At 35.1% G+C, this 115,343-nt stretch carries 119 protein-coding genes (1 of these 119 cut by a window edge); 30 read left to right on the top strand and 89 right to left on the bottom strand.

Annotation, left to right across the window (positions count from 1 at the left end; all coding sequences use genetic code 11):
• From DF185_RS05090 to proB, 7 genes are all read right to left on the bottom strand, one after another.
• On the bottom strand, window positions 1-425 hold the 5' portion of the coding sequence (locus DF185_RS05090; RefSeq protein ID WP_110359658.1) for a DUF4097 family beta strand repeat-containing protein. 274 nt of this gene lie to the left of the window's left edge; 425 of the gene's 699 nt are visible here — the first part of the coding sequence; it begins with the start codon at window positions 423-425; its stop codon lies off the left edge, out of view.
• Window positions 426-557: 132 nt separating this feature from the next.
• A complete protein-coding gene (locus DF185_RS05085) occupies window positions 558-1,349 on the bottom strand; it encodes a DUF4097 family beta strand repeat-containing protein (protein ID WP_110359657.1) in 792 nt (263 codons plus the stop codon).
• A 63-nt stretch (window positions 1,350-1,412) separates the two neighbouring features.
• Window positions 1,413-2,213: a HEAT repeat domain-containing protein gene (locus DF185_RS05080; protein ID WP_110360126.1), complete on the bottom strand. Its 801-nt coding sequence runs from the start codon at window positions 2,211-2,213 to the stop codon at window positions 1,413-1,415.
• A gap of 11 nt (window positions 2,214-2,224) precedes the next feature.
• Entirely contained in the window at window positions 2,225-2,767 is a 543-nt protein-coding gene (locus tag DF185_RS05075) for an RNA polymerase sigma factor (protein ID WP_133249955.1), read from the bottom strand.
• A 181-nt stretch (window positions 2,768-2,948) separates the two neighbouring features.
• Window positions 2,949-4,253, bottom strand: coding sequence for a cryptochrome/photolyase family protein (locus tag DF185_RS05070; RefSeq protein WP_110359655.1), 1,305 nt, complete (start codon window positions 4,251-4,253; stop codon window positions 2,949-2,951).
• 106 nt (window positions 4,254-4,359) lie between these two features.
• On the bottom strand, window positions 4,360-5,607 hold the full coding sequence (locus DF185_RS05065; RefSeq protein ID WP_110359654.1) for a glutamate-5-semialdehyde dehydrogenase: 1,248 nt from the start codon (window positions 5,605-5,607) through the stop codon (window positions 4,360-4,362).
• 54 nt (window positions 5,608-5,661) lie between these two features.
• Window positions 5,662-6,732 (bottom strand): glutamate 5-kinase, encoded by a 1,071-nt coding sequence (gene proB / locus DF185_RS05060; protein ID WP_110359653.1) that lies wholly within the window; start codon window positions 6,730-6,732, stop codon window positions 5,662-5,664.
• A gap of 616 nt (window positions 6,733-7,348) precedes the next feature.
• On the opposite strand from proB, the gene DF185_RS05050 reads away from it, so the two are divergent.
• From DF185_RS05050 to DF185_RS05030, 5 genes are all read left to right on the top strand, one after another.
• Window positions 7,349-9,379, top strand: coding sequence for a M3 family metallopeptidase (locus DF185_RS05050; RefSeq protein ID WP_110359651.1), 2,031 nt, complete (start codon window positions 7,349-7,351; stop codon window positions 9,377-9,379).
• A gap of 114 nt (window positions 9,380-9,493) precedes the next feature.
• Window positions 9,494-9,787 carry an ArsR/SmtB family transcription factor gene (locus tag DF185_RS05045; RefSeq protein WP_243421754.1) on the top strand — a complete coding sequence of 98 codons (294 nt, stop codon included), beginning with the start codon at window positions 9,494-9,496 and terminating at the stop codon, window positions 9,785-9,787.
• A 250-nt stretch (window positions 9,788-10,037) separates the two neighbouring features.
• Entirely contained in the window at window positions 10,038-11,099 is a 1,062-nt protein-coding gene (locus tag DF185_RS05040; RefSeq protein WP_110359650.1) for a hypothetical protein, read from the top strand.
• 24 nt (window positions 11,100-11,123) lie between these two features.
• Window positions 11,124-11,492 carry a putative zinc-binding protein gene (locus DF185_RS05035; RefSeq protein ID WP_110359649.1) on the top strand — a complete coding sequence of 123 codons (369 nt, stop codon included), beginning with the start codon at window positions 11,124-11,126 and terminating at the stop codon, window positions 11,490-11,492.
• Between the two features lie 3 nt (window positions 11,493-11,495).
• Complete coding sequence (locus DF185_RS05030; protein WP_110359648.1) at window positions 11,496-11,954, top strand: thioredoxin family protein; 459 nt, start codon at window positions 11,496-11,498, stop codon at window positions 11,952-11,954.
• Between the two features lie 437 nt (window positions 11,955-12,391).
• Here the strand turns inward: DF185_RS05030 and DF185_RS05025 are convergent, their stop codons facing one another.
• Complete coding sequence (locus DF185_RS05025; RefSeq protein WP_110359647.1) at window positions 12,392-13,138, bottom strand: hypothetical protein; 747 nt, start codon at window positions 13,136-13,138, stop codon at window positions 12,392-12,394.
• Between the two features lie 151 nt (window positions 13,139-13,289).
• Between DF185_RS05025 and DF185_RS05020 the strand changes: the two genes are divergently transcribed.
• The gene (locus DF185_RS05020; RefSeq protein WP_110359646.1) at window positions 13,290-13,664 is read left to right on the top strand and encodes a winged helix-turn-helix transcriptional regulator; all 375 of its coding nucleotides are present in this window, start codon (window positions 13,290-13,292) and stop codon (window positions 13,662-13,664) included.
• 411 nt (window positions 13,665-14,075) lie between these two features.
• Here DF185_RS05020 and DF185_RS05015 read toward each other — a convergent pair whose 3' ends face one another.
• From DF185_RS05015 to DF185_RS04775, 48 genes are all read right to left on the bottom strand, one after another.
• A complete protein-coding gene (locus tag DF185_RS05015; RefSeq protein ID WP_110360124.1) occupies window positions 14,076-14,585 on the bottom strand; it encodes a lactoylglutathione lyase family protein in 510 nt (169 codons plus the stop codon).
• 529 nt (window positions 14,586-15,114) lie between these two features.
• Window positions 15,115-15,810 (bottom strand): SDR family oxidoreductase, encoded by a 696-nt coding sequence (locus DF185_RS05010; RefSeq protein WP_110359645.1) that lies wholly within the window; start codon window positions 15,808-15,810, stop codon window positions 15,115-15,117.
• Between the two features lie 87 nt (window positions 15,811-15,897).
• Window positions 15,898-16,806: an alpha/beta hydrolase gene (locus DF185_RS05005; RefSeq protein WP_110359644.1), complete on the bottom strand. Its 909-nt coding sequence runs from the start codon at window positions 16,804-16,806 to the stop codon at window positions 15,898-15,900.
• 367 nt (window positions 16,807-17,173) lie between these two features.
• Entirely contained in the window at window positions 17,174-18,127 is a 954-nt protein-coding gene (locus tag DF185_RS05000; protein WP_110359643.1) for an alpha/beta hydrolase, read from the bottom strand.
• A 2-nt stretch (window positions 18,128-18,129) separates the two neighbouring features.
• A complete protein-coding gene (locus DF185_RS04995) occupies window positions 18,130-18,663 on the bottom strand; it encodes a nuclear transport factor 2 family protein (RefSeq protein WP_207784584.1) in 534 nt (177 codons plus the stop codon).
• 13 nt (window positions 18,664-18,676) lie between these two features.
• The gene (locus DF185_RS04990; protein WP_110359642.1) at window positions 18,677-19,036 is read right to left on the bottom strand and encodes a nuclear transport factor 2 family protein; all 360 of its coding nucleotides are present in this window, start codon (window positions 19,034-19,036) and stop codon (window positions 18,677-18,679) included.
• 3 nt (window positions 19,037-19,039) lie between these two features.
• The gene (locus DF185_RS04985; RefSeq protein ID WP_110359641.1) at window positions 19,040-19,549 is read right to left on the bottom strand and encodes a nuclear transport factor 2 family protein; all 510 of its coding nucleotides are present in this window, start codon (window positions 19,547-19,549) and stop codon (window positions 19,040-19,042) included.
• A 114-nt stretch (window positions 19,550-19,663) separates the two neighbouring features.
• A complete protein-coding gene (locus DF185_RS04980; protein WP_110359640.1) occupies window positions 19,664-20,110 on the bottom strand; it encodes a nuclear transport factor 2 family protein in 447 nt (148 codons plus the stop codon).
• A 12-nt stretch (window positions 20,111-20,122) separates the two neighbouring features.
• Window positions 20,123-20,959 carry an oxidoreductase gene (locus DF185_RS04975; protein ID WP_110359639.1) on the bottom strand — a complete coding sequence of 279 codons (837 nt, stop codon included), beginning with the start codon at window positions 20,957-20,959 and terminating at the stop codon, window positions 20,123-20,125.
• 153 nt (window positions 20,960-21,112) lie between these two features.
• Window positions 21,113-22,027 carry an AraC family transcriptional regulator gene (locus tag DF185_RS04970; RefSeq protein ID WP_110359638.1) on the bottom strand — a complete coding sequence of 305 codons (915 nt, stop codon included), beginning with the start codon at window positions 22,025-22,027 and terminating at the stop codon, window positions 21,113-21,115.
• 225 nt (window positions 22,028-22,252) lie between these two features.
• Window positions 22,253-23,197 (bottom strand): SMP-30/gluconolactonase/LRE family protein, encoded by a 945-nt coding sequence (locus DF185_RS04965; protein ID WP_110359637.1) that lies wholly within the window; start codon window positions 23,195-23,197, stop codon window positions 22,253-22,255.
• 26 nt (window positions 23,198-23,223) lie between these two features.
• Complete coding sequence (locus DF185_RS04960) at window positions 23,224-23,895, bottom strand: hypothetical protein (protein ID WP_133249954.1); 672 nt, start codon at window positions 23,893-23,895, stop codon at window positions 23,224-23,226.
• Between the two features lie 35 nt (window positions 23,896-23,930).
• The gene (locus DF185_RS04955) at window positions 23,931-24,494 is read right to left on the bottom strand and encodes a flavodoxin family protein (protein ID WP_165835945.1); all 564 of its coding nucleotides are present in this window, start codon (window positions 24,492-24,494) and stop codon (window positions 23,931-23,933) included.
• Between the two features lie 308 nt (window positions 24,495-24,802).
• Window positions 24,803-25,717: a helix-turn-helix domain-containing protein gene (locus DF185_RS04950; protein ID WP_110359634.1), complete on the bottom strand. Its 915-nt coding sequence runs from the start codon at window positions 25,715-25,717 to the stop codon at window positions 24,803-24,805.
• A 94-nt stretch (window positions 25,718-25,811) separates the two neighbouring features.
• Window positions 25,812-26,285 carry a GbsR/MarR family transcriptional regulator gene (locus tag DF185_RS04945; protein WP_110359633.1) on the bottom strand — a complete coding sequence of 158 codons (474 nt, stop codon included), beginning with the start codon at window positions 26,283-26,285 and terminating at the stop codon, window positions 25,812-25,814.
• A 2-nt stretch (window positions 26,286-26,287) separates the two neighbouring features.
• A complete protein-coding gene (locus DF185_RS04940; RefSeq protein ID WP_165835944.1) occupies window positions 26,288-26,719 on the bottom strand; it encodes a MarR family winged helix-turn-helix transcriptional regulator in 432 nt (143 codons plus the stop codon).
• A 13-nt stretch (window positions 26,720-26,732) separates the two neighbouring features.
• Window positions 26,733-27,569 (bottom strand): SIR2 family NAD-dependent protein deacylase, encoded by an 837-nt coding sequence (locus DF185_RS04935; protein WP_110359631.1) that lies wholly within the window; start codon window positions 27,567-27,569, stop codon window positions 26,733-26,735.
• A 1-nt stretch (window position 27,570) separates the two neighbouring features.
• On the bottom strand, window positions 27,571-28,452 hold the full coding sequence (locus DF185_RS04930; protein WP_110359630.1) for a protein-ADP-ribose hydrolase: 882 nt from the start codon (window positions 28,450-28,452) through the stop codon (window positions 27,571-27,573).
• Between the two features lie 170 nt (window positions 28,453-28,622).
• The gene (locus DF185_RS04925) at window positions 28,623-29,216 is read right to left on the bottom strand and encodes a short chain dehydrogenase (RefSeq protein ID WP_110359629.1); all 594 of its coding nucleotides are present in this window, start codon (window positions 29,214-29,216) and stop codon (window positions 28,623-28,625) included.
• A 105-nt stretch (window positions 29,217-29,321) separates the two neighbouring features.
• Window positions 29,322-29,522, bottom strand: coding sequence for a 4-oxalocrotonate tautomerase DmpI (gene dmpI / locus DF185_RS04920; protein WP_110359628.1), 201 nt, complete (start codon window positions 29,520-29,522; stop codon window positions 29,322-29,324).
• A gap of 281 nt (window positions 29,523-29,803) precedes the next feature.
• A complete protein-coding gene (locus tag DF185_RS04915; protein ID WP_110359627.1) occupies window positions 29,804-30,637 on the bottom strand; it encodes an SDR family NAD(P)-dependent oxidoreductase in 834 nt (277 codons plus the stop codon).
• A 221-nt stretch (window positions 30,638-30,858) separates the two neighbouring features.
• Entirely contained in the window at window positions 30,859-31,779 is a 921-nt protein-coding gene (locus DF185_RS04910) for a helix-turn-helix domain-containing protein (RefSeq protein ID WP_110359626.1), read from the bottom strand.
• A 518-nt stretch (window positions 31,780-32,297) separates the two neighbouring features.
• The gene (locus DF185_RS04905) at window positions 32,298-33,086 is read right to left on the bottom strand and encodes an SDR family NAD(P)-dependent oxidoreductase (protein WP_110359625.1); all 789 of its coding nucleotides are present in this window, start codon (window positions 33,084-33,086) and stop codon (window positions 32,298-32,300) included.
• Window positions 33,087-33,097: 11 nt separating this feature from the next.
• Window positions 33,098-33,472, bottom strand: a complete 375-nt coding sequence (locus DF185_RS04900) for a hypothetical protein (protein ID WP_110359624.1) — start codon at window positions 33,470-33,472, stop codon at window positions 33,098-33,100.
• A gap of 10 nt (window positions 33,473-33,482) precedes the next feature.
• Window positions 33,483-33,905, bottom strand: a complete 423-nt coding sequence (locus DF185_RS04895) for a nuclear transport factor 2 family protein (protein ID WP_110359623.1) — start codon at window positions 33,903-33,905, stop codon at window positions 33,483-33,485.
• Window positions 33,906-33,909: 4 nt separating this feature from the next.
• Window positions 33,910-34,899 carry a quinone oxidoreductase family protein gene (locus tag DF185_RS04890; protein ID WP_110359622.1) on the bottom strand — a complete coding sequence of 330 codons (990 nt, stop codon included), beginning with the start codon at window positions 34,897-34,899 and terminating at the stop codon, window positions 33,910-33,912.
• A 170-nt stretch (window positions 34,900-35,069) separates the two neighbouring features.
• Window positions 35,070-35,900 (bottom strand): SDR family NAD(P)-dependent oxidoreductase, encoded by an 831-nt coding sequence (locus DF185_RS04885; protein ID WP_110359621.1) that lies wholly within the window; start codon window positions 35,898-35,900, stop codon window positions 35,070-35,072.
• A gap of 346 nt (window positions 35,901-36,246) precedes the next feature.
• Complete coding sequence (locus DF185_RS04880; RefSeq protein WP_110359620.1) at window positions 36,247-37,074, bottom strand: nitroreductase family protein; 828 nt, start codon at window positions 37,072-37,074, stop codon at window positions 36,247-36,249.
• Between the two features lie 110 nt (window positions 37,075-37,184).
• Complete coding sequence (locus tag DF185_RS04875) at window positions 37,185-38,048, bottom strand: helix-turn-helix domain-containing protein (RefSeq protein WP_110359619.1); 864 nt, start codon at window positions 38,046-38,048, stop codon at window positions 37,185-37,187.
• 83 nt (window positions 38,049-38,131) lie between these two features.
• Window positions 38,132-39,082: an aldo/keto reductase gene (locus DF185_RS04870; protein ID WP_110359618.1), complete on the bottom strand. Its 951-nt coding sequence runs from the start codon at window positions 39,080-39,082 to the stop codon at window positions 38,132-38,134.
• Window positions 39,083-39,085: 3 nt separating this feature from the next.
• On the bottom strand, window positions 39,086-40,117 hold the full coding sequence (locus tag DF185_RS04865; RefSeq protein ID WP_110359617.1) for an L-dopachrome tautomerase-related protein: 1,032 nt from the start codon (window positions 40,115-40,117) through the stop codon (window positions 39,086-39,088).
• Between the two features lie 31 nt (window positions 40,118-40,148).
• Entirely contained in the window at window positions 40,149-40,781 is a 633-nt protein-coding gene (locus DF185_RS04860; RefSeq protein ID WP_207784583.1) for a nitroreductase family protein, read from the bottom strand.
• Between the two features lie 15 nt (window positions 40,782-40,796).
• The gene (locus DF185_RS04855) at window positions 40,797-41,432 is read right to left on the bottom strand and encodes a flavodoxin family protein (protein WP_110360121.1); all 636 of its coding nucleotides are present in this window, start codon (window positions 41,430-41,432) and stop codon (window positions 40,797-40,799) included.
• A gap of 16 nt (window positions 41,433-41,448) precedes the next feature.
• The gene (locus DF185_RS04850; protein WP_110359616.1) at window positions 41,449-42,138 is read right to left on the bottom strand and encodes a flavin reductase family protein; all 690 of its coding nucleotides are present in this window, start codon (window positions 42,136-42,138) and stop codon (window positions 41,449-41,451) included.
• A 3-nt stretch (window positions 42,139-42,141) separates the two neighbouring features.
• Window positions 42,142-43,302, bottom strand: coding sequence for an FMN-binding protein (locus DF185_RS04845; RefSeq protein ID WP_110359615.1), 1,161 nt, complete (start codon window positions 43,300-43,302; stop codon window positions 42,142-42,144).
• A gap of 30 nt (window positions 43,303-43,332) precedes the next feature.
• Entirely contained in the window at window positions 43,333-44,097 is a 765-nt protein-coding gene (locus DF185_RS04840) for a type 1 glutamine amidotransferase domain-containing protein (RefSeq protein WP_110359614.1), read from the bottom strand.
• Window positions 44,098-44,495: 398 nt separating this feature from the next.
• Window positions 44,496-45,791 (bottom strand): ankyrin repeat domain-containing protein, encoded by a 1,296-nt coding sequence (locus tag DF185_RS04835; protein WP_110359613.1) that lies wholly within the window; start codon window positions 45,789-45,791, stop codon window positions 44,496-44,498.
• A gap of 11 nt (window positions 45,792-45,802) precedes the next feature.
• The gene (locus DF185_RS04830) at window positions 45,803-46,534 is read right to left on the bottom strand and encodes an SDR family NAD(P)-dependent oxidoreductase (protein WP_110359612.1); all 732 of its coding nucleotides are present in this window, start codon (window positions 46,532-46,534) and stop codon (window positions 45,803-45,805) included.
• A 78-nt stretch (window positions 46,535-46,612) separates the two neighbouring features.
• A complete protein-coding gene (locus DF185_RS23755; RefSeq protein WP_207784582.1) occupies window positions 46,613-47,128 on the bottom strand; it encodes a hypothetical protein in 516 nt (171 codons plus the stop codon).
• A gap of 110 nt (window positions 47,129-47,238) precedes the next feature.
• On the bottom strand, window positions 47,239-47,829 hold the full coding sequence (locus DF185_RS04820; RefSeq protein ID WP_110359611.1) for a flavodoxin family protein: 591 nt from the start codon (window positions 47,827-47,829) through the stop codon (window positions 47,239-47,241).
• Between the two features lie 73 nt (window positions 47,830-47,902).
• Window positions 47,903-48,739 (bottom strand): nitroreductase family protein, encoded by an 837-nt coding sequence (locus tag DF185_RS04815; protein WP_110359610.1) that lies wholly within the window; start codon window positions 48,737-48,739, stop codon window positions 47,903-47,905.
• A gap of 16 nt (window positions 48,740-48,755) precedes the next feature.
• Complete coding sequence (locus DF185_RS04810; protein ID WP_110359609.1) at window positions 48,756-49,040, bottom strand: putative quinol monooxygenase; 285 nt, start codon at window positions 49,038-49,040, stop codon at window positions 48,756-48,758.
• 124 nt (window positions 49,041-49,164) lie between these two features.
• A complete protein-coding gene (locus DF185_RS04805; protein WP_110359608.1) occupies window positions 49,165-50,058 on the bottom strand; it encodes an NmrA family NAD(P)-binding protein in 894 nt (297 codons plus the stop codon).
• Window positions 50,059-50,066: 8 nt separating this feature from the next.
• Entirely contained in the window at window positions 50,067-51,167 is a 1,101-nt protein-coding gene (locus DF185_RS04800) for an NADH:flavin oxidoreductase (protein ID WP_110359607.1), read from the bottom strand.
• An 11-nt stretch (window positions 51,168-51,178) separates the two neighbouring features.
• Window positions 51,179-51,586: a nuclear transport factor 2 family protein gene (locus tag DF185_RS04795; protein ID WP_165835943.1), complete on the bottom strand. Its 408-nt coding sequence runs from the start codon at window positions 51,584-51,586 to the stop codon at window positions 51,179-51,181.
• 467 nt (window positions 51,587-52,053) lie between these two features.
• Window positions 52,054-52,995: an NAD(P)H-dependent oxidoreductase gene (locus tag DF185_RS04785; RefSeq protein ID WP_110359604.1), complete on the bottom strand. Its 942-nt coding sequence runs from the start codon at window positions 52,993-52,995 to the stop codon at window positions 52,054-52,056.
• A gap of 98 nt (window positions 52,996-53,093) precedes the next feature.
• Entirely contained in the window at window positions 53,094-53,525 is a 432-nt protein-coding gene (locus DF185_RS04780; protein ID WP_110359603.1) for a MarR family winged helix-turn-helix transcriptional regulator, read from the bottom strand.
• A gap of 107 nt (window positions 53,526-53,632) precedes the next feature.
• The gene (locus DF185_RS04775; RefSeq protein WP_110359602.1) at window positions 53,633-54,343 is read right to left on the bottom strand and encodes an XRE family transcriptional regulator; all 711 of its coding nucleotides are present in this window, start codon (window positions 54,341-54,343) and stop codon (window positions 53,633-53,635) included.
• A 72-nt stretch (window positions 54,344-54,415) separates the two neighbouring features.
• Here DF185_RS04775 and dinB point away from each other — a divergent pair, with 72 nt between their 5' ends.
• The 9 genes from dinB to DF185_RS04730 all read left to right on the top strand — a co-directional run bounded on the left by dinB (window position 54,416) and on the right by DF185_RS04730 (window position 64,211).
• Window positions 54,416-55,630: a DNA polymerase IV gene (gene dinB / locus DF185_RS04770; RefSeq protein WP_110359601.1), complete on the top strand. Its 1,215-nt coding sequence runs from the start codon at window positions 54,416-54,418 to the stop codon at window positions 55,628-55,630.
• 146 nt (window positions 55,631-55,776) lie between these two features.
• Window positions 55,777-58,725, top strand: a complete 2,949-nt coding sequence (locus DF185_RS04765) for a DNA polymerase III subunit alpha (protein ID WP_110359600.1) — start codon at window positions 55,777-55,779, stop codon at window positions 58,723-58,725.
• A gap of 362 nt (window positions 58,726-59,087) precedes the next feature.
• Window positions 59,088-59,996 carry a YitT family protein gene (locus tag DF185_RS04760; protein ID WP_110359599.1) on the top strand — a complete coding sequence of 303 codons (909 nt, stop codon included), beginning with the start codon at window positions 59,088-59,090 and terminating at the stop codon, window positions 59,994-59,996.
• 280 nt (window positions 59,997-60,276) lie between these two features.
• Window positions 60,277-60,519 carry a 50S ribosomal protein L28 gene (rpmB, locus tag DF185_RS04755; RefSeq protein WP_054721835.1) on the top strand — a complete coding sequence of 81 codons (243 nt, stop codon included), beginning with the start codon at window positions 60,277-60,279 and terminating at the stop codon, window positions 60,517-60,519.
• Window positions 60,520-60,533: 14 nt separating this feature from the next.
• Window positions 60,534-60,716, top strand: a complete 183-nt coding sequence (gene rpmG, locus DF185_RS04750; protein ID WP_054721833.1) for a 50S ribosomal protein L33 — start codon at window positions 60,534-60,536, stop codon at window positions 60,714-60,716.
• 9 nt (window positions 60,717-60,725) lie between these two features.
• Window positions 60,726-60,881: a DUF4295 domain-containing protein gene (locus tag DF185_RS04745; RefSeq protein WP_110359598.1), complete on the top strand. Its 156-nt coding sequence runs from the start codon at window positions 60,726-60,728 to the stop codon at window positions 60,879-60,881.
• Window positions 60,882-61,040: 159 nt separating this feature from the next.
• Window positions 61,041-61,991: a signal recognition particle-docking protein FtsY gene (gene ftsY / locus DF185_RS04740; protein ID WP_110359597.1), complete on the top strand. Its 951-nt coding sequence runs from the start codon at window positions 61,041-61,043 to the stop codon at window positions 61,989-61,991.
• Window positions 61,992-62,285: 294 nt separating this feature from the next.
• Window positions 62,286-63,584 carry a 30S ribosomal protein S12 methylthiotransferase RimO gene (rimO, locus tag DF185_RS04735; protein WP_110359596.1) on the top strand — a complete coding sequence of 433 codons (1,299 nt, stop codon included), beginning with the start codon at window positions 62,286-62,288 and terminating at the stop codon, window positions 63,582-63,584.
• Window positions 63,585-63,821: 237 nt separating this feature from the next.
• Complete coding sequence (locus DF185_RS04730; RefSeq protein ID WP_110359595.1) at window positions 63,822-64,211, top strand: HU family DNA-binding protein; 390 nt, start codon at window positions 63,822-63,824, stop codon at window positions 64,209-64,211.
• 75 nt (window positions 64,212-64,286) lie between these two features.
• Here the strand turns inward: DF185_RS04730 and DF185_RS04725 are convergent, their stop codons facing one another.
• From DF185_RS04725 to DF185_RS04715, 3 genes are all read right to left on the bottom strand, one after another.
• Entirely contained in the window at window positions 64,287-64,877 is a 591-nt protein-coding gene (locus DF185_RS04725) for a 3'-5' exonuclease (RefSeq protein ID WP_110359594.1), read from the bottom strand.
• 58 nt (window positions 64,878-64,935) lie between these two features.
• Window positions 64,936-65,451 (bottom strand): thiol peroxidase, encoded by a 516-nt coding sequence (gene tpx, locus DF185_RS04720; protein WP_110359593.1) that lies wholly within the window; start codon window positions 65,449-65,451, stop codon window positions 64,936-64,938.
• Between the two features lie 121 nt (window positions 65,452-65,572).
• Entirely contained in the window at window positions 65,573-68,071 is a 2,499-nt protein-coding gene (locus DF185_RS04715) for an ATP-dependent Clp protease ATP-binding subunit (protein ID WP_110359592.1), read from the bottom strand.
• A gap of 306 nt (window positions 68,072-68,377) precedes the next feature.
• Here DF185_RS04715 and gyrA point away from each other — a divergent pair, with 306 nt between their 5' ends.
• From gyrA to DF185_RS04700, 3 genes are all read left to right on the top strand, one after another.
• The gene (gene gyrA / locus DF185_RS04710; RefSeq protein WP_110359591.1) at window positions 68,378-70,876 is read left to right on the top strand and encodes a DNA gyrase subunit A; all 2,499 of its coding nucleotides are present in this window, start codon (window positions 68,378-68,380) and stop codon (window positions 70,874-70,876) included.
• Window positions 70,877-70,977: 101 nt separating this feature from the next.
• The gene (locus DF185_RS04705) at window positions 70,978-72,147 is read left to right on the top strand and encodes a tetratricopeptide repeat protein (protein WP_110359590.1); all 1,170 of its coding nucleotides are present in this window, start codon (window positions 70,978-70,980) and stop codon (window positions 72,145-72,147) included.
• A 92-nt stretch (window positions 72,148-72,239) separates the two neighbouring features.
• The gene (locus tag DF185_RS04700; protein WP_110359589.1) at window positions 72,240-73,409 is read left to right on the top strand and encodes a tetratricopeptide repeat protein; all 1,170 of its coding nucleotides are present in this window, start codon (window positions 72,240-72,242) and stop codon (window positions 73,407-73,409) included.
• 119 nt (window positions 73,410-73,528) lie between these two features.
• Here the strand turns inward: DF185_RS04700 and DF185_RS04695 are convergent, their stop codons facing one another.
• From DF185_RS04695 to DF185_RS04680, 4 genes are all read right to left on the bottom strand, one after another.
• A complete protein-coding gene (locus DF185_RS04695) occupies window positions 73,529-75,238 on the bottom strand; it encodes a hybrid sensor histidine kinase/response regulator (protein ID WP_110359588.1) in 1,710 nt (569 codons plus the stop codon).
• 9 nt (window positions 75,239-75,247) lie between these two features.
• Window positions 75,248-76,345, bottom strand: a complete 1,098-nt coding sequence (locus tag DF185_RS04690) for an FIST signal transduction protein (protein WP_110359587.1) — start codon at window positions 76,343-76,345, stop codon at window positions 75,248-75,250.
• A gap of 154 nt (window positions 76,346-76,499) precedes the next feature.
• Window positions 76,500-77,669 (bottom strand): adenylate kinase, encoded by a 1,170-nt coding sequence (locus DF185_RS04685; protein WP_110359586.1) that lies wholly within the window; start codon window positions 77,667-77,669, stop codon window positions 76,500-76,502.
• Between the two features lie 93 nt (window positions 77,670-77,762).
• The gene (locus tag DF185_RS04680; protein WP_110359585.1) at window positions 77,763-78,137 is read right to left on the bottom strand and encodes a DUF7670 domain-containing protein; all 375 of its coding nucleotides are present in this window, start codon (window positions 78,135-78,137) and stop codon (window positions 77,763-77,765) included.
• A gap of 213 nt (window positions 78,138-78,350) precedes the next feature.
• On the opposite strand from DF185_RS04680, the gene DF185_RS04675 reads away from it, so the two are divergent.
• From DF185_RS04675 to DF185_RS04665, 3 genes are read left to right on the top strand one after another with little or no spacing between them, the layout of a single operon-like run.
• The gene (locus DF185_RS04675; RefSeq protein ID WP_110359584.1) at window positions 78,351-78,752 is read left to right on the top strand and encodes a hypothetical protein; all 402 of its coding nucleotides are present in this window, start codon (window positions 78,351-78,353) and stop codon (window positions 78,750-78,752) included.
• Between the two features lie 4 nt (window positions 78,753-78,756).
• Window positions 78,757-79,788 (top strand): glycoside hydrolase family 130 protein, encoded by a 1,032-nt coding sequence (locus DF185_RS04670; protein ID WP_110359583.1) that lies wholly within the window; start codon window positions 78,757-78,759, stop codon window positions 79,786-79,788.
• A 7-nt stretch (window positions 79,789-79,795) separates the two neighbouring features.
• A complete protein-coding gene (locus DF185_RS04665; protein WP_110359582.1) occupies window positions 79,796-80,956 on the top strand; it encodes a glycosyltransferase in 1,161 nt (386 codons plus the stop codon).
• On the opposite strand, the gene DF185_RS04660 is transcribed toward DF185_RS04665, so the two are convergent.
• The 6 genes from DF185_RS04660 to DF185_RS04635 all read right to left on the bottom strand — a co-directional run bounded on the left by DF185_RS04660 (window position 80,953) and on the right by DF185_RS04635 (window position 87,982).
• The gene (locus DF185_RS04660; protein ID WP_110359581.1) at window positions 80,953-82,437 is read right to left on the bottom strand and encodes a glycoside hydrolase family 130 protein; all 1,485 of its coding nucleotides are present in this window, start codon (window positions 82,435-82,437) and stop codon (window positions 80,953-80,955) included. The genes DF185_RS04665 and DF185_RS04660 overlap by 4 nt on opposite strands.
• A 73-nt stretch (window positions 82,438-82,510) precedes the next feature.
• Window positions 82,511-83,116 (bottom strand): trimeric intracellular cation channel family protein, encoded by a 606-nt coding sequence (locus DF185_RS04655; RefSeq protein ID WP_110359580.1) that lies wholly within the window; start codon window positions 83,114-83,116, stop codon window positions 82,511-82,513.
• A 139-nt stretch (window positions 83,117-83,255) separates the two neighbouring features.
• A complete protein-coding gene (locus tag DF185_RS24495) occupies window positions 83,256-85,517 on the bottom strand; it encodes an NADP-dependent malic enzyme (protein WP_110359579.1) in 2,262 nt (753 codons plus the stop codon).
• Between the two features lie 193 nt (window positions 85,518-85,710).
• Entirely contained in the window at window positions 85,711-86,175 is a 465-nt protein-coding gene (locus DF185_RS04645) for a hypothetical protein (RefSeq protein ID WP_110359578.1), read from the bottom strand.
• A 98-nt stretch (window positions 86,176-86,273) separates the two neighbouring features.
• Complete coding sequence (locus tag DF185_RS04640; RefSeq protein ID WP_110359577.1) at window positions 86,274-87,008, bottom strand: tetratricopeptide repeat protein; 735 nt, start codon at window positions 87,006-87,008, stop codon at window positions 86,274-86,276.
• A 104-nt stretch (window positions 87,009-87,112) separates the two neighbouring features.
• Window positions 87,113-87,982, bottom strand: coding sequence for a glucosaminidase domain-containing protein (locus DF185_RS04635; RefSeq protein WP_110359576.1), 870 nt, complete (start codon window positions 87,980-87,982; stop codon window positions 87,113-87,115).
• A gap of 209 nt (window positions 87,983-88,191) precedes the next feature.
• Here DF185_RS04635 and DF185_RS04630 point away from each other — a divergent pair, with 209 nt between their 5' ends.
• A complete protein-coding gene (locus DF185_RS04630) occupies window positions 88,192-88,458 on the top strand; it encodes a hypothetical protein (RefSeq protein ID WP_110359575.1) in 267 nt (88 codons plus the stop codon).
• A gap of 21 nt (window positions 88,459-88,479) precedes the next feature.
• Here the strand turns inward: DF185_RS04630 and cobC are convergent, their stop codons facing one another.
• The 20 genes from cobC to DF185_RS04530 form a co-directional block, all read right to left on the bottom strand.
• Complete coding sequence (gene cobC / locus DF185_RS04625) at window positions 88,480-89,010, bottom strand: alpha-ribazole phosphatase (RefSeq protein ID WP_110359574.1); 531 nt, start codon at window positions 89,008-89,010, stop codon at window positions 88,480-88,482.
• A 105-nt stretch (window positions 89,011-89,115) separates the two neighbouring features.
• Window positions 89,116-89,871: an adenosylcobinamide-GDP ribazoletransferase gene (locus DF185_RS04620; protein ID WP_110359573.1), complete on the bottom strand. Its 756-nt coding sequence runs from the start codon at window positions 89,869-89,871 to the stop codon at window positions 89,116-89,118.
• A 24-nt stretch (window positions 89,872-89,895) separates the two neighbouring features.
• The gene (gene cobT, locus DF185_RS04615; RefSeq protein WP_110359572.1) at window positions 89,896-90,945 is read right to left on the bottom strand and encodes a nicotinate-nucleotide--dimethylbenzimidazole phosphoribosyltransferase; all 1,050 of its coding nucleotides are present in this window, start codon (window positions 90,943-90,945) and stop codon (window positions 89,896-89,898) included.
• A 23-nt stretch (window positions 90,946-90,968) separates the two neighbouring features.
• Window positions 90,969-92,015 (bottom strand): nicotinate-nucleotide--dimethylbenzimidazole phosphoribosyltransferase, encoded by a 1,047-nt coding sequence (gene cobT, locus DF185_RS04610; RefSeq protein WP_110359571.1) that lies wholly within the window; start codon window positions 92,013-92,015, stop codon window positions 90,969-90,971.
• Window positions 92,016-92,018: 3 nt separating this feature from the next.
• Entirely contained in the window at window positions 92,019-93,167 is a 1,149-nt protein-coding gene (locus tag DF185_RS04605) for a BPL-N domain-containing protein (RefSeq protein WP_110359570.1), read from the bottom strand.
• 10 nt (window positions 93,168-93,177) lie between these two features.
• Complete coding sequence (locus tag DF185_RS04600; protein ID WP_110359569.1) at window positions 93,178-93,702, bottom strand: bifunctional adenosylcobinamide kinase/adenosylcobinamide-phosphate guanylyltransferase; 525 nt, start codon at window positions 93,700-93,702, stop codon at window positions 93,178-93,180.
• A gap of 86 nt (window positions 93,703-93,788) precedes the next feature.
• Window positions 93,789-94,736, bottom strand: coding sequence for an adenosylcobinamide-phosphate synthase CbiB (cbiB, locus tag DF185_RS04595; RefSeq protein WP_110359568.1), 948 nt, complete (start codon window positions 94,734-94,736; stop codon window positions 93,789-93,791).
• Window positions 94,712-95,743, bottom strand: a complete 1,032-nt coding sequence (locus DF185_RS04590) for a pyridoxal phosphate-dependent aminotransferase (RefSeq protein WP_110359567.1) — start codon at window positions 95,741-95,743, stop codon at window positions 94,712-94,714. The genes cbiB and DF185_RS04590 overlap by 25 nt, the downstream gene beginning before the upstream one ends.
• 148 nt (window positions 95,744-95,891) lie before the next feature.
• Complete coding sequence (locus tag DF185_RS04585; protein WP_110359566.1) at window positions 95,892-96,806, bottom strand: dihydroorotate dehydrogenase; 915 nt, start codon at window positions 96,804-96,806, stop codon at window positions 95,892-95,894.
• Complete coding sequence (locus DF185_RS04580; RefSeq protein WP_110359565.1) at window positions 96,800-97,564, bottom strand: dihydroorotate dehydrogenase electron transfer subunit; 765 nt, start codon at window positions 97,562-97,564, stop codon at window positions 96,800-96,802. Before DF185_RS04580 ends, DF185_RS04585 begins: the two co-directional genes overlap by 7 nt.
• A gap of 61 nt (window positions 97,565-97,625) precedes the next feature.
• Window positions 97,626-98,063 carry a helix-turn-helix transcriptional regulator gene (locus DF185_RS04575; protein WP_110359564.1) on the bottom strand — a complete coding sequence of 146 codons (438 nt, stop codon included), beginning with the start codon at window positions 98,061-98,063 and terminating at the stop codon, window positions 97,626-97,628.
• A gap of 1,004 nt (window positions 98,064-99,067) precedes the next feature.
• On the bottom strand, window positions 99,068-99,421 hold the full coding sequence (locus DF185_RS04570) for a hypothetical protein (RefSeq protein WP_110359563.1): 354 nt from the start codon (window positions 99,419-99,421) through the stop codon (window positions 99,068-99,070).
• Window positions 99,422-100,144, bottom strand: a complete 723-nt coding sequence (locus DF185_RS04565) for a M48 family metallopeptidase (RefSeq protein ID WP_110359562.1) — start codon at window positions 100,142-100,144, stop codon at window positions 99,422-99,424.
• A 50-nt stretch (window positions 100,145-100,194) separates the two neighbouring features.
• Complete coding sequence (locus tag DF185_RS04560; RefSeq protein WP_110359561.1) at window positions 100,195-100,482, bottom strand: hypothetical protein; 288 nt, start codon at window positions 100,480-100,482, stop codon at window positions 100,195-100,197.
• A gap of 107 nt (window positions 100,483-100,589) precedes the next feature.
• Window positions 100,590-101,084 carry an RNA polymerase sigma factor gene (locus DF185_RS04555; RefSeq protein ID WP_110359560.1) on the bottom strand — a complete coding sequence of 165 codons (495 nt, stop codon included), beginning with the start codon at window positions 101,082-101,084 and terminating at the stop codon, window positions 100,590-100,592.
• Between the two features lie 184 nt (window positions 101,085-101,268).
• Complete coding sequence (locus tag DF185_RS04550; RefSeq protein WP_110359559.1) at window positions 101,269-102,150, bottom strand: MerR family transcriptional regulator; 882 nt, start codon at window positions 102,148-102,150, stop codon at window positions 101,269-101,271.
• A 111-nt stretch (window positions 102,151-102,261) separates the two neighbouring features.
• Window positions 102,262-104,049 (bottom strand): fasciclin domain-containing protein, encoded by a 1,788-nt coding sequence (locus tag DF185_RS04545; RefSeq protein ID WP_110359558.1) that lies wholly within the window; start codon window positions 104,047-104,049, stop codon window positions 102,262-102,264.
• 119 nt (window positions 104,050-104,168) lie between these two features.
• Complete coding sequence (locus DF185_RS04540) at window positions 104,169-105,473, bottom strand: dicarboxylate/amino acid:cation symporter (RefSeq protein WP_110359557.1); 1,305 nt, start codon at window positions 105,471-105,473, stop codon at window positions 104,169-104,171.
• 102 nt (window positions 105,474-105,575) lie between these two features.
• Window positions 105,576-106,118, bottom strand: coding sequence for an FKBP-type peptidyl-prolyl cis-trans isomerase (locus tag DF185_RS04535; RefSeq protein ID WP_110359556.1), 543 nt, complete (start codon window positions 106,116-106,118; stop codon window positions 105,576-105,578).
• 123 nt (window positions 106,119-106,241) lie between these two features.
• Window positions 106,242-106,727, bottom strand: a complete 486-nt coding sequence (locus DF185_RS04530) for a thioredoxin family protein (protein WP_110359555.1) — start codon at window positions 106,725-106,727, stop codon at window positions 106,242-106,244.
• Between the two features lie 241 nt (window positions 106,728-106,968).
• Here DF185_RS04530 and bioA point away from each other — a divergent pair, with 241 nt between their 5' ends.
• The 8 genes from bioA (at window position 106,969) to mtaB (ending at window position 115,245) form a co-directional block, all read left to right on the top strand.
• A complete protein-coding gene (bioA, locus tag DF185_RS04525) occupies window positions 106,969-108,270 on the top strand; it encodes an adenosylmethionine--8-amino-7-oxononanoate transaminase (RefSeq protein WP_110359554.1) in 1,302 nt (433 codons plus the stop codon).
• The gene (locus DF185_RS04520; protein WP_110359553.1) at window positions 108,263-109,384 is read left to right on the top strand and encodes an aminotransferase class I/II-fold pyridoxal phosphate-dependent enzyme; all 1,122 of its coding nucleotides are present in this window, start codon (window positions 108,263-108,265) and stop codon (window positions 109,382-109,384) included. Before bioA ends, DF185_RS04520 begins: the two co-directional genes overlap by 8 nt.
• Window positions 109,374-110,063 (top strand): pimeloyl-ACP methyl esterase BioG family protein, encoded by a 690-nt coding sequence (locus DF185_RS04515; protein WP_110359552.1) that lies wholly within the window; start codon window positions 109,374-109,376, stop codon window positions 110,061-110,063. The genes DF185_RS04520 and DF185_RS04515 overlap by 11 nt, the downstream gene beginning before the upstream one ends.
• Entirely contained in the window at window positions 110,044-110,805 is a 762-nt protein-coding gene (gene bioC, locus DF185_RS04510; RefSeq protein ID WP_110359551.1) for a malonyl-ACP O-methyltransferase BioC, read from the top strand. The genes DF185_RS04515 and bioC overlap by 20 nt, the downstream gene beginning before the upstream one ends.
• Before the next feature lie 5 nt (window positions 110,806-110,810).
• Window positions 110,811-111,488 (top strand): dethiobiotin synthase, encoded by a 678-nt coding sequence (gene bioD / locus DF185_RS04505; RefSeq protein ID WP_110359550.1) that lies wholly within the window; start codon window positions 110,811-110,813, stop codon window positions 111,486-111,488.
• Window positions 111,489-111,883: 395 nt separating this feature from the next.
• Window positions 111,884-112,528 (top strand): ferredoxin--NADP reductase, encoded by a 645-nt coding sequence (locus DF185_RS04500; protein ID WP_110359549.1) that lies wholly within the window; start codon window positions 111,884-111,886, stop codon window positions 112,526-112,528.
• A 96-nt stretch (window positions 112,529-112,624) separates the two neighbouring features.
• Entirely contained in the window at window positions 112,625-113,968 is a 1,344-nt protein-coding gene (gene miaB / locus DF185_RS04495) for a tRNA (N6-isopentenyl adenosine(37)-C2)-methylthiotransferase MiaB (RefSeq protein ID WP_110359548.1), read from the top strand.
• The gene (mtaB, locus tag DF185_RS04490) at window positions 113,965-115,245 is read left to right on the top strand and encodes a tRNA (N(6)-L-threonylcarbamoyladenosine(37)-C(2))-methylthiotransferase MtaB (protein ID WP_110359547.1); all 1,281 of its coding nucleotides are present in this window, start codon (window positions 113,965-113,967) and stop codon (window positions 115,243-115,245) included. The genes miaB and mtaB overlap by 4 nt, the downstream gene beginning before the upstream one ends.
• The last annotated feature ends 98 nt before the right edge of the window (window positions 115,246-115,343 follow it).

Below are 115,343 nucleotides of genomic sequence, written 5' to 3'. Positions count from 1 at the left end.
CTAATGGTATTGATTGATAATCTGGCATCTCGAGGTAGTTTTATTTCAAAGAAAAGTTCCATGTCAATGGAATTGGTTGTAATGGTTTCCGTTTTTCCATCTTTGCTCTGTTCTCTTTGAATGATTGTGGTTCTGTGCAAATCTTCCATATTTTCAATTTCCGATTCGATTTCGATGCCTTTAGAAAATGAATTTACATTAAATCGAAAAGCATCATTGTCTTCATTTTCATTGATATTAACAGAAGCTTTAACATACACTTCGTTTTTATCCCAGGTCGAAATTTTAATGTCATCAGCAAATTTAAACTCCAAAGAGATTTTCTCATCTGATGAGATCTTTACAGATTTTTCAACAATTTTCTGTCCATATGTAAACACTGTTGTCATCATGAACAATAATGTGATATAAATTGATTTTTTCATATTTCTGATGTTTTGAAACGGTTAACAAAAGGGCACAAAAAAGGCTGCTAGGGAAAAAATCATTTTCTTAAGCATAACTCTTTACTTGGTAAGAGTTAGAATGAAACAAGGATCCGAAGCAGCCTGTTGGCTCTATTTTTTTCTAAGGTAAATGTTGTTGTTGATGGTTTTTACTTTAAAATTCACGCCACCACCATTAATTTGGGCTTTAATTTTATTGCCACCACCAACATACGAAAGACCTTTTTTTTCTTTTGCATCAACTTTAATGTCAAAATCGGTATAGAATTCGCCATTAATGCTACTCAATGCTATATTGGCCGGCGTATTGGAAGGCATTTTAATATCTACTGTACCATTAATTGCCGAGATAGAAATAGGACTTTCCTGGTTAATTCTATTAAAGTTGATGTCTACATTACCATTAATCAAATCAAGAATTACAGGACCTGTAACTTTATCAAGCTTGACACTTGGCATTAAGGTGTTAATTTCTATTTCTGAGCTGAAATTATTAATCTCAATGGTTTTTGATGAAGCAAATGGACTTTTGCAGTTAATTTTAAGGTTTACGCCTTTAGGGATTTTAAAGAAGTAATATTTGTGCTGGGTAACTTTACCTAATCCCGTTAAGGTAAGAATTGATCCTTCTTTTGACGAGTTGATTCCAATATTGGTGTTGTCATCTAGTCCACTACCATAAATTGGTTTTAAACCTTTGGCTCGTGCTGGTATTTTTTGCACATAATTCGTCTCGATGATCAATTTTGAACCAGTGTGTTCTTCAACTTTAATCTCGCCAAGAAGATTTTCAATGCAAATTTGATCGCCTTGTCTAACTTCCAATTCATAATTTTGGGCTTTAAGGTTTAATGCCCCTGTAATCAGGAAGCAGATAATTAGGAGTCTATTCAGTGTATTCATTATTCGATGTTTTAAAAATTGATATTAATTGTGCTGCCGGCATATTGTATTTCAAAATCTATTCTAAACAAAAACTTTAATTCCTTCTTTGGCCATTTCTTTAACAACCGGAAGGCTCTTGTCTTCTTTCATGATCTCCTCCAGTAAGATTTTAGCCCTATTCTCTTGAATATCGATGAGTATATTGATCAAAGTGATTTGAATAGAAGGTTCTTTTTGATTTTTTAAGGCTTCGAGATATGCATTTCTTACCAAGGGATGCTGTGCGAATTTGGTTAGTGCATTTGCTGCTGCCATTCTAACGTTTACATTGGCATCACTTTGTAAGGTTTGAACCAATACAGACAAAACTTTATCATCTGCGACATCTTGCTTCTCCAAAATGTTAACAGCCTTTAATCTCTGGCTACTGGTTGGTTGCTTCAAAGTAGCCATTGTTAAATTTTGCTTCATATTATTTAAATCCGATTGCAAACTTGCAATCACCATGCTTTGATCATTGGTAGAGGGTAAGTTTTTACCTAATAAAAACCCAACTCCGAAAATGATAAGAATAGCTGCTGCATACTTCAGGAATTCACCAAATTTATAATTGTTTTGTTTTTGATCCGTAAATTGATTCGATTCCTGTCGCTGATTTTCTTTCTCCTCTTCTAATAATTGGTTGAACTTCATACTTAAATTAGCACTTGGCTGTTCATCCTCAATATCATTTATCATATGCAAAAATTGTTTGGCATGTTCGTATTCATTCCTGCAATTTTCACAAGAGGTAAGATGGCTTTCAACTTCATTGGCCTGTTCCTGATTCAAATTGTTGTCTAAATATTCTATCAGAAGATCTTCTATGTATTTGCAATTCATTCTTGTTTAATTTAAGCCAGTTTAAAATAAAGTTCTCTTAGCTTGTTGATTGCCCTGTGGGCTTTTACTTTCACAGCTGTTTCGCTTAGGCCTGTTATTTCGGCTATTTCACGGTATTTTAAACCTTGAAATCTACTGAGCTCTATGATCTCTTTTTGATCTGTTTGTAGTCCGTCCATCGCCTCATATAAGATTCTCTTTCTGGATTCCTTTTCCATTTCTTCTATGGCCGAATCGGTTTCATATTCTATTTTTTCAGGTTCACTAAAGTCTGAAATCAATAATTTATTATTCCGATAATAATTTGCATGAACATTTCTTGCAATCTGATACATCCATGATCGGAATTTGTGTTGTTCATTATAAGTCTTTCGATAGGTCAATATTCTTCTAAATACCGACTGTACAAGATCTTCACTAATGGATTGGTTTTTTGTCAATCTCAGAAAGAAATTATATAGTCTTAGATGGTATTTCTCGAACAAAGGTGATAATGCATTCAATTCACCAGATCTTACCAAAATCATTAATTGTTCGTCATCTTTTTTCTTCACAATAAAATTAATTGCTAGCGTGTTTTGTTCTTAGTTCTGTATTGGTTACCCGCTAATGTTGGAATGGTTACAAGGCAAGTTAAAATTTTCTTGAAAAAAATCCGAGATACAGTTATTCTAGATTCGTAAATTGTTGATATTTTACGAGATAACTGTTTGAAGATTATGTGGAAATAAAATATTATAATGCATCGAGAGCCTTTTTAAACGTTTCTAAAACTCTGATTCTTGCAAATTTGTGATCGATCATTGGCTTTGGATAGGCATCAGTCCCGAATTCAGGCACCCATTTTTTAATGTAGGTAAAATCAGGATCGAATTTCTTCTGCTGCTCAATTGGATTGAATACCCTGAAATATGGAGCAGCATCACAGCCGCAACCTGCTACCCATTGCCAATTGCCATTATTGGCTGCCTGATCGTAATCGAGCAAATGATTGGCAAAATAAGCTTCACCCCAACGCCAATCTATTAAGAGGTCTTTAACTAAAAAACTGGCAACAATCATTCTAACGCGATTGTGCATGTTGCCTGTGGCCTTTAATTCTCTCATGCCGGCATCCACAATCGGAAAGCCTGTTTCACCATTTGACCATAGTTCAAACTCTTCTTCATTATTCAACCATTGAATATTGTTGTAAGCTGGTTTAAAGCATTCGCTTTCAACTTTTGGGAAGTTGACTAAGATCTGCATGAAAAATTCTCGCCAGATAAGCTCATTTAAAAATTGGTCATCACCTTTTAATGCTTCTTGTACTGCCTGACGAACACTAATGGTTCCAAAACGAAGATGAATACCCAGGTTTGAAGTGGCTTTTAAGGCAGGAAAATTTCTACGAGCATCATAATTGTTGAGCATATTTTCAGACAAGTTAATTGTAGGGATCTCAATTGAAGATTCAGCAAAACCAATCTCAGATAAAGATGGGATTTCCTGGTACTCAACTTGTGTAATGTTCGAGGAGTTTAGTTCATAGGAATAGGGTAGATGATCTTTTGAATTAAACTCAGAACGCCATTTCTTCATGTAAGGGGTATAAACCGTATAGGGTTTTCCATCTTTTTTTAGGATTTCGTTCTCTTCAAAAATGACTTGGTCCTTGAAAAGTTGAAATTCTATTTGTTGAGATTCACAAATGTCTTTGCAGTTTATGTCTCTGGACGTAGCGAACGGCTCGTAATCCTTATTTGTATAGATCTTCGCTATTGGATATTCATTAATTACCTGTAGTAGGCATTCCTGTGCCAGCCCATGCTTCACGATTAAGGAAGATCCCAGTTGTGAAAGTTGTTGGTTGATTTTTTGAAGTTCGGTGTGAATGAAATTTACTCGAGCATCATTTCTGTTTTCAAGTTGATCTAATATTTCTGTATCGAAATTGAAGTAGAATAAAAGTTTGTACTTCGATTGTAAAGCGTGATAAATTGCTGCATTATCGTGCAATCTTAAATCTCTTCTAAGCCAAATTAGAGCGTATTTATCCATTATTGTGGTTTATTGTTTTTTCTTAATACAATATTAACCAGAAAATGTTCAATATTGGTGATAAAAAAATGCCCGAACAATCTGCATTTTGTTCGGGCATGAGAACTTAAATTCTTGTTTGTCCGTCGCCGGTAATAATCCATTTGTAAGAGCACAATTCCTCCAAAGCCATAGGTCCTCTGGCATGAAGTTTCTGCGTACTGATACCAATTTCAGCTCCTAAACCAAATTGTGCACCATCGGTAAATGCAGTTGATGTGTTAGAGTAAATAGCAGCTGCATCAACCATTGAGTAAAAGGTATTTACAGTTTCTTTGTTCTCGCTAATAATGGCTTCACTGTGCTTTGAACTGTACTTGTATATGTGATCTAAAGCTGATTCAAAATTATTTACTGTTTTGATTGACATTTTGTGACTTAAGTACTCTGTTCCATATGAATTTTCATCTGCTTGGTGTAATAGCTGATCGGTATATGAGCCTTTCAGAATGTCAAACAATTCTTGATCTGCATAGATTTCTACATTTTTATCTTTTAACTGATTTACAAGCTCCGGAAGATCATTGATTCTATCGGAATGGACAATGAGACAGTCAAGGGCATTACAAACGCTTACACGTCTTGTTTTGGCATTGTAAACGATATTTTTCCCTTTTTCAAGATCTCCATCTTTGTCGAAATAGGTGTGCACAATGCCAGCACCAGTTTCAATTACTGGAATTTTAGAATTTTCACGAACCGAGTAGATTAAATTCTGTGATCCTCGTGGAATCAGAACATCCACAAATCCTTGTGCATTCATTAGCTCCACTGCAGCTTCTCGCTCAGGCGATAACAACTGAATAATTTCCGGATTGATTTCCTCTTCTTCCAATGTGTTTTTAATGATCTTCACAATGGCCTGATTGGAGTACATGGCATCACTTCCGCCTTTTAAAACACAAGCATTTCCCGATTTTAAGCAAAGTGCAAAAACATCAATGCTTACATTTGGTCTGGCTTCATAAATAACGCCAACAATGCCCAAAGCAACGCTTATCTTTTCTATAAGCAAACCATTCTTCAGCCTCTTTTCAGATAATTTACGTCCCAGTGGAGAATCTAATCCGGCAACATTTTCTACATCGCTAGCAATGCCATTTATTCTCTCTTGATTTAGTAATAATCGATCATACTTTGGATCGTAAGTCGACATGCGATCCAAATCCTTTTGGTTTGCTTCCAAAATAGCAGAGCTGGAATCAACAATTGCTTTGGATAGTTTCAAAAGAACTGCATCAATCTTTTGGGTAGATAAAAGAGGCATTTTTCTCGATGCTTCTTTGATTTTATGGAATTGTTCAATGGTATTCATGGTATTTGAATTTATATATAAGGTAAAGGTGTGTAATTGTCAGTAAATTAATTGTTAATATAAAAATAAAAAGTCGTAATGAACCAATGGTCTTGCTCCACTTTTACCAATATGTTGCTCAGCTTTGATTTTGTTGTAAGAGGTTTTACCTAAACCCAAGACTTTACCTGCTTGATTCATGATTTTTACAATGTCTCCCTTTTCAAAAGTTCCTTTAATTTCAGTTATACCAATAGGTAACAAACTTGTGGCATTGTTTGAATTTAAAGCTTCTTCAGCACCAGGGTTGATCATTACATGGGCTTTCTCGAATCCATCGGATCCTGCTAACCATTGCTTTACTGTTGATGCTTTTTTATATGCTATAAATTCGGTATGATCCACGTTTTCATGATCTGCTATTAAATCCAAAACAATATTATCCATTGAACCATTGGCAATGTGCACAGGTATTCCTGATTTTGCAATTCTTCCTGCAATACTACATTTGGTAAGCATTCCTCCACGCCCAAAATTTGATTTTTTTGTAGTGATATACTGTTTAAGTCGGTTGATATCTCCATTAATGGTTTTCAGCAGTTTTGCATTAGGATCTTCTGGATTTCCCGTATAGATCCCATTAATATTGCTCAACAGATAAAGTGCCTTACAGTCCATCATCGATGCGATAAGACCAGAAAGCTCATCGTTATCGGTAAACATCAAAGCGGTAACTGAAACGGCATCATTTTCGTTGATTACTGGTAAGACCTCATTGGATAGTAGGGAGCTGATACAGTTTTTCATATTCAAATAGTGCTCTCTAGTTCTAAAATCCTGCTTTGTAACCAAAACTTGTGCACATTGCAAGTTGTGTTCATTTAAATATTTTGAATAGATGTTTAGCAGCTCAACCTGTCCAACCGATGACCATACCTGCCGTGCCGAAATGGTATCTGTTTTTTGATCCAACTTTATTTTATTTCTACCAACAGCTACGGCTCCTGATGATACAAGGATGCATTGGTATCCTAACTTTTTTAATTCTGATATCTGAAATACAATATTTTTTATTCTCTGCTTGTCGATTTGCCCATTACTTTTGGTAAGTACATTTGAGCCTATTTTGATACAAATTCGCTTCATGATGTTTGATTTACTATGGTGTACGAAATTTCATCCTGCGACCTTAATTTTGGGGCTGCAAGATGCAAATAACTGTATTGCATATTTTTCAAAAAAATACAATAAGTACTTGTATGCCTATCTCGTAGTAACTTACTACTTAAAGCAATACTTCAACTGCTAATAAATTATCGTACCCACACGGGAAAGCGAAAAGAATTGGAGGATTTAGGGAAATGAGGGGCAATGAAAGAGTTGGATGTACCACAGAGTGATACAATCAAATCAGCTTTTTTGTGTAATAATCTTAAGTCTTTCATAACGGAATACATTTGCTTATTAAGTTTCCCCCTTAATAAAACCAAGTCAAATATAAATATTCTTTTTGGATTTAAATCATTGCAAACTAGCTTATTGTATGAGGGTATGCTTTCGAAAAGCTTTGCGAAAATCATATTTGAATTGGAAAGGTTTTAAATCAAACTTCTGTAATGTGTAGAAAATCAATAGCGTAGGACTGTGTTGGGATGGAAACTATAATGTTTGTTAAAATTTTTCAAATAAGATTTTTTCAGCCCTGATTTTGTATGTTCAATTCTTATCTTTGTTTGAGAAATTATAAAAATCAAGATATACTATGAATAAAAATCCTTTATTAGAAGAATTTTCAACACCATACGAATCTGTTCCGTTCGATAAAATTGAATTGGAGCATTATATGCCGGCATTTAAACAAAGTATTGAAAATGCCAGAATTGAAATTGATGAGATAGCCAATTCTACTGAAGAACCTACTTTTAAAAATACTATTGAGGGCCTTGAATATTCAGGTCAGCAACTGGATAGAATAGGTTCGGTTTTCTTTAATTTAAATCATGCGCACACCAATGATGAAATGCAGGCTATGGCGCGTGAAATATCGCCTATGCTTACAGAATTCTCTAATGATATCATCATGAATGAGAAACTCTTTAAAAGAGTGAAGCAGGTGTATGCGAAAAAAGATGAGTTTGATTTGAATGTAGAACAGACCAAACTTTTAACGGATCGATACAAATCGTTTGTTCGATCGGGGGCTGATTTGGATGAAGAGAAGAAAGGGAAAATCAGAGAAATCTCGAAAGAACTATCAAAATTAACCTTGCAGTTTGGCGAGAATGTATTGGCGGCAACCAACAATTTCGAACTTCATTTAAGCAAGAAAGAAGATGTTGCAGGCCTGCCTGAAGGAATACTTGAAGCGGCATCGGCTTTAGCCAAGGAAAAAGAGAAGGAAGGATGGATCTTCAACCTTCAATTTCCTAGCTATGTTCCTTTTATGCAATACGCTGACAAGCGCGAATTGCGAGAGAAAATGTTTAAGGCCTATTCTTCGCGATGCTTTAACGACAAATTCGACAATCAAAAGACCATACATCGCATTGTAGAATTGCGTTTGGCTAAAGTTCATTTGTTGGGTTACGAAACCTATGCTGACTATGTATTGGAGGAAAGAATGGCCAAATCGGCAGACAATGTAATTAATTTTTTGAATGAGCTTTTGGATGCTTCTATGCCGAAAGCGCAAGAGGAATTTAAGGAGTTGCAAGAGTATGCAAAATCGCTTGGCGCAGATTTCGATTTGCAAAGATGGGATTGGGCTTACTATGCTGAAAAGCTAAAGACCGAAAAATTCGACATCAACGATGAAATTACACGTCCTTACTTTGAGTTGGAAAGGGTGAAGAAGGGAATTTTTGACTTGGCTACCAAATTGTATGGCATTCAGTTTAAATTGAACGCTGATATCGCCAAATATCACGAAGAAGTGGATGTTTACGAGGTGTTGGATAAGGAAGGAAACTTTTTATCGCTGTTCTACGCCGATTTCCACCCAAGAAGCACAAAACAAGGTGGAGCCTGGATGACTTCATTTGTAGATCAGTACAAGAAAGAGAATAAGGACTATAGACCACACATTTCCATTGTATGTAATTTTACACGCCCGACCGAAACCAAGCCATCATTGCTGACTTTTAACGAGGTAACCACTTTCTTGCACGAGTTTGGTCATGCATTGCACGGTATGCTTTCAAAATGTACCTACAGTGCTTTGTCGGGTACTAATGTATATCGCGATTTTGTGGAGTTGCCATCGCAGTTTATGGAGAACTTTGCTTTCCGTAAGGAGTGGTTAGACGAAGTTGCAGCACACTATGAAACAGGAGAGAAGATCCCTCAGGAACTGATTCAGAAAATTATTGATAGCAGCAATTTCTTAAGCGGATATGGTTTTGTTCGCCAGATAAGTTTTGGTTTAAATGATATGGCTTGGCATAGTGTAAAAGAGCCAATTACGAATCCTGTGGGAGAGTTCGAAGATAAGGCTATGGCATCGACAGAATTGTTCTCTAAAGTGAACGGAAGTTGTATGAGTACCGCTTTCTCGCATATTTTTGCAGGCGGTTATGCTGCTGGATACTATGGCTACAAATGGGCCGAGGTGTTGGATGCCGATGCTTTTGAAGCCTTTAAAGAGAATGGCATTTACGATCAAGCAACTGCCGATGCTTTCCGTGAGAATGTATTGGAAAAAGGCGGAAGTGATCATCCGATGAATTTGTACCTGCAATTCAGGGGTAAAGCACCATCGATTGATCCGCTTTTGAAGCGTAGTGGTTTGAAGTAGATATTTGAATTGAAATAACTATAAAGTTTCGTACAGGTATAAAATATAATGTGCGAAACTTTTTTCTTTTATCGAAAGCCCATATATTTGTTCGTGATTATACGAACAGGAAGCATGAAAGAAGTAATTGACGAGAAACAAAAGAGAGCTGCCAGATATGCGAAGGCAATGGGGCATCCTGTGCGTATGTACATTTTGGATTTACTTTCACGACAAACTTGTTGTTACAGTGGGGATTTAAGTAATGAGCTTCCTATAGCAAAATCGACACTTTCTCAGCATCTCAAGGAATTAAAGACTGCTGGATTAATTCAGGGAGAAATTGAAGCACCTAGAATAAAGTATTGCATTAATGAGAAAAATTGGGCAGAGGCAAAGCAGTTGTTCAAATCTTTCTTTAAACTTTAAAAAATTTAACTCTATTGTTCGTGTTTTTGCGAATAACGAAATAATAGAAGATCAATGATATCAATGAAATGTAGACTGAAAAATTTGTGTAGGATAGAATACAATTGGAAGCTAGAGTGGAATACCAGTTGATTTTTTTTGCATGTGTTGTTCGTTTAATTACGAACAAATTGACTGTATATCGGATCAAACACATCAATAATTAATACATGAATGGCAAAATTTTACAAATTATAAATATCACTATAAAATGAAACGTTACTATGTGGTGGCTTTGCTCTTGCTTTGCTCATCAATTGTATCTGCTCAAGCAGAAAAGAATATTTACTCTTTCGATTTTTCGAAATTAAAACCAATTGTACAGGTTTTCGGTACGGCTAAGTATGATGTAAGCAATGATAAATCGGATTATACCATTGGACGGGCTCATCTAGGCTTCCAATATCAGTTTAATGAGCAATGGAGTGCCAAACTGGTGGTAGACAGAGGCAGACCTACACATCTTGAGAATATGATGATCATTGATGAGAATGGTGATGAATTGCAAATTGTTCCATCTTACAAAGAAGGTAGTTATTACACTATGTTCTTGAAGTTTGCCAGCTTAAAATGGCAGGTGAACGACAATTTTAGCTTGGAAGGAGGTGCCATCCTTCAAAACCATTACATTACACAGGAGAAATTTTGGGGATTTAGGTATGTAGCTCAAACCTTTCAGGATATGTATTGGCATATCTCAAGTACCGATTTGGGTTTTATGGCCCGTTACAAACTGAATGATGTCATTTCTTTTGATGCAGCCATAACCAATGGTGAAGGATCGAGAGTGAATCAGGACGAATATGGAAAAGTGAAATATGCAGCAGGTTTGGATGTAAATGTTTCTAAATCCGTAAAAGGAAGGTTGTATTATTACAACAAACAATCGGGTTTCGAAGGTGCCGAAACAGAGCAAATGTATTCTTTCTTTTTAGGATTAAAACCATCAACGAAATATCAAATAGGTACAGAAGTGAACTATATGGAAAACCTTAAAAATGTGGATAATGCTCGTAGTTATGGCGTATCTTTATATGGAAAATACAGTATGAGCAAACAGTCGAAACTATTTGTTCGTTACGACAAGCTGATGAATGAGGGTACATCATCTGGATTACAAATACCATTGGATGGGAATGCAATTATTGCTGGTATCGAATACAGTCCATTAAAGAACATACACCTTTCGCTGAATTACCAAGGCTGGATAGCAGATGAAGTAAGTAGTGAAAATAAGGATCAAATACTCCTAAGCATGGAGTTTAAATTATAATTGTTCAATCAAAAAAACATAAAAATGGAAAACAAAAGTTGTACTTGCGGATCGGATGCTAACAAAATTGTAATGGCTTGTTCGGGAGCTGCCGATGTAGGATTAATTTCTGATAAAGTTGCTCGTGCCTTAAAATTGTCAGGCGAAAGAAATATGAGTTGTTTGGCATTGGTTGGTGCTGGCATTGAAAAATCGATTGAGGGATTCAGAACCAAAGATCTTTTGGTGATAGATGGTTGCCCAATGGCCTGTGGAAAGAAAATGATGGAGGAGAGAAAGATTGAAAACTACAAGCATTTGGTAATTACAGAGCAGGGGTTTAAGAAAGGGGAATCTCCTGCAACAGATGAAAATGTGAAGAAGATTTTTGATATTGCAGTCGCAAATTATTAATGAATGATGAAAAGTATATTATCGGGAATAGCCATAGCAGTCATGTTGGTTTTATTGATTGTTGCACTGGCCTTAAAAGATAAAATGAATGACTTTGTGTCGTCAAGCTTGAAAAATCAGGTATCTGAAGAAGCAAAATCAGAAGGACAAAATCTGATTGATTCACTTTATAACTATACTTTAAATGAGGGAGGTTATCAGCTTACTTTTCTGGAGTTTGGAGCTGAAGGATGCATCTCTTGTAGAAAGATGAAAAAGGTAATGGAAGAGGTGAAATCACAATATCCTAAGAAAGTGAATGTGGTATTTATGAATGCCTTGAAAGAGGAAAGCCAGGATCTGATGAAAATGTATGGCATAGCAGCTATTCCAACCCAAATTTTACTCAATCAAAGCGGGAAGGAGTATTACCGACATTCAGGCTATATCTCTTTTGATGATCTTTCGAAAGAGTTTAAGTGATATAAGAAATCGCTGTCTCACCTGGGGCAGCGATTGTTTTTTGTACTTCATACGCACTTTTAAGCTCTCCTTACACAATGAAAGGGCTTTCTTCGGGAAATAACACAGCATGTTGACTGTTTTCTTATTGGGATACGAAATATAATAACATCTTTTTAAATTATTTTATGCCATTTAAATAATAATGGTGCCTTTTCAGAAAAAATAAAAGCTTTTTAAAAAGTTAAAGGCCTTTTCAAACAATTTGGGACCTATTCGGAAAAGGCAACAAAAATTATAAAAAGAGATTGTAAATAGATAAAATATAGTCTGTTTACCGAAAAAATAATCAACAATTAAAAAAGACAATAGAATTTTAAAATGGACATTGAATCTATATCAATGTTCTATGCAAAATGGCTAATGTTCAAACATAAAATAAGAAGGAAAGGCATTTTTTAACTAAGGGCAGGCTTATTTGTGCGATGCTCGGCATTTTTCTTCAAATAATAGGCAATCATGTATCCGCGCAAGCGTTTTTTATTGTCACGAAATACAAATTTTCCTGCATTGCGAATTTCATCGATACACAGTTTAAGGTAGGTGTAGGTTTTATCGCGAAAGCGCTTGTTTTCTTTTATATCCAAATGGTTTATGTGGTATGTAGCTGCCAAAAGTCCTAAGCTATCAGATAATTCTGAGGCTTTCTCAAGCAATTGCATATCAAAAGACACTTTCTCCAATAAATCTTTATGCGAATCTCCTAATTTAGACAAGTTAGCCAGCGTTTGAAAAAGATTAACATGCTTATTTATCTTTTTCATTCTTTTTAAATTCTTGGATAATTCCTCATCATTTCGGAATGCATAAGTAAAATAATGAACCAGATCTCGGTAAATATCTTTTCCGGCTTGTAATTCTTTCTTCCAGCTTTTATCAAGTTCAGATTGGGTTTCCTTGTAATGAATCCAACAGGTTTGTACTCTTCTGCAGATATCAATTCTGACTACCAATTCATCGATATGTTTTTGATTGATTCCAACTTTAGCCAGTTCATTCAAGTCGTCTTTTGCCCATAATACCAGATTTTCGGCATCCTGCAGATATGTATCAATGGGTATTGTTGGCTCAATAGTATTTTTACTGGAAATCGATTCTATTGCTTTTAAAGAGTTTTCAGGAATATTTAGTTCTGCTATATTCATACTGAGGTAGCTTAAGTAATTGAAAAATTAAATTTAGCAGAATCTTATTATAATATTACATTTTGCATGATTTTATTTTGAGGTTCTAAAATGATGAAAAGTAAGATTTTCATTGAATTCATGTTATCTTTGTTTCAAAATTAAATTAACTATGACCAAAGATTGTTGCAAATCAAAAATCATTAATTACGAGGGGAAGGAATTTGTTTGTTCTCTTGCCTTTACTTTTCAACTGATAGGCGATAAGTACAAATCACTTATCCTATTTCATTTAAAAGATGGTGATATGCGTTCGGGTGAACTACAAAATAGCATTCATGGTATTTCGAACCGAATGTTTACCTTTTCGATAAGAGCTTTGGAGCGTGATGGTTTGGTAAGTAGGGAGGTTTATCCTGAAGTGCCGCCAAAAGTTGTGTATGGTTTAACGGAGGCGGGAAAAAGCATTATCCCCATCATCCTTGAATTGGATAAATGGGGACAAAATTTTGCCAAAGAGAATCACTTGTACTCTCCTGGTGAATAGATTTTGAATACCACTTCCAAAAGATCTTCTGTATGACATATGTTTTGCTTCTTTCCGTGGAATATCGAAGATGTATTTTATTTCTTACTGATTCAATTTATATGCTCAAGCCGCAAGGCTCTGACTTTTTGATTCATCGAATAATTTATACGGGCATTCATGATCTCACTTCGTTCGGTACATTGATAAAAAAGTCAGCAAAAAATCTAGGGCGTGTAAGCTCAAACTACTTCTACTTGAAAAACTTTAAGTGCGGCGGAGTGATCTTCGAACAAAGTTCTCAGCTTCTCCGTCTTTCTAAAAGTTTTTCTACGTAGAATCAGCCCGACCTTCCAATGCCCGCAAAGCCCGTTCCAACTTCTTGGTAGAGTGAAGTTATACCTTACGCATTCTAAACTTCATTGCAATGCCTTACTTGTATGCTCCTGGTGAATAATGAAGTTCGTAGGAGTGGGAATAGATTTCGAATACCACTCCAAATGGATCTTCTACATAGCACATGCGGTATGGTTTATCTCCTGGATAGTACTCGCGAATAGGCATACGTTGTTTTCCTCCATGTTCAACAATTTTTTGAACCAATCCTTCTACATCAGGATCCTGAACCGAGAAATGGAACAATCCGGTTTGAAATGGATTGAATTCCGGAGCTTTGGGTTGACTTTCTTTAAATTCGAATAGTTCAATACCAATACGATCTCCGGTTGAAAGATGTGCAATGCGGAAGCTATCCCAACCTTTGCCAAATACATCAATACACATTTGTCCGATTGCTGTCTCATTTTCTTCCAAGACTTCCGTAGGAGGCATAATCACATAAAAACCCATTACTTCGGTGTAAAACTTTACTGCCTTGTCCAAATCAGGCACTGTAATCCCGATGTGGGAAAAGCTCTTTGGATATACTTTTTGATCTTTCATCTTTGTTGTTTTAGTTTGTGCATCAAGCTGAAAACAAAGGCTGATGCTCATTAATAAAATTAAAATTGCTCTCATAATTCTTGTTTGAAATATGCTGCAATGTTAGATCGAAAGTGGAAGGAAATCAATATCGCACAGGACTGAAATATGGTTACATGCGTGTGCGGTATGTTGAAAATCACTGGATTTGGAGATTGTTAATGATTTGTTAAGTTTTGAGATGGGTATTCCCTATACTGGCGCGAGTTTGCAACTCGTGTCTATTTTTGAAGAAAATAATAATATCATCGAAAGCGAACAAAAGGATAGACTAATTCTTTAGCATGAGTTTGTTTTAGAAAATTATCATTATCGTGCTTAACTTGCACAAGAAAAATCATAATTCAATGTGATAACTTGTCAAAATTTTGCGACCTTAAAATGTTCCTACATATTAAGCGTAACTAAGCTTGAGCATAATTCCGATAGATTGCTTTCGCAAAGCACGAGTTACAAACTCGCGCTAGCGAGGTAGGCAGAATCTAATTTATCACCATTCAATTTCCTTCATATCTCTAAAGAATTTACCCGTAAGAGATTTATCTTCCAGTTCAGCTGCCCAAATAATGGTTTCTGCTCCTTTTTTAGGACTACGTGTTGCGGTCATTCCACCCATATCGGTGCGAACCCAGCCGGGACAAACAGCATTAACCAGAATGTGATTTCCTTTCAAATCGTGAGCCAATTTTATCGTTAGTGCATTCATGGCTGCTTTGGAAATGCTGTAGCCTGGTGTTCCTGCGCCCATTCCATTAAAAGCTCCTGCACCACTAGAAACATTTACTATATGCCCGGACTTTTGTTTTTTCATAAGTGGTATAACTGCTTGTGCCATACGCCATGCTCCAAATAAATTGGTATTCATGGTTTGCATCACTTCCTCCATACTGGCACTTGAAGCTGTATGCCAAGTGTCGTAATTAATACCTGCGTTGTTAATGAGTACATCCAGTCTATCGAATGTGTTTTTAATGTATTCAGCAATTTTACTTACACTTTCTTCATTTGATACATCCAATTGATGATGATAGAGATCGCCATATGATTTCAGTTTTTCAAAAGCTTTTTTACCATCTTCTTTTGAACGCGAGGTAAGAATTACTGTGTAATGTTTCTTTAGAAGCTCTTTAACTGTTGCATAGCCTATGCCTCTGTTTGAACCTGTTACCAATGCTATTTTATTCATAATCTATTCTTTTATTGATTTACAAACAAAAAGACGAACCTTTTGTTTTCAAAAAGCCCGCCTCTCATTTTCTAACCCAATTGTCTATTATAATTTTGTGTTATACCACTGTGTAGCTTTTTCAACCGACAAGCTTACTTCCTTTTCCTGGTCGTAAAAATTGAATTGCTGCATGGGTGAATCTAAGTCTGTTTCAAGCCAATCCAACTTTTTATCTTCTGTTGCAATTTTAGCGAAGAAGTTTTTGGTATACTGAGGGAGAACACAGCCATCAGAGTGAATCATTAATGTAGGAGCCATTAATTTTGAAGCATAAGGCATCGGGTTAACCGTCAAACAATCTTCCCAGCTCATTACAGCAAATTTATCATGACTCCATTCTTTTACTGCACCTCTTTCTGGATTCAAATAGTAATCGTATGTTCCGTACATTGCAGCGGCTGGATTGGTTGTAGAAATGGTTTCGATGTATTCAACCAAGCCATCTATGGCAAATGCTTCTTTGGCTTTTTGTGCAGCTACAATTTTGGAGTTTACACCATCTTCACCACCATAGAATAATTTTACCGCTTCTTGATCTTGCAACCAGGAAGCAGCTGTAACAACGGCTTTAATGCGAATATCTTCAGCAGCAGCCATTAGTGTGTACATAGAACCGGCACAAACTGCAAATGTTCCAATTTTATCTATGTTTACCTCAGGCAGTGTTTGTAAATAACTTACTGCATTTTTTATATCCTCAACCTTCATTGCCGGATCCTCCAAGAAACGAGGTTCTCCTTCGCTCTGGCCATAGTTTCTGAAATCGAATGCCAATGCAATAAAACCTTCTTTTGCAAATCGTGAGGCATACAAACCAGACATTTGCTCTTTAACAGTTGTCCAGCTACCTGCAACAATAATAGCAGGATAGGATTCACCTTTTTTGTAATTGGCTGGATAGTATAAGTTACCGACTAGATTTAGTCCTTCACTTTTAAAATTTACTGTTTTCACGTTTGCTTATTTTTTGCTTTAGTATCGATTACTTTAAACTGATTTTGATAATCCCACATGGGTTCTACTCTTTATACACATTTCTATTCGTGAATATAATTCAACAAAGAATTAGGTATGCAATCTTTTAATTTCCAGATTCTCCCCTTCTAGGGGAGATGCCTACAGGCAGAGGGGTGTTTTTAGAATAAAAAATATACTATTTCACCCTTTAGTCTATCGACAGTTTGTTCACACGTCAACTGTTCACGAGCTTCACTTCGTTTCGGTTCCCTGGAAGGGAAACACTCAACCTGAAAATGCAATACTTTAATTTGTATATAGAGAGTAGACATGGAGTGGGAATATCAAATGTTGGTATATCAGATTACTTTAATTCCTTAGTCATAAAGGCTGCTACGCTGTTTACCGATTTTTCAACAGGCTCAGGCTTGTCATAGAAATCAAATTGTGTAACACCAGGTAAGTTCACTGATTCTACTTTATCGCCAGCAATTGCTTTAAAAGCTTTGCTTCCTTGTGGTAAGGCAATTGATTCTGATTCAACAAACAATACTTTTCCTGGAAGTTGATCTGCATACTGAATGGCATCAAAAGTTAGCCATGGTCTCCAAGAAGCAATATTGAATTTATTATCAAACTCAGGAATTAAACCTCTGTCTTTTTCAGTATAGTACGGTGCTTGGTACATTAATGAATTCTTATCAGTAGTACTAGCAGCCGTAATGACTTGCAATTCTCCCTTAGCTTCAAATTCTTTTTGAGCTTTATCGCCTAAGGCAATTAAATTTTTTACTGATTCTTCGCCACCGTAAACAGGAGTTGCAATTGCTTCGTTGTGTAACCAAGGAGCTACAATGGCTACAGAATTGAATGCATTTTCAGTATATGCCTTAATCATATATCCCGAGCTTGCGCAAACACCTAAACCACCTACTTCTTTCGAAGCTACATCTGATCGGGTTTTTAAATATTCTGCAGCGGCAACAATATCTTCAGTTTTACGAATAGGATCTTCTAAGTAACGATTATTTCCTTCAGATTCTCCCCAACCTCTAAAATCAAAAACCATTGTGATGAATCCTTTTTCAGCAAGTTTTTTTGCGTAAAGCATAGGCATTTGCTCTTTTACTGTTGTCCAGGCTCCTGTAACGATAATCGCTGGATATTTTTTGCCTTGATCGTAATTTGCAGGATAAAATACATCACCTACTAATTTTACTCCTTTGCTTTCAAAATTTACTTTTTCCATTTCTGTGTTTTTTTGAGCTACTACTGATACACTGATCAATAGAGTAAATGCGACTAATAATTTCTTCATGATTATTTAATTTTATCTGTTAAACCGAACCCACGTGCTGCTACAATTGGATTAAAAATTTCTACATATTCAGTAATTTTCCCTTCTTGGTTGAATTTGAATGTTAGGTAGTAATCATTGTCGTACCATCCGCTATTATTTGGCATTTCAATTTTCCCTTTACAACGTATCAGAGTTCTATTTGGGTCTTCCATTGCGAATGTTTCATGAATTATGAACTTCATTGAAGGGAAAGTTGAAAATGGAACTTCCCAATACTTTCTTATTTCATCATGTCCCTTTACGCCATCAGAAAATAATCCAGATGCATAGGGATTAATTTGTACACCGTCTTCGGCAAATAATGCAACTACAGCATTTACATCCATTGCTTCCAAGGCTTTCAAAAATGCTATAGAATTGGCCTTATTTCTTTCTGCTATTTCGTTTTTCATTTTTACTTCTTTTTTAAGAGTTTCCAATTCGTTAACTTTTTCCTGATTGCAAGCAGCTAAGAAAGTTGCTGCAACTATTAATGCGATTAATATTTTTTTCATTGTATTAGATTTTCTAGAATAATTCTGACCAATCGATATAAATGTAATATTCGCTAATCAAGCCATCTTTCATTTTAAAAACATCACAGAAAGGCACGGTAAGTTGCGAATTATCCAAACGGGTATAGGTGACAGTACCACGGTGCACCAGAGATTCACCTGATTCAAAAATATCTGTGACATCATGCGCTGTGGATTTTACAGCAGGGAAGAAGCCCTCGAATACTTTGCCAATATTTTCCTTACCATTCACAGCTTCACCGTTTCCTGCAATTAATACACAGTCGTCACTTAAATATTCCAATACCTTTTCAAGGTTTTTGCTGTCTAATGCATTTGATAATGTATCTACGTGTTTATATTTTCTTTCCATTTCTTATTTGTTTGATTCTTTTACTTTTTCAATTGCCACTTGTGGAAGTTGTGTGTTACCATCCATGTATTTAAAGTTGAACTTCATTTTGCTAATTCTCCAGTTTTCTCCATCCAGTTTTAGTTCAAAATTGTACGATCCAACAACCGTCCACACATTTCCTGCTTCGTGTTCTAAATAATGAGTTGCTGTTCCGTAGCAAAATGCTTCAGCACTATTCCCATTAGCTTTGCTGATCATATTTCCTATCTGATGGTGAGTATGTGTAAAACCAGGAAGAACAGTTTTCCAGCTATCGGTAATTTGTTTCGGACTTAAAGTCATAGCAGGGTTTCCATTCATGCTTGAATAATCCAGTTCAACCTCATTTGCAAAAATTGCTTCTACTTTATTCCAATCTCTATTATCACTGGCTACAAAAAACTGTGCTATTGTTTCATTAATATCTTTCATATTTTGTGCGTTTACTGTTATCGAAATCATGCTTAATAATGCAATTACAATTGTTCTCATATCTTTTTGTTATTGATTGTAATACAAAGATCTTCACTTTATAAGTTACTTGAATTATCATTTCAAATCAAGAAGTATAAATTTCAAAGATCTGTTGTTTTATGGCTTGATTTTCTATCGGTATTTACCAGTCCATTGAATCACTTTATCATTTTCGGAGGTAAAACGATATTCGATAGGAGGTTCTGGATTGTTCCAACCCTCAGGCTGAAATAAGCAGTGAACTACTTGCTCACCTTCATCATTAAACACTTTTTCAATGGTGTAGATTCCTCCAATTACATCACGCTGAATAAATCCTCGAACCTCTTCAGTTCCATTAAATCGCATTCCTGCAATATTCACACTAATGTTATCTGCAAAACCACTTACCGAGGCTTCTAAATCTTGTGCAGCCACAGCATCAAAATATGCCTTTACTCCAGCATCCATTGGTACAGAATCATTTGTTTCCGTTATTTCCTCTTCTGTTAATGCTTCTTCAGTTTCAATAGAGCTATCGCTTTTATCACAAGCGTATAACTGACCTGATATGAATAGCAGTATTAGTATTCTTTTCATCCTTACTATTTTTTAGTTATTAAAATTTACATCTCTTGAAACATCTTCCCATTGTTTCATATCCTCCAGAAGTTGATTAGAATGAGCACGAACGGTATCTATTGCATCTTCACCCAATTGAAGGCGTAATGGCATATTTTTGCTTTGTAATGCCTGATCAATTGCCTTAGGAAGTTTATTAGGATCGCTTCCCAAACCCTGTGCTGCTGCATTGTTCACGAATTCTCTAACTCCGCCAACAGTTGCACTATATTCATCCATTGCTGTTGTATGTTTGAATGCACTTCCTGCAAAACCTGTATGGAATGCTCCTGGCTCAACAATTAAAACTCGCACACCAAAAGCAGCCATTTCACCAGCTAATGCCTCAGAGATTCCTTCCAATGCAAACTTAGATGCCGAATAGGGTCCAAATCCTGGCATTGAGAACTGACCTACACTGCTGCTTATATTTACAATGCTTCCACTTTGTTGTTTGCGGAATTGAGGCAGGAAGGATTGAATGACCTGAACTGCACCAAAGAAATTGGTCTCGAACTGTGCACGTAAATCTTCTTCTGAAGTTTCTTCTACAGCACCAACCATTCCATAGCCAGCATTATTGAATAAAACATCAACGCGGTCAAATTTTTGAATGGCTTGTCTGACTGCTTTCTCAACCTGATCCTTCCTGGTAACATCCATTTGAATGACCTCAACCTGATCAGGAGCTATTTCTTTTATTGAATTTAAGATTTCCACTCTTCGAGCGGTAACGATTACTTGATGTCCTTGTTGAATTCCATATTCTGCGATTGCTTTTCCAAAACCGGATGATGCTCCGGTTATAAACCAAACTTGTTTCTCCATTTTATTATTCTTTGATTAAGTATATCTATACATTCAATTGTATATACAAATATTAATGCCTGATCAATTACATATTGAATGATGTAGCAAAACTAATCAGTGAAAAACGGAGGGAGAATTGAATTTTAAAGCAAGAAGTATGAATTTCAAAGATTAGCCATTTTTCCTGTAGGATAGGGGTGTTTGGCCAACGTTTTTCTTGAAAAAAGCACTGAAATTATTCGGTGATTCAAAATACAGGGAGTAAGCAATTTCTTTTACACTTGCGGTGGTCTGTACCAATTCGGCTTTAGCCAATTTAAGAATATGGTTGTGAATGTGATTTAATGCAGTTTTGCCAGTTATCGATTTAACCACAGCATTCAAATGGTTGGGGTGCACACTTAAAACTTGTGCATAATAAGTTGGAGAATGCAGGTTGGCAAAAGTTTCGATTTTTGCATCCGGATAGAAGCTAAGTTTTACCAATTTCTGAAAACGCGATAATAATTTCAAATCAGCAGAGCGCATTTGCTCATTGGCTGTTTTTGCATCAACTTGTTTGTTGAATAGCCTTTTGATCTGATTCAATAAAAGAATGATATAAGACTGAATGAATGCAAACTTGTCTTCATGATCACTTAGATACTCTTCTTGTATTCTTCCAAAAATGCGAAGTATTTCAGGTAAATCATTCTTACTGATTTCGAAAGGAATGGATTCATCAATTTTCAAAAAAGGAAAATCCTCTAACAATCTGTCAAAGTGATGGGAAGATGCAAGGAAGTCCTGAGAAATCATGATATAATAACCAGACCAATCGGGAACAATATCCCAAGAAAGAATTTGAAAGGGAGAGTTGAAAAAGATGGTTACTCCTTCAGGAAAATCAGTATGATGACCAGTAATGGCTTTTCCGCTGCCATCAGCTTTAATGGCTATGGAATAAAATTCATGACGAAAAGGTGGCATTTGTGATACCACCTTGCCCATATTTTCTTCAAAACTTCGGATATCGAAATGTGGATGTTTTGGTGCTGATATACCAATTGCTTTGCAGTATTCGGTGATGGTTTTGAAGTGTTGCATGTAGATAGATTTTCCTCAAATATACAAAATGCCCCAATATTGGAGCATAGGAGATTCTATTTCTACATTCTCTAAAGTAGTCCATTTCTATTGTCAGTTAATAGTAGAGATATAATTCTGGCTGCAAGGGTAAAGCTTTTTGTTTTTTAAAGAAGGAAGGCCTACTCAAATGTGAGCAAGCCTTTTTCATAAACAAAACCTTTATTCGTGTATCAATAAATATCTTTATTTGCCTAAATCGATACGTAAAATACGTGCGCCTATGTCATTTCCAAAAATTAAGCCTCCATCAGTAACTACGTAAAGAGAATTAGGGTCGCCAATATGAATTCCCAATTGGGCTGCAGTACTTCCAATTGCATTTTGTTCTAAGCCAGCAAGAACTGTAATAGTTCCATTGGCGTCAATTTTAAGAATATTGTCCCCGTGTGTTGTGGCGTAGAGGTTCTTTTTATCATCAAGTACAAAATCATCAATTACGATATTTTCATGAATTACTTTTAAATTGTTCGGAGTTAACGACTGATTGATATCCGCTTTTAGAATTAATCCACGATCACCATTAACGGCATAGAATTCTTTTCCATGAACCTGAATTCCATTTACACCTGGTATGTGACCATCGCTTGATTTTTGAGTGAGAAGTTCGCTTTTTAGCCAAATTGATACTTTATTTGTTTTCACATTCACTTTCCAGATGATTCCCTTTATTGCATCGCCAACCAGATAAGTTTCTTTGTTCAAGCTGGTAATTCCATTGAGAAATGCAGCCTCGGGCATTTCCCGTAACAAAGAAATATCACCTTTTGTATTAATTCGGTAAAGGGCCATAGATTTCGTAAAGTCAGGACCAGCAAATATTGGGGTGTGGTGCACAGTTAAGAGTCCATTACCTTCCATGTCGAACCTTAAAGACACTGGATGCCCGGAAATTGTTTTGAATAAGACCAAACCACTTTCTTTGGTATAACGATAAATGGCTTTCCCAGTATAATCAGTAATATAAAAATCCTGATCAGGTCCCGTAGCAATATTTTCAAAGAAGTGACCTTTAGGCATTTTAAATATTGTTTCTGTTGGTTGGAACTTGTTCTTAAATTGTGCATTTACAGGGAAAAATGAGAATGTCACAATTATAATAGTCAATAAGTAATTTAACTTGTTCTTCATATTTTTTTACTTTAAAATTTATGCTTTTAAATGTGAAAACGCAATTCCATATCAAGAATGTGTTCCCATCTATCAGGAATAATTGATGATTTTCCTTTTCTCCAGCGGTTCATATAGTTTATTTCCCATAAAACTTTAGGAGAGATTTGAACTCCATATCCCAGCTTGGTTCTGTTTTCGCCCCACCAGATGTACGATTTTCTTATATATGGACGTACACTTAGATTAATGTAATCGCCTTTTTTATTTATAATTGGTCGATATCTGAAGCGGATACGCAACCAATCTTCATCTGGTAGTTTTACCTGTCTACTTTTGGTTTGTGCAAACCAGAAATAGTCATATGATACTTTTACAGATAGTTCTGAACGGTAAGGTGCTCTGTAGCTTATAGCTGCTTCTGCGGCCTGAAGTATCCCTGCATTTTTGATTGAACCAATAAAATAGGCAGTTGAAAGACTAATGCCATTGTTAGGCAGTGGATAAATCAATTCGTTCACCAATAATCCTTCATTCAGAGAACTTGAATGATTTGTATATACCGTACGCAACATCTGATTCATAAAAAGTGGTGTGTTTTTAATTTTATAATCTATGCTTACAGTTGTCCAGGTTGAAAAATCACGCACTTTTACTTGTCCACTTGTTGATAGCTGCATGAATGTAAAAATGACGACGAATGAAAGAATCTTGTTCATCTCCTATTTGATATTGTCAGGATAAGAATCGATAATTAAATACAATCTGCCATCATTATGGCCTCTGCACTTTGTTTGGCCCTTTGAATGATGTTCGGATATTTCTGAATATCATTTTCATGGTGAAATCCACCAGCCACAAAAGGAGGAAGTACTCGGAAGCCCAAAAAAGAAAACATGTTTTTTGTGTATTCGAAGTAGGTAGAGAATTGCGAACAGTTAGTGTTTCCTTGCGTGTAAAGCATTAACAACTTTTGTCCCACTAATCGAGAGCTGTAGTCTGACTTTAGGAGTGGCATCAATCTATCGGTAAATAGTTTGGTTTGTGCTGACATCTGCCACATATAAACAGGTGAGGATAAAATTACAACATCCGCCTCTTTCACTTCTTTTAATAGAACATTCATATCATCTTTAAGGACACAATTCCCTTTTTCACGACAGCTTGAACATCCTTGACATCCTTTGAAATTCATCTTATTAAGATGGTAAGTCTTAGTGCTTGCTCCATATTGTTCGGTTTGTTTTAGCATGATTTCTAAAAGTTGCGCCGAGTTGCCATTTATTCTTGGACTTCCGTTGATCCCAATTATTTTCATATTTCTGTAATTATTATTTGTTATTGAGTAAATACTTACAACGTTGTACATACAACTGAATAGGTCTGTAAAATGACCTCTATTGTTTTGTAAACAAGTTGGAAAATCGTTTCATGAATTTTATTTGCCATTACGACTTGTCAATCATTACAATGCAAATATAGATGACTCTCCAGCGAATAAAGTTTTAATTTTTAAGTAAGAAGTTTGAATTTCTAAGATTACACCGATTTGTTTGTAAAAGAGTATTACGTTTATTGTCACACTGTGTATTCATAGAAATCTAAAGGCATGACTCATGTGGTATATTAGTGGTTTTTTCTGTAGGATAGAGGTGTCATTCCTATGTTTTTTTTAAAGAATGAACTGAAATTTCCCGGAGAATCAAAGTGAAGATTGTAGGCAATTTCCTTAACACTTGTATTGGTTTGTGCCAGTGCGGTTTTTGCGCGTTGTACAATAAAATTGTGTATGTAGTTTAATGCAGTTTTTCCAGTTATGGATTTGATAACCGCGCTTAGGTGGTTGGGATGAATGTTTAAAAGATTAGCGTAATAGGAAGGAGAGTGTAGATTGTCAAAAGCGCCGAGTTTTGTTTCGGGACAAAAACCTTTTTGTAGTAAATTTTCGAATTGGGAAAGTAGTTTCAGATCTGAGCTTTGTATCTGCTCTTCAACTTTTTTTATATCAACATTTTTATAAAATAATCGTTTGATATGATTTAGTAATTCCAATACATACACCTGAATTAAATTAAACTTGTCATCATTATTACTTTCGTATTCGCCTTTAATTTTATCGTATATCGCTAAAATTATTGGAGAGTCATCCGGATTAATTTCAAATGGGATGGACTCATCCATTTTCAGAAAAGGAAAGTCTTCAAGTAGTGTGTCGAAATGATAAGAAGAAGCAAGAAAGTCTTGCGAGATGGTTAAATGATAGCCAGACCAATTTGGGACAATATCCCATGAGATGATCTGAAACGGGGAATTAAAGAAAATGGTAATGCCTTTAGGAAAGTTTTTGTGGTGTTCACTGTAACTCATTCCCTCACCATCAGTTTTTATTGCAATAAAATAAAACTCGTGGCGAAAAGGAGGCATTTTTGAAGTGATGTTTCCCATATTTTCTTCAAACCTACGAATATCGAAATGTGGATGTTTGGGTGCTGATATTCCAATTGCTTTACAGTATTCGGTAATGGTTTTGAAGTGTTGCATGTAGATAGATTTTTCTCAAATATAAAAAATGTTTAAATATTGGAGGAGGAGCAACACCTTTTCTATGGCGATAACAGTCTTGTTGGTATCAATTTTAAGTTGATTTTATGCAATTGATGATTTTGGACAGGAAATTTGTATATGGTGCTTCATTGCCATTTCTGTATCTTTTTGTTGTATTATGAGTTATTTGATTAGCCTCATCTTTAAAAGCCATGATTTTCTTTATCAAGCTTAACTCTTGCTGGTATGACTTTAAAATTTCTTCTATTCGGAGTTTATAGCCTGATTCAGACAAGCAGAAGTATCTTTTCCTATCGCAGGATTTGGTAAAATATTCAACAAAACCGGCATTTCCCAAACTTTTTAAATTGGTGGACACTGTACTTTTACTTGCCTTTAAGTAATTTAAAAGCTCATCGAAAGTCAATGCGACTCTGTTGTCAATAAGTAACAGAGATATAATTCTGGCGGCAATGGGGGAAAGCTTTTCTTGTTTTTCAAGTAAGACTGCATACTCTTCCACAATCAGTTCTTTTTTGTTTTCTATCTCTTTTTGATGATTCATTATTAAGCATTCATAAAATTTGTAGCCTTATTAATATCTGCGGTAAGTTGTGCTGCGAAATCCTCACCAAGAATCAGACTATACTTTTTGTGCAAATTATTTAAGGCAGATTCAATTAAGATTCTTGTCTTATGACCTTTATCAGTGGCATAAATGTTGATTTCACGACCATTCTGAACCCTGTTTACCATTCCTCTTTGTACCAACTTATCAAAGAATCTAGTTAGTGTTGAAGGCTTTAGATTTATCTTTGTACTCAATTCATTTTGACTTAATCCAGGCTCATCAACCACCAGTAGCATCAGATATGCATAGGAGGGAGCCATACCTGTAAATCTGAATTCTTCATCTGCCATTTCGCTTATGAGTCTGCTGAAGGAGTTGGCTGTAAAGTAAAGGCAGCATTCCTGGGATATTTTGGATAGTTTGTTCACTTGAATAGTTTTTTTATTGCAATTTTGCATCGTTGTTTATAAAATAATCCAATGCTTTGTCGATATCCATCTTTAAACCAATTCCTCCTTCTGGAACATCAGAATAATCAGCATTGATTCTAACAAAATCAGCATGCTTCAATTGACTGTACATGTTCTCAAAAGGGTAGCGAATGACCCCTGGTGTATTGTAGCCTACACCAATCTCGAGAAATAGTAGCTTTTTTTGACTGTTTTCTTTCAGCCAATTATTTAGATTTTTTGCCCCTTGTTGATATGGATCATCAATGAAAAAGCCTCCACTTCTAACATTCATATATACTTCACCTCCACAATTGGGGCATCGTGGAATCAAATCTTCATTGGTTAAATATTGAGTTTCAGGATCAACATTTTGTGCCATTTCCTGAATTTGTTCGCGTGCATCCCACACCTCATCGGTGCAAGGTAATTTGCACTGAAAATAAAATGTATCTCCTTGAGGCGTATAAATTTTATCTTCGGAAAAATCATTCTTATGAAAGAGTCTGTCAATATTTGTAGTCAATACAAAATAATCTTTGTCTTTAACCAATTGTAGTAACTTTTGATAAGTCTGATCCTTACCAAGTTGAAGCATGTTGTTTAAGCTTGCCGATAAATATCCCCATCTCAATCTGTCATCATGATAAGGATAACCCATCAGTTGATAACCAAAAGTAAAACCATATTGAAGCATTGCAGGATAGTTCTTGGCAAAGCTTTCCTGATCCATTAAATCAATACCTGCGGGTACCGACATTCCTGCTCCGGCACCAATTAAAATGGCATCTGCCGAAGAGATGGCTTGTATTGCTTTTTCGATGTTCATTCTATTCCCTCCATTCTTTTAAAATCCTCATGTATGTATCTGTTGCTTCTTTTCCATAGGTGTTAAAAACAACATGTTCGATTGTATTGGGATTGCTTTCTAGCCATTTTGCAACTGTTGACAATGCTACATTAGCAGCTTCTTCAATTGGATAGCCGAAAACTCCTGTGGAAATGCTGCAGAAAGCAATGGATTTAATATGTCCGTATTCCTTGGCTACATTCAGACAGGATTCATAAGATTTTGCCAATTCCATAGCATCCATATTTGTTGGTTGGCTTGTTCGTACAATTGGTCCAACGGTATGCATTACATATTGAGCAGGTAAATTGTATCCCCTGGTTATTTTTGCATTTCCTGTTTGTTCCAGTTCTCCTTGTAAATTCATTATTTCTGCGCAATCTTCCCTTAGCATTATTCCTGCTGCATTATGAATTACATTGTCAATGCAGTTATGGAAAGGGACAAAACAACCTTCCATCTGGCTATTGGCAGCATTCACAATTGCATCTATTTTTAATGTTGAAATATCTCCATTCCAAACACTAACAGAATTACTAGCCGGATACTCGCTTTCAATACGAGGAATTTGCTGATGATTCGTGACACTTTTGTCTTTTAGTTCATTTTGAAGCATTGAATCTACCAAGCCCACTAAGGAATCAGATAAATTTCCTGATGGTCGTACTGTTAATAATGCTCTAATCAAATCTCTTTGAGTGTAGTTCTCATTTTTTAAATCGAGTCTACCTAATAGAGCCATTCCACTGGGCTCTTCAATTAATGCTGTTAAAAGTTCATCAAGTGAATGTTTGTCGAGATTAGGAGTAAAACTTTGATCTAAATCAATATGCTCCTTGTAGGCATTTAAATTGATATTCATGCAAAATACTTTTGTAAATGATTATTGTAGAAATGGATAGAGGTAGGTGAGTGGGAGATTTCAAGTCGGAATTACATCAGTGTGTTTTTTCTGATGAAGAAAGTGGGGCGTATTAAAATTTCCCCACTTTCATAGTCAAACAGTCTGGTCAATTAAAAAATCTATAACATTTACGAAGCATGATATATTTCACCCGATTTCCCGGATTCAATAGCTTCTTTATATAGTTTTGCAAATTCAATGGCAGGAACTCCAGTTGATGAATCCATTCCCATCAATTCCATGGTTTCTTTTGCAAATGATGGACTTACGGCATTGATAGTCATGTTTTTCATTTCTAGAGCTGCGCCACGAACAAAAGCTTCTAATCCTGCGTTAATCATTCCTAAAGATAGGCCTCCCTCAACTGGATATTGAGCCAAAATACCCGTTGAAACAACAAAGCTGGCACCTTCATTGGCATATTTTCTACCAATCATTACCATGTTAACTTGTCCCATCAATTTGCTGTTAAGGCCATCATGAAAATCTTGAATGCTGTGCTCATCAATGCTTCCCCATTTGCCATAACCACTGGTTGTAATCAAGGCATCAAAGGCACCAATTTCTTTAAACATGTTCTCAACAGCATTAACATCTGCCATGTCCACTTGATAATCTCCACTTGTTCGATTTACAGTGATTACTTCATATTCTGCGCTTAGCAGTTCTTTCACTTTTGATCCGATAACTCCTGTAGAGCCTACTAATATTGCTTTTTTCATATGTTCATAATTTTCTTGTTAAGGTCATATGGAAGTCGCATGATCAAAATAATCATTGTCGTTTGTGTTTTAATAATTATTTTAATCATGCTCGTTTCATTGTGTTTATTTTTTGAATTCTGCTTTGATTTCACTTACTGTTTTTCCACCAACACCCATGCTGTCATCGTTGTATTCTTCTATAATTACAGTTATAAATGGATCAGGAGAGTGCGTTACTTCCTTTGTGATTTCTGTAAATTTTTGAATCAACTCTTTCTTTTGTTCTGTGCTTAATTGAGCACCTTTAAAATTAACTACTGGCATTTTATTCCTTTTTTATTTTAAAATTTCCTCGTATTCAGATCTGATCAATACTTCTTTTATAAGTTGTACATACAAATCAGTGGCTTGTAAAAAAAGCAGGATTCAGAACTTAAACTCAATAATGCATATGGCAATTAAAATGAGAGCATAAAAAAATGAACTGCTTTGTTGTATTTATATAGCAAAATTAGGTAGTAAAATGGTAAGCAAATTTCTCATTTCAAATCAATGATTTCCCATTTCAAAGAATAGAAAGCTTGTTACCTTGGATAAGGTTTCAACTAATTCCAAGGTATTTCTTTGGCATATTGTATCAACTTACCAGAAAAATTATCTTTTGTATTGGCTACCAGCTTAATGATGTGCTCCGCTGCATCATAAGCTGATAAGGCATCTTGTCCCATACTATCTATATATGGTTTTGAAGATTCAGTATAAACCCATCCAGGACATACAGAAAATATGCTGGTGTTTTTTTCAGGATGATTTGAAGCTTCTTCTCTGGCAGCGATTCTCATTAGAGCAACTTGTCCTATTTTTGAAGGTGTGTTAATCCATTCAGGCCATCCTTTTTCTAAATCGTTCTCAGTTTTTACATCATCTACATAATCTTGCATGGTTTTATTAATATCTTCTAAACTCATGCTATCTGTATTAAATAGAGGATGTAAACTTTCATTTAGATTTAATAGTGAGCCAAAAGCACTGGCAACAATTATAAATTTGGCATCATTTTTTAGGATTGGTTGAAAATGTTTCAATAAGGAGTAAGTGCCATAAATATTAGTGTGAATATAGCTCTCAACTTGATCCTTATTTGATTTCTCTTGAGAAAGTCTTTGTGCTGCATTACCAATCAATAAATCTATTCCTCCGTGTTTTTCCAGAATGAAATTTTTAGCTTCTACAACACTTTCTTCTTTGCTGATATCAATATATATAACCTCTAATTGGGCATTTGTATTTCCTATAGCTTCAATTGCTTCTTGGCCAGCTTCTGGTCTGCGAACACCCAAGTAGATGGTATCATTCTTTTTATATAACTCATTTAATCTTTGAGCTAAACCAAAACCTAAACCTTGATTGGCTCCTGTAATTAATGCTACCTTGTTCATCTGTAATTTTTTCTATATTGTTATTCTTGTTTATTTATATGTTGTACACACAAATCAATAAGCTTTTAAAAAACAGTTGCATATCCTTTATAACCTGAATAAAATGTCACAACATGACCATATACTCAAAAAGATATGAACTGTTTAATCTTCTCAACAATGCAAAAATAATAGGTGAAAAAGGGATTGGATTTCCCAATTCAAATCAAAGATTTCCCAATTCAAAGATTGGCGTTTTTCCGGTAGGAAAGAGGGGATAAATCGGTATGTTTTTTAAAGAAGGCACTAAATTTAGCAGGAGAACTAAAGTGTAGTTTGTATGCAATTTCTTTGGAACTTGTATTGGTTTGTGCCAAATCCGCTTTTGCCAACTGCAAAATGTGATTGTGGATATGGTTTAAGGCTGTTTGACCTGTAATTGATTTTACAACAGCGTTTAAATGGTTAGGGTGAACATTTAATTCATTCGCATAATCAGAAGGAGAATGCGGGTTTGAAATAAGCTCAACTTTTGTGGCGCAACAAAAACTTGCTTTTACCAGATTTTCAAAGCGAGACAATAACTTTAAATCAGCTTTAAGTATTTGTTCTTGAACAGTTTTTGCGCTGTGATGTTTTTTGAATAATCGTTTAATCTGATTTAGAAGCTCCAATACATATATCTCTATAAAATTGAATTTATCTTCATCATCACTTATATATTCCTGCTTGATTTTATCGTAGGTGCTTACAAGTTCAGGTAGGTCTTTCTGATCAATTTTAAAAGGCAAGGATGCATCAATTTTCAGAAAAGGGAAATCATCCAAAACGCGATCGAAATAATGCGAAGAGCTGAGAAAGTCTTGAGAAAAGATTAAATAATAGCCAGACCATTCTTGATCAATCTCCCAGGACTGAATTTGAAATGGAGTATTAAAATAAATGGTTACTCCTTCTGGAAATTGGGTATGATGGCCTGATTTTACTTTTCCTTCACCATAAGTTCTGATCGCAATAAAGTAGAATTCATGGCGGAAAGGCAACATTTTTGTTCGAATGTATTCTTTATTTTCTTCAAAACGACGAATGTCGAAATGTGGATGCTTGGGTGGTTTGATTCCAATGGCATTGCAGTATTCGGATATGGTTTTAAAGAGTTGCATCAGTTAAATAAGTTCTCTTGTTTCAATAAAATTTCGGCTTGATATATTATTCTCCAAAATTAAATAATAATTCAGTTTTTAACGAATGATTTATTTCTTCATAGATTGGATAGAAGTAAATGTGAGATCGTTCAGACTTAAGCTATGAGACCTTTAACACTTAGGCTATGTAATGTTTCATATTTTTGAGATGTTGAAGACCTTAAAAAGAAAGGGCAAAAATCAGTTTAAAAAGTCCTTTGTAATAAATTGAAAATGAGGCATAATTATCAGTTGAAAAAAACGTGCTTACGTTTTTTATTTTCCTAAGCACGTTTTTTTTTATTGCTTCATTACCATCAAGTTTTTTTATCTGTGGAAACTGCATTGTTATGAACTTAGAACTAATATTTTACATGTGATACTTGAATTGAAAATCTATCCTTAGGCTAATGCAGTGTGCATCCTTAAGGGGATACAGAGAGCATTATTAGGAAAATAGAGTGCGCATTAGCCTAAGGATGCACACTCTATTCATTTTAAACCCCAGTCATTTCATAGGATAGTTCCATCAGTTGCTTCCTAACCTGTTCATCATAGGCAGTAGCATCTGCTTTTTCTTGTGTTCTTTTGAAAAAATACTTCCCATTGGTATTGATAAGTTTGTCGCTTATAGCAAGTGTTACCACCGATTTTACTCCATCAGGAATGGTATCCATTGGAGATTGAACGATTTTAGTAGGCATTAAACTTGCCGGGTGTAAGGCATTCATGCTGATTCCATCTTTGGCATATTCATCTGCCAATTCAACGGCTAGCATGATTTGTGCAAGTTTCGATTGACAATAGCCTTGGTATCCAGTCCAATGTTTTTCCTGGTTGATGTCTTCAAAATTAGGAGCTGCTTGTCCTGCCGAGGCAACTTGCACGATTCGCGAAGGAGCTGATTTTTTCAAGAGAGGTTTAAGAAGCTTTGTAAGTAGATAGGTTCCCAAATAATTTACCTGCCAAAGCATCTCATTTCCATCTTTGCTAGTACGTCTCGAAGGTTCAATTCCCAATCCTGCATTGTTGATTAAGACATCTAGCTGTTGCTCATTCTCTAACACTTCCTGAGCAAGTTGTTTGATTTGTGATAATTCAGCAAAATCTGCATTGTAATATTTCAGATTGGTATTTCCAGTTTCTTTTTCGATTTGTTTAAGCAAAGCTTCACCTCTTTGTGGATTACGACCATGCAACACCAGAGTATGACCTTCTTTTGCCAGTTCCAGGGCTACGGCTTTTCCCAAACCATCGGTAGCTCCTGTTATTAATATTGTTTTCATTTTCTAAGCTTTTAGATAATTGCGTAAGCCATGATAATTAGCCTATCGTTTTCTAGTTTTACCAGCCATTTTTCCACAGATTCTGACCTGCTCACTATCTTATTGGCAATATGGTGTTCAAGTGCAATGTCAAAATTGATTTGATAAAGCTGATCTGCCACTTGTTTTGAAACTATATTGCTGGCTATGTGGTGTGCTGTAATGTCTGATTTCTTTTGCATTCCACTGTAAATGCTTAAAAATCCTTTGTGCCCAAATAGCTTTGTTCCGTAAATATTGAACTCAAAATTTTCGTCCAGTCTTTCAAGGAATACCTCCGATGCTTTCAGTTGATCTAGATCAGAAAACCAGTTATGGACAAAACTTTCCAATTGTTCATGATTCATCTACTTTATCTTATTTTAATTGATCTAATAAATTGAATGATTTTATTGCCACAATAGGATTAAAAACCTCGGTATAATGTTGGATTTCTCCTGCTTCATTGAATTTGAAAATTAAGAAGTAATCATTGTTGTAATCCGAGCCATCCTTAAGTATGACTTTCCCTTTGGCTTTCACATATACCATTGATGGATCTTCCATGGCATACATTTCTTCAATGGTCATTTCTACTCCTTTAAAGCTTTCAAAAACGGGAGTCCAATACGCATGAATACCTTCTTTACCATGAGCACCTTCAGGTAATATATCAGAAGCATATGGATTTACATGCACACAATCTTCGCTGAATAAGCCTACTAAAGCTTCTACATTTATTTCTTCAACGGCTTGATAAAAAGCCAATACAGTTTGTTTATTCTTATCTGCTGTTTTCATTGAATTATTCCACTGTTAAAATTAGTTTACCACGAACCAAACCTTTTTCCAATTTTTCATGAGCAGCTTTGGCTTCACTCAATGGCATGCTTTCATAAACAGGCTTAATTTTGCCCTCGTCTAACCATTGGTAAAGTTCTTTCAATCCGCCATCTACCATTGGGTAATTGTTGAAGTATGTGGCATATAATTCAGAAAAAGAAATGCTAGGAGCTTTGCTAAAATTATTCATTAACTCTTGCATCAAATTAAATTCTCCCATGCCACCCAGAAAACCAAAAACAACGATATGTCCAAGTGGAGCTATCAATTCCAGATCGTTTTTAATGCTATCGCCGGCAACAGGATTGAATACATAATCGATGCTGTTTTCTCCAACTGCTTCTTTAACTTGTGTCATCCAATTTTCATTGGAAGTATTAAAGGCATAATCGGCTCCCATTTGTAGTGCATTTTCTACTTTTTCATCTCTGCGTTCCAATGCAACGAGTTTAAGATCCAATAATTTAGCAATCTGAATCAATGCAGTACCAACACCACCTGATGCGGCATAGATTAAGGCAGTTTTACCGGCTTCAACTCTGGCAACATTTTTAAGCATGTGGTAAGCCGTGAAGTAATTGACAGGCAATACGGCTGCCTCTTGCAAATTTGCATCATTGTTTAGTACAACCAGCTTATTGGCATCTACCAAAGCATATTCTGCATAAACCGACGAACCAATTACCCCAAGGAAAGCAACTTTATCACCTTTGTTTAGGTGTGTTCCGTTGGCATCTTCAATTACACCTGTTCCTTCAACTCCTGGAATAAATGGAAGTTCAGGCATCATACCTGGAGGCATATTTCCTTCTCGTAAAATGGTATCGATAAAATTGACAGGAGCTGCATGCACTTTTATCAACACTTGTCCTTTTGCAGGAACAGGAGTTTGCACATCTTTGTATTCTAATACTTCGGCACCACCGTTCCGGGTAATCTGAATTGCTTTCATGTCTCTAATTTTTGAGATTATTATACCTGCTTGTACTTAAAAATTACGTATTTATTTTGATAGCTCACGTAAGGCTCTTACTACCTCCGGTGAAGAGAAAGTAAGCTATCCTAATTTTTGGGTGGGCGTGTCTGCTCAAATTGCTTATGCTCTCACACGCCCTAATTCAATTAATTCCATGGTAATTCTTTACCAAACTGTATCAATTTACCTGAATATTCATCTGTGTTATTATCAATTAGATCAATAATATGACCAGCTGCATCGTAAGGTGATTGTGCTTCGTGCATATTATCGAAAAATGGTCTGGAAGCATCAGTATCAACCAATCCCGGGCAAACAGAATAGATCTTTGTGTTTTTTTCAGGATGATTTACAGCTTCGTCTCTTGCTGCTACACGAGTTAAACCTACTTGAGCAATTTTAGAAGGAACATTGATCCATTCCGGCCATCCTTTTTCTGAATCCTTTTCTGCTTTTACATCAGCTACGTAATCTTCAATTACCTTGTTGATGTCTTCCAGGCTCATATTATCAGTATTGAATAGAGAATGCAGGTTGCCATTTAAATGAAGAAGTGAACCAAAAGCACTTGCTACTACCATAAATGTACCATTGGCTTTAAGGTTTGCTTGGAAATGTTTCAACATGTAGTAGGCTCCCATGTTATTGGTTTGAATAAAACCTTCTACCTGCTCCTTATTAGCAAGCTCTTTAGACATGCGGGCTGCAGCATTGGAGATCACTAAATCGATACCACCATGTTTCTGAACAATGGCATTTTTTACTTCTTCAATGCTTTCCTCTTTGCTAACATCCAGACGAATGACTTCCAGTTGTGCATTTACTTTTTCGATTGATTTGATTGCTTCTTCACCTGCTTCCGGTCTGCGAACGCCCAGGTAAATGGTGTCATTCTCACCGTATAACTCATTTAATTTTTGTACTAAACCAAAACCTAATCCTTGATTGGCTCCGGTAATTAATGCTACTTTGTTCATCTTATCTTTCTTTAAATTTGTTAATACAAAAGTAGCTCAGGAAGCAGGGCAGGTGATAATACTAAAAAAGGGAGAAATGGTAATAATTAGCGATTTGATTGAAAAGTCTTGGAAATACTATGTGATAATGTCTTAAAGGTCTTTTAAATAGGTAAGCTACGAGAATTCTAAAGGAAATTTGATTCTTCTTATATCTAGTTTGAATGGTTTTGAAATAAAAAAGAGGCTTCTCTTGCTTTACAGCACAGAAGCCTCTTTTTAAGAATTCTTATCAATCTAATTAATTTATCTTTTTGTCCTTAGACTTTTTCGATAAATATTTCATTACTATTTCTTCGCTTGTCAATTAATCAATTTTAGCGGTATGAATGTGCACGCCTTCCGATTGAATGGCTCTAGGATATTTTACAGCTGGTTTTCCGAATAGCATGGCATATCCAATCTTGTGATCGCTTGGTATTTCCAGTATTTCCAACAGCTCATTGGCTACATCATTAATGGTCCATTTAACCAATCCGTTCCAAAGAGTTCCAATACCATTAGCATTGGCAAGTAATTCAAAATAGCTTAATGCGATTAATGTGTCTTCTTCGGGAGAAAGAGCTGTTTTTGGCACGGAAGCAATTAAAAGGTGAGGAGCTCCTCTAAAAATTACATCAGTTCCATTTTGGTACCATCCCTTTTGAAAATCGTTTATAAAGCTTAGTTTTTCATCTATTTTTCCAGCTTCGCCTTGGTTTTTTATTAAAGAATAAGCCAAGTCTCTAAATTTATGCATGGCTTCCAAATTGTCAATTACAGTAAATTGTACACTGTTGCTATTACCTCCTGTTGGAGCGAAAGATGCTGTTGTTAAAAGTTCATTAATCAATTCTTTACTAATATTTTCTTGTTTGTATTTACGAATTGATCTGCGAGTTTTAACCATCTCACCCATAGCCTTCGGATCAGGTAAGTTACCTTTGTTCTTTAGGCTTTCTTCCAGGTTTTTACCTAAAATAGAAAGTGCTTCTGTAGGACAAACAGCCATACAATGTTGACACTTGATACATAACTCTTCTTTTTCCTGTTCTATTGAAGGAATATCCTTCATATCGATAATTCCAACCGGACATTCATTGGCGCAAAGACCACAGCTTATACACTTTTCGTTATTTACTTTGAAATCTAACATGCTTACTATTTTTTTAACGACTTATTATTTCACCATAACACATTTGTATTACAAAGGTAGGGAAGTAGTCCTTAAAAAGGTGAGACAAAAAACGGTAAAAATGGCAATAATTAGCGATTTGAACGAAATGCTTTTGGAGTACTTTTTGTGTGTTTCTTAAAGAATTTCCCAAAATAGGTAGGTTCAGAGAAGTTCAGTCGGAAACTGATTTCTGCAATGTCAAAATCAGTATACAGCAACATGTTTTTTGCTTCAAGCAGGATTCTTTCTGAAATGTGTTCTTTTGCAGTTTTACCTGTATGTGCTTTAATTCTATTGTTCAGGTAATTCGCAGTGAGATTTAATTGGACTGCATAAAATTCAACAGATTTCTCTTCAATAAAATGATTGTTGACCAACCTTTTAAAGTTATTCACCAATTGATATTCACCAGGTATAGCTTTTTCAATGGTTTGGTGTTTTTCCTGAAGTATTGTAGCTTTTTCAAGTAAGGCAAGTAATAGGGCTTTCACAACCTCTTGATTCTGACTCTCAGACTTGATCATTTTGAACAAGCTTACAAATTCCTTTTTGTCAGAGTTGTTTAAATGAAACAAGTTATTTTCACTACTTCTGAAGAAGGAAAAGTTTGAAACAACATCGCTCTTTAGTGGCAAAAGAAACTCAGGCTTGAAGAATATCAGAAAGCCAGTCATCGATTCTCCTCTCACAAAACTAAATACATGTTGAGGCCCTTGAAAGAATAGAATGTCTTCCTGATTGGCATGCTTATCCTGGTTGATCTGCATTTCACCTTCCTGTTGATTTTCAAGAAAGATGATTGAAAAAAAATCTCTGCGGTGAGCAGGAACCATTTTGCGGGTACTAGGATAGGTCTCCTGGTGTGTGATGATATCAAAATGATCAGAAAGAGGCGTGTGATCAAAACCGGTTAGCTGATATAGCTCTTGGATGTTTGAAATTTTTTGAATCATAAAGCACAGGGTAATAATCTTAGGTACTTACAAATATACCCATGTCAATGAGAAATATGACATGGGCATAGTATTAAATGTTACTAATCCCACACATTAGCAACGGTATATGGGCCACCTGGAACCTCCCAGAATTTTCCATCTACATATCGTCGGTCTATATTTAAGGCTTCCATTTGCTGCATTTCAGCTTCACTTAATGTAATGTCAGCGGAAGCCAGATTTTGTTTTAAACGTGCAGGATTAACCGATTTAGGAATCACAGAAATACCACGTTGTACAATCCAAGCCAGTATGACCTGGGCAATAGAAACGTTTTTGGCTTTTGCAATCGCTTCAATATTTTTGTCTTCCAAAAGAATAGGCTCATCCTCTTGTTTCAGTCCTTCTGGTCTGTCAGAAGATCCTAGTGGTGAATATGCTGTCACGTGAATGTTATTGCTGTGACAATATTCTACCATTTGGTTTTGCTGAAAATAAGGATGTAGTTCCACTTGGTTCATCTCTGGCTTAATGCTTGCGACTTCCATTAAAGCTTTCAATTTGGTAACAGAGAAGTTGCTTACTCCAATATTTCGTGTTAATCCTAACTTGACAGCTTCTTCCATGCCCAACCAGGTATCGGCAATTGGTTGTTCTTCCAGAGAAAGATAATCTTCCGCTTTTTCAGCACCCATAACACCTGGCTTAAAAGCCACTGGCCAATGGATTAAGTATAGATCAAGATACTCCAATTGTAAATCGGCAAGTGTTTGTTTCAGAGCTGGAACAACATTGTCTTTTCCATGGCCATTATTCCAAAGTTTTGAAGTAATCCACAATTCTTCGCGTTTTACAACTTCTTCTTGAATTAACTCACTTAAAGCCTGACCAATTTCCTTTTCATTACCATATATTGCCGCACAGTCAATATGGCGGTAACCCATTTTTACAGCTTCTTTTACAGCTGTGTAGACTTCTCCTGGTGCAGATTTCCAGGTTCCAAGGCCTAAAATTGGCATTTGATCTGCATTCTGATATTTAAGTGTATGCATTTCTTATTTTGATAATTTAATTACTTGATATTGCTTTCTTTGATTTTCTGGCAAATGAATTTGTGATGTCGTGAAATAAACATTTCCTTTCAGATCCATAGCAAACGAATCGGCCCAACGAATGATTTCATCTTGAATCAGCTTTTTGATGTTGCCATCTCTTTCCAGAACATTAATGGAGTTGTCTTCCAAACCGCCCAACCATAGATTTCCTTCTTTATCGAACATCATTCCATCGGTAGCAGGTACTTTTTTTACCATTTCTACCTGTTCTGCGATTTGCTCATCCGTAGAGTTTTGAGAACGTAATGTTTCAGTAGGAACTCGATACAAACTATGTCCCGTTAAGGCTATGTAATACAAAAATTGCTTGTCAGGAGATAGGGCAATGCCATCGGAATGGACAGAGTTTTCCCATTTGATTCCATCACAAATCAGGTGATCCACTTCGCTTTCGGTGGAGTAGTGGTGGTCCAATACTCGCTTTGATTCTCCCGATTGCAAATTCAAAACAATTAATGCTCCGTTTCCTGAATCAGTCATATAAGCGAATTGATTCTTGGTATCAACTCGAACATCATTAAAATAAGAGTTTGGCTGGTAAACACCTTCTGGAAATTGATATACTTTCTCTTTTTGATTGCTATTCAAGTTGAAAACGTACAATTTAGGACCTCCTTCCAAAACTCCTTGGAAAAGAGGATTTCTGGTATCCAATACCCATAGTTTGTTTTGGTCATCAACAACTACCGATTGAACAGCCTGGAAAGATTCCTCATTGTCAGCATTATTCCATTCCTGATTAGGAAAGGCCACTGCTTTACCATCTACAATTTCCGCAACACTAATGGGTACATCATTCGACCATTTTGGATAGTTTACGAACAGACGGGTTTCCTTACTTACTGCAACTCCCGTCCATTGCTTATCGGACGAAGCAGTTACTTCTAAATTATTTGACTGTGTTTTCTTAGTTGGTTTACAAGCTAAGACGCTTAATAAAAGCGATGCTGCAATCAGGTATTTCCAATTCATATTAATTGTTTTAAGTGAATTTTTAAATCATTTACCATTTCTGCCAATGCAGATTCTCTGGTTTCCATTTGTCTTTTGGTTTTTCAACACCAGTTGGATATCCGATAGGAATCACATTTAATGGAATAATATGTTCTGGTAAATTTAGTATATCAATTACTGATTCCATTCTGTCTTTTGCAGGATATGCTGCGGTCCAAACAGCACCCAGTCCCATGGATTCTGCAGCAAGAAGAATGTTTTGTGTTGCAGCAGAACAGTCTTGAATCCAAAACTCCTGTTCCCAGCCTTGTAAAGCCTTGCTAAGATCACCACAAACAATAATTACAGCACTAGCCTTTTTAGCCATTTTGGCATAAGGAAGTGCATCACCCAATTGATCTAGAGTAGCCCTGTCATCAATTGCGATAAAAGCCCAAGGTTGCTTGTTAACAGCCGTTGGAGCAGCCATTCCTGCTTTTACCAAAGTTTCCAGTTGTTCCTTGCTTACCTTTTCATCGGTATAGTTTCTTACACTCTTTCTATTGTGTATGATTTCCAATGTATGATTTTCTGAATCCATTTTTTGCTCAGGTTTTGAACTGAATTTTAAGATCAATAATAATACACAGACTGCCAAAAGAATATTTACAATCTGTGCGGTTCCAATGTTTTTAATACTCATAAACTAGTAAAGTGATTATCTGATAAAGTGTGTAAATGCTTTCTTTTCAGGAGCTGGTGCTTCTACTTTTTCTTTGCCATTCTCAATAAGTTCCATCAGGTAGGCCATGTTTTTACCTAAAACTCTCATGATCTGAACACCTTCTTCATCTTGGTGCACTTCGCCAGGCATGGTTCCGTGGATTACATTCCAGTAATTTGATGTTGGAATCATCATTTCAGAATAGTTCAGATAGTTGTTCATTTCATTAAAAGCAGGTAATCCTCCTGAACGACGAACAGCAGCAACTGATGCACCCACCTTGTGACGGAACATATAACCATTTACACCGCTCACATAGAAAACACGGTCCAGAAATGACTTCATTGCTGAACCCAATGAAGCATAGTGAACTGGCGACCCAAGAAGAATTCCATCAGCATTTTTCATTTTCTGGATCCAGTCATTTACGTCATCATTTTTGATTACACATTTCTCATCCTGATTTTTTGCACACATATTGCAAGCAGTACATGCTTTCACATTTTTAATACCAACCTGTAAAATTTCTGTTTCAATTCCTTTGGCTTCTAATTGCTCACATACCAATCTAAGTGCGTGATAAGTGTTGCCTTCTTTTTTAGGGCTACCATTAATTGCTACTACTTTCATATTCCTTACTGTTTTATTATTGATTTTTGAACTTGTTTCCTTCTTTCCAGGCATCACCAACTCGTTCTCCAACTTTGTAATAACCACGTTTTGGCATTTCAAACAAGAGTGGTTTTACTTTGTTAAAATCAATCTTCTCATTTTCATCTAGAACGGTTTCGCTTACATATGTATTTACAACTTTCACAATAAAATTATCGTGATGTTCCGTGTCATATACATCGATTACCTCACATTCCATCGTAATGGGTGATGACTTGATCATTGGTGCATTTTCTAATGTACCTTCAAAATATTCAAATACATTTGATTTGTCAACATCTTTTCCAGATTTCATTCCAACAAAGTCGGCCGGTACCATCATCGATTCCGATACCAGGTTGACTGAAAGAGTTCCATTCTTTTTAATACCTTGATTTGAGTAATGTGACTTTCCAGAGCTTAATATTAGGCAATCGAAACCAATATTTCCAATGTGTGCTATCGCAATCCAATTGACCTTCCCATCTACTTTTGTACCCACAACTGTTGTTGGCGTTGGATACAGAGCAGCGTGATTTCCAATATTCTTTTTAGGGATATTGGTGTAATCTGTTACTTCAGCCGAATCACCAGATTTGCTAATATCTTCGCCTTGATTCACTTTAATCAATAAAACCACAAGAGAAAGTGCAAGAATAATATTTAGAGTTTTTTGAATATTCATGATTTACATTTTATTGGTCCAATTCAAAATTTGACCAGTTGGACATACAAATCGACACCAAGGGCGCGGTGTGATAATAGAAATAAGTAGGCTGATTCCAGCAATAATTAGTACTGCAAGTGAAGCATGTTTAAATATAAAAGCTGAAAATGGCTCGTAGTTTACGATATCAGAAGCGATTCCCATCCACAAACAAAAGAATACAGCCAGTGTAATGAAAGTTTGAGTATGCTTTAAGACTTTCATTAGTGATGGACTGGGATGAAATTTCTTCTTGTTTAATTTACCTGCCAGTTCCTGTGCCGATCCAAAAGGGCATATCCAGTTGCAATAGAATGATTTCTTTTTGAAGAATAGAGGCATTACAATGGAAAGTACCAACATCAGAAACACTACACTGCTGGTTAGTAGATTCATTCCATTGGCTGTCCATCCCAACAAAACATTAATGGAAATAAATTTACCACACCAAAATCCTAAAACAACAGTGTTTAAAACCAATTGTATGGTTCGTACGTGTTTATTTGTTTTATACCTAAAAGAAACAATCACTCCCAAAATGATTACCAATAGTGCTGCAATTGTCTTGATATCCATCATGGCAAACCAATTCGTACTGTTGCTACCATTACTAACCGATTGCAAACTATTTAAAATTGAACGGTTAATGGCATTTGAGGTCATGGTTGCTCCAGACAAGATATCTGGTTTTTGCGTTGACATATCCTTGTAATTCTTGCCAATCCACTGGGATATGATTCCGTCGCTTTCAATTGAAGCAATAAAATCGGGTGTTTCATTATTTTCAAGTAGAAGAATGTTTTTGATTCTGTTGCTAGAATCAAGTTGCAGAAGTAGGGGAGTTGGACCTCCAAAACCATATACTCCTTTGCTAAAAGCGAGCGTATTGATTACTCTGTCTGCACTTAAATCTTCTCCAGTAGTCCAGACTCCCTTACTTTCTTCTCTAAGCAAACTTCCGTGTATACCTAATGTTTGTAGTTGTGATTTAGATGGAGGAACTATTGTAATTCCATCTTTCTTGGATTTGAATAAATCTTCAGCTTTGTGACCAAACAATTTCCCGTTGTAGGAAACTGCGGCCATAAAAAATAATAGTAAGAGCACCGTGTTTGCGATGCTCTCTATAAATTTGTTTTGCATGATTTTGATAAAACTCAGGTTGCTGATTGTTTATTTGTTTTTTAATAATTTAAGCATTTCCATACCTACAGCTTTTGCTGATTGAGGATTTTGACCTGTAACCAGCCCTTGGTCTACAGACACTTTTTCATGCCACATATCAGCTTTTTGCATAATAGCTCCATTTTTTACTAATTGGTCTTCAAGAGAAAAAGGAACAATCGTGTCTAATTTAAGTGCGGTCTCCTCTTTATTGGTGAAAGCACTAACTTTTTTTCCATTTACCAAGTATTTTCCGTTGCTAAGTTTCACATTAACAATTCCAGCAGGACCATGGCAAACTGCACCAACAACTCCACCATTTTCGTAAATCTTACTTGTAATTTCACTTAAAGCAGTATTATTCGGGAAATCCCACATGGTACCATGACCTCCGGCATAAAAAATGGCTTCATATTCACCTTTGTTTATTTCATTTGGTTGCATGGTATTTACCATTTTTTGTCGATAGAAATTATCATTTAAAAATAAGTTGTTGATACTGTCATTAGTATCATTACTTCTTGGATCCATAGGTACTTTTCCTCCTTTAGGAGATACAAAATCAATAGTATATCCAGCTTTTGTAAATACATGCCAAGGATGTGAAACTTCACTTAACCAATAACCAGTTTTCTCATCAGTATTTCCTAATTGATCATGAGAAGTTAATACAAATAAAATCTTCTTTTGAGAACTCTGTTTTTTATCTTTTTGATTACATGCAAATGCAATAAACAAAAGGAATATAGATGAATAAATTGTTATTTTTTTCATTTGAATAATTATTTGTGATATTGATATATCTAGTAATAGTATACGTTAATGCTGCATACTTCCTTTTATTGTTACAACAAAGTTAAATGTTAACTATAACAAATAGACGTATTACAAGTCTGTGATATGGTTACATAAATGTGTACTTAGTAGATTTATAGGTTGATAGTGCACTGTTAATAAAAAGTTAATCTTTAATGTAATCTCGAAAAGTCTACTTAATGCAATCTTTTAGCCAAATAGGGAGCTATACGGCTTGGTAAATACCTGCCTTCAGTTCGAAATTTGTTTCATACTCCTTTTCCCTGGTCTATGTATCTCTCGATACCCTGACCATGTATCACTCGATACAGGGTATGGTCAAAAATCTAAATCCATCACCACCAAGGGATATTTGACTACTTTGTAGTAAATAATTCTATTATTTCCTGATAGCCTTTTTTCTTTGCCAATTCAAGTGGAGTCAATCCATCCCAAGCTTTAATGCTTGTATTTACACCTGCATTAATCAAGATTTTGGCTGTTTTTGTATTTCCGTGCCAAATGGCATCATGGAGTGGAGTGTATCCGTTGGTTGGACCTTGTGCATCTTTAATTTTATCAAAATCCCTATGCTTCACAATCATCTCCATAATCTCAGGATTTCCTTTATAACTAGCCTTATGAGCAACAATTGCTTTCACATCCTCAGGTAAATTTTTAGGTGTTATTCCATCCTGTTCAAATTTTTCAGACATGTATTCTTTGTATTTGCTATCATACTCTTTATAGATATTAACGATTTCCTGATCTATAGGATGTAAAGACGTTTTTCTATTGTCTGGCACAGGAAATTGAGATGCGGTTCTTCCGAACTGATCTTTTAAATTTACATTAATGTGATCCATACTTAAAAGATATTTGATCATTTCAGGATTTTGATACCAGGTAGCAACCATTAAAGGAGAAAAGCTATTGCTGGCAGCCTGTAAGTTAATTATTGCCTCAGCACCATTGTCCACCAATATTTTCATCACATCTACATTGCCTCCCTGAGCAGCAAAATGGACCACGCTTGTACCTGTAATAGGATCGAGAGTAAAAATATTAGCTCCTTTATCAATCAGGTCTTTTACCAATTTAGCATTGCCATTTCCCGCAGCTTTCATTAAGGCCGATAAATGTGTGTTCTGATGATTGAGATCCTTCATGTAGGCTTTATGATGTGCAATTTCTAGAATATCTCCTTTGCGAATCAATTCTACATCCTGATGAATGATCATCTCAATATGTTGATTCTCTTTGTCAATCGCTTTCCACTCTACATCATAGCTGGCTTTCCAAGCATCTTTTTCGTTTCCGCTTACCTGAATATTTCGAAGGGCATGACTGTTCCAAATAATATTGTCTTCAACACTCTTGTACCAACGTTTAAAATCATCTTTTGATTTGATTGGAAAATCAGGAAAATTCATATCCACAGGTTCTGCAATGTGTTTCAGATAATAATCAATTTCCTTTTGGTGATCGAAGGCTGCGAACCATTGATATATAAAGGCGATGACATCATTCACGCTATATTCTGTACGAGCTTTGTGGTCGTAATCTGATTTACCTTCAATCTTGCTGGTGGCAAATGTTTGAACATTGCTTAGGAAGTTTAAAAGTAAGATGATAGAAAGCGCAATTGTGATTCTTTTGGTTAATGTGTTCATATGTTTTGGTTTTAATAGTTATGCACTGCGGTTAGGCCTCCATCAATTAGGATGTCCTGACCATTAATATAACTGGCTTCCGGAGAAGAAAGGAAATATACTATGCCACTTATTTCTTCAGGTTTTCCAAAACGTTGCAATGGTACTTCCTTTTTGCGTGCCTGAGCAACTTGTTCTCCAAGCATCTCTTCATTAAATTGTTCAGTATTGATGTATCCCGGACTAATTGCATTGATATTGATTCCTCTGTCGGCCAATTCTATCGATAAGCTTTTAACCAAGTGACTTATGGCTGCTTTGGTAGAACCATATAGGGCAGAGGAGTATAAGCCTCTGTGATGCGTCCAGGAAGCATTTACAATAATACGACTATTATCAGGCATTATTTTTAAAGCTTCTTGAATTAAAAAGAAAGTGCCTTTGTAGTTGATGTTCACCAATTGATCGAACTCATCTTCTGAAATTTCTGTCAATGGTTTAAAAATTCCAACTCCAACATTGGAGAATAGAATATCAATATGTCCGAACTTTTTTTGAATTTCACTCATCAATGCTTTTCGCTCTTCACTAATGGAAACATCAGAAGCAATGGTATATATGTTCGGATATTTTTGTTTTACTTCTTCTAATTTTTCGCGATTACGTCCAGTAATAATTACCTGATCGCCATTTTCGGAAAATTTGATAGCAGTGCTTAAGCCCATGCCCGCTGAACCGCCTGTAATTAAGATATTTCTTTTCATTCTTCGTGTTGTTTTATTTTGGGTAAAGATATTTGCAAGCTATGCTCAACACTTATACTAATTGAGGGAATAATGGTATTAATTAGCGATTACCATTGGGTCATTAACTTTCGCAATATATTTTTCGATTACAGGAAGCTGTTTTCCTTCTTCTTCTCTCATAATCCATACTTGTCGAATCGTATTATCAAGATAAGTACCATCTTTGAACAAACCACGCCAACGTACATCAAAAGCGACCTGATATTTTCCATTAACAAGAAATTCAACGTTTATCTTCTCTATATCATGATCATCGGACTCCAAAAGATTATGAATCCATTGATGCCATTCTACATAGTCATTCCATGATCTAATTTGGTAATCAGGAAAGTCCACGTAAATATTTTCATCAATAAAAGGTTTAAATTCATCTACATTAACATGTTCATTTTCACAAGTAGCTCTTTCGTACATGACAAATACTTTATACACAAAACTTTTAATGTCATTTCTGGTAAATTGTCTGTTTCTGATTTCTTTCATTAAAGTGGCATAATCCACGCTTGGTTCCAGATACTTGTCTTGTTCAATTTTATTATTCTGTGCACTCATTGTATTTGTGTTAATGGTAAATACTAAAATTAGTAATATAGGTTTGAAGTATTGTGTCATCGTTTTATTCATTGAAATTTATTATATGACTGGAATTCAATGCTATTGTCTTAAAAAGTATGCGTTCCGTATGAGTAATGATTATGCATAGAAAATGGTGTCCCTTCTGATGTTTGCATCAGTTTAATGGCTTTAACCATTTTAATTCCTAGCTGTTTTGCGGACTCAATGCCTTTGCTTAGTTCTTGCTCTGTGTTGTAGGCAGAAACAAAGCCAAGGTTGGCTATTCCTTGTACAAGAAAGAAATTGCTGATCGTATTGATTGCACCCATATGTCCCAAACTTCCAGCTGTAATAATTGATGCTCCAAGCTTATTTCCGTTTAAGGGTTGAACTGCATAACTTCGGTCAATTATAATTTTACATTGAGCGTTTACATCGTAGAAATATACCGGACTAACCATTAGAATACCGTCTGCAGCCTTCATTTTGTCATGAAGTTCAATCATATCATCTTTTAATATGCATTTGTGTTTTTTCACACAAGCCTTACAGCCTCTGCATACTTGATGGTTTTTATTCCTTACATGATAAATCTCAACTTCAGCACCATTTTTCTCCAAGGCATTGATGGTGTGTTGTGCCAATGCTAGACTGGAGGATTTTGGCCTTGGGCTGCATGAAATAACTAATACTTTCATTAAAAATTAGATTTATAGTTCAGGATAATTACCTGGTTTCAGGTATTTAAAAACGAGTAAAGTAGGCAGAAGCCTACTTTAAACTAACAGAACTGATGTGAATTCCTTCCGATTGTATTGCTCTAGGATATTTAATTGCTGGCTTACCGAACAACATCGCGTATCCAATTTTGTGATCACCTGGTATTCCAAGTGCTTTTCTCAAGTCAGTATCCAAATCATTAATGGCCCATTTAATCATTCCATCCCATAATGTGCCTATTCCATTGGCGTTGACAAGAAGCTCAAAATAACTAAGTGCAATTAATGAATCTTCAACTGGCGTTACATTAGTACTAGGAGCCGAAGCAATTACGAGATGTGGAGCTTTCCAGAAAAGGCGATCTTCTCCAGTATGTTCCCACAATTTCTGCAGACCATAGATGAAATCCATAGGAGGTTTTATTTCTCCTGCATCGCCAGCTTTTTTAATCGATGCATAAACCATTTCTCTGAATTGTTGCATGGTATTGGTTTCATCAATCACAGTAAAATGCACGCCATTGTCATTGTGTCCAGTCGGTGCGTAAGAAGCTGTTTCTAACAACTCATTGATGAATTCTTTGTCTAAAACTTCTTTTTTGTACTTGCGAACTGATCTACGATTTTTAATCATCTCGCTCATCAGTTTTGGATCTGGCAATGTGCGAGAATTTTTAAGGCTGTTTTCAGGTTCTTTGCCTAATATAGAAAGTGCTCCGGTAGGGCATACTGCCATACAGTGTTGACATTTTAGGCACAATTGTTCCTCTTCACTTTCAATTGATGGCAATTGATTCATGTTAATGATACCCATTGGGCAATCACCAGCACACAGACCGCAAGTTGTACATTTCGATTCGTCTACTTTAAAATCCAGCATATTATTCATTTCTTTTCGACTTTACTTATTTTACTTCATACACTTGCATGTCATTCTCACTATCAAACCATGTAGACACTTTCGCAAAGAAATCTTCCATGTGTTTGGTTTTTAGGTGAGCATCCAATGCTTCTTTTGATTCCCAACGTTCGAATATGAATAGATCATTCGATTCCTTGTCCTTTTGATACATCTCATACTCAATGCATCCTTCTTCCTTGTAAACCAATTCGGATACTGTCTTAAATGCAGATATAAAATCTTGTTTGTGTTCGCTCTTTGGAGAGGCTTTAACTGTTACAATTATCATTTTATTTGTTTTTTTGATTTCTCTTCAAATTTATGGCTTTGATGATGCAATGAGGCTTGTAACATTGATCTGGTATAGTTACACAGATGTGTTAATTGCATTGCCAGAATAGGATAGGCCCGTGTTAATGACTTGTTAAACTATTTAGCAATTCACTCTTATGAATTTTCACCCATTCTCTAAAGCTGGTAGAAGGAGTTCCTGTTACATAAGGCACATCATCTCTGATGGTTCCCATATAGGTCATTCGTCCATCTTGAATTTGACGCATAATGTCAACAGCATTTCTGGCGTAGGTAATTTCTACATCGGTACTTCCGCTGTTAAAAAGTGCTTCCAACTCTTCGGGTTCCTTGGTATCACAAGTAATTTTTCTACCTAATTCTTCAGTGAGAATTTCAGCAGCTTCATCACCATTTAAAGCCTCGGTACTTAACCAATAGGATTTGCCAGAATGTTTCTTTTCGCCTTCTTCCAATACTTTTGCAGCAACTCGAGCTGCATCGTCCAGTGCTGTCCAGCCCCAGCGTGCTTTTCCTGAAAACATCACAAATTGATTGTCTACAATTGGAGTCACATTTATCAGATTTTCCATGAAGTAATTGGGATGAAGGTTGGTCCAGGCAATTCCACTGGCCTTTATATAGGTCTCAACCAATTGATGCCATGCAAAATGTCCTTCAGTACAATCCCAATTGGCAAATATTCCCCAATGTACAATGTGTGATACTCCGGCTTTTACAGCAGCGTCAGTTAATGTTTTGGTTTGTAGAAGCATATCTACAGTGTAGCCCGTTAAAATAAAAAGTCTGTCGATACCAGCCAATGCAATTCCAAAAGTTCTGGGCTCATCCAGATCTAAATAAACAGCATCTTTTCCTTCGCTTTTCCATTTTTCGACTTGATCTTGTCTTCTGGAGCAATACCTTACATCAACAATTTTGTTTTGCTCAAGCTTGTCAACAATTAAACTTCCAGTTTGTCCGGTACAACCAACTACTAAAACTTTTGCTTTCATGATTCTACTTACTTTTTTCGATTCAAAATACACGATACAGGGACAGTATCCCAGCAACGATTACAGGATATACATTTTAATTGATAGGATGGGTTTTCTTCCCATTTATTAACCAAATCAGGTTCCGCAATAAATGGTCTGGCCATGGAAAAGAACTCGATGTTTGAATCATTTAAGATCTTTTCCATAAGGTCTGGCGTTCTATTTCCTCCTACAAATGAAATTGGAGCTTTCACCTGCGATGAAATTTTGATGGCGGCTTCCTTATAATATGATTGAGCTTCTGGTGACTTTAATTTAGTTCTAACAATAAGAAGATCCGGTTTACCCGATAGACTTCCTGCACTTAGTTCGATTAAATCGATTCCTATTTCATCTAATCTTTGACAAACCTGTTGAGCTTCTTCAAATGTCATTCCTTCGCCATTTTCCAGTAAATCATCATAGTTCATCTTAATCATTACGGGAAAATCATCACCAACTCTGTTTCTTACTTCTTGAACAATCTCATAAAGTAATTTTGCTCTGCCATGAATATCTCCACCATACTCATCGGTTCTTCGATTGAAATAGGGAGTTAGTAACATGCTCAAAAAGTAGCCATGTGCAGCATGAAACTGAATGGCATCGTAGCCAGCTTGTTTTGCGCGCAATGCTGCATCTCCAAAAGCTTTGGTGAGTTGCTTAAAATCTTCAATAGTTGCCTCTTTAGGTGTAATTCCAGTCATGCGATTTTCAACGGCTGAAGGACCAATGAATTCCATTCCTTTGGCATTGGGGTGCGTACTGGCAGATCCTCCATACACAATCTGAAGTCCAATTTTGGAACCATTTTCATGAACTAGGGATGTTAGCTTTTGATGTTCTTCAATTAAATCATCACTATATATTCCCAACATGTTTGGATTTGGCTGCTCTTCCTTTAAAATATAGGCATATCCTGTTATTACAAGACCTGCACCTCCCTTTGCCAGATCTTCATAAATCTTTAGAGTTTGCTCATTTAGCCTGCCATTATCCTCGGCAGCATTCATCCATGCTGCCGATCGGATTATTCTATTCTTAAGCTCTAAAGAGTTAATTTTTACAGGTTCAAATAATCGTTTCATAAAATGAGTTATTAATTTATGCTGCCAGATTGGTGTTTACACTTAAATATCTCATCAACAATTTTCCAATCATTATTGATTCTGTTCAGTTTGAATTCGTATGTTCCTACAACTTCCCAAACACTCTTATCAGCTTTGTAATGGGTTGATGTCCCATAGCAAGTTACAGTGGCAGAGTTTTCATCCATACTTCTAAAAAGCATATTACCAATTTGATGATGAACCGATTGAAATTGTTCCATAATTGGACGCCATGCTGATACAATCTCTTGAGGAGTCATTACATGCTCAGTTTCGTTTCCTTCCAACAGGTGAAGCATTTTAACTTCCGGTGCAAAAACAGACGCCAATCCTTCCCAATTGTGTTCGTCGTTGTATACAAACATTTTTGTTACAACATCTTCTATTGCTTTTCTCATTATGTGCATTAATTTTTTATTACTGATTTAATTTGTTGTAGTACAATTCTATCTGAGTCTAAGTTCTATTCTGTAATCGCTAAAGAATACTATAAGTGGAACTGGTTCCCTAAGGTTGTATCTAACGATAATTTTTTAAGCTTTGCAGTAATATTTTTATCAATTGAATGGGTTTAGACTTGAAAATCATACCTTTTTTTAAAATAGATAGTGATTTAGGTTTGATTTGTATGCTTTGAAGTTTGATTTTGGTACCATTACCTATGATTTTCCATGCTATAGGCTTCAAAATCGAGCCTTTATGAATCAAATTCAAGCTTTGAGGTATGGTTTTCATGCTTCAAAGTATAAAAAACGAGCTTTCACCTTCGAAAATCAAACCTATAGGAGTGATTTTCAAAGGTAATGAGGTGTTCATCAATCCTCTAGCCATAGTTTTTTAAACTTTTCATCAACCTCTTGTACCTTTAATTCACCGAATTAACGATATACTCGTGAATTTTAACTCTACCATCGCGGGTAATTTCAACTTTCCAGTTTTCCTTCACATTTAATTGCATCAAATCACCAGATGTTGTTTCTGCTTTCATTTTAACGGTCAAATCCACATCAAAATGTCCGTTGTTTGCTGTTACATTAATGGATTCAATACGATGTTCATTATTTGGTTTAATGTTTTTCTTAATCTCGGCATACCACTGGCTAAATCCTTCGTGTCCTTCAAATTCCCCTTCTACAAATTGTAATTTGGCTCCATTGGCAATGTGATTATTGAAATAGCCATCATCAGCCAAAACATCAAAATGTTCAAACCATTCTTTCGCAAATCCTTTAATTACTTTTTCTGGATCATTACTCTGTAAATCTGTAATTAAATCAACTAGAGTTTGAACTTGTTGATCTGCGCGTTCTTCTACAGCCTCTTTGGTATTGTATACGCCAGGAATATATACCATTCCGTTTTGGTACACAGGAGGCAAGTAGTTCATTTGCGATAAATAGGCAGTTTGCTCCATTGGACGAGTAAAATCTTCAACGCGATAGTGATTATAACCAAGAGGAGAGTAGGAGTCTGCAGGACCACCCACGGTAAAACTTAGCACGAAGTTTTTGCCTTTTAGTTTGTCTCCTTCAGGTCCAAATGCGAAGTTGAAACAGAATACATCATCGAACCATTGTTTTAGAATAGCCGGCATATTGTACCACCAAAATGGATATTGGAAAATAATAGTGTCAGCTTGTAATAGTGCTTCTTGTTCTGTCTCAATATCTATTTTAAAATCAGGATATAGATTCATAATATCTCTGACCTCTACATTTTTGATGTTTTTTTCTAATTGTTCTGCAATTCTTTTGTTTGCAATTGATTCATCTAGGTTTGGATGTGCTAAAATTACTAGTGTCTTCATATCTTTATCGTCTTAGTTGTACATACAATTATATTTATCAAATGATTCCTTTAATATTAGTTGCACATACAAATGTTGTGCTAAAAAAATAAAGGATTTTACTCCTTTAATATTGTATTTGCTTTGTGAATATCCTCAGTCAGTTTAACGGCAAATTCTTCACCCATGACCTCACAGTAATTATCGAATAGTATGCTTAAGGCCTGGTTAATTGATTTCTTTAGATTCTTGCCATTTTCAGTGGGGTAGATATAAACGGAACGACCTTCTTGCACACGCTCCACATATCCCTTTTGCATCAGCTTGTCAATGAAACGCGTCATCGTGGATGCTTTTAGGTTCATTCTTTTACTTAGAATGTTTTGACTCAAACCTGGCTCTTCAATTAATAATAACATCAAATGAGCATAGGAAGGTGCCAAACCCGTTATTTTAAAAGCATCTTCTGCCATTTCATTAATTTGTCGGGCTAGAGAGTTTGCTGTAAAATACAGGCAACATTCGTGATATGTCTTACAAGATTCGCTCATGATTTATTAATTTACAGGGACAAATATATATTTATTAGTTGTACATACAATGATTTGATATTCTTTTTTTGATTTTTTAACATTTCAGCGACAAGTTATACTGATTCTTATTCGATTTCAAAACCATTGTAAGTTTCAAATTTCCACATCTCTACCACTTTACCAATTGGCAGTTCGTAAGGTTTGTAGTTTCGGTTGGTTGATACCAAAAGAAGTGTTTGGTTTTTTTCAAGTTGCTTGTATATCATTTTAAATACGATACCATCCTCCTGAGTAACAATTATGCAAGGAGTACCATCTTTAATCGTTTCCCAATTTTGAATGTATGATGCCGTTACCCACGATCCTTCGGGAATGGGAAGCATTGAATCTCCTTCAATTTGGAAGGTGCGATAGGTTTTATCCTTTGGCAAAAAAGGAAGAGAGAACTTTGGAAGTGATTCTATAAACTCCAAATCACCATAGCTATTTGTATAGCCAGCCTGGGCTTTTAAGGGAACCATTTCAATGTTTTCATCTCCATCTTGATTTACCGATATGGTAAGCAAACGAAGTTTTTTGCCAGTTACATCAATGTCAAATCCATCTTCGATCTGAGAAAGCTGAAATTCCGATAATTCCTGCAGCTTATACCTTATTAATGCATCAATGGAAACATTAAAGTATTCGGCAAATTTCACCAGTACTTTAAAAGGTGGTTGAACGCTTTTTTCATAGCCTGCCAGTGTGGTTCGTGTAATCTCCAATTGATCAGCCAAGTCGGCCTGTGATTTCTTTCTTCTCTTGCGAAGGAACTTGATATTTTCTGCAAAAAACATGCTTTTTTCTTTCAAAGATAAGGATAATAGACTAAATTATTGACAGGATTATGACGAAAATATCGACATTTAATGAAAAAGACAATATTACATATGGATTTAGACACATTTTTTGTGTCGTGTGAGAGGTTGCAGGACAGTAGGTTGAACAATCGACCAGTACTAATAGGAGGAACATCAGATAGAGGAGTGGTAGCAGCTTGTTCTTACGAAGCACGTATGTATGGCATTCATTCTGCCATGCCCATGAAAATGGCGCGTATGCTTTGCCCGGAAGCTGTTGTGATTAGAGGAAATAGTGGAACTTACAGCGAATATTCCGATCATGTAACAGAAATCATTAAGGAGCGTTCTCCTTTGTTCGAAAAATCATCTATTGATGAATTTTATATGGACATAACAGGAATGGATCGCTTTGTGAAGGAAAGCTACATGTGGTCAAAGGAATTGAGGGAAAAGATTATGAAGGAGACTCGCTTGCCTATTTCCTTTGGTTTATCTACTAGTAAAACGGTTTCTAAAGTAGGAACAGGAGAAGCCAAACCCAATAATCACATCAATATTAACAGTGGCGAAGAGGTGCCTTTTTTGGCCCCGCTTTCCATTAAAAAAATTCCGATGGTGGGCGATAAAACTTACCACAAGTTGCGAAGTATGGGGATAGAAAAAGTACGAACCGTACAAGAAATGCCCATGGAGTTAATGGAACGTGTACTGGGAAAAAACGGACAAGTGATTTGGAAAAAAGCACAAGGTATTGATAACACTCCGGTGATTGCATGGAACGAGAGAAAATCCATTTCTACCGAACGAACTTTTGAGCGAGATACCACTGATGTTGTGAAATTGCGCAGTATTTTGGTTGCAATGGCTGAAAATTTGGCTTACCAGCTCCGAAATGGAAACAAACTAACTGCTTGCGTGACGGTTAAGATTCGTTATTCCGATTTTCAGACTTATACCAAGCAGAAGCGAATCCCTTACACTTCGCTTGATCACACACTAATCGCTACAGTGCTCGATCTCTTTGATAAAATGTATGAACGCCGAGTTTTGATCCGACTCATAGGAGTTCGTTTCAGTAATTTGGTGGGAGGAACTTACCAAATTCGCCTGTTCGAAGACTCTGAAAAACTCATTAAGCTGTATCAGAAAATGGATCATTTGAGAAACAGGTTTGGAAAAAATGCGGTTAAACGCGCCATAGGAATGGATGTAAAAACCATTGGAGGAATGAATCCTTTTAACGGGCAAGCTCCAATTATTCCTGCTCATCGCAGACGATAAAACTCAATTAATAATTAACAATTAGTAATGAATAATAGAGCTTGATTTGATAACCATTACACCTAAAATAGATGATTAAAGTTTATAGCTCATACTAAGACAAAAGACATTATTACTCATTACTAATTATTCATTACTCATTATTAATGTTATTGAATTGCCACTCATATTATAGTTTTAAGTACGGAGCTCTTTCTGTAGAGGAGGTTTTAAAAGAAAGCCAGACAGGAGGACACGATACGATTGTATTAACTGATATTAATAATACAGCAGTAAGTCTCGATTTTGTACGACAGGCAAAGGAATTTAATGTACGGCCGCTTGTGGGAGCAGATATCAGGAATAGAGCGATACAGCAATATGTATTGCTGGCTAAAAGTGCGACTGGATTTCGGGAAATCAATGAGTTTTTATCAGAAAACCTGAATAACAGTAAAGTATTTGAACCAGAGGCTCCAGATTTGAATGAAGTTTATGTGATCTATCCATTTCAAAGCCAGTATAGAGATCTAAAAGCAAATGAATGCATTGGAGTCAGACCACAGGATTTACCTCACTTGCCATTCTCTGAATGGAAGAATAGACTGGATAAGCTGGTAATTCTACAAACTGCAAGTTTTCGCAACAAAAAAGATTACAATATTCATCGACTGCTGCGGGCTATTGATAGAAACACACTGCTAAGTAAGCTTTCGGAAGAAGAACAGGCGAGTCATGAAGATCTTTATAGAAGTAAGTCTGAACTGTTGGAATTGTATAAAGATTATCCTGAAATTATAAAGAATACAGAAGCTCTATTGGCAGCTTGCAGTATGGATTTCGAATTTGGAACCAACAAAAACAAGAAACTTTTTACCGATTCGGAGAAAGAAGATTTTAAACTGCTCATGAAATTGGCCTGTGAGGGATTAGAATATCGGTATCGTACAATAACCGATGAAATTTTAGACCGCTTAAATAAGGAATTGAAGGTGATTCGAGAACTTGGTTTCTGTTCCTACTTCCTGATCAATTGGGATTTGGTTCGCTATGCGCAAGGTGAAGGATATTACCATGTTGGAAGAGGAAGTGGAGCGAATAGTTTGGTTGCTTACTTGTTGAAAATCACTAATGTTGATCCGGTTGACTTAGATCTTTACTTTGAGCGCTTCATCAATCCTTTCCGATCATCACCTCCCGATTTTGATATCGATTTTTCATGGACAGATCGTGATGATGTCACACGTTATTTATTTGATAGATATGGTCCGGATAAAATTGCTTTGCTGGGAAACTTTATCACATTCAATCACAAATCAGCATTTCGCGAAATTGGGAAAGTATTTGGTTTACCTGACGAAGAAATCAGTCGCTTGCAAAAGAACTCCAATCCGGCGCAAGCCGATGAATATGGAAAGTGGGTCATTCGATACAGTCAATACATAAGTGGTTTTCCAAGTCACAATAGCATACATTCCAGCGGAATTTTGATTTCGGAAGAGCCCATTAGCAACTATTCGGCCACTGAATTATTGCCAAAGGGGTTTCCATCTACCCAATTTGATATGTACATTTCCGAAGATTTGGGCTTGCACAAGTTTGATATTTTAAGTCAGCGTGGTTTGGGAAAAATTAAAGATACATTGGCTATCATTAAGCAGAATCATGGAATAGATATCGATATTAACAATACCCAATTGTTTATGGAGGATTCTCGCGTAAAACAAATGCTCAAAAAAGGACAGGCAATTGGTTGTTTTTATGTGGAATCGCCGGCCATGCGCATGCTTTTAACCAAACTGAAAGCAGAAGATTACAAACGCCTGGTTGCTGCCAGTTCCATTATTCGTCCGGGAGTGGCCAAAAGCGGAATGATGCGAGAATACATTATTCGTTTTCAGAATAAGGAAAGGAGAAAACAGGCACAACGAGATTTGCCTGAATTGTATGATATACTTGAGGAAACCTATGGCGTAATGGTTTACCAGGAAGATGTAATTAAGGTGGCCCATTATTTTGCAGAACTAAGTTTAGATGAAGCGGATGTGTTGCGCCGGGGAATGTCATGGAAATTTAAACAGAGAAATGAATTTGCAAAGGTGAGAGATAAATTTTTCTCCAATTGTAGAGCAAAAGGTTATGCTGATGCAGTGGTGAGCAATATCTGGAAGCAAATAGAGAGTTTTGCCAATTATGCTTTTGCAAAAGGGCATTCGGCGAGTTATGCAGTCGAGAGTTTTCAGGCACTTTATTTAAAAGCGTATTATCCATTGGAATATATGGTAGCAACTTTAAATAATGGAGGAGGATTCTATTCTGCACAACTCTATTTGCATGAAGCGGTGATGCATGGTGCCAAGATAGAAGTACCTTGTGTAAATCGGAGTTCTTGGGAAAATATCATTGATGGAAATACCATTTGGCTGGGATTTTATCTTTTAAGAGACTTGGAACGCTCAACAGGAAAAAGATTGATTGAAGAACGCAGGGAACATGGAAATTTTAAAAGCTTGCGCGACTTTGTGAAACGTTTCCCAACTAGTTTGGAGCAATTGATAATATTAATACGCATTGGATCTTTTCGATTTACAGGTAAAGGAAAGAAAGAGTTGTTGTGGGATGCTCATTTTCTATTAGGGCATAGCAAGAAGACCAAGGCAGAAAGAACACTTTTTCAGGCAGAGGTAAAAGAGTTTGAGTTGCCTGAATTGTGGAAGCACAAGCTCGAAGATGCATTTGACGAATTGGAATTGTTAGGCTTATCTGTTCAATCACCATTTCAATTGGTAAAAAATGATTTGCCTTCCGACTTAAAAGCTTGTCATTTGCCTCGTTTAATCAATCGTTACATCAGAATTGTTGGTTTTTTAATTCATCGCAAACCCACAAAAGCCAGTAATGGTAAAATTATGTATTTTGGAACTTGGATAGATTTAGATGGACATTGGTTAGATACTGTGCATTTTCCACCTGTTGCCAAAGAATATCCGTTTCGTGGACCTGGCTGTTATGTTATAGAAGGGCAAGTGATGAATGAATATGGATTTCTAAGTATAGAAGTAAGTAAAATGGAGCGAATGCCAAATATAAGTATTGATGATGTCGTTTCAGCTTGAAAGCTCTCTTTTTGTGTGGTTTATATGTTTTGCATTTGCCTAAATGAAGGAAAAATGAGTGATGTAACGCTTATTAAAATATCCTGATTGTACATAATCGTGATTTTATGCTGTGTTTTTTTCACTCTATTACTATTTTAAAATCAGGAATAATACTTCTAATCACCTATTCATAAGTGAAAATTTGACGTCTTTTTTAATCGTTTTTTGAAAAGCTGTTAAAAAAAATATGCCAAACTTTCTTTTGGTTCTGTTTTTCAGTCATTTGTAAAAGTGAGAAAAATGAGAAAAAATCTTGCAAATAAAATTGGCGAATCTATTTTTGTCGGCGAATTTTTATCACTTTAACAAACACTATTAAAATGGCTTTTATTACTAAAGAAAAGTTCTTGTCGAATGAATGGTTAACAGCGTACACTTACCTGATTTTGGGTAGTATTATTTTTGCTGTTTCAGACATCTTATTTGTAGTACCTTACAAATTGGCTCCAGGTGGGGTATACGGTATTGCCACCGTACTAAACACTTTGTTTGGCTGGAAAATTAGTTATTCCACATTTGCAATGGAAATTCCGCTGGTAATTATAGGTACCATAATTTTAGGGCCTCGATTTGGAATTAAAACCATTGTTAGTATTGGTACAATTCTATTAACTGTTTGGGTCATGGAAACATATGTTGTTCCAGGATATCCAAAAGTAATTGCTGATCCAATGTTGAATACCATTGTTGCAGGTGTATTTTATGGTATTGCAATTGGAATGATCTTTAAGTCCAGAGCAACTTCAGGAGGATCTGATATTATTGCAATGATTTTTGCAAAATATACAAAGCTGTCATTAGGTAAATTGGTAATGATTGTTGATGGATTAATTGTGTTGTTCACTTTGGTACAGCCAACAGAAACAGGAGCAATTGGTTGGGAGTTTGCAATCTATTCATTAATCATTATTTATATCGAAGGTAAGATTATCGATATGGTGGTAAGTGGAGCAAACTATCACAAAACAGTTATGATTGTTTCAGACGAGTACGAATCAATCGTATCTAAGATTAAAGGAGATTTAAAACGTGGTGCAACTGTATTTACAGGTACAGGAGCTTATTCAGGTGAAGAAAGAAAAATGGTTTACTCGGTAATGAGTCGTAGAGAGCTTGAGATTTTGAAGCTACATGTTAAATCGGTAGATCCTGAGGCATTTGTAAACGTAACAGAAGCAAATGAAATTATCGGTAAAGGATTTAAATCTTTGAACGAGGAAGAAGAATAGAGAATAAACTCGAGATAATTGCTTAAATCCCTCCGAATTCGGAGGGATTTTTTTATTTTTGCATGTAGTATCACTTCAATTTACAATTCAGATATTTATTGTTTGTTATTCTGAATTCTGGCAGATCATAAAAACGTATTGTTTTTGCAGATTAGCGGGTGATTGATGCTGATTGAAATTATATCTGTAAAAAGTTGTAAAATAATTTGATTTTTTAGAAAATTATTACGTATTTTGCGACCTGTTTGAAAAGCGTTTAAGGAAAAAAATAATCTGGACTATGTCAAGAGTTTGTCAAATTACTGGAAAGAGCGTAATGGTGGGAAATAATGTTTCTCACTCTAAGAGAAGAACTAAAAGAAGATTCTATCCAAATCTTTTCGTTAAAAAGTTCTATCTTCCTGAAGAAGATCGTTGGATTGAATTGAAAGTTTCTGCTGCCGGAGTACGTCTAATTAATAAATTAGGTGTAAAAGGTGCACTTACTAAAGCTCAAGAAAAAGGATTTATTAAAAATTATTAAAAAAGGCATAGAAAATGGCTAAAAAAGGTAATAGAGTGCAAGTAATTCTTGAGTGCACTGAGCATAAGGAAAGCGGTATGCCAGGAACTTCAAGATACATCACTACTAAAAATAAAAAGAATACTCCAGATCGTATGGAGTTGAAGAAGTACAATCCTATTTTGAAGAAGGTAACCCTTCACAGAGAAATTAAATAATTTTAAGATATGGCTAAGAAAGTAGTAGCAACCCTACAGAAAGGTGAAGGCCGTGGTTACGCAAAAGTAATCAAAATGGTGAAATCACCTAAGACTGGTTCATACTCTTTTAAGGAAGAGATTGTACCAAATGAAAACGTTAAGGATTTCTTTGCTAAAAAGTAAGAAATTCATATCATACTGAATTATAAAAGCTTCCTGATTATTTGGGAAGCTTTTTTTGTGCTTTAAAGCAAAACTTTTATTGTTTTATTTTAAAACGTTTATTGTTAATTGTTTGTGTTTACGATTTTTTGTACTTTAGCAGCTTAAAATTTAGAAGAAATGGGATTATTTGGAAGTTTTTCGAAATCGAAAAAAGAAAATCTTAATAAAGGGTTAGCCAAAACAAAGGAAAGTGTGTTTAAAAAGCTTTCCAGAGCTGTTGTTGGTAAATCTACCGTTGATGATGATGTGCTTGATGAATTGGAAGAAGTATTGATTACTTCTGATGTGGGGGTGGATACAACATTAAAAATCATCGAACGAATTGAGGAGAGAGTTGCTAAGGAGAAATTCTTAGGAACATCAGAATTGAATAGAATCTTAAAAGAGGAAATTGCTGCTCTTCTTGAGGAAAATAATAAAGGTGATTACGATGCTTACGAACTTCCAAAATCAGAATACCCATATGTTATTATGGTGGTTGGTGTGAATGGTGTTGGAAAAACCACAACCATTGGTAAGTTAGCACATCAATTTAAGAATGCAGGAAAGAAAGTAATGCTTGGTGCAGCCGATACTTTCCGTGCCGCAGCTGTCGATCAGTTAATTATTTGGTCGGAGCGAGTTGGAGTTCCTGTTGTGAACCAAGGAATGGGAGCTGATCCAGCATCTGTTGCTTTTGAAACCTTAACTAAGGCTAAAGAAGAAGGATCTGATGTAGTGATCATTGATACTGCTGGACGTTTACACAATAAAATCAACTTGATGAATGAGTTGAGTAAGATTAAGCGTGTAATGGATAGAGTAATTCCTGGTGCTCCAAACGAAATCTTATTGGTGTTGGATGGTTCTACTGGTCAGAATGCATTCGAACAGGCAAAGCAATTTACCAAAGCAACTGAAGTAAATGCATTGGCAATTACCAAATTGGATGGTACTGCTAAAGGTGGAGTTGTGATTGGTGTTTCCGATCAGTTTAAAGTTCCAGTAAAATATATCGGAATTGGTGAAGGAATGGAAGATTTGCAGGTGTTCAACCGCGATGAATTTGTAGCTTCATTATTTGATTGAAAAGATCGAACATTATAATATAAGACAGGCTGCCATTTTTGGTAGCCTTTTTCTTTTTATACCAATTGCATGTCAAAATGATTTACCAATCGTTTTGCTAATTACAATAGCCTGTCCCGAATTTCGGGAGTTAATGCCGATACAGAATCACCTATTGATTTTTATCAATGCTTTTAATAATCATAGGAATTGATTCGTAATCGGTATAAATAGATTCAAAAGTAAGTATGGAGATGGGAAAAAGAGTAATTTATCCTATTTTTGCCAAAATTTAATTTGAGATAAGAGGATTGTATGAGTCAAAATAAAATCAACATTATAAGCTTAGGTTGTTCAAAAAACTTGGTCGATACAGAATTGTTAATGAAACAACTCGATGCAAACCAGTTTTCTGTTACATGTGAAGAGGAGAATAGCGATGCCAAAACCATTATTATTAATACATGTGGATTTATTGGCGATGCAAAAGAGGAATCGGTTGATACCATATTGCAATATGTAGAAGCAAAAAAAGATGGTAGAATCGATAAGCTTTTTGTGATGGGGTGTTTATCGGAAAGATACAGAGAACAGCTAAGTGAAGAAATTCCGGAAGTTGATAAGTATTTTGGGAAGTTCGATTGGAAAGGAATGGTAAATGAGTTGAATAAAGACTATGTGCCAGACTTCAAAAATTTAAGAGTTGTTACAACGCCAAAGCATTTTGCTTACCTAAAAATTTCAGAAGGATGTAATCGCTCATGTTCGTATTGTGCAATTCCAATTATTACTGGCAAACATGTGTCTCGTCCTATCGAAGATATTGTTGAAGAAGCAAAAAATCTTGTGAAAGACGGAGTGAAAGAACTTTTGGTAATTGCTCAGGATCTTTCTTATTATGGTATCGATTTGTACAAAGAATCGAAATTAGCAGAATTGGTTGAAGAGTTATCTAAAATTGAAGATCTGGAATGGATCAAGTTGCATTATGCATATCCAACTCAATTTCCTTACGGGATTTTAAAATTAATGCGTGAGAATCCAAAAGTTTGCCGTTACCTCGACATTGCCTTGCAACATTCAAGCGACAACATGTTAAATTTGATGCGAAGAGGTATAGATCGAGCTAAAACCATAGATCTTATCAAAAAAATCCGTGAAGAAGTACCAGGCATAACGCTTCGAACTACCATGCTGGTTGGTCATCCGGGTGAAACAGAGGAAGATATGGAAGATCTTAAAAATTTCGTTCAGGAAATGAAATTTGAACGTTTGGGCGTATTTCCTTATTCTGATGAAGAAGATACCTATGCTGCAAATCACTACGAGGATAATATTCCACAGGAAGAAAAGGAAAGAAGAAAAGAGGAAATCATGTTGATACAGCAAGACATTAGCATGGAAGCCAACAAAAAACGTTTGGGCGAAGAGTTAAAAGTAGTAGTCGACAGAAAAGAAGGTGATTATTACTATGGAAGAACCGAATTTGATTCTTACGAAGTAGATCCTGAGGTTTTGATTTCAGTAGAGAACGTAAACTTGAAAATAGGAGAGTTCTATAATGTTGAAATAACAGATTGTGAAGATTACGATTTGTTTGGAATTGTGAAGTAGAACAATCTTACAAAAATAGATTAAAGGCTATCTGTAAAAATGCAGATGGCCTTTTTTATGCAAATTATTAGTGATAAGTATGTTTTTGATATATATTAAAATAATATTTCATATATATTAAATCTAATTACAATATATATCAAAATAAATTTTAATATATATTGTAATTTACTATATTAGAGTGTTGCTAATATAAGTATATAACCTTTGGTTTTAATTAGATTACTCTATAAGAATATGGCTGTAAAGTACAAAGCGGTAAAAATGAATTCACCCTTAAAAAAGGAAGGGAAGAGTGAGAAATACTATCCTAGGGTTGCTAACCGACAAAAGCGAACACTAAGAGATGTTGCAGAAAGAATATCGGAAACTTCAACCTTTAGTACAACTGATGTAATTGGAGTTTTGGAGGCTTTCACAAGTCAGATTCCGTATTTTTTGAAAGACAATTGCAGTGTAGAATTGGGTGATTTGGGAACATTTTCTTTGCATATAAGTGGAGAAGGAGTAGATGATCCTGAACAAATAAATGCCTCGAAAATTAAAAGTGTAAAAATGGCATTTCGCCCAAGTACCAGAATAAAAGAAGATTTAATTAAGGTTGATTTTAGAAAAATAAAAAAGTGAATGTGAATTGAAAAAAGGGAACTTATACAGCTGGTTACTGTTTAGGTTCCCTTTTTCGTGCAAAGCATTTATTTCTTAAAACAAACTTCCTTGCTGTTGGTACATTCCTGATTTTTTCAATTCGAAAAAGCAGTCTGCACAAGCTATTACATCTGCAAGGGCATCATGAGCACCATCAAATCCCTTGTGGAAAAGATGCTGATGCAATTCAGTTAAATTTGGCCATTTGTAACCATATCTTCCAGGAATTTTGCAAATATTGGTAGTGGTTTTCATGGTACATATTTTTGGGATCTCTGCCAATTGACTTTTTACATCCTTACGAAGAAATTCAGCTCCAATTATCATTTCATCGAAACTAATATTGTGTGCAATTAAATATTCAGCATCATCCATTGCCGATGAAAATTCATTTAAAGCTTCGTAAAGATCTATACCTTCAGCAAGAGCTCTTTCTGTTGTAATGCCATGCACATCCGATGCTTCGGTTGGAATTGTAAAGTTTTCTGGTATTATAATTCGGTTGGCTGATTTAATTTCCTGATTGCGACTATCATACAATAACCAGGCTAATTGAACCAAACGTGGCCAATTGTCCAAATCTGTAACCGGAGCATTCCATTTCTTTGGTAATCCAGTTGTCTCGGTATCGAAAAATAAGTACATAAGTAGTGGTATTAAAAAAGCCCCCGAAGGAGCTTTCTGCTTATTCAATAAACTTAATTTATACTAAAGATTTAGCAACCTCTAAAGCTGCTTCATAATTTGGTTCTTCAGTCATTTCAGCTACATACTCAACGTGTTTTACTTCGTTGTTTTTGTCGATAACCACAACACCACGAGCAAGTAGACGTAATTCTTCAACTACGAAACCATACTTGTATCCGAAATCACATTCTTTATGATCTGATAAAGTAACCAGGTTTTCGATACCTTCAGCACCACAGAATCTACCTAAAGCAAATGGAAGATCGTTTGATAATGTAATGATTTGAATGTCTTTGTCAAGCGATGCAGCTTCTTTGTTAAATCTGTGAGTTTGAGCAGAACAAACACCAGTATCAATTGAAGGAAATACAGAAAGGATTTTCACTTTTCCATCAAAATCAGAAAGTTGAACAGGCGATAAATCTTGTCCAAGTGCTGTGAAGTTTTCAGCTTTCATTCCTGCATTTATTTCTGTTCCTACTAAAGTCATTGCATTTCCTGCAAATGTAACTTTGCTATTGTTTTTTTGCATAATTATGTATTTTGTCGTTTCGATCAAAGATAGAAATTGTTTTGATTTATTCTAAATAAATGAGAATAAAAAAGTGTGAAAAAAGAATAAAAAAAGCCGGAGATTAAATCTCCGGCTTTTTTTATTCTAGCTCCTTTTGAGCTTTTAGTATTTTGGTGGTGATTTTCTGTTTCGATTTGTCTAAACCTACCGAAATTGTATCACCTTCAGAGATGCTTGCTTTTATAATAACCTCTGCCATTTCATCTTCAAGATACTTTTGAATTGCTCGTTTTAATGGACGGGCACCAAACTGAACATCGTATCCTTTTTCTGCGATAAAATCTTTCGCTGCAGTAGAAATTTTGATGTTATAACCCAAGTCATTGATTCTCTTGTATAATCCGTTAAGTTCGATGTCGATAATCTTGTGAATATCTTTCTGAGTTAAAGAATTAAACATGATCAAATCATCAATTCTGTTCAAGAATTCAGGAGCGAAAGCTTTTTTCAATGCCTTTTGGATAATGCTATTGGCATACTCGTTAGAATCATTTCCACCAGTTTGGAAACCAATGCCTTTCCCGAAATCTTTCAGCTCACGACTACCAATGTTCGAAGTCATGATGATGATAGAGTTTTTGAAGTCAACTCTTCGTCCTAAACTGTCAGTTAACTGACCATCATCTAATAGCTGCAGCAAAATATTGAATACATCAGGATGTGCTTTCTCGATTTCATCCAAAAGAACTACTGAATAAGGCTTTCTTCTTACTTTCTCAGTTAGTTGTCCACCTTCTTCGTATCCAACATATCCCGGAGGTGCTCCAACCAATCTTGATACAGCAAATTTTTCCATGTATTCACTCATATCAATTCGGATTAAAGCATCTGAACTATCGAAAAGATATTCTGAAAGAACTTTTGCCAACTGAGTTTTACCAACACCAGTAGGACCTAAGAAAATGAATGTTCCAATAGGTTTGTTAGGATCTTTTAAACCAGCACGATTCCGCTGTATTGCCTTTACAATTTTAGCAATAGCATCGTCCTGACCAACTACTTTACCCTGCAGTTCATCATCCATTTTTAGCAGGCGAGAACCTTCAGCTTGTGCAATTCTCTTTACAGGAACTCCTGTCATCATTGCAACAACTTCTGCAATATCTTCTTCAGAAACCTTTTCCTTTTTAAGGCTTAGTTCCTGTTCCCATTTTTCTTTTTCTTTTTCTAGATCTTCAGAGAAGTTCTTTTCTTTATCTCTAAAGCTAGCTGCCAATTCAAACTTTTGAGCTTTAACGGCTTTAATTTTGCTCTGGCGAGTATCTTCAATCTTTTTCTCAAGTTCTTCGATAATTACCGGAACATGGATGTTTGAAATGTGAACACGAGAACCCGCTTCATCCAATGCGTCAATTGCTTTATCCGGAAGATACCTGTCGCTTATATATCTGGAAGTTAACTTCACACAAGAATCGATAGCTTCATCGGTGTAATACACATTGTGATGATCTTCATAACGTTCCTTGATATTGTTTAGAATCTCTATGGTTTCCTCAGGGGAGGTAGGTTCTACCATCACTTTTTGAAAACGCCTTTCTAATGCACCGTCTTTCTCAATATTCTGACGATATTCATCCAGGGTTGTTGCTCCAATACATTGAATTTCTCCACGAGCAAGAGCTGGTTTTAACATGTTGGCGGCATCTAAAGAACCAGTTGCGCCTCCAGCACCAACAATGGTGTGAATCTCATCAATAAACAAGATAATATCCGTTGTCTTAGATAGTTCATTTAGAATGGCTTTCATTCTCTCTTCGAACTGACCGCGATATTTGGTTCCCGCAACAATCGAAGCCAAATCCAAGGTAACTACGCGTTTACCAAATAGTACGCGCGAAACTTTCTTCTGAACAATTCTTAAAGCCAAGCCTTCAGCAATGGCAGATTTACCAACACCAGGTTCACCAATTAAAATTGGATTGTTCTTTTTACGACGACTTAGGATTTGTGCCAATCGTTCAATTTCAGTCTCCCTTCCCACAATTGGGTCTAAGGTTCCTTCTTCTGCCGATTTTGTAATATCGATACCAAAGTTGTCCAATACAGGAGTTTCGGATTTACCACGAGCGCTTGATCCTTTTGATCCGCCAGACATTCCACCTTTTCCTTCGCGTTCTTCTGATGGATAATCAGCCTGAGCTTTAGGGAACAAAGTTTTTAAATTCTCTTTAACCTTATTATAGTCTACAGTTTGATCCTCTAATATTTGAGTAACCATACTCTTATCATCCTTTAATATGGCAAGGAGTAAATGACTGGTGTCAATGGTGTTATTTTTTAAGGCCTTAGCCTCCAAATAAATCAATTTAAGAACTCTTTCAGCTGATCGTTGTAAAGGAATGTTGTTTTGATCTAAATCAGTAATTGTATCCGATTTAATTTCCCTTTCAATGTTTTTTCTGATGTCGTAAAGATCAACACCCAAAGAGATAAGGATATCAACAGCAATGCCTTCACCTTCTCGAAGAATTCCTAAAAACAAATGTTCTGTTCCAATAGCACTATTCCCAAGCCTTTCAGCTTCTTCTTTGCTGTATGAAAGAACATCTTTAATACGAGGTGAAAATTTTGAATCCATATAGTAGGTCTTTAAATTAAATTCTTAAGTAATTGTAATGTCAATATTCGAAATAATATTTCTCGAATTGATTAAAGCAACATTAAAATAATGAAAAAATATTAGATACCGCCTAATTTCTGCATCAATTTTCAATTAAAAACTCAATTGGAATCGGAATTAAACTAGAAATCAAGCTCTAATGTAAAATTGCAAAATATTTATCTTAATCCATACACAAATATAGATGCTTTTCTTACGCAAAAATCACATATTTTGTTACTTTTGTAGTTCTGAGAAAAGTTTAGAATTTTAAATTAAATATAGATGACTACGGGAGAAAGAATTATACGTATCAACATCGAGGAGGAAATGAAATCAGCCTATATCGATTATTCGATGTCCGTTATTGTTTCCAGAGCCTTGCCAGATGTTAGAGACGGCTTAAAACCGGTTCACCGAAGAGTACTTTTCGGAATGGGCGAGTTAGGTATCACAGCAAATAAACCGTATAAAAAATCAGCAAGAATTGTTGGTGAGGTATTGGGGAAATATCACCCACATGGTGATAGCTCGGTATACATGACTATGGTTCGTATGGCTCAACATTGGTCTTTACGTTACCCATTGATTGACGGACAAGGAAACTTCGGTTCTGTAGATGGTGATAGCCCTGCTGCTATGCGTTATACAGAGGCAAGAATGGATAAGATTGCTGAAGAAACTTTATCGGATCTTGATAAAGATACTGTTGATATGGTTCCAAACTTTGATGAATCGTTAAAGGAGCCAACTGTACTTCCAACCCGTATTCCTAATCTTCTTGTAAATGGTGCATCAGGTATTGCTGTAGGTATGGCAACCAATATGCCACCTCATAACTTAGCGGATACGATTGATGCGATTGTAACCACTATTGATAATAAAGAAGTGGAAATGGATGAGCTTATTAAGATTATCAAAGCTCCTGATTTTCCAACAGGTGGTACTATTTACGGATATCAAGGTGTTAAAGAGGCGTTTGAGACAGGTAAAGGTCGTGTAGTAATTCGTTCCAAAACTAATATTGAAACGGATGAAAAAGGCCGTGAAAAGATAATTGTAACAGAAATCCCATACATGGTTAATAAGGCTGAGCTGATTATGAAGGCTGCTGATTTAATCAATGATAAAAAGATAGATGGAATTTCGAATGTAAACGATGAATCGGATCGTAATGGTATGAGAATCGTTTTCGATCTTAAGAGAGATGCAATTGCAAATGTTGTGTTGAATAAGTTGTTCAAATACACACAAATGCAAACTTCTTTCAGTGTAAACAATATTGCACTGGTAAAAGGTCGACCAAGATTGCTTAATCTACGAGATCTAATCGATAATTTCGTAGAGCACAGACATGATGTTGTTGTTCGCAGAACTCAATATGAATTAAGACAAGCAGAAAAGAAAGCTCACATCCTTAAAGGGTTAATTATAGCATTAGATCATATTGATGAAGTGATTGCATTAATCAGAGGTTCTAAGACTCCGGAGGAAGCGAAGAATGGATTGATGAGCAATTTTGAATTAGATGAAATTCAAGCGAAAGCAATTCTTGATATGCGCTTGCAGAAGCTTACAGGTTTAGAACGTGAGAAATTGCATGAGGAATACGAAGAATTGATGAAGTTAATCGATCACTTGAATGCAATTCTTGCTAATGAACCGATGAGAATGGATATCATTAAAGAAGAATTGTTGGAAGTTAAAGCAAAATACGGTGATGAAAGAAGGACAGATATTGTTTATGCTTCTGAAGAATTCAATCCAGAAGATTTCTATGCTGATGAAGAAATGGTAATTACGATTTCTCACATGGGTTACATTAAACGTACACCATTGGCAGAGTTTAAGACACAGCATAGAGGTGGTGTAGGTTCAAAAGGATCTATTACTAGGGAAGAAGATTTCCTTGAGCACATGATTATGGCTACAATGCATAATACTATGTTGTTCTTTACGGAAAAAGGAAAGTGTTTCTGGTTGAAAGTATACGAAATCCCAGAAGGAACTAAACAGTCGAAGGGTAGAGCTATTCAAAATCTATTGAATATTGAACCTGACGATAAAGTGAAAGCATATATTAATGTTTTGAATCTAAAAGAAGAAGAGTATATTAACAACAATTACATTGTTCTATGTACGAAGAAAGGTGTTGTTAAGAAAACTCCACTTGAAGCTTATTCTCGTCCTAGAGTAAATGGGGTAAATGCCATCACTGTTCGTGAAGGAGATCAACTTTTAGAAGCCAAACTTACCAATGGTAAAAATGAGATTTTGATTGCAGGACGTTCTGGTAAAGCCATTCGATTTGCAGAAGATCAAGTTCGTTCTATGGGTAGAACAGCCTCTGGAGTGCGCGGAATTACTCTGAAAGACGAGAGTGATGAAGTTGTTGGCATGATATGTGTTGAGAATGGAGAAGAGGATATTCTTGTTGTTTCGGAAAATGGTTATGGTAAAAGATCAAATATTGATGATTACAGAATTACCAACAGAGGTGGTAAAGGTGTTAAAACCATAAGTATTACTGAAAAAACTGGTGATTTGATTGCTATTAAGAATGTAACTGACAATGATGATTTGATGATCATTAACAAATCAGGTATTACTATTCGTTTGGCAGTTTCGGATCTAAGAGTTATGGGACGTGCAACTCAGGGGGTTCGTTTAATCAACTTAAGTAAGAAAAGTGATTCAATTGCTGCTGTGGCTAAGGTGAACTCATCGAACGAAGATGAAGAAAATGAGTCTCCAGAACAACAGACTGAGGGTACTGAAGAGTAACATTTGATACTTAGAATAATTATAAAGTGATTAATCTTGTTCGAATATTCAAAGAAAGGTATATTTTTGTTCGAGATTGTTATAAAAACTAAACATTGATTATGAGAAAATTATCATTAATTCTGGTTATGATTTTGAGCGTTTCAGCTGTATTCGCTCAAAAAAGTAAGGTTACCGGAGCACAAAATTATCTAACTTCAGGTAAGTTAGATAAAGCTAAAGAGGCTATCGATGAAGGAATTAAGCATGAAAAATGTGTAAACTACCCAAAAGCTTATCTTGTAAAAGGTAAAGTTTACCAAGGTATTTTCGAAAGTCCACTTCCTGCATATAAAGGTTTGGATAAAAATCCACTTGATGTTGCTTTTGATGCATATTTGAAAGCTTTAGAACTAGATGAAAAAGGAAAAATGGTTAAGCCTGTAAAAGCTCAAATGACCAATATGATTCCTGATTACACCAATGAAGCAGTAAATCGTTACAATGAAGGCGATCATTCTGGTGCATTAGCAGCTTTTGAAAGAGTATTGGAAATTGAAGCTATGGATATGTTTAAAGATAATCCTGTAGTAGATACAGCGGTTATATTTAACGCAGGTATGGCTGCTCAAAAAGCTGAAAAGTATGATAAAGCGATTAAGTATTACAAACAATCAATTGACTACAATTATGGAGGAGCAAAATCATATGCTAACTTGGCTAATGTTTTAAAAACAAGTGGTAATGAAGCTGAAGCTGTGAAATATCTTCACAAAGGTTTTGAGCTATTCCCAAATGATTCATGGATGCTAGTTGAGCTTATTAACTACTACATGTTAGGAGGAGAACCTCAAAAAGCAGCTGATTATCTTGACAAAGCGATTGCTTTAGATCCTAATAATGGTTCTTTCTATCGTGCAAAAGGTACCTTATATGAAAAGACTAAGGAGCCTGCAAAAGCAGAGGAGATGTATAAAAAAGCATTAGAATTAACTCCGGATGATTTCACATCTCAGTATAACCTAGGACTTTTAAAATTGAATGCTGCCATTGCTAAGCATAAAGAAGCTAACGAAATTATGGATGCTAAAAAGTACAACGAAGCAATTAAGGTTGTTTATGCAGAGTACGAAAAAGTAATTCCATATTTTGAAAGAGTTCTTGAAATGCAACCAGATGAGAAAAACTCATTGATTACTTTGAAAGAATTATATTTCAAGCTTAGAAATGAAAAAGAAGCTTATTTAGAAAAATACAACGAAGTGAAAGCGAAGTTGGACGGAATGGAATAAGATTTTTATATTGACATAAAAAAGAGGGAAACATTGTGTTTCCCTCTTTTTTTTGTTACATTTAAACATTATTAAGTTTAATTATAGAAAACATGAAAAAATTATCATTCATTCTGGTTTTGATTATGTGCGTTTCTTCTGTATTCGCGCAAAAGAGCAAAGTTACCGGAGCACAAAATTATCTTACTTCAGGAAAGTTAGATAAAGCTAAAGAAGCTATTGATGAAGGAATTCAGCATGAAAAGTGCTTGAACTATCCTAAAGCTTATCTTGTAAAAGGTAAAGTTTACCAAGGAATTTTTGGAAGTCCGCTTCCTGCTTATAAGAAATTAGAAAAAAATCCTTTGGATATTGCTTATGCAGCATATTTGAAGGCACTTGAGTTAGATGAGAAAGGGAAGATGCTTAAGCCTGTTAAAGCTCAGATGACCAATATGATTCCTGATTATACAAATGAAGCTGTCACTCGTTATAATGAAAAAGATTATGATGGAGCATTGGCTGCATTTGAAAAGGTTCTTGAAATTGAATCAATGGATTTATTTAAAGATAATCCAGTTGTTGATACAGTTGTAATTTATAATGCTGGTATGGCTGCTCAAAAAGCTGAAAAATTTGAAAAAGCTATCAAATATTACAAGCAATCTATTGATTATAACTATGGTAGGGCAAAAACATATGCATATTTATCGAAAGTTTTAAAAGCTAATGGTGATGAAAAAGAAGCTGTAGATTATATTCATAAAGGGTTTGAGTTGTACCCAAATGATCCTGATATGCTTGTTGAATTAATTAATTATTACATGTTTGGAGGAGAACCTCAGAAAGCTGCCGATTATCTAGATAAAGCGATTGCATTGGATCCAAAAAATGCAACTTATTATAGTGCAAAAGGTCAATTGTATGATAAAATGGGTGAGGCAGACAATGCCGTTGCGATGTATAAAAAATCAATAGAACTAGATCCAAAAGCATTTATCCCTAGATATAATTTGGCCATTATAGAATCAAACAAAGTTAGTAAGCACCATAAAGAGGTTAATGAAATTATGGATGCTAAAAAGTACAACGAAGCAATTAAGGTTGTTTATGCTGAGTATGAAAAGGTAATTCCATATTTTGAAAGTGCACTCGTAGTAAAACCAGGTGAAAAGAATACGTTATTGATTTTGAAGGAGATTTATTTTAAACTTAGAAATCAAAAAGAAACTTACCTTGAAAAATATAATAAGGTAAAAACCCAATTGGATGGTATGCAATAAAGCTAAATTAGGGGTCAATGTATGGCCCTTTTTTTATATTTATAATATTGACATAATATGAATTATAAGACTTTTAATTAAAGCTACATATGTGTGAGTTATAAATCAACACGAAGTTGTTATTGCAAATATTCTTGCAAGATTTGAATTAGTTTTCGAGGATCAATAGGTTTTGTAATGAAATTATCAGCTCCTGCATTCAAACAATCTTCACGTTCGTTGTTCATTGCATATGCAGTCTGTACAATAACAGGAATTGATTTATTCGTATTCTTAATCTGTTTAATTGCTTCCATGCCATCAATTTCAGGCATTCGAATATCCATTAACACTAAATCAATTTTAGGGTTGTTATCACGACAAAATTGAATTGCATCTTTCCCATTTTTAGCCCAAACAACTGAAGCGTCTGTTAATTCGATAATGGCATTTAGGTAATTAAAATTAGACCGAACATCTTCGGCTATTAAAATATTCTTTTCAGAAAAATTTAAATCATTAATAGAATCAAGATTATCTTTTGAGCTTGGTTTAGTGTTGTTTAATAAGTCCATTTGAATTCTACCGCTGCCGGATAATCTGAAGTAAAAATTAGAACCAACACCTTCTTCAGAGTCAAACCAAATTTCTCCCTCCAATAATTTAATTAATTTTTTACACAAAGTAAGCCCTAATCCAAATCCTTCGAATTTTCTATTGGCTTCATAATCCAATTGTCGAAATACTTCAAAAATATGTTTTTGTTTTTCTTGTGAAATTCCGATTCCAGAATCTCTTATGTAGAATACAGGAATGGATTTATCATCTATATAATATCCTAATTCAACCTTACCTCTACTCGTAAATTTAATAGCATTATCAACCAAACTATCCATTATTTGAATCAATTTATCACGGTCAGATTCAATTTGTATATCCTCAGAATTGTTAGGACATACCAATTTAAAATTTACTTGAGGCTTATTGGTGAGCTGAGAATTTAAATGAGCTTTTACTTCCCTTAATGCTTCATTGATTTTAAAGGTTTTCAAAGTGGAATGTAGTTGGTTAGAATCTACTTTTGATACATACAATAGATTATTAACCATTTTAAGTAGTTTACCACTGCTATTCAATATGTTATCAATGAATCCTTTTTGCTCTATGGGATTAATATCTTGATTTTTCAATAGATTTGAAAATCCAATTATTGCATTAATTGGAGTTCTAAATTCATGACTAATATTTGAAAGAAATGCCGACTTTAGTTCATTTGATTCTTCAGCAACTTTCTTCGCTTTTTCTAATTCTTTCTGAGTCTTTGAAATTGTGATTAGATCAAGAATAGACTTTTCATGAAACAAACAAGCCTTTACTGAAACGGCAAATTTATTGATTACATTTTTAAGTTTCCTTTGTTCAATTTCATTCCATATTTTGTCCTGAGCTGAAGAATATAAAACTACAAAACCCAACTCTTGTAATTTGTAACAAGTGATTACGCCTCTCTCCTTTTTTTTAAATCCAATGGCTTCTCTCGCTTCAATGCTTAGTGGAATTGAAAACGAATCTTTTTCTTCAAAACATTGATTTAAAAAAACTGAGTCCTCTATATCAGTTTGTTCAAGTTTAATTTGTGGATGTGAATATATTACTGTATACCCTGTAGCTTTTGCTGAGTATGGAATACTATAATTCCGAATCCAAACGCCTCCAAACTCCAGATTTTTTCTTGACATCAAAGTTTGTACGAAATTTTTGCAGTTTTCTTTTCTATCAAGAGATTGTCCAACAGATAAAGAAAGTTCGTATAAAAACGATATATCAGTAATTAAGCTATTCGTATTCATTATTATAAATTAATATGCTAGTCCTAAAACAATAGATTTGTTCAGTAATTCCAAGTATCCTTCTCCGCTGGAATAAACTTCTCCTATAGATAAGGCTCCTTCTAATTCGCAATTAGGGAAATTTGTAATTAATTCATTATTAAATGCTTTCAATTCATCATCAAACTGTTTTTGTAGATGCTTAACTCTTGATATACAGCTAAACATTATTGCTAATGGATTACTCTTAGCTTCCTCAATACAATTGGATATCATTGTTTTTGATATACTTTGCAGCTGTTCTTTTTCAATTGCCAGAATATCTATTAATGAGTTTTCAGGAATATTACCGACACATGTTATGTGTCCACTGGAATTTACATTAAACGGATCACGCACAATGTAATCTCTGTCTTCTTTATAGATTCCAAATGGGAAATGAATTGAATGTACTGAGAAATTTTCTTTGGTTAGGCTTAGGTTTTGAGTTTCTTTGAGACACTTCTGATATACATCAAAAGCATTTTCCCAGTTAAGCTCTTTTATTAAATTTTTTTCAGATTTGGTAACGATAAATGGACCTTCGGACTTTTGCCAACCATGTTTCGCATCCATTTTAGTATTTGAATTTAGAAAAACCACAATGGTTCCAGTATTAAATACTCCATCATTTGTTAATAAAATGCCTTTATCTTTGGCTTTCAGGTAGCCAACCCCACCACCGAAAAAACGGACATTATTTCCTAAATGAGTAAAAAGTGTGGTCAAATGATCAGATGCCTTATCAGAAAGACCATCAATTAAAGTAAATGCAGTAGTAAATTCATGATCGTGATAATCTGCAAATTGATTTAAAAACTCCTCCTCCGAGTTGAAATAAATTGGAACTACATCCAAATTAACCTTTTTAATTATTATACCGGAGTCAGATGTAAGATTTTTATATATCACTTTAGGAAACACTCCTCCTATAAACAAGTGCTTTGCTCTATTCAAAGAAAGTACTAGTTCTTCCAGGTTTAGCCTACAGTTTTCTCCAATCATTAGTAAAAACTGAGAATTATCAGAAACAGAAAGTTTCTTTAATCCATTAAGAATACTATTGATAGTAGGCTTTTCTAAATACATAAACCTTAAAAGTGATTGGTGTGATTTACAATGTTAGCAAAATAAAAAAATAATTTCTCTCAGATTTGACAAAATATCAAAACGAGTTTGTCAAGTTGTAATTTTTGTGTTTTACCGAAAAAAAAAGCCGGTTTTAAATCAACCGGCTTTTTTGTTATCTAATCTTTTTAAATGATTCTATTACAGCTTCACTAAGTCGATCTGCAACCAGATCTTCATCTCCAACACCATCAACTAATTCTAGTTTATTTTGTTTTGAATAGTAGTTGCTCACTTTAGAACTTCTCTTCTCATGCTGTTCTAATCTGTGAATAATGATATCAGTATCCGCATCATAAGCTCGCTTGCTTTGTGTTTTACTACGGGCCGTCAATCTTTTAATGGACTCTAAAGTCGGTACATTCAAGTTGATAGCAGAAGTAACCGTAGATTGTAGTTTTCTAAGTAAACCATCTAATATGTATGCCTGAACAATTGTTCTTGGAAATCCTTTAAAAATAAATCCGTTTGCATCAGGATGCTTTTTGATTTGCCTCTCAATAAGTTTAATGGCAATTTCATCAGGTACAATATCTCCTTTCTCAATATAGGTTTTAGCACTTTTACCCATTTCGGTTCCTTTCTTAATTTCCTGACGCATTAAATGTCCGGTTGAAATATAAACCAAGTTGAATTTTTCTGCTAACCTTCTTCCCTGAGTTCCTTTTCCTGATCCTGGAGGTCCTAGAAGAACTAAATTGATCCAAGATTTTTCAAGCGTTTGATCGATAACATTCGTTAGGCGATCGAAAATTTGATTGATGCCACCCAATCCATCAATTCCATGATAGATTTCTTTTTCTTTATAAAAGTTAGCAACTGGAGCGGTTTTAGTATCATACTCCTGTAATCGAACATTAATTACTTCTTCAGTATCATCAGGTCTGTTCTCTTTTGTTGCCCTTTCAAGCAAACGATTGCGTAATTGATCCGTAGGAACTTCTAGGCTCAACATACAATCTAACTTTGTGTTCATTTTTAGAAGTAAACCTTCTAATATATAGGCCTGTACTGTTGTACGAGGAAAACCATCAAATAAAAAACCTTTAACTTCAGTATTAGTTTTAATTCTCTCCTCAATAATTTGAACTATAATTTCATCGGGTACCAAACCTCCCTTTTTGATTATATCTTTAGCTTGTAGGCCAAGTTCAGTTCCTTCCGCAATTTCACTTCTTAGGATATCACCAGTTGAAATATATGCTAAATTATACTTCTCAACCAGCATTTTAGACTGAGTTCCTTTTCCGGCTCCTGGAGGTCCGAACAATGCAATGTTTAACATGTGGTTAAATTTATGTTTTTTAAGTTAGTTAAGGTTCAAAATTAGTAAATTTTATGCTAGATCTGCCCGTTTTTAATGTTTTTATACGCCTTATTATTTTAAAAACATTCGTACAGAAAAATTAAACTTTTTAGCAATTTTAAAAGCTTCTGCAAACCAACAAAATAGATGAAGGATACCGATTAACATGAAAATTGGAAATATTGGTCCTATCCAGAAAGAGTAATTCACAATGGAGAAAAAGATATATCCTCCAATCAAAAGTACGCACCCAATAAATTCATATTTCCAAACAACAATTAATCCAATCAGCATTATTAAATTGCCTAGAAATAATTTTACTTCCTGATTACTCATCATATCCAAATCAGGTGCACCAATTTCAATAGCAAACCAAACAAAAAATAGGAATAGAAATATTCCTAAAAATCTAGCTAGCCAACGAATAATATTTATTAATAACTTCAAATCAAATTGTATTTTGCCATTTCAATTCAGCGTAATTCAAATATAACCGATTTAAAATGGATTTGAAAGTTTGATCTTAAACTAAATTGCTTTCTAGATTTGATGAACCAAAATTTAATGTTTTAGATGCTTGATTATTAATCAACTTAAGTTGACTTTCTTCAATTAAAGGCGTATATTTTTTATATCAACAAACTATTTAAACTTATTGTTATGAATGCAAATTATATATGTCCACATTGTCGAAACTATCTGAATGTTAATGATAGAATTGTGATTTCAGCAAAAAACGAAAAAGGCCAAAAAGGTGTACTCTTATTTAGTATACACCTTGGTGATTATGAGATTCTTAAGCATACAAATTTCGAAATGGAGAACAATGAAAAGATCTCTATGTTCTGTCCTTGTTGCCACAAAAGCTTATTGGATAAAAGAATTCATGAGAACATTTACAAAATTCTAATGCAGGATGAAGAGGATCAAGAATATGAAATTTTATTTTCAGGTGTATATGGTGAACGTTGCACCTATCAGATTTCCGAAGATAAAGTAGATACCTATGGCGAACATGCTGCTAAATATCTAAACTTCACAAATTTGATTGATATGTCTTGAAATCATGAAGAGACATAAAAATAATCCATTGATTCACCCTGAAGATGTTAAGGCTTCCAATCCTTCGTTTAAGGTTTTAGGAGCATTTAATCCTGGTGCTATACAGTTTAAGGATGAAACTCTTCTTTTAATCAGGGTGGCAGAGAATTCATTACCTGAGGAAAATCACATTACCATTCCGTATTACCACAACAGTGTGGCTAAGGTAATGAGAATTGAGAAGAATGATCCTGAATTAATTTATAAGGATACACGAGGTTATTTTTATAAAGGTGTTGATTATTTAACAACGATGAGCCACCTGAGATTGGCTCGAAGCAAAGATGGTATTCACTTTATTGTAGAGGATAAACCATTTATATACCCTACTTTAGATTGTGAATGTTTTGGCGTTGAGGATGCTAGAATGGTTCAAATAAATGATGTTTTTTACATTAATTATACCGCAGTGTCTGGAGATGGATACGTAACGTATTTAGCTAAAACCAAAGATTTTATAGCTGTTGAAAAACTTGGAATTGTCTTTCCTCCTTTAAACAAAGATGTTGCGTTCTTTCCTGAAAGAATAAATGGGAAATATGCAGCAATTCATCGCCCAGACAATAAAGGGTTTGGCTTGCCATCTATTTGGTATGCAACTTCTCCTGATATGACGAATTGGGGCGAACACATTTGTTTGTTGCGTCCTGATGGATCAAAAACAGAACAACAAAAAATTGGAGGTGGTTCCTCTCCAATAAAAACGGATGAAGGTTGGTTGGTAATATATCACGCGAAAGGAGAAGAAAGCATTTATTCCTTAAAATTACTTCTTCTTGATCTTCAAGATCCTACTAAAATATTAAAGAAAGTAGATACACCCGTGTTGATTCCAGAAATGGAATATGAGAAAAATGGCTTCTTTCCTAATGTTGTTTTTACAAATGGCTTAGTGGAAAAAGATAATGGAGAACTGTGGATTTATTATGGCGCTTGTGATGAGACGGTTTGCCTTGCTATTACAAGTGTAAAAGATCTTTTAAAATATTTTAATTAAGCTTATTATGAGAATTGCATATATTTCAACGTATCCACCTACCGAGTGTGGAATAGCAACTTATACCCAATATTTAAGTGACTCAGTAAGTGCAAAAGGAAAAGAAATTAGAATATTGGCTCAAATTGGAGCAAAGGGAGATAATGTATTTGAGGTATATGCGCCAGATGATAAGGACATTGCTTCTAAATTATTCTTTCATGTAGAAAGATTAACACCTGATATTGTTCAAATAGAACATGAATTTGGGTTGTTTGGAGACCAACGAGGTGTGCAGATTATAGAGTTTTTAATTCGTTGTAACCTAGCTGATACGCCAGTAGTTGTAACTTTACATACTGTTTTTGAAGATCTTAAATATCAAGAAAAAATAATCGTTCAGCATATTTTAAATCTAAGCTCCTCTATAATTGTTCATGAAAACTTTCAAAAAGATATTCTTTTGAATAACTATGATTGCCCAAATCCAATACTTGTTATTCCACATGGAGTTCGTGAAGTAAAGAGAGTTGAGAATGCGAAAGAACTACTTGGTTTGGAAGGAAAACAGGTACTTTTATTAGCTGGTTATATGAGATCAACTAAGAACTTTGAGAAAATTATTGGTTTGCTTCCGAGGTTGGTTGAAAAGAATAAAGATTTAGTTTTACTTATGGCTTCCAGAAGCAGAATTAATGAGCATTCTGACTATAAAGATTTGCTGTACAAATCATTAAATAGTACAGGTGTTAGGAAGCATGTAAAAATCCTATACGGTAAATTTCCTCAGTTTACTCTGGATACAATTTTAAGTGCAGCAGATGTGATGGCTCTACCGTATCTTAAAGGAGGTCAAAGTGGCGTGTTGGCACAGGCATCAGCTTTGCAGTTACCAGTAGTTACATCCGAATTGTTGAGTTTCAAAAATTGGATAGAAGAAGTTAAAGGTGGATTTTATGCAACGACTGATGATGAATATGTAAATCATATCACCAATTTATTACAAGATGGTGATTTGAGACTTGAATTTCAAGAGAATATCCGGATTAATAATGAAAAAATAAATTGGACACAAATTGCGAAAAGGCATATTGAATTGTATGAAAAACTTTTGGTTCCACCTATTGAAGGTGCACAATTCTATTATAGGCCTGAGCGTTTGGGTTCAAACACAAAAATTGTTCATTAATAGTAAATCATCTTATCGAATAATTCCTCTACCTTAAGTGATGCGATCCCAGAGCGTGAATCAGACATTGCATATGGGAGGATCAGCATGTCTTTGTGAATAATGGCGCCGCATGAATACACGACATTAGGCACATACCCATTTCTTTCTTGTTCGTTAGGAATCAAAAATGGATCTTTTAATAAACCGATAACTTTTGTTGGATCTTCCAAATCCAGCAAAATAGCACTTATGGTATAGGTTCGAACCGGTCCAACACCATGAATCAGAAGAAGCCAGCCTTTTTCAGTTTCAATTGGAGAACCACAATTACCAATTTGGAAAAATTCCCAGTAAAAAGCAGGAGGTTTCAAAAGTATTGGATTTTCCCAATGTTTGATATTATCAGAAAACATGATGTACAAGTTTTCATTATCATTCCTGGAAATGGTGGCGTATTTACCATTTATCTTTCTTGGAAATAAGGCCATGCCTTTGCCTTTTGATCCTTCACCCAAAAGAACTGAAACTTTAAAATGACAAAAATCAACAGTTTCGATTAATTGAGGCAAAGCCGTAAAACCATTGTAAGCCGTGTAGGTTGCATAATAAACATGCTTTCCTGCACCATTGCCATTTTTAAATAACACAAACCTGGCATCTTCAACTCCTTTAATTTCATTATTCGAAACAGGAAAAATTACTCGTGCGCTAATATCCAATTCAGGTGAAAATTTAATTTCATAATTAGCGTTGGCTAGCCATAGTAAAGTTTCTATGGCCTCTTCGCTATTTCTTCCTACTTTTTTGTGTTTTATATCCTTCTTTTTCCTAAATATTTGAATGGCTTCCTTTAGTTCATCAAATGTGAATTCATCCAATAAATTGTCTAATATTTTTGATACTAAATCATAAGTGCCGATTTCTTTTAGCTTAAGGCTAAAATCACTTTTTAAATATATAGGATCAGGAGTTCGGTTTACTCGTTCAACCAAAGCGCTGTTTTTTTGTACCAGTAATTCACCATTGGATTTTATTACTCCTCGCCTAAAAACAATTGAGGAAATATGCCCCTCGCCCACGGCTCTAAAACTTAGCAGAACTTTTAATCGGCCAGAATCAGAATCGATAGCCTCAGGATGAACAACAACAGATGGATTAAAAAGCGCAGCAGACTCAATGGAATATTCCATAGTGAAATAAGAGCCTATTAATAGCTTTTGCTCCAAGTTAAAATCATTTTCGAATTCTGTTGTTTTAACAATTTGGTCGAAATTATCCTTAAAAATTCTCTTTATATTACGATGGCGCTTGGAAAAACTTTTTAAAGTCTGATCTAGAATTTTCTTGGCTTCTTCCTCAGGCAACAGAAAGATTCGTTCAAAAATATTCTCAATACGCTTGGAGTTTCCTGGAGTAAAAAAACGAGTTACTACTCTGGAGTCATCCGGAGTAAAATGAAGAACTTGTTTGTTTATAGAAATTGCTTTTTTATTAGCCATCTGAATCCTTTTTAACGAGCTTACTAAATATACGAAATTTCGGCTCGTTAAAGAAAAAGGAATGGCTTACTGGCTAGTATTTTAATACAGGTAATGAGATTCTAAACCTGATGCAAAGCAATCTGAAAAGTATAATGCAAGAAATGGTAAGGAACTGATTTAATGCAGAGTTAATCTCTAAAGAATTTAGTATAATAAATAAAACTCCACCAGCTAGACATGCTGTAGCATAAATTTCTTTCCTGAAAATTAAAGGAATATCGTTACACAAGGTATCACGAATTACACCACCCATTACTGCCGAGAATAAACCCATGATTATTGCCAGAAATGGATGAATATCTAGACTCAATGACTTTTCAATACCGATGAGTGTAAAAACTCCAATTCCAATGGTATCAAAAAGAAACAATGTACGTTTCAAAGTCATGATTGTATTTTTGAAAAGGAAAGTAAGAATAACTCCCAAACTAATGATCACGATATAATTTAAATCACTAATCCAGGCAACTGGAAAGTTACCCAAAATTACATCTCTTAGCGTACCACCGCCAATAGCTGTAATAAATCCAGTAAAGTAAGCTCCAAATAAATCAAGCTTTTTATTTGCTGCAGATAATGTTCCACTGATTGCAAATACTAGCGTTCCAATAAGATCTAGAAAATATATTACACTCATGATTTAAAATTTTTGCAAAAATAGAAAGTCCGTTGATAATACAATACCAATTGCCAATTAAAATGATACTTCTTGATAAAAAAAAGAAAGAGGATGAAATTAACTTCCATCCTCTTCATATTTGTGTTAATTTATTAATCTATCCTTGTGCATCAACTACGGCTATTGCAGTCATGTTTATGATTTCTCTTACAGAACATCCCATTGGTACAATATGGAAAGGTTTCGCAGTTCCTAACAGAATAGGCCCGATATTTTCCAAACCACCAAGATCTTGCATTAGCTTGTAAGCGATATTTCCAGAGCTAAGATTTGGGAAGATAATCGTATTCACATCTTTTCCTTTGATCTTATTAAATGCAAAGGTCTCATCTCTAAGTTTTTTATCAAGGGCAAAATTCAATTGCATTTCACCATCAACTAGCAATTCAGGATGATTTTCGTGCAAATATTCAATTGCTTTGTTGGCTTTTACCGGACTACCTTTTCTTACCGAACCAAAATTTGAATAAGAAACCATTGCCATAACCGGATCAACATTAAATGTTTTTAGTGCACGTGCCGTACTTAATGTAGTGTCTACCAATGATTGTGGTGTTGGCTCTGAATTTACCGTAGTATCAGAGAAGAAAAGTGGTCCCTTTTTGGTCATGATGATGTTCATTCCCACTAGAGTTTTCATTCCGTCCTCAATACCAATTACTTTGCTGGCAATTTTAAGAGCTTCGAAATATCGGGTTGCGTATCCTGAAATGAATGCATCTGCATCGCCATTTTCAACCATCATGGCACCGAAGTAATTTCGGTCGTACATTTTTTCAGCTGCTTCCTTATGAGTTAAACCTTTACGGCCACGTTTCTCACACAAAATATTAGCATAGCTGTCTCTTCTTCTTCTTTCAGCTTCACATCTAACATCAATAATGTCGGCACCAGTTAAATCCAATTCATTTTCTTCAACAATGCGTTGAATATTTTCTGGATTTCCCAATATAATTGGTTTTGCAATTCCTTCGTGCAGTGCAATTTGCGCAGCTTTAAGTATATTAAAGTTGTTTCCTTCCGCAAATACAACACGTTTAGGGAATCTTTTTGCTTTGTTGAATACTGTTCTCAGTAACTCATTTTCAGTTCCTAATCGCTGTTTCAACTCTTCGGCATAAGCATCCCAGTCTGTAATTTCTTTTTGTGCAACACCCGATTCAACAGCCGCTTTTGCAACTGCAATGGAAACACTCGAAACCAATCTAGGATCCAATGCTTTAGGGATAATATAATGTCTGCCAAATACAATATTGGCTTCGTTATAAGCTGCATGAACAGCCTCTGGAACAGGCTCTTTAGCCAACTTTGCAATGGCATGAACCGAAGCAATTTTCATATCTTCATTAATGGCAGTAGCCCTAACATCAAGAGCGCCACGGAAGATATATGGGAAACCTAATACGTTGTTGATCTGGTTAGGATAATCCGAACGACCTGTTGCTACAATTACATCTTTACGAGCATCAAAAGCGTCGTTATATGAAATTTCAGGATCAGGATTTGCTAATGCAAATACTACAGGATTTTCAGCCATTGAAAGAACCATTTCCTTGCTCATGATTCCACCTACTGATAAACCTAAAAACACATCTGCACCCACTAAAGCTTGTTCAAGAGTATCAACATCTTGTGTTGTCATGAACTGTTTTTTCTGCGTATTTAAGTCGGTACGTTTGGTGTTGATTACACCACGACTATCGCACATGATTACATTCTCAGGCTTAACCCCCAATGAAATGTATAGCTTGGTACAAGATATTGCAGCAGCTCCTGCTCCATTTACCACAACTTTTACATCTTCAATCTTTTTATTTCCAAGCTCCAATGCATTTAATAAACCTGCCGCAGAAATAATAGCAGTACCGTGTTGGTCGTCATGCATTACAGGAATATCAAGTTCCTTTTTTAACCTCTCTTCAATTTCGAAACATTCGGGAGCTTTAATATCCTCCAAGTTAATTCCTCCAAAAGTTGGTGCAATAGCTTTTACAGTTTCTACAAATTTATCAACATCAGTAGCATCCACTTCGATGTCGAAAACATCTATATCTGCAAATATTTTAAACAACAGACCCTTACCTTCCATAACCGGTTTTCCGGCCAATGCTCCAATATTACCTAAACCCAGAACTGCTGTTCCGTTAGAAATTACAGCCACAAGATTTCCTTTACCGGTGTATCGATAAGCATCTGCAGCATTTTTTTCAATTTCAAGACATGGTTCGGCAACACCTGGACTATAGGCTAAAGCCAGATCTCGTTGAGTTCTGTATGGTTTTGTTGGAATTACCTCAATTTTACCAGGACGTCCTTCGGCATGGTATCTTAAAGCATCTTTTGAACTAATCTTTGCCATTTGTTTGTTTTTCTTCGTGCAAGAGGCACGGTTAATAGTATTTTGTGAGTTGCAAAGATGCTAATAAAAGAGCGTAAGAAATGTAGAGAATTAGTTAAAAACTGTAATGATATCAGTATCTTACTGAATTACTTTTAATTAAGACTAGTGATAAATAACAGAAATTTTTCTTGAATATACGGGAATCCCAAAGCTATTTTTTGCTTTTGATTAGCAAAGAGTGAGTAAACTTATTTTCAGCTAAGAACTTCTTGTCGTAAGTGTGGCTATTGCCTTCCATATCTTCTACAACAATCTTATTAATTTTCCATTCACCACTTTCCGATTTCTTTTTAAACAAGATTCGACCCAAAAGCATTCCAACTTTGGTTTTTTTCCTGTTCTCACAAGTGGTTTGAATGATTTCCTTTCCCGATGGAGATTCGAAGTATATGTCAACCTTATTTAATCCCTGTAAAGAATAAGCTCTTAATGAAAAATAAAGTGTTTCATCTGATTTGCTTACGTCGATTGATTTTTGAACCAGATTTACGGAGTGTAAATTGAATTTGCCTTTTAATTCATTGCTCGCATATACCGAAAATGACAACACACAAACCGCCAAGAGTAGAATACCCTTGAAAAGAATCTTTTGAATGTGCTTGTAATTTAATCTCATATTCGGATGGCATGAAAATACAATTTCCTATACGAAAGAAAACAAAAAGGGATACTCAATTTTGAGTATCCCTTTCAATTTATATTATTTCTAAGAAATTACTTGATTTCTTTTTTTACAGTAGCCATTGTTTGTAAAAGATCTTCTCTTGTTGGAGCCAATGCTTTTGCTTTAGTTAACTCAGCCATTGCTTTTTTGTATAAACCTTGAGCTTTTGCTGATTCAGCTTTGAACTTTTCTGGTTCTTTGTTAGCAATTGGATTTGCTTTTTGCATGATAGTAGCACCTTGGTTGAAATACAACATACCTAAACCGATTAAAGCATCAGCCTGATATTTTGATTTGCTTTCGCTAGCTTTTTTGTAAAGATCTTCAGCAGCATCCATTTTGTTTGCTTTTTGAGCTTTTTGACCTGAAACTAGGTAGTGCTTTGAAAGAGTTGCAATTAATTTTGAATTTTTAGTAGGAATTGCTTCGATACCTTTTTTCAATGTAGCAACCATTTCGTCCATTTTCTTTTGCTTCTTTTGTACTGAAGCAAGATATTGGTATGATTTTGAAAGTTTATAGTTGTTTGAAACAGATTGAGCAAAGTATTTTTCAGCTTTAGCGTAATCTTTCAATTTATTTGCACAGTAAGCAGCATTAAAAACCAATGCAGGATCTTCGAATGTATCTTCAGCTCCTAAAAATGCTTCATATTTTTCAAGTGCAGTTTTGTAATCTTTCGATTTTACTGCAGCATTACCTTCATTTTTTAGTTGAGCAGCCGATTGTGCGAATAAGCTTGTGGCACAAAAACATACTGCGATAAATAAAATTAACTTTTTCATACTTTGAATTTTATGATTATTTGATTTTATATTTTTCTGTCAAAACAAGCCTAAAAATAACGATTTCAGAGAAAATTCAAATAGAATTAACACAAAAATATTCTTCAATAAAGATTGTTTAGAGGAAATTTATTTAATTGAGCCAATTCAATGGTTTCTTTCTGTAAATACTTATCATCAATCGTATAATTGTCGTATTGAGTAAGCTTATTGTTCGTTATCAGGCTATTGAGTTTTTTCGTATATGCCTCTCCAATCTCCGAATAGCGATGCAATAATGGTACCAATTTACAAGGGTCGTCGGTATTCGATCTCTCTAATCGAAATTCTTTGTAGGCACGAACCCTTGCAATGGTCTGATAATAATCATTTACCGACTCTTCTATGCTAGAATATTTGCGCACATAGATATGAGTAGAATCTCTTCCTACCAAGGCTTTAATTCTGTTCTCTCCTTTGTTGTACGACCATATGCCAAATACATTATTACCTTCCTGAAAAAACCTGGATGACCCCCAACCTGATTCCAAAGCGGCTTGTCCAAGAACAATACTGGCAGGATGTGGTTTTAACCTATTCTTCAATTCTGATATTTCGGAACATTTGTATTGCTCGAACAATTGAAAAAGGAAAATACTATCGCTTTCAATGTAATTAGGATGCTGTGTAAGCCAGGTTTCAATGTGTTCTACTCGCTTAATTTTCTGATTTAAATTGTGTTGAGCCAATAGTACCGATGGCAATAACATTTCCACAAACTTCTGCTTTTTCTCTTTTACAGGAAGCATTCGTAAGGAGATTACTTTGGTATATATATAAGGAGTAATGAGTGTATCCGCAAAGCCACGCACATCGTCTTTGCTTACAATCTCTGCATATTCCGGCGTAACCTTCTCATGCGTGAATACCACACGTTCTGTACATGATATACACATTAAAAGCAAGCAAATCAAAGAAATAAACAGTTGTTTCATGTTGAATTATTGTTAATTCCAGTTTGCTAAAATAGTATTTTATTTTGTGCTGGCAAATTTAAAACTAAAATGATCGTTGATTAGAGAAAGGTTGTTGGGGCAATCAGAAACCCTCTAAATACCATTATACTGCGGAAGCAGCTTAATTTTAGGAAAACATGCATTGCAAGCTTGCAATGCACATTTTATTGCAGAGAAATATGCATCTCATGCATGCAAAGTTTATTTTACGCAAAAAAAATATACTTCACATGCTTGCAAAGAATGTTCCACCAGAAAAAAATGATTTGCACATGCTTGCATTGCTTGTTGATCTCCAAAAAAATATGCTTCTCATGCGTGCAAAGCATGTTTTACCAAAAGAAAATACTCTTTGCATGAGTGTAAAGGGTGTTTTTTTGTTTTCGAGGAGCTTGTTCATTAAAGTGGACCAAAAAAATCCACAAAAAAAGCAGAACCTAATTGGCTCTGCTTAAGCTTATACTATCGAAAGAAACTTATACATATAATACAACCACCTCACCAAATGCTGGTGTTTCGATATTAAATGAATCTTCCAACTTGATGTTCTTTTCGATTGCCTGAATGGTTCGAATTACACCACCATGAGTAAATACTGCAACTTTATTGTGATCCTGTGCTTTCAATTCATTCCAAAATTCCAAAACACGATCGCGAAGCATTACAAACGACTCACCATTAGAGCATTTAAGATTTACGAAATCTTCCATCCATTTCTCAAGGAACGGATCTTTAATTTCGTCCCAAACTTTTCCTTCCCAATCTCCAAAGTGCAATTCCATTAGTCTTTTTTCTTCTTCTGCTTGATCAGGATAAATATCGTTGGCTAGTTTTTTTGCTCTTGAAAGTGGACTTGTATAAATTTTATCAAACTCCACTCCATCAAGTTTTTTCTTAACAGCTTCAAACTCTTCAGGATATGTTTCGGCCAAATCAACATCTTTTTGTCCGTAGCAAACTCCTTGTTCTACTGCTACTGCTGTATGTCTTATAAGGTATATTTCCATTTTATAAAATTATTCGAATTAGTGTGTTTGGATTTCAACAGTCAAGGGGTGACTGATTTGAAAAATAAGTACTAGTCACCCTTTGACTTGCTAAAAAGTTATATTTTAATAGTTTAAAAGTGATAAATAAGATAGGTAGAAGACAATTTCGCAAACCTGTTGTGTTGCACCAATGCAATCGCCTGTATATCCGTTTATCCACTTGTTGTAATATCTTCCTAATAAGAACTTGCAAAGATATACAGGAATTATAATCAGGAAAAATTTAGCAGTTCCTAAAAGAGCCAAAGGCAAAATTCCTGTTAATACCATAAATATAAAATTACCAATGCTTAGTTTCTGCGAATAGTCTTTTGCTTTAGAATTTTCAACTCTCGCATATTGGTGTGTGTTTACCAAAGTGGCTGCTGCCATACGTGTTGTTGAATGTGCTGCAATTAAAATCCAAGGCAATTGGTTTGCCGATATGGAAAACTGGCAATAAAACTTTGTCAATATCAGGAAGATGATTCCCGTAACGCCAAATGCACCAATCAAGGAATCCTTCATAATTTCCAGGATTCTTTCTTTGGTCCAACCGCCACCAAATCCGTCGCATACATCCATAAAACCATCTTCGTGTAAAGCTCCGGTTAGCAAGGCTGTTGCTACCATGCTCAATATCACTGCTAAATTAAAGGGTAAAAGGATGTAACTCACATAAAAAACAAGAGCCGCCACTCCACCAATTATTAGGCCAGCAATAGGAAAATATTTTATGGCTTCGTGCTGATATTCCTTTTTAAAATCGACCCATCTTGGAAATGGAATTCTTGTGAAAAAGGATAATCCTGTAAAGAAAATATTGAATTCGCGTTTCATGTTTTTCTAAGCTTTAGACTGATATTATTCATTAATGACTTTATCGCTATTGCTTACGCCAGCATCCTCGAAACTAGCCATTTGATTCAAGAAGTTAACTGCTGATTCGATAATTGGATAAGCTACAGCAGCTCCGGTTCCTTCGCCCAATCGCATGCCCAAATCTAAAATTGGATTGGCATTTAAATGTGCCAGCATATGCTTGTGCCCATTTTCGTTCGATTTGTGCGTAAAAATACAATATTCTAACACTTTAGGATTCATTTTAGATGCAGCCAAAAGTGCTGATGTAATGATGAATCCGTCTACCATGATGACCATTTTCAGTTCGGCAGCCTTTAGCATTGCTCCTGTAATCATTACGATCTCAAATCCACCAAAGTGAGCGAATATATTTTCAATTGTTGAATCACCTTTATAGTTCTCAACAGCTGATTTTAAGATTTCATATTTTCTTTTCAAGCCTTCATCATCCCATCCGGTTCCTCGGCCAACACACTCCTTTAAATCTACATCAGCCAACAAATGCAACAAAACAGCTGCAGAAGAGGTGTTTGCAATACCCATTTCACCAAAACCAATGATATTGGTTCCACCTTTATGAGCTTGTACAACCAAATCAGCTCCCCTTTTAATGGCTAGTTGAAATTGTTCTGCAGTCATCGCGGCACCATTAAGGTACGATTTGGTTCCATGGGCAATTTTGGCATCAATTACATTCCACTCTTTGTCGAAATCGTAATTTACACCTGCATCAACGATTTTTATATCAATACCATTCTGACGACCAAATACATTGATAGCAGCTCCTCCAGCCATAAAGTTGGCAACCATTTGCCAGGTTACTTCTTGTGGATAAGGGCTAACGCCATCCAATGCTATGCCATGATCACCAGCAAAAACCATTATTGTAGGTTGTTTTAAATCTGGGGATAAGGTGTTTTGAATGCAACCTATCTTAACAGCCAATTGTTCCAACATTCCTAGCGAACCAATTGGTTTGGTTTTAAAATCAATTTTGTGTTGAAGTTGTTCAATCAACTCTTTGTTTGGAGTTTTTATATCGAAATTCATATTGAAATTGAGTTTAATCTGGTTTATATTTCTTCTGTTGCTTCGCTAACGCCAGCATCCTGAAAGGAAGCCATCTCGTTCATGAATTGAGCTGCACTCTTTATTAAAGGAAAACAAACCATTGCTCCGGTTGCTTCGCCCAAACGCATACTAATATCAAGAATTGGTTCGCCACCCATGATGTTTAGCATTTTAATGTGAGCTTGTTCATTCGATTTATGTGCAAATAAGCAATAATCCTTAACCTTAGGATTGATTTTAAATGCTGCCAGTAATGCCGATGTAATGATGAATCCATCAATTAAAAGTGTCATTTTTAGTTCGGCAGCTTTTAACATGGCCCCAACAATCATCACAATCTCAAATCCTCCAAAGTGAGTAAGCACATCAATTGGATCCTTTGATTGATTGTATTTTGAAAGGCCTTCGTTTAAAAGATCGAATTTACTCTTCACACCTTCTTTATCTAATCCGGTACCTCTGCCAACACACTCCTCCAAAGAAATATCACCTAAAAGGCTAAGTATTAGTGAAGCTGATGAAGTGTTTCCAATTCCTTTTTCACCGAAAATTATGAAGTTGCAACCATTTTGGTGAATTTCTTCAATTACCTCGGCACCTCGTTTAATTCCTTCGAGGCATTGTTCTTTAGTCATAGCTGGTTCCAGTCGGTAATTTTTAGTACCGTAGGCCAACTTTCTATTAATTATAGGAAGGCTTGGATCAAAGTCATGATCAACACCCGCATCAACTACATTAAATTTGATACCATGTTGTTTGGCAAATACAGTTGATGCTGCGCCACCTTCCATATAATTGTATAGCATTTGATAGCTAACAGATTTTGGATAAAAACTAACTCCATCATCAGCAATACCATGATCTCCAGCAAATACAACCACATTAGGATTGTTAATTGTAGGATTCAGGCTATTTTGAATTTTCCCTAGCTGGAAAGCAATTTTTTCCAACATTCCCAACGAACCAATAGGTTTGGTTTTCGTATCAATCTTCTCCTGTAATTCTTTATTTAAATTATCTGATAAAGAATCAATTTTAAATTCAATCATCTGTTAATTTCTATTTTTACCAAGAATATTTTTTAATTCAGTTAAGCTCTTCTCCAACTGAACTTTACAATCATCATTAGTTTCATTAGCGAATGCTACTTCCAGATCAGCCAATGCGTCTGTTCTTTCCAATTTTACCAATGCAATTGAAGCTTTACTTCTTACGTCAGCATCTTTATCACGTAACAAACCAGGAATCCATTTCTTAGAAGACCAACAAGCCAATTCGATTACTTTATCAATTGCTTCCAATTTTTCTTCTTTCGATCCTGAAAGGTTTTTGTAATATTTTGATTGAAGGTCCTGAATATCTTTTGTATAAATGATTTCATTCTTGAAGAAGTCAGGTCGCATTACAGATTTAGGGTATTTCACCATTTCATTATTTGTAGCCCAGCGAACAATACGAGGAAGCATCCAACGCATTCCAGGAGTACATTCTGGATGGCCAACAAATGAAGCTACTTTACCTTTTCCTACCGTGTTGGCTACAATAAATGGTCTGTTGTTAGTCATATTTGCAGGTGTTCCTTCAACAGTGTGAACATCAGACAACATGGTTCCCAATGATCCTTCTTCAATTTCATCTTCGGCAGAAACCAAAACTGGTCCTTCATAATACTGACAGAATGAAATTTCACGATCTTTTAATTCCGGAAAGATTTTTTCTCCTTCTTCAGTTAAAGAGAATTTAGCCAAGCCATGTCCACGATGATCATGCTCAATATCAATAGCCTTATAGCCAGTAAGGTTTAAGCTTGGATAGTTAGGTGTATTGGTCATGATATATGCTCCGGCACAAATACCAACTACAGCTATGCCTTTATCTTTTACTAAAGAAACAACTCTTTCGATACCTGACTCTCCAAGACTCATGGTTTCACTTCGTCCACTTCCGCCAGGGAATACAATTGCATCAAAATCAAAAATTTCATCAGATACAATTTGACTTGCTCGGATTACTTCACAATCAATTTTTGGATCAATTTTTAAAGCTTCAACAGCATCAGCAATACACCATGGGCTATCACCATTTTTGTCGAATACTCCGACTTTAATTCTTTGTTCAGCTTTGGTTTCTACTCGTTTACACGAATAGTTTACGCATATTAGTGTAAATAACAATACACCAATTGTAAGAAATTTGTTCATGTTAGTTTAGTTAGTGGTTTATATTAAGTGTGTTTTTTATTTCAAGAGGAATACCCGATATTACCATGCTAACAATATCAGCCTTACCTGCAATATATTGGTTAATGGTTCCTTGGATATCATTAAAGCGCATAGCCATATCATTGCCTGGATGTCCGCCAAGACCCAATTCATTGGTTACAATTATCCAATCACATTCTTGTGAGAATATTTTATCCAACTCTTCCTTGGCTTGAGCAATTGTTTTATCATCATCTTCTCCATTATCGAAGAAAAAATTGTTGAGCCATAGTGTGATACAGTCAAGTAGGACCACTCTGCTATTTACATCATGCTTACTTAAGAACTTTTCTTCTTCGATGTTGGTCCATTGCGATCCCCTGCGAGCTTTATGTGCTTCAATTCTTTTTCTATGATTATCATCCCAAACCCTTGACGTGGCCATATACACAGGATTTGAAGTTTTACTTAAGATCAATTTTTCTGCGAATTTGCTTTTTCCAGATCTTTGTCCTCCTGTAATTAAATGAATCATAGCTAAATGTAAATATTATAATAAGAATTATTTGTTAGGGTGAATTTACGAATTTATAATTCCGACAAGAATATTTTTTCCCTTTTTTAAAACAGGCTATTCCATGGTAAGTAGCAGGCTATAATAATTAGAATGCTAACAAAACAAACCGCATGGTTTATGTATTTGATTTTGTTGATTTCTTCATTTTTCAAAAGTCTATCATTCTCACCAATATAAGGCTTATCAACGCTAACTCCACCATAATCATGTGGACCGCCAAATCGACAGTTTAGAATACCTGCCAATGCTGATTCTGGATATCCTGCATTAGGGCTTGTATGTGCCTTACCATATTTAAATATGAATTTTAGTCCACGATAACTTAATGTAACAAACGACATTAAAAAGGCTGTAATTCTGGCTGGTATAAAGTTAACAACATCATCCAAACGTGCTGCAAACCTGCCAAATAAGATGTATTTTTCATTTTTGTAGCCAATCATAGAATCCATGGTATTAATCATTTTGTAGCACATCATTCCTGGTACGCCACCTATTGCGTAATAAAATAGAGGTGCAACAACACCATCCGATAAATTCTCTGATAAGGTTTCGAATACAGCCAAACGGATTTCTTGTTCAGACAGTTGGGATGTATCACGTCCAACAATCCATGATAGTCTTTTACGTCCTGCTTCTAATCCAAAGCTGTTTAGATGACGAAACACTTCAATTCCTTCCTGCAAGAGGCTTTTATTGGCCAATCCATAAAATACAAATACCGACGTAAAAATAATATACGCGTATTCATTAAGCTGAAGTAATAAGTATGAGAATAGATAAAAAAGAGCAAATACTGATGATGCCAGGAACAAACACATAATTGCACCTTTAATCAATCGATTCTTTCCTTTGTTCAACCATTTGGTTAAGACCGAAATTGAATTTCCAAATCCAACTATAGGGTGAGGTAATTTCCTAGGATCTCCAAAAATTAGATCCAAAACATATCCAATAAGAAGAGGTATTATAATGTATTTAATTTGCTCCATTTTTGTAATGCATCAATTAGCAACTGATTTTTTTCTTCGTTTAATGTTGCCACGCGAATATAAGAAGAATTTAGGCCACGAAAATTTTTAGCATCCCGAATCAGGATGCCAAATTCAGAAATTAGGTAGTTTTTTAGCTCAGTAGAGTTTCCTTTTTCTAGTTCGATCAAAAAATAGGAAGTTTTTGTAGGATGAATTTTAATGCCTGAAATTTCATCCAAATTTTTAGCGAATTTTTCCGTACTTGATTTATAATGTTTTACAGGAGGCAAAACTTCTGCTTTGTGCTGAATTAGGTATTTCCCAGCCTCAATTGCTAGTGAATTTACCGTCCAGGGAGCCTTGTAGAATTCAATTTTCTGCACCAATGCCTTGTTTGCGATCAAATATCCCAATCTCAGGCCGGGAATTGAGAAGTTTTTTGTGAGAGATTTAACTATGATTAGATTTTGATGCTTTTTGATCAAATCTATAGAAGATGAAATTGTATCGGTGAAATCTATATAGGCTTCATCCAATATAAAAACTGAATTTGGATGATTCTGTAGCAAATGATCCAGATCTTTTTGTAATAAAATTTCGCCAGTTGGATTATTAGGATTACAGATCCAAACTAAATCGGTATCGAAACAGGAAGAAGAGGACAAGTCTTTCCAGTTTATAAAATGAAGTTTGTGATTGTTTATTTTACAGGCATCTTCATATTCCGAAAATGTAGGTATAACTACTGTTGAACTGCTGCTATTAAAGCATTGGGCAATTAAGTAAAAAGCTTCAGTAGCACCATTTACCGCCAATAACATGTCGGTTTCAACATTAAGATCTTTAGCCAATACAGCAATAAAGCTTTCGGCCGATGCTTCAGGATAGGAGTCAATAGTACTCCAATTGTTGATTAGGTGCTGTTTTAATTCCTCTGAATATCCACCATACCATATGTTCGTGCTAAAATTGGCCTTTATTTCTTGTTTATATTTGTATCCGTCATCACCGTGCCCTTGTAACATGCTGTATTATAGTGTAAAAAGATTAAATATATAAATTGACTATGTATATTGATTTTTATAAAAAAAGAATGAGTTTACATTTGTAATTACACCTGTAAACTCATCAAATTAGTATTAAAGAATTTTTTCTTTAATTATTGCGTTCGAATTACTGAATTTGCAAAGCTCCAATTAAATCATTGATATCTTGAACGTTGTGGCGCTTCATATATTCTTCGATACCCACAACTACCTTTTCTGTAACCTGTGGATCGATAAAATTCGCTGTTCCAATTTGAATTGCAGTAGCTCCTGCTAAAATAAACTCAATAGCATCTTTGGCATTCATTATTCCTCCTAATCCAACTATAGGAATATTAACGGCATTAAATACTTGCCAAACCATTCTAAGAGCCACTGGCTTTACTGCCGGACCCGATAAACCTCCAGTAACAGTTGATAATAAAGGTTTTCTGGTTTCAGCATCAATAGCCATACCCAATAGGGTGTTGATTAATGATACTGAATCGGCTCCTTCAGCTTCAACAGCTTTGGCTATTTCAGTAATATCCGTAACATTTGGCGATAGTTTCACCATTAAGTGCTTTTTATAAACCTCGCGAACCGCTTTAACCACTGAAGCAGCCGATGCACAACTGGTTCCGAATGCCATACCGCCTTCCTTAACATTAGGACATGAGATATTTAGCTCAATTGCAGGAATGTGTTCCAGCTCGTTAATCATAGCAGCTGTTTCCACATAATCTTCAATTACTGATCCAGAAACATTAACTAAGATGTTGGTATCGTAGTGTTTAATTCGTGGATAGATATCTTTGCAGAAATTTTCAACTCCTTTATTTTGTAATCCCACTGCATTTAGCATTCCTGAAGGCGTTTCCGCCATTCTTGGATAAGGATTTCCTTCTCTATGGTGTCTGGTAGTACCTTTTACCAAAATACCGCCTAAATTGCTTAAATCGATAAAATCTTCAAACTCTTCACCGAACCCAAAGGTTCCAGAGGCAGTCATTACGGGGTTTTTTAAGCTTAGATCTTTAAGTTTTACTCCTAAATTTACCATTTCAGATCGTTTATATTGAATACCGGTCCTTCGGTACAAGTACATTTATTACCTTCTGTTGTCTCAGTTACGCAGCATAAGCAAGCGCCAAATCCACATGCCATGGTGTTTTCAAGCGAAACCTCACATGGAATGTTATTTTGTGCAGAATAAGCCGCAACAGCCTTCATCATTGGCTCAGGACCGCATGTAAATACGTAATCAAACTTTTCTTTTTCTAATATAGAATGTTGGGTTGGGTATCCTTTTTCACCAAAAGAACCATCTTCTGTAGTAACCAGAATATTACCGTATTCTTTATAAGCATCAAGCTCTACGGCATCTTTTTCTGATCTAACACCAAGAAGTGTAGTCACATTATTACCTGCTTCTTTTAGGTGTTTTGCAAGGTATAGCAAGGGTGCTACACCACAACCGCCACCAACAAGTAATGTATTGGCATTATTTGGAATGGAATATTGATTACCCAGTGGATAAACAATATTTAATGAATCACCTTCTTTAAGCTCACCCAATTTTTTGGTTCCATCTCCAATTTTTTTGATATACAAGCTAATTGTATTTCGCTCATAATCTACAAAATGGATCGATAATGGTCGTCTAAGGAAGGTTGTGTTGGAGTCTTTAACCAAAACGTTTACAAATTGTCCTGGACGTATTTCCGGAAGTGGCTCTAGGGCCTTTACATCCAGAACAAAATGATCATCGTTCAGCTCTTTTCTTTGTAGTACCTCAAAGTCTTGTACTAATTTTTTCATGGTGCCTAGCAATATTATATCTGTTAAGAATAAATCCAGGCAAAGATAATTCAAAAAATGCTTAAGATGGGTTGTATTCTCTAAAAGTTTTATCAGTATAAAACACAACTACCTTTTCAATTTGCTTACCAGGAACGAATACGTTCATTTCTGAGAAGGATTCAGGCTGATTTACAGGCTTTGTAGGCGATTCCTTTTTTAATTTAGGTGGTTGAGGAGTAATATTAGGAGTTTCTTCTTCCTTTTCAAACTGAATAGTCTCATTCTCGAAAAGGTTAGTAGGTTCTTGTGATGTGTACATTTCGCCTTCTCCAAAAATAACCCAATCTATGTTGACATGAGGGAAGGAACGTCTTATTTTTTGCACAAAATCAAGACTTGGTTTGTTTCTTCCTGATAATATATGAGATATACTAGAGCGTTGTACGCCAATTGTATCAGCAAATTTTGAAGATGTTAAGCCTTCACTGTTTATTAATTGAACGATTCTATCTTTCATAGGTTGATATTTTACAGATGTTAACTATGTCTGTCGATACAAAGGTAAAATAAAATTTACAAAAAACAAACGGGAAATTTAAATTGGCGTTACTTATGTAATTTTCCGATGTAAACTGACAATTTGAGCACTTACATTTCTAAATTACAATTGTAGATTACATTTCTAAATGGGTTAAACTCCTTATTTCTGTATGTATAGACTTAAAAAGACTTCTTAGAATAGATAGAGTCCATTAACCATCATCTAAACAAAAAGAGTCTATAATACTCTAAGTATAGCTATTTTTCGATCTATGGCGCAGTATTATAGATTATTAGGGTTTGTTTACAAGTGTATTTATTAGAAATATAACAAGAATCAACACTAGTTTGGTCTGTTTGATTGAAATGCTATTAGATATTTAGATCAAATAAAATGCATAAATAACTGAATAATAGCACTATGGCTATATTTAATTTACAACTATTATTCTAATCGGCGAAGTTTTATAGTTTTGTAAACTAAATAATTAAAGTAATACTGCAATGTAACTATATAAGAATCTGGTTATCAGAATTAAGCATTCCCAAATATCAACTGAAATTAGATTTGTAACCTATATTAAAGTGAGATAATATATTTGATATCTGTATACAAAAAGCAATTGAGATCAAACATTACTCCAGGTAAAAAAGAGCTGATTCTATTTACAATTACGAATCACATATGTAAACGTGCGAATTTTGCAAATTGAACTTTATTTCGATTATAGTTTACAAGAGTAATTTAATCATGTAAACAAATAATATGTAAGAAAATTGATTTTGTCTACTTAAAATGGATTGACAATTTTATTTTTTCAATCAAATGGTCTGATTGTTTACAAAAATTACAATGTAATGAGCTTAAACGAGGTGAGAATTACCAATAAAGTTCAGTAATTGAAGTGGATGCATGAATAAATAGCAAAATATTCATTGCTATAATCTAGAAGAAAAAGGGTATTTGTAAGATAAGAAGGCTTATTTCGACTTTCTTATCTTTACATATCCCATAAAAAGAATATAAATTGAGAATCCTACAATTAAAATTCTTAAAATTAGGTTTTCAGTTACACTCCCATTGGAAGTTAAAATATCTCTTGACAACGCTGGAATCATAAAAATCAAAAGACCAAAAACCAAAACCAACATTGCGATTGTAAATATTCGTTGGAGTTTTCTTCGCTTTGGTGATAATTCCTTCTTTTTGGCCTGATTTTTCTTTTTTTGATGCTTCGATTTATTCTGTGGCGTTTTTAATGCTTTTTTTAATCGACTACCTATAAGAAAGGCAAATACGCATAGTCCTATTACGATATATAATTCTTTACTCATTTATAAGATGTTTATAGAGTGTTTCTTGATTCTATTTTTCTTTTCTGTAAGATTTGGGCAATGACTTGCTAAAAGCTCCCAGAAATGGCTGGAATGGTTTTTAACGACTGTATGACATAGCTCGTGAAGTATAACCATATCTGATAAATCTTCAGGCAAACGCATTAAATGCAAACTCAAATTGATTTTATTATCATGAGAGCAAGATCCCCATCTGCTTCTGGTATTCTTAATTTGAACAGAATGGTATTTAAATCCATGTTGTTTCGCTAGAAATTCTATCCTTTTAGGCAAATAGTATTTTGCTTCGCGCCTAAGGGTTTCAATGATTGATTTTCTAATGAATTCCTGTAAGTCCGTATTAACGATTTCCATTCCTACTGGATACATCACCTCAAGAATGCCATTGTTGAGTTTCGAAGCATAAGACTTGGCATCAGTTTGAGTAATTCTTAACTCGTGGTATTTGGTTTTAAATTTGGTATCCTGATTGAAGATGGTTTGCTTACTTTCCTTAGCATCTTTCTTTCGTTTGGCTTGAATTATCCATGCCTTGTTTTCTTCAGCGAATTTTATGGCTTCCTCGATTGAAATGCCATTGGGAACATTTATCCAAATTCCTTTTGTTGGGGCCATACGAATTGATAACCGTTTGAAACGCTTATCAGTTCTTAGTGCAACTTCACCAATGTCTTTAATGTAGATGATTTTTTCAGTAGGCATAAAAAAAGCTTTGCAAAATGCAAAGCTATTAAAATATCTAATTTTGGAAATTACTTTTCCTTAATTAAAGTGCTTAATCTGGTAAATGATTCATCTACATTCTTAATCAAGTCGTTAAAAATTGACTTGTAATATGCTTTTACCATTTTAGGATTATCTTTTCCATCAGGGTGGTTAACTCTTGCAATTAAATTATTTCTTGCAATAATAGTATCCTTTATGATATCCATTACCTGTTCCCTGTTTTCTGGGTGCAAGTAATTATAGTTGTAACAATCTGAAATAACTTCAAAGCAAAGATAATCAATGTCTTTTTTTAAGCGTCTTCTACTGGCCATCTTAATAGTTTTTGATGAATAAATCGGGATTTTTCCCTCTGATCGACAACAAAGGTAATAAACCCCGATTAATTTATCATTTAAAAATGGATAAAACTTGATAGTGCCTATGAGTAGTCTGCCAATTGCTCAGCTAATATTTTACGCCCCTGGAATATTCTACTTTTAATGGTGCCAATTGGTAAATTTGCATGTTCAGCAATTTCGCGATATTTAAATCCCTCTAAAAACATTTTAAAAGGTGTGCGTAAAGATTCTTCCAACTTATCCAGTTCCTTCATAATATCCTTATAGTTTTGTGTAGAATAAGGATTGTCGAAACTTACATTTACTTTTCCAAGATTGTTATTTGTCTCATGAGCCATCCACTCGCGTTGCTTTAACTTCTTTCTATACGCATTAATGAACAAATTCTTCATAATTGTATAAAGCCAAGCCTTAAGGTTGTTATGGCTAAATTTTGCTTTATACATGAAAGCTTTCAAAACGGTTTCCTGACATAAATCCAATGCATCTTCTCTATTGTTGGTTAATCGGTAAGCATAAACTCTTAGTTGCTCTTCTAAATTAACGATCGTATTATTAAATTCTATTGTTGTCATGATTGTATCTTTTTCTGTTTTGTCTAATAAAAATACAAAAAGATTAGACAAAAATCAATCGGTCATTAAACATGATTTTAATAACAACTTCTTATTCTAAATAAAAAAAGCCTACATTCTTCTAAATGTAAGGCTTTGGGGAGTTTCATATGATCTTTTCTAAATAAGACCAAAATATCTTTATTTATTTCAGATGAAGTAGTTCCTTAAACTTTTGAGGGGATGTAATTAATTTTATGGAATCAGGCACCTCTACTCCATCTTGCTTTAGCTGTAATCCAGTAATCAATAGATCTATATCTTTAAAAGATTTTTCCATATTTAGCAAGTAGGCATTGATGTCCTCTGGGTTAATCGGCGAAATAAAAGAGCTAATAATATAATTGGGATTGTAATCATTTACTGCACTTACCAAATCTTTAAATGGTAGATCCTGGCCAAGATAAAGTGTACTAAATCCATTTCTTCTTAGAATATAATTGTAGAACAGAATCCCAACTTCATGCAGTTCATCTTCTTTCAAGTATATTAATACTTTTGATGCTCCTTGCACTGATTTTCCTGAAAGAGAATCGATGGATGCAAATAATTTTTGTCTAATTAAATTTGAAATAAAGTGTTCCTGAGCTGGACTGATTGAACCAACTTGCCATAACACTCCTATCCTTTCGAAAAATGGAAAAAGGACTTCCGTAATGGTAGATTCCATACCACTTTCGAGTACACATTTTGATAGTATGGACTCAAACAATTCCTCATTAAAATTTATCGTTGCAAGAGTAAGTTTTTCAATATGAAATCCAATACTTTTATTTGATCTTGATAGTTCTAAAATCTTAGCTTCAAGATCAATACTGCTTAATTTAGCAAGGTGTGAAATCTTAATTCCTGATGAATTAAGCATGGAAATATTGAGTAACTTACGAAGGTCACTATCAGAATATGAGCGAATATTGGTTTTACTTCTTTCTGGTTGAATGATACCATATCTTCTCTCCCATATTCTAATGGTGTGAGCTTTTACTCCTGTTATTTTTTCAAGATCTTTTATGGAATATTTACTCATATTTTTCAGTTGGTGAGAAGATCGAAATCTACTCTTTTTAATAATTATTAAATCTAATGAAAAAAACTAAAACCTGCTTAAAACAGCAGGCTTTAGTGTGAAATATATAGATTATTCTGGCAATAAAACCTTATCGATTACATGAATTACGCCATTAGTTCCCTGGATATCTGTTGCGGTTACATTGGTATCTCCATTTATCGTTACGCCCGAACTAGTATCAATATCAAGCATATTACCTTCATTTAAAGTAGCTACCATACCTGTCGATACCATATCTGATCTTACATTACCCGAAACAACATGGTAAAGCAAAATTGGAGTTAAAGTTTCTGCAGTTAAATCATCAATTCCGTCAACGCCTAAAGTTTCAAAAAGTGCTTCGAAAGCTGCATCAGTTGGTGCAAAAATTGTAAATGGTCCATCTCCACTTAATGTTCCGGCTAGATCAGCTTTTACTACAGCCGCTACCAAATGCTCAAAGCTGTCGTTAGCAACTGCGATATCAACTACATTAGGAGGTAATAAAACCTTATCAATTACATGAATAACACCATTAAATGCTTCAATATCTGCTGATGTTACCATTGTTTCTTTGTTTAGCTTCACTCCACCATCAGTATCTAAACGTAGCATTACAGGATCCATATCCGGACTATTAGTCGCAAGTGTTTCCACATATCCTGCCTCAATATCAGTTGACATTACCTTACTGCCAAGAACATGATAAAGTAGAACTTGAGTTAGTGTCTCAACGGATAAATCTTCAATTCCTGAAACACCCAGATTGGTAAATAAATTTTGAAAAGCCTCATTTGTTGGTGCAAAAACTGTAAATGTACCTTCTCCGTCCATTGTTTCTACAAGACCAGCTTTGTCAAGAGCTGCTACCAGGCTTGAAAAATCGCTATTTGCTGATGCAATATCTGCTATTGATTGTTCTTCTTCCTCAGATCCAGGAATTAAAACCTTATCAATCACATGTATTACTCCATTAGTTCCTTGTACATCAGTTGCAATCACGTTACTTGATCCATTGATTATAACTCCACTACCATCAGCATCAATTTCAAGGTCAGCTTCTGTATTAAGTGTTGATACTGTACCTGTGCTAACATCGGCTGCGCGAACATTGCCTGAAACAACGTGATAAGTTAGAATCGGCGTAAGATCCTCTGCTGATAAATCTTCAATACCACTTATCCCCAAATCGGTAAATAAAGCTTCAAAAGCAGCATCGGTAGGTGCAAAAATCGTAAATGGTCCATCTCCTTTAAGTGCATCTACTAAATCAGACTTGATAACTGCATCTACTAAATGTGAGAATGTTGCATTTGCGATTGCTATATCAACAACATCAGGAGGAAGAAGAACTTCGTCAATAATATGAATTACACCATTGGAAGCCATAACATCGGCACTGGTAACGTTGGTGCTATTGTTTAATTTTACTCCAGAATCAAGGTTAATAAGTAAATTAATTGGATAATCTCCAGGAGTAAATGTACTTAGAGTTTCTACATAACCATTGGACAAGTCCGTTGATTTTGCTTGAATTCCCAATACATGATATAAGAGAATAGGAGTTAAGGCTTCGGCGCTCAAATCATCAATACCTGAAACTCCCAAATCCATAAATAATTGCTCGAAAGCCGCATTTGTTGGTCCGAACACTGTAAAAGGTCCATTGGCATTTAAAGCATCTACTAAATCTGCCTTTGTAAGAGCGGCAGCTAAAATTGAGAAGTTATTATTACCTACCACAATGTCAACAATATTTTCTTCCATTGGCATTGGCTTCGGCATGTCATCGTCATCATCTTCGCATGAAACATTAACTATTGCTGCGATCATTAGGAGAAATAATCCTAAACTAAATTTGTAATTCCTGAAATTCATGTCATTTTTTTTAATGGTTCAATAAGGAAACAAATTCAATTCATTTTTGTTCAAAGAAAAACATTAAACTTTAAACAAAATTACAGCAGTAAACCTAACTCCCTCTATTTATGGGAGTTCTAAGATTTTACTTTTTCTGCAATTATTTGTGGAGGGTAGGTTAATTTTCCCTCAGTTTTAGCAACAATTGTCGAAACGGTGGCATCTCCAGTTACATTTACAACCGTTCTAAGCATATCTAAAGGTCGATCTATACCAAGTATTAAAGCCAAACCTTCAATAGGAATACCAACAGATGTGAGAACGATGATAAGCATTACTATACTTCCACCTGGCACGCCTGGGGTTCCAATTGAAGCCAAGGTGGCTGTCACAACAATTAAAAGCTGATCGTAAATATCTAATGGCACACCGAATACCTGAGCAATAAAAACAGCGGCAATAGCCTGATAACAACTAGTACCATCCATATTAATGGTAACGCCAACAGGCAAGACAAAACTTGCAACTTCGTTAGAAACTCCCATTTTGTTTTCAACACATTCCATTGTTACAGGAAGCGTTGCTGCACTAGAACTAGTCGAGAATGCTAGTAATTGAGCTGGGGAAATGGATTTGTAGAAGTCAGTATACTTTATTGGGGTGAAAATTCTTAAAAATAAAGGATAAATTAAAAATATCATGATCAATAATCCTGCTATGACCGTAATTGCATACCATCCCAATGCTGTAAAAAGATCTACATCTCCTGAAAAATCAACAATTAATCCAGCAATCAATGCAAATACTCCATAAGGTGCAAAAAGCATGATGATATCGATAATTTTGAGAATAATAGCATCTATTCCATCAAAGAAATCTTTCACTGCTCTTACCTTTTTTTCTTCAAGAATTACCATTGCGATCCCAAATAAAATGGCAAAGAATATGATTTGAAGCATTTTAGTATTGTCTGTGGCTGCCTTGAAGAAATTGTCTGGCACTACATCTACTAAAAATTGAAGAGGAGATTCTTCCTTGATATGGTCGGCTTGATTTTTCTTAAGACTAATGTCTGATCCAAACCTTTCTTGTAGCTCTATTTTTTTGTGTTCTGGGAAGGTGTTTCCTGGTTCAAAACTATTTACAAGTAAAAGCCCAAAACTAACAGCTATAACTGTAGAAATCACATAAAGTGAGATGGTTTTTATCCCTATACGTGAGAGTTTTGAGATATTGGAAAGACTTGAAATCCCTTTAACCAATGAAACAAATATTAGAGGAACTGCTATTAATTTTAAGAGGTTTAAAAAGATTGCACCCCATGGTTTAATCCAATCTGTAGTGAATTTGGTTAAATCAAAATAAACAGCAAGCATTCCAGCAACAATTCCTAAAGCCATTCCTACTAGTATTTTCACATAAAGGGGTAATCTTTTCCACATAGAGCAATTATTTTAATGAGCTTTAAAGGTAGTTTTATGAAATAAAAAAACAAAGCCCGAAAACCAATTGGCTTTCGGGCTTTGTATATTTTTGAATTGCTATTAGCAACCACAACCGCTTCCGCAGCCTCCGTCATTACAACTTCCGCTATCACATCCACCTTGTGGTGCATAAACTGCTTGTTTTTCTTCGTCGGTAGCATCTCTTACTTCGATAACTTCACCTTTAAAATACAAGTCATCACCAGCTAATGGGTGATTGAAGTCCATTTTAACAGTTGCATCTGCTACTTCTAATACGATACCGTTCATTCTACGACCTGAACTATCCTGCATTGGAACCACATTTCCTTCTTTAATCATTTCTGCATCAAACTCTCCGTTTACTTCGAAAATATTTTTTGGAAGGTCGATAACAGCTTGCTCAGAAGCTTCTCCGTATGCTTCAGCTGTTTCCAATTTAAATTCGAAAGCTTCACCAACTTTTAATCCCATTAGGTTAGATTCGAATTTTTCAAGCATTTGACCAGCTCCACACAAGAATGTTAGAGGAGTTTCAGCAACTGCTTTTTCAATGATTTCACCAGCTGGATCAGTTTTTAATTCGTAAATAACTGATACCATTTTATCTTTTGCAATAGTCATAATATCTTTTTTTAGTATTTTATTCTTTAGATTTTCCTATAAATCCGATACAAAGAAAGTACATTTATTTCTTTATTCAAATAAAATCGGAGTTCTTGGTCTAATATTAACAGATTTTAGTATTTATTTGTAATTAGCTGGATTCAGAGCATCCGGACGCCAATTGAAAAGAAATGATTTAACTCTATCGAAATCATAGGCTTTATCTTTTTCCAGATTTCCTGTGTTTTGAGTATGAATTCTCTCTCCATTCGCGTTTAGAACTAACATTACAGGAAAACCAAATCGTTGAGGATAACCAAGATTTTTTAAAACTTCCTTGTTTTTATTTTCTTTGCTGTAATTTACCTCTATAAATACATAATTATCACGCATTAGCTTATTGATTTCTTCTTGACTATGAAGATATTTATGCATTTTAATACACCAAGGACACCAATTCCCTCCTACTTGAATTAAAACATGCTTCCCCTCTTTCTTTGCTTTAGCCACAGCCTCTGTGATATCCTGTTTTGCATCAGCACTAGGATTATAAATCTTTTGAGCTGATAAGCTATTCGTTAGGAATAAAGCCAGACTTAAAGTCAAAAACAACTTAAATGTTTTCATTTGTTTAATATTTATAGCATTTGTCAGATTTAATAATGTCCGAAATTAGTGATTAATTTCAATCATAGGAGTTTGAAATTGATTTTTAACAAGGAAATAACAGCCTAACTTTATATCTTGTAGTATTATCATCTAGATTGTAAGTGTTTTAGGGGAATATGTTATAAAAATACATTCAAATCCTATTCTCGTAACCTAAGAAATCATAGCTTTACACAGCAAATTAAAAGATTTAAAATTGATGAGTACGCAAGGTAAAATAGACCTTAGTTTTGACAAAAACCACATTTGGCATCCTTACACTTCCATGAAAGATCCGTTGCCTGTTTATCCTGTGGTATCAGCAAATGGTGTAAAGTTAAAGCTCGAAGATGGTCGTGAACTAATTGATGGAATGTCATCCTGGTGGTGTGCAGTTCATGGATACAACCATCCAGTTTTAAATGAAGCTGTTGAGAAGCAATTGCAAAACATGTCTCATGTGATGTTCGGTGGCATAACACACCAACCAGCAGTTGATCTAGCTAAATTACTAGTAGAAGTTACGCCCAAATCTTTAGAAAAGGTATTTTATTGCGATTCAGGTTCTGTTGCTGTAGAAGTAGCAATGAAAATGGCTATACAGTACAGATTTGCTACCAACAAAATTAAAAAGAATAAATTTCTTACAATACGTTCGGGTTATCATGGCGATACCTTTAATGCCATGTCAGTATGTGATCCTGTTACGGGAATGCATGAAATTTTCACTGGAGTATTACCAATAAATTATTTTGTAGAAGCTCCTTCTTGCAAATTTAATGAGAATTGGGATGAAGAGGCATTTGCTCCAATGGATAAAATGATTAGAGAACATCATGAAGAATTAACTGCCGTTATTCTTGAGCCGATTGTTCAAGGTGCAGGTGGAATGAGATTCTACCATCCTGAATATTTGAAAAAATTGAGACTGATTTGCGATGAATTCGACATTTTATTGATATTGGATGAAATTGCAACAGGATTTGGCAGAACTGGTAAAATGTTTGCCTGCGAATACGCAAATATAGAGCCAGATATTATGACCGTCGGCAAGGCGATTACTGGTGGATACATGTCATTTGCAGCAACTTTAACCAATTTAAAAGTAAGCGAAGGAATTTCTTCTGGTGCACCAGGAAATTTTATGCACGGCCCTACTTTTATGGGAAATCCAATGGCTTGTGCAGTAGGAATAGCCAGTATTTCTCTGCTATTAAGTAATAATTGGCAAACTAAAGTAAATAGGATAGAAAGTGTTCTTGAACAGGAATTAAAGGCCGCAAGAAGCTTTAATAATGTTGCTGAAGTACGTATTTTAGGGGCAATTGGCGTTATTGAAATGAAAGAACCTGTTGATATGGCCAGTATGCAAAAGAAATTTGTTGAAAATGGAATCTGGGTTCGCCCATTTGGCAAGAATGTATACCTGATGCCTCCATTTATTATCGGAGACGAAGACTTAACATTCTTATGTAAACAACTTATTTCTATAGTTAAACCGTCTTTATTTTGCGATGAGTAGTTTATTGAATAAATATAAAGAAGAATTAAGCAAATTAGAGGATTCAGGGAACTTGAGATCATTGAAGAATATCTCAGATAAAGATTTTAAAGTAAACCTTTCCTCCAATGATTATCTAGGAGTAAGTAAAAAAAATATACCAAGACCTAAAGGGAATTCTTTTGGATCTGGTTCATCACGTTTACTAACCGGAAACTTTCCGGAATATGAGCAGCTGGAAGAAGAATTGGAAAGGCTATATTCACGCTCAGCCCTATTTTTCAACTCTGGATATCATGCAAATATTGGAATCCTATCGGCCTTATCTGGAAAAGGAGATTTAATCTTGTCAGATAAGTTAAACCATGCTAGTATAATTGATGGGATTCGCTTGTCAAATGCAGAATCCATGCGTTTTAAACATTTGGACTACAATCATCTGCAAGCAATTCTGCATAACAAACGAGATCAATATGATAAGGTATTTATTGTAAGTGAATCGATCTTTAGCATGGATGGTGATGAAGCTGATGTGCAAAGACTTATCGAATTAAAGAAAAAGTACAATTGTTTTTTATACCTGGACGAAGCTCATTCACTAGGTGTAAGAGGTGAAAAGGGCTTAGGGTTGGCTGAAGAGCTGGATTTAATGCATGAAATAGATCTTTTGGTAGGCACTTTTGGCAAAGCTATGAACTCAATCGGAGCGTTTGTAATTTGCGATTCAATCATTAAAAATTACCTGATCAATCGAATGAGGTCCTTAATTTTCACTACAGCGTTGCCTCCTATTGTAATCAGTTGGAATATTATCATGTTACGCACTATCGTTAAAATGCGAATAGAAAGAGAGCATGTGATGATGTTGGCCAAGAAACTGAGAGATAAACTCATCGAATTAGGGTTAAAAACGGATGGCAATTCGAATATTGTTCCAGTAGTTATCGGTGATAGTCAAAAATGTGTAAATTTAGCTGAGTATCTGCAAAAGAAAGGATTTTTGATCTTCCCAATTAGGCCACCGGCAGTGCCAGTTGGAACTTCGCGTTTGCGTTTGTCGATTTGTGCAGATATGAATTGGGAAGAATTACATGATGTACCACGCTTTATAAAAGAATATTGCGATGAAAACTAAATGGTTACATAAGGCCTCAAAAAAGAAATGTATTCTGTTTTTTAATGGTTGGAGTTGTGATGAAAAGCCATTACAACATTTAACTTCAGAGGAATATGATGTTCTTAGTTGCTATGATTATAAGAATATTTTACTTCCAAAGGAAGTGGATCGTCTTTTTGAAAATTACGAAAAGGTATATCTTATAACATGGTCATTAGGTGTTTACGTTGCAAACCTGCTATTAAAGTCAAGTAAGGGTTTGTTTGCTGATGCAATAGCTATTAATGGTACTTTACACCCTATTGATAACCTAAAAGGCATCCCTCCTGCTGTTTTTCAAGGCACTATTGATGGATTAAACTCAAAAAGTCTGGAAAAGTTTTGGATGAGAATGTGTGGAGGAAAATCTGCCTTTACTCACTTTAATTCGAATGCGCCAAAGAGAGAATTTGATGATCAACTACTGGAATTGAAGGAATTACAGAAGCTAATTCAAAATCACTTTGTGGATTGGAACATATACAACAAAGCTTTAATTGGCAAACAAGATTTAATTTTCTCGGCAGACAACCAGAAGCTTGCATGGGAAGAATCTATTGATATTCTTGATAGAGAATATCCTCATTATTGCTTTGATAAATGGAATTCGTGGGATGAGATAATTGAAGATTTAAGTTGTGGGAAATCAGAATATTAATAAAGAAAATGTTCAGAAAAGCTTTGTGAAAAGTATTGAAACTTATCGCAAACATGCTATAGTTCAAGAAGCTATTGCATCAAGACTTATAAATGAGTTACTGAATATTAAAAAGGATAATTTTCAGAAGGTTCTTGAAATAGGATGCGGACCAGCGGTTCTAACAGAGAAGTTTTTTCACCATTTTAAGGCAACGGAATACTTTGCTAATGATATTGTTGAAGAGTATAAAGATGTCTTACAGAGCATAGACAATAGCATTCAATTTTTGGGAGGAGATATTGAGTCAATAGGACTCCCTAAGAATCTTGATTTGATCATTTCCAGCTCAACTTTTCAATGGTTTACCGATTTGGAGATGTTTCTGAATAACATTTATAACGTTCTAACACCTGATTCTCTACTGGTATTCAGCTCCTTTGGGCCTGATAATTATCGAGAAATTAGAGATGTAGAAGGTAAAGGTTTGAACTATTTATCCTTTGGAAAACATGAGAGATTACTGTCGGATAAATTCGAAATCATTTGGAGCGATAGAGAAACAATCACAAGATACTTTGCTGATCCTGTTGGCGTATTAAAACACATGAAGCAAACTGGAGTAAATGGACTTCCCGGTAAAGCATGGACAAAGAGCGACTTAAAAAGATTTGAAGAGGATTATTCTGATCTATTTGGAACGGAATTAGGAGTCCCTCTAACCTATCAACCAATTTACTTTATTGCCAAACCTAAAAAATAAATTACATGTCGATATATTTTATTGCTGGCATCGATACGGATGCTGGAAAATCTTTTGCTACAGGACTATTAGCCAAATACTTATTAAATAAGCAAGTAAACGTTGTAACACAAAAGTTTGCACAAACAGGTTGCAAAGGAGTATCAGAAGATATTCAGACTCACCGCGAAATAATGGGAATTGAATTAATGGATGTTGATAATGACAAAACCACTTGTCCGTTTGTTTTTGACTATCCTGCATCCCCTCATTTGGCTGCTGAAATGCAAAATGAAACAATCGATATAGATAAAATTAACAATTCAAGTAAACAATTAAATGATATGTTCGAAATTGTTTTACTTGAAGGTGTTGGAGGATTAAACGTTCCAATTACATTAGATTATTCGCTACTGGATTTTCTGGAAGAAAAGAAATATCCGACTATTTTGGTTAGCTCTTCTAAATTGGGTAGCATCAATCATACTCTACTTAGCTTGGAGATTTTGCAAAAAAGAAACATTCCATTACATGGGTTAATTTATAATCACTTTCCTTCCAATAGTGAATTTATTTTGAAAGACTCTGTAAAGGTTTTTGAACACTACTTGAAAAAAATGAATTTCAATTGTCCGATTGTTGAAATTCCGGTAATTGATGATTTCAAAAATTCAGAAGTCGATTTTTCTGCATTTTTCAAATAAGAATATCTCAAATCTATGATGTGATAAATTTCACAGATTCTATTAAATTTTTAAACCGAATATTATAGAATATTCCGACCAATGACTAAGGTAGTGAATAAATAATCGATTCTAACAAGCTTAAAAAGTCGTATTTCCTGTCAAGATATCGGATACACAGATGTTTAAGAAAGAATTAAATAAATCAATTTTTGCATGCATCCAGAGTAAAATCACCTTTTTCAAGCTCTATTCTTGCAGAAAGGATGATTTTGAATCCTAAAAAGACAAAAAGGTCTTATTATTCTTGTAACTTAAAGGAAATTTCTATTTTTTTGTAATCCCTTATTTAAAAAGATTCCACATAAATAAAACTATAAGGAATTGAGGGAAAAATCAAAAAATAGCAAATTTGTATGAGATCACATAAAGTTATCGAAATAAGAAACCTTACTCCATCGACTTATATTATTCGAATGGAAAAAAATGACTTTACTTTTAAAACTGGACAATATATCACCTTAGGATTTTCTGGTAGTATAGACCGAAGAGAATATTCTATTTATAGTTCTGAGCAAGATGATTATTTAGAGGTCTTGATTAAAGAAGTAGAAGATGGTTTGGTTTCGAAGAAATTAAAGCGCTGTAAATCTGGTGATTATTTGGATATCGATGGACCATTTGGACACTTTTCTTTAAAGGAGAATGAAATATCCAAAAAGAAGTTTTTATTTATTGCTACGGGAACAGGCATCTCTCCTATTCATAGCTTTATTGCAACTCATCCTGATATGGATTACCAATTGCTGCATGGTGTAAGAAAGGAAGAAGAAGCTTACGAAAGAGAATCCTACCAAAATAACAACTATATATTGTGTACTTCAAGGGAAAAATCTGGTGATTTTCATGGAAGAGTGACAGATTATTTGAAACAAAATCCGGTGCCTTCTGATACGGTATGTTATTTATGTGGGAATTGCCATATGATTTATGAAGCATATGATATTCTTGAAAAACAAGGGATTAACTTGGGTCCAATTCATACCGAAGTGTATTTTTAATTGTTGTTAACCTACTATACGTGATGAATCAGTTGTTTGTAGAATGCGATTAAATCAAATTAAAATTCCTCATTTATAGTTCATTATTATTGAAGTATGAAATATCACTTAGTATCATTGGGTTGCCAAATGAATGCTTCCGATGGCGAACGTGTTCGGTCGGTTATTGAGAAAATGGGATACGAATGGACCGATAACGAAGAAGAGGCCAATTTAATTGGAATATTGGCCTGTTCGGTGCGTCAGAAAGCGATTGATAAAGTATACTCCAAAATTCATAAATGGAATCTTTGGAAGAATAAAAGAAATCTGGTAACCTTTGTTTCCGGCTGTATATTACCATCTGATTTAGAGAAGTTTTTAAAATTATTCGACATTATATTTCAGATGAAGGATTTGCCAAAATTGCCTGAAATGATTCAGCAATATGGAATTTCTACTCCTGTAGGTTTGCAAAATGGCTTTGATTCTCAGAACGAAAACATTTCTGAATTTTGGAATGTGAAACCAAATTACACTTCAGACTTTGAGGCATTTGTGCCCATACAAAATGGTTGTGATAAGTTCTGCTCCTTCTGTGCCGTTCCATACACCAGAGGTAGAGAAGTGTCTCGTCCATCTGATGAAATTGTAAATGAGCTTAAAAATTTGGTAGAAAAAGGATTCAAATCCATAACATTACTTGGGCAGAATGTAAATTCTTATGGGTTGGATAAAAATGGTGAAGAGATTGATTTTCCAGAACTTTTAAGACGCATAGGTCAGTTAGGAAATCAATTAAAGAAAGAATTTTGGGTTTACTTTACCTCTCCACATCCTCGCGACATGACCGATGAAGTAATCGAGGTAATTGCTGAATATGATTGTCTTGCAAAGCAGATTCACCTTCCTATTCAATCAGGAGATGATAAGGTTTTGATTCATATGAACCGAAAACATGGAGTTGAAAAGTATCGTCAAATTGTTCAAACCATACGAAGATTAATACCTCAAGCAACTTTGTTTACCGACATTATTGTTGGATTTACGGGTGAAAATGACGAGCAGTTCGAGAATACACGAAAAGCTATGGAAGAGTTTCAGTACAATATGGCTTATATTGCTATGTATTCTCCCCGCCCTGGCGCATTAAGCCACAGATGGTTTGATGATGTAAGCTTGGATGTTAAAAAGCAGCGCCATTATCAGTTGACCGAGGACTTAAAAATTCATTCAAGAGCTTATAATGAAGGTATGGTTGGCAAAACATTCAGAGTCTTAGTTAAAGGAAAAGCTAGACACGATGGATATTTGGCTGCATTAACAGAAGGAAAAATAAATGTTCGGTTTTTATCCTCGGATAGCTCTTTAATTGGTGAGTTTGTTGATATTAAAATTACATCGGCTGCTGATTTTTCCGTTGAAGGTGAATTGGTTGTTGTAAATGAAAAAGTAGCGTGAAGAAAGTAGCTTTTAAAACCTTAGGTTGTAGACTAAATCAGTATGAAACTGATGCCATAGCTTCTCAGTTTCAAGACAATGGATTTAAATTGGTTCCCTTTGATAAAGAGGCAGATGTGTATGTAATTAACTCATGTACCGTTACACATCAAAGCGATCATAAATCCAGAAACTTTATCAATCAAGCCAACCGAAAAAATCCAGATTCGGTTTTGGTTGTAACCGGATGTATGGCAAACAATGCCAAAACAGAACTAGAAAATCGAGATGAAATCAATTATGTAGTTGAAAACGATCAAAAAAGCTCGGTTTACTCATTGGTAGAAGCGCATTATAATGGTGAAATTTTTCATCCAACGAAGCTAAATACCGACTTGTTCTCTTATGGTTCAACCGATAAAGGATTCCACACAAGAAGTATGGTTAAAATACAAGATGGATGTGATAACTTCTGCACCTTTTGTATCATACCATCGGTACGTGGCAGAGCTGTAAGCAGGCCTATTCAGGACATTTTAGACAATGTAAAACGTGTTGTTGCAACTGGTGCCAAAGAGGTGGTATTAACTGGAGTAAACATTGGTAGGTACGAATATGAAAACTACAAATTCGATGATGTAGTTGAGCAAATTCTTGAATTGGATGGAGATTTCCGATTGCGCATTTCATCTATAGAACCCGATGGATTTGGCGATAAATTCCTGGGGCTGTTAAATCATCCAAAAATGACTCCTCACCTTCATCTTTGTTTGCAAAGCGGATCAGATTCTATTCTTTTGCAAATGAGAAGAATGTACAATATTAAGCGATTTAAGGAAATTGCAAATAAAATTCGCTCAGTCCGTCCGAATTTTAACATTACTACGGATATTATTATTGGTTTTCCAGGCGAATCGGACCAGGACTTTGAGGACACCTGTAATATTATACAAGAGCTCAAGTTTGGGCATGTACACGCATTTAAATACTCTATTCGTAAAGGCACCAGGGCCGAAAGAATGAATCAACATATTGATGAGCGTATCAAAAGCAATCGAAGTGAAATTCTTAGAAATATTTCCGAAAATGTAAAAGCAGATTACCGCAAGGGATTTATAGGCAAATACCAAACTGTTTTGGTTGAGAAAATCATTGGTTCAGAAGCTCAAGGTTATGGCGAAAGTTATGTTCCCGTAAAATTTTCAGGGGTAAATTTAAAAAAGAATCAATTCTATCGGGTTAAAATTTCAAGTATTGATTTTAATGGAGAGCCTACCCTAATAGGAGTATCTGATTGATATACAGATTAATTAAACACAAAAGCTTAGTGTCAATTTATCAGTAACAAATCCTTAAGTTTTCTACTTTTTATTTCTAGTGCGGAAATGGATGGTTT

This window comes from Marinifilum breve (genome assembly GCF_003202155.1).
Lineage (GTDB): Bacteria > Bacteroidota > Bacteroidia > Bacteroidales > Marinifilaceae > Marinifilum > Marinifilum breve.
Note: the sequence above shows the minus strand (reverse complement) of the source record. Positions and strands in the feature narration are given on the sequence as shown.

What these genes read in the sequence shown, in the direction of transcription:
- miaB (WP_110359548.1), top strand. Translation starts at nt 112,625, where the DNA reads ATGAAATATCACTTAGTATCATTGGGTTGCCAAATGAATGCTTCCGAT.
- DF185_RS04835 (WP_110359613.1), bottom strand. Translation starts at nt 45,791, where the DNA reads ATGAACACATTAACCAAAAGAATCACAATTGCGCTTTCTATCATCTTA.
- cobT (WP_110359572.1), bottom strand. Translation starts at nt 90,945, where the DNA reads ATGAATTTCGATATAAAAACTCCAAACAAAGAGTTGATTGAACAACTT.
- DF185_RS04935 (WP_110359631.1), bottom strand. Translation starts at nt 27,569, where the DNA reads ATGAACATCGAAAAAGCAATACAAGCCATCTCTTCGGCAGATGCCATT.
- DF185_RS04760 (WP_110359599.1), top strand. Translation starts at nt 59,088, where the DNA reads ATGGCTTTTATTACTAAAGAAAAGTTCTTGTCGAATGAATGGTTAACA.
- DF185_RS04840 (WP_110359614.1), bottom strand. Translation starts at nt 44,097, where the DNA reads ATGAAAAAAATAACAATTTATTCATCTATATTCCTTTTGTTTATTGCA.
- DF185_RS04500 (WP_110359549.1), top strand. Translation starts at nt 111,884, where the DNA reads ATGAGATCACATAAAGTTATCGAAATAAGAAACCTTACTCCATCGACT.
- DF185_RS04635 (WP_110359576.1), bottom strand. Translation starts at nt 87,982, where the DNA reads ATGAAACAACTGTTTATTTCTTTGATTTGCTTGCTTTTAATGTGTATA.
- proB (WP_110359653.1), bottom strand. Translation starts at nt 6,732, where the DNA reads ATGAAGCGAATTTGTATCAAAATAGGCTCAAATGTACTTACCAAAAGT.
- DF185_RS04815 (WP_110359610.1), bottom strand. Translation starts at nt 48,739, where the DNA reads ATGAATAATATGCTGGATTTTAAAGTAGACGAATCGAAATGTACAACT.
- DF185_RS04605 (WP_110359570.1), bottom strand. Translation starts at nt 93,167, where the DNA reads ATGAACAAATTTCTTACAATTGGTGTATTGTTATTTACACTAATATGC.
- DF185_RS04600 (WP_110359569.1), bottom strand. Translation starts at nt 93,702, where the DNA reads ATGATTCATTTAATTACAGGAGGACAAAGATCTGGAAAAAGCAAATTC.
- DF185_RS04665 (WP_110359582.1), top strand. Translation starts at nt 79,796, where the DNA reads ATGAGAATTGCATATATTTCAACGTATCCACCTACCGAGTGTGGAATA.
- cobT (WP_110359571.1), bottom strand. Translation starts at nt 92,015, where the DNA reads ATGATTGAATTTAAAATTGATTCTTTATCAGATAATTTAAATAAAGAA.
- cbiB (WP_110359568.1), bottom strand. Translation starts at nt 94,736, where the DNA reads ATGGAGCAAATTAAATACATTATAATACCTCTTCTTATTGGATATGTT.
- DF185_RS04630 (WP_110359575.1), top strand. Translation starts at nt 88,192, where the DNA reads ATGCATGCAAAGTTTATTTTACGCAAAAAAAATATACTTCACATGCTT.
- DF185_RS04640 (WP_110359577.1), bottom strand. Translation starts at nt 87,008, where the DNA reads ATGAAAAAGTTAATTTTATTTATCGCAGTATGTTTTTGTGCCACAAGC.
- DF185_RS04800 (WP_110359607.1), bottom strand. Translation starts at nt 51,167, where the DNA reads ATGAAACGATTATTTGAACCTGTAAAAATTAACTCTTTAGAGCTTAAG.
- DF185_RS05020 (WP_110359646.1), top strand. Translation starts at nt 13,290, where the DNA reads ATGACCAAAGATTGTTGCAAATCAAAAATCATTAATTACGAGGGGAAG.
- DF185_RS04880 (WP_110359620.1), bottom strand. Translation starts at nt 37,074, where the DNA reads ATGTTAGATTTCAAAGTAAATAACGAAAAGTGTATAAGCTGTGGTCTT.
- cobC (WP_110359574.1), bottom strand. Translation starts at nt 89,010, where the DNA reads ATGGAAATATACCTTATAAGACATACAGCAGTAGCAGTAGAACAAGGA.
- DF185_RS04660 (WP_110359581.1), bottom strand. Translation starts at nt 82,437, where the DNA reads ATGGCTAATAAAAAAGCAATTTCTATAAACAAACAAGTTCTTCATTTT.
- dmpI (WP_110359628.1), bottom strand. Translation starts at nt 29,522, where the DNA reads ATGCCAGTAGTTAATTTTAAAGGTGCTCAATTAAGCACAGAACAAAAG.
- DF185_RS04820 (WP_110359611.1), bottom strand. Translation starts at nt 47,829, where the DNA reads ATGAAAGTATTAGTTATTTCATGCAGCCCAAGGCCAAAATCCTCCAGT.
- DF185_RS04545 (WP_110359558.1), bottom strand. Translation starts at nt 104,049, where the DNA reads ATGAATTTCAGGAATTACAAATTTAGTTTAGGATTATTTCTCCTAATG.
- DF185_RS04780 (WP_110359603.1), bottom strand. Translation starts at nt 53,525, where the DNA reads ATGAGCGAATCTTGTAAGACATATCACGAATGTTGCCTGTATTTTACA.
- DF185_RS04550 (WP_110359559.1), bottom strand. Translation starts at nt 102,150, where the DNA reads ATGAGTAAATATTCCATAAAAGATCTTGAAAAAATAACAGGAGTAAAA.
- DF185_RS04590 (WP_110359567.1), bottom strand. Translation starts at nt 95,743, where the DNA reads ATGTTACAAGGGCACGGTGATGACGGATACAAATATAAACAAGAAATA.
- DF185_RS04950 (WP_110359634.1), bottom strand. Translation starts at nt 25,717, where the DNA reads ATGCAACACTTCAAAACCATTACCGAATACTGTAAAGCAATTGGAATA.
- DF185_RS05035 (WP_110359649.1), top strand. Translation starts at nt 11,124, where the DNA reads ATGGAAAACAAAAGTTGTACTTGCGGATCGGATGCTAACAAAATTGTA.
- gyrA (WP_110359591.1), top strand. Translation starts at nt 68,378, where the DNA reads ATGACTACGGGAGAAAGAATTATACGTATCAACATCGAGGAGGAAATG.
- rpmG (WP_054721833.1), top strand. Translation starts at nt 60,534, where the DNA reads ATGGCTAAAAAAGGTAATAGAGTGCAAGTAATTCTTGAGTGCACTGAG.
- DF185_RS04775 (WP_110359602.1), bottom strand. Translation starts at nt 54,343, where the DNA reads ATGTTTTTTGCAGAAAATATCAAGTTCCTTCGCAAGAGAAGAAAGAAA.
- rpmB (WP_054721835.1), top strand. Translation starts at nt 60,277, where the DNA reads ATGTCAAGAGTTTGTCAAATTACTGGAAAGAGCGTAATGGTGGGAAAT.
- DF185_RS04655 (WP_110359580.1), bottom strand. Translation starts at nt 83,116, where the DNA reads ATGAGTGTAATATATTTTCTAGATCTTATTGGAACGCTAGTATTTGCA.
- DF185_RS04930 (WP_110359630.1), bottom strand. Translation starts at nt 28,452, where the DNA reads ATGAATATCAATTTAAATGCCTACAAGGAGCATATTGATTTAGATCAA.
- DF185_RS04560 (WP_110359561.1), bottom strand. Translation starts at nt 100,482, where the DNA reads ATGGCCAGTAGAAGACGCTTAAAAAAAGACATTGATTATCTTTGCTTT.
- DF185_RS05040 (WP_110359650.1), top strand. Translation starts at nt 10,038, where the DNA reads ATGAAACGTTACTATGTGGTGGCTTTGCTCTTGCTTTGCTCATCAATT.
- DF185_RS04695 (WP_110359588.1), bottom strand. Translation starts at nt 75,238, where the DNA reads ATGAATACGAATAGCTTAATTACTGATATATCGTTTTTATACGAACTT.
- DF185_RS24495 (WP_110359579.1), bottom strand. Translation starts at nt 85,517, where the DNA reads ATGGCAAAGATTAGTTCAAAAGATGCTTTAAGATACCATGCCGAAGGA.
- tpx (WP_110359593.1), bottom strand. Translation starts at nt 65,451, where the DNA reads ATGCAAAAAAACAATAGCAAAGTTACATTTGCAGGAAATGCAATGACT.
- DF185_RS04675 (WP_110359584.1), top strand. Translation starts at nt 78,351, where the DNA reads ATGAATGCAAATTATATATGTCCACATTGTCGAAACTATCTGAATGTT.
- DF185_RS04785 (WP_110359604.1), bottom strand. Translation starts at nt 52,995, where the DNA reads ATGAAGACACTAGTAATTTTAGCACATCCAAACCTAGATGAATCAATT.
- DF185_RS04970 (WP_110359638.1), bottom strand. Translation starts at nt 22,027, where the DNA reads ATGCAACACTTCAAAACCATCACCGAATACTGCAAAGCAATTGGTATA.
- DF185_RS04730 (WP_110359595.1), top strand. Translation starts at nt 63,822, where the DNA reads ATGGCTGTAAAGTACAAAGCGGTAAAAATGAATTCACCCTTAAAAAAG.
- DF185_RS05015 (WP_110360124.1), bottom strand. Translation starts at nt 14,585, where the DNA reads ATGAAAGATCAAAAAGTATATCCAAAGAGCTTTTCCCACATCGGGATT.
- DF185_RS04870 (WP_110359618.1), bottom strand. Translation starts at nt 39,082, where the DNA reads ATGCATACACTTAAATATCAGAATGCAGATCAAATGCCAATTTTAGGC.
- DF185_RS04725 (WP_110359594.1), bottom strand. Translation starts at nt 64,877, where the DNA reads ATGTACTTATTTTTCGATACCGAGACAACTGGATTACCAAAGAAATGG.
- DF185_RS23755 (WP_207784582.1), bottom strand. Translation starts at nt 47,128, where the DNA reads ATGAGTGCACAGAATAATAAAATTGAACAAGACAAGTATCTGGAACCA.
- DF185_RS04805 (WP_110359608.1), bottom strand. Translation starts at nt 50,058, where the DNA reads ATGAAAGCAAAAGTTTTAGTAGTTGGTTGTACCGGACAAACTGGAAGT.
- DF185_RS04980 (WP_110359640.1), bottom strand. Translation starts at nt 20,110, where the DNA reads ATGAAAAGAATACTAATACTGCTATTCATATCAGGTCAGTTATACGCT.
- DF185_RS04620 (WP_110359573.1), bottom strand. Translation starts at nt 89,871, where the DNA reads ATGAAACGCGAATTCAATATTTTCTTTACAGGATTATCCTTTTTCACA.
- DF185_RS05085 (WP_110359657.1), bottom strand. Translation starts at nt 1,349, where the DNA reads ATGAATACACTGAATAGACTCCTAATTATCTGCTTCCTGATTACAGGG.
- DF185_RS04565 (WP_110359562.1), bottom strand. Translation starts at nt 100,144, where the DNA reads ATGCCTACTGAAAAAATCATCTACATTAAAGACATTGGTGAAGTTGCA.
- DF185_RS04875 (WP_110359619.1), bottom strand. Translation starts at nt 38,048, where the DNA reads ATGATTCAAAAAATTTCAAACATCCAAGAGCTATATCAGCTAACCGGT.
- DF185_RS05000 (WP_110359643.1), bottom strand. Translation starts at nt 18,127, where the DNA reads ATGAAGAAATTATTAGTCGCATTTACTCTATTGATCAGTGTATCAGTA.
- DF185_RS04965 (WP_110359637.1), bottom strand. Translation starts at nt 23,197, where the DNA reads ATGAAGAACAAGTTAAATTACTTATTGACTATTATAATTGTGACATTC.
- DF185_RS04765 (WP_110359600.1), top strand. Translation starts at nt 55,777, where the DNA reads ATGTTATTGAATTGCCACTCATATTATAGTTTTAAGTACGGAGCTCTT.
- DF185_RS05065 (WP_110359654.1), bottom strand. Translation starts at nt 5,607, where the DNA reads ATGAATACCATTGAACAATTCCATAAAATCAAAGAAGCATCGAGAAAA.
- DF185_RS04955 (WP_165835945.1), bottom strand. Translation starts at nt 24,494, where the DNA reads ATGAAAATAATTGGGATCAACGGAAGTCCAAGAATAAATGGCAACTCG.
- DF185_RS05010 (WP_110359645.1), bottom strand. Translation starts at nt 15,810, where the DNA reads ATGAATAAAATAGCATTGGTAACAGGTTCAAACAGAGGCATAGGCTAT.
- DF185_RS04860 (WP_207784583.1), bottom strand. Translation starts at nt 40,781, where the DNA reads ATGAGTATTAAAAACATTGGAACCGCACAGATTGTAAATATTCTTTTG.
- DF185_RS04995 (WP_207784584.1), bottom strand. Translation starts at nt 18,663, where the DNA reads ATGAAAAAAATATTAATCGCATTAATAGTTGCAGCAACTTTCTTAGCT.
- DF185_RS05045 (WP_243421754.1), top strand. Translation starts at nt 9,494, where the DNA reads ATGAAAGAAGTAATTGACGAGAAACAAAAGAGAGCTGCCAGATATGCG.
- DF185_RS04515 (WP_110359552.1), top strand. Translation starts at nt 109,374, where the DNA reads ATGAAAACTAAATGGTTACATAAGGCCTCAAAAAAGAAATGTATTCTG.
- DF185_RS04580 (WP_110359565.1), bottom strand. Translation starts at nt 97,564, where the DNA reads ATGAAAAAATTAGTACAAGACTTTGAGGTACTACAAAGAAAAGAGCTG.
- DF185_RS04830 (WP_110359612.1), bottom strand. Translation starts at nt 46,534, where the DNA reads ATGAAAAGAAATATCTTAATTACAGGCGGTTCAGCGGGCATGGGCTTA.
- DF185_RS05030 (WP_110359648.1), top strand. Translation starts at nt 11,496, where the DNA reads ATGATGAAAAGTATATTATCGGGAATAGCCATAGCAGTCATGTTGGTT.
- ftsY (WP_110359597.1), top strand. Translation starts at nt 61,041, where the DNA reads ATGGGATTATTTGGAAGTTTTTCGAAATCGAAAAAAGAAAATCTTAAT.
- DF185_RS04535 (WP_110359556.1), bottom strand. Translation starts at nt 106,118, where the DNA reads ATGACTATTGCAAAAGATAAAATGGTATCAGTTATTTACGAATTAAAA.
- DF185_RS04570 (WP_110359563.1), bottom strand. Translation starts at nt 99,421, where the DNA reads ATGAGTAAAGAATTATATATCGTAATAGGACTATGCGTATTTGCCTTT.
- bioD (WP_110359550.1), top strand. Translation starts at nt 110,811, where the DNA reads ATGTCGATATATTTTATTGCTGGCATCGATACGGATGCTGGAAAATCT.
- DF185_RS04925 (WP_110359629.1), bottom strand. Translation starts at nt 29,216, where the DNA reads ATGAAAAAAGCAATATTAGTAGGCTCTACAGGAGTTATCGGATCAAAA.
- DF185_RS05070 (WP_110359655.1), bottom strand. Translation starts at nt 4,253, where the DNA reads ATGGATAAATACGCTCTAATTTGGCTTAGAAGAGATTTAAGATTGCAC.
- DF185_RS04890 (WP_110359622.1), bottom strand. Translation starts at nt 34,899, where the DNA reads ATGAAAGCAATTCAGATTACCCGGAACGGTGGTGCCGAAGTATTAGAA.
- DF185_RS04960 (WP_133249954.1), bottom strand. Translation starts at nt 23,895, where the DNA reads ATGAACAAGATTCTTTCATTCGTCGTCATTTTTACATTCATGCAGCTA.
- DF185_RS04945 (WP_110359633.1), bottom strand. Translation starts at nt 26,285, where the DNA reads ATGAATCATCAAAAAGAGATAGAAAACAAAAAAGAACTGATTGTGGAA.
- DF185_RS04990 (WP_110359642.1), bottom strand. Translation starts at nt 19,036, where the DNA reads ATGGAAAGAAAATATAAACACGTAGATACATTATCAAATGCATTAGAC.
- DF185_RS04670 (WP_110359583.1), top strand. Translation starts at nt 78,757, where the DNA reads ATGAAGAGACATAAAAATAATCCATTGATTCACCCTGAAGATGTTAAG.
- rimO (WP_110359596.1), top strand. Translation starts at nt 62,286, where the DNA reads ATGAGTCAAAATAAAATCAACATTATAAGCTTAGGTTGTTCAAAAAAC.
- DF185_RS04915 (WP_110359627.1), bottom strand. Translation starts at nt 30,637, where the DNA reads ATGAACAAGGTAGCATTAATTACAGGAGCCAATCAAGGTTTAGGTTTT.
- DF185_RS04530 (WP_110359555.1), bottom strand. Translation starts at nt 106,727, where the DNA reads ATGAAAACATTTAAGTTGTTTTTGACTTTAAGTCTGGCTTTATTCCTA.
- bioA (WP_110359554.1), top strand. Translation starts at nt 106,969, where the DNA reads ATGAGTACGCAAGGTAAAATAGACCTTAGTTTTGACAAAAACCACATT.
- DF185_RS04975 (WP_110359639.1), bottom strand. Translation starts at nt 20,959, where the DNA reads ATGGAGAAACAAGTTTGGTTTATAACCGGAGCATCATCCGGTTTTGGA.
- DF185_RS04715 (WP_110359592.1), bottom strand. Translation starts at nt 68,071, where the DNA reads ATGGATTCAAAATTTTCACCTCGTATTAAAGATGTTCTTTCATACAGC.
- dinB (WP_110359601.1), top strand. Translation starts at nt 54,416, where the DNA reads ATGAAAAAGACAATATTACATATGGATTTAGACACATTTTTTGTGTCG.
- DF185_RS04895 (WP_110359623.1), bottom strand. Translation starts at nt 33,905, where the DNA reads ATGAAAACAGCAGATAAGAATAAACAAACTGTATTGGCTTTTTATCAA.
- DF185_RS04645 (WP_110359578.1), bottom strand. Translation starts at nt 86,175, where the DNA reads ATGAGATTAAATTACAAGCACATTCAAAAGATTCTTTTCAAGGGTATT.
- DF185_RS04850 (WP_110359616.1), bottom strand. Translation starts at nt 42,138, where the DNA reads ATGAATATTCAAAAAACTCTAAATATTATTCTTGCACTTTCTCTTGTG.
- DF185_RS04705 (WP_110359590.1), top strand. Translation starts at nt 70,978, where the DNA reads ATGAGAAAATTATCATTAATTCTGGTTATGATTTTGAGCGTTTCAGCT.
- DF185_RS04540 (WP_110359557.1), bottom strand. Translation starts at nt 105,473, where the DNA reads ATGTGGAAAAGATTACCCCTTTATGTGAAAATACTAGTAGGAATGGCT.
- DF185_RS04555 (WP_110359560.1), bottom strand. Translation starts at nt 101,084, where the DNA reads ATGACAACAATAGAATTTAATAATACGATCGTTAATTTAGAAGAGCAA.
- DF185_RS04745 (WP_110359598.1), top strand. Translation starts at nt 60,726, where the DNA reads ATGGCTAAGAAAGTAGTAGCAACCCTACAGAAAGGTGAAGGCCGTGGT.
- DF185_RS04845 (WP_110359615.1), bottom strand. Translation starts at nt 43,302, where the DNA reads ATGCAAAACAAATTTATAGAGAGCATCGCAAACACGGTGCTCTTACTA.
- DF185_RS04865 (WP_110359617.1), bottom strand. Translation starts at nt 40,117, where the DNA reads ATGAATTGGAAATACCTGATTGCAGCATCGCTTTTATTAAGCGTCTTA.
- DF185_RS04575 (WP_110359564.1), bottom strand. Translation starts at nt 98,063, where the DNA reads ATGAAAGATAGAATCGTTCAATTAATAAACAGTGAAGGCTTAACATCT.
- DF185_RS04905 (WP_110359625.1), bottom strand. Translation starts at nt 33,086, where the DNA reads ATGAAAACAATATTAATAACAGGAGCTACCGATGGTTTGGGAAAAGCC.
- DF185_RS04685 (WP_110359586.1), bottom strand. Translation starts at nt 77,669, where the DNA reads ATGTTAAACATTGCATTGTTCGGACCTCCAGGAGCCGGAAAAGGAACT.
- DF185_RS04795 (WP_165835943.1), bottom strand. Translation starts at nt 51,586, where the DNA reads ATGAGAAAAGCAATAGAAGATGTTGTAACAAAAATGTTTGTATACAAC.
- DF185_RS05050 (WP_110359651.1), top strand. Translation starts at nt 7,349, where the DNA reads ATGAATAAAAATCCTTTATTAGAAGAATTTTCAACACCATACGAATCT.
- DF185_RS04985 (WP_110359641.1), bottom strand. Translation starts at nt 19,549, where the DNA reads ATGAGAACAATTGTAATTGCATTATTAAGCATGATTTCGATAACAGTA.
- DF185_RS05025 (WP_110359647.1), bottom strand. Translation starts at nt 13,138, where the DNA reads ATGAATATAGCAGAACTAAATATTCCTGAAAACTCTTTAAAAGCAATA.
- DF185_RS04885 (WP_110359621.1), bottom strand. Translation starts at nt 35,900, where the DNA reads ATGAACAAAGTAGCATTAATTACCGGAGCCAATCAAGGATTAGGTTTT.
- DF185_RS04585 (WP_110359566.1), bottom strand. Translation starts at nt 96,806, where the DNA reads ATGGTAAATTTAGGAGTAAAACTTAAAGATCTAAGCTTAAAAAACCCC.
- DF185_RS05080 (WP_110360126.1), bottom strand. Translation starts at nt 2,213, where the DNA reads ATGAATTGCAAATACATAGAAGATCTTCTGATAGAATATTTAGACAAC.
- DF185_RS04690 (WP_110359587.1), bottom strand. Translation starts at nt 76,345, where the DNA reads ATGTATTTAGAAAAGCCTACTATCAATAGTATTCTTAATGGATTAAAG.
- DF185_RS04900 (WP_110359624.1), bottom strand. Translation starts at nt 33,472, where the DNA reads ATGAATCATGAACAATTGGAAAGTTTTGTCCATAACTGGTTTTCTGAT.
- DF185_RS04520 (WP_110359553.1), top strand. Translation starts at nt 108,263, where the DNA reads ATGAGTAGTTTATTGAATAAATATAAAGAAGAATTAAGCAAATTAGAG.
- DF185_RS04910 (WP_110359626.1), bottom strand. Translation starts at nt 31,779, where the DNA reads ATGCAACTCTTTAAAACCATATCCGAATACTGCAATGCCATTGGAATC.
- DF185_RS04810 (WP_110359609.1), bottom strand. Translation starts at nt 49,040, where the DNA reads ATGATAATTGTAACAGTTAAAGCCTCTCCAAAGAGCGAACACAAACAA.
- DF185_RS04700 (WP_110359589.1), top strand. Translation starts at nt 72,240, where the DNA reads ATGAAAAAATTATCATTCATTCTGGTTTTGATTATGTGCGTTTCTTCT.
- DF185_RS04855 (WP_110360121.1), bottom strand. Translation starts at nt 41,432, where the DNA reads ATGAAAGTAGTAGCAATTAATGGTAGCCCTAAAAAAGAAGGCAACACT.